The sequence below is a fragment of the Haloarcula laminariae genome, from assembly GCF_025457605.1.
GTDB lineage: Archaea > Halobacteriota > Halobacteria > Halobacteriales > Haloarculaceae > Haloarcula > Haloarcula laminariae.
Window position 1 is genome coordinate 1 of the sequence record NZ_JAMZFY010000001.1, and the last position, 115343, is coordinate 115343.

Here is a 115343-nt window from a genome sequence, read left to right on the forward strand (position 1 = left end):
CTCACCAGCGTTCCGGCGAGTACTGGAGTGGGCGACCCTCTGGGAAATCCGGTTCGCCGCCACCATTCATACTCATTTCAGCCTACCGAGGAGAGTCATCTCTCTTCGGTGGGCTTTCCGTATTTATTGAGGCTGTAACTACGACAGTCCGGCGGAGAGGCATCACTATGTCCCGCGAGGTCAAACTGAACGAGCTCACAGAACTACTCGAATCCGCCACGTATCCGCTATCGGTAGCAGCGGCGGAACGGGAATTCGACGACGTGCGGCTCGTCTATGCCGACGGGTCCGAACCGCTCGATGAGGTGTTCGCTCGCCTCGAAGACGAGGAGTTCACCTCGGCTGAAGAGGCACAGTCCTCGATTTTCAACACCGTCCCCGTCGAGGGGGTGGGTGAACCGGGCCAGTCCGAGGGAGAGGGCTAGCGGAATTCGCTACCCTTAAGCGAGCCACTCATTTACTGTGAAACGCGCCAAGGTGGCAGAGTCCGGCCTAACGCAGCGGCCTGCAGAGCCGCCCATCGCCGGTTCAAATCCGGCCCTTGGCTCTCACACTATACCCTAAAGCCCAAGACGACTTTGTGTTGGGTTGTTCCCCTTCCCCATAGTCACGACTCCAGAATCTGATAGAAGCGCCTGGAGTGTGAAGTTCATCCCGAGAATGATGGACAGCAGATCACTGAATCGACTCCACCATCCTCGGGATGTATACTTACTCAATAAAGTCCTAATCCCTGATCGTCCAGACTGGTGGTCAGTCTCTTTGCCAAGTACCGAACTCACGTAAGCGAGACCGCGTCCCGGCGTGGATGCGTGTTCGCATTTACCTCCCGCTCCGGTCAAATGCGAGGACGTACATCACGCCAACTTCCTGAATCGCATCCGCATTCTTAACGTTTCTATTTCTCTAATACGGAATCTGACTTAGTGGTCGTGTAGCTGATCATTCGGCTTTCTACCACTCAGGAAAACCCGTCCGCTACCTGTCTGTTCTACAGTCTTCGTTCGCCCCTCCTTAGCGGTTCGAATAAATCCCTCTGACTCGAGACTATCAACATGGCGTGCAATGGTGCTTTTCGACTTCTCGAGCTCCGTAGCAATATTGCTGATAGACAACGGTGTGTCTAAGTCTGTTAGGTTCGCGAGCAACGTTGCTTCAGCGTCGGAGATATTACTTCGAAGATTCAAGAATGGAAGCCGACGTACGCTACTGTCAATATCACCAACTTGAAGAACTGTATTAATATGGTTCTCGTTTGAGAACGTAGCAACCGTTAGCGGAAGAAGAATCTCTCGCGCCCCGCCACCGAGGATGACTATCGTTTCACCTTCTGCTGCTTGCATGAGGTCTGCGCAGAGAAGCGTCGTTTCGACAAAATCGGTATATGGGAGTCGCTCTGACTCCAACTTGAGGTCCGGGACGACCTGCGTCAGAACGTCTTTCACCTCGTCAAAAGCTTCTTCACTCTGATCAGAACTATTCGCAGGTTGAAGGAGGATAACGCGATCCGATTCATCTAATCCTTCGCTCAAGACCGGTTTTACAACACGCCTGCTGTCGAACCCGAGCGGTGCGAGGTACGTTCTCATGTATACAATTCCAATCCAGACTCTCGTTATTGTTCCGGAATTGCACAACAGTCGTCGCAACAGTGGGATGGAATACGCGGTTCAGAAGGATCTAATCAAGCATTTCCATAGATGAACCATCTGAACTGTCCCAGATTAGTGCAAACGATGCGGAAATGTTTCACCGACGATAATTATTTGACTGCTGGCTAAAAATCGATGGGTGTTCGCCCATCTCGTACTAGTGGTGGCTACCACTAGTACGAAGAGACACGTCTCCATAATTATAATCTACCCGACAATTTTATGGTCTCGGGGATACGGATTCTTCATAGAAGCACCACTGTGAGCAGGCTAGAGATGGCCTGTATCCCGTAGCTACGGCTATGGGAAATTGATGCGAACGCAAGGCGTCACCCCATCCCACACAGACGCCGCAAACAACCCAAGCACCCCCCAGGTGAATATGGACCCACCCGACTCAGAAACGCCAGCACTTGCGGACTTCATCGGAACACGAGATTCATTTCTCGTCATCCGAGACCCGCAACTCGCAAAGACTGGTTCCCAGGCCCGCGCACAACTCAGGTCACTGCCATTCCTCGCGCAGTTCGGCCTCCGCCACGTCGCCCACCCCGGCATCTACGACAACGGGCTGCGACTGGTCGAATACGACCTCGTAGTAAACGAAACGCTACGAGAGAATGGAGTCGAGAATGTCGAATTCCCACTGGTTCACTACGTGAGCCAGGAAATGCTGACTGGTGAACTACAGGACGAAGACCGCAACTTCGATGAACAGGACGTCGTTCGGCGACTGCTCCGAGCGCGTCCAACTAACGCGACGTACGTACTCGTCACCGATACGAGTACTCCGAAGATGCCGCGGCTCACGAAGAAGCCCGGTAAGTCGTTCATCGACGAGTTTGAGTGCTCGGTCGCGGACTACAAGGGACTGCTGAAACGGTATCTCCAGTACAATCTCGACTCCGCGCTTCCACTGTCGACGACACAGAACCTGTACTTCCACCAGATCTCGGCGCACCACAACCGCGCTGGTGTAGAGGCTGGCTCCATCCCGGACCTGTTCGATTACACGCGTATTCCTGCGGACAGTCCTGCGTGGGACCCCCTCTACTACCTCATTCGCGAGGACGTCGACCAAGTGCTCGAGGATTACTCGGAACGCATCCGCGAAGCGCTTCGTTCGTGGACCGAACGCGGGCCGACCCAGAAAGTCGCCAACAGCATGCTGGACATGCTCGAGCGGGTGGACTTCGAGGAGGATCGACTCGACGACTATCGTTACCGTCACCAGAAGGACGCATGAGCACGACGTACACACCGGCGAGTCACAAGCCGGACAAACTACTCACCGGGTTCATCTCGGTGCGAGCACCGGAACTCAAACACATCTACGCTTCGCTTCAAGCGGCGACGAGCGCGTCAGAGGTTACGCGCAAGTTCGGTCGGCCATCCGGCGGCGGCCTCCAAACGAACCACGTTGAGGATTCACTGCGCTTCCTGAACGCCGTCGACCTTGTCGAGAGTCCGACGCGTGATGTCATCGACACAGTTGAGCGAATCAACGACCGTCACTTCGAAGGGCTGGCCTTCGAGGCGCGCTTGCTGTACCACTGCAACCAGCAAGACGGTCGTCAAAGGCACTTTGCAGACGTCCATCGCGCGCTCCTGAGCGAGGGCAGTCGGACGGTGGATGCCGGTCGTGACAACCTCCGAACGATCCTGAAACGAGAGACTGACTACGACTTCTCCTGGACCGACGAGAAAATCGATATGTGGGTCACGTTGGGCGAGCAGGTGGGGCTCATCACCGAGACTGAGGACGGACTCGTCTTGAGTCCCTGCCGTGCGTTGCTGTACGACGCGCTCGCGCTCGCTCCAACCGATTCGAGTGCTGATCCCGACTACGACGACCTCCCCGTGGATGACGGCGAGGTTCAGGAGATGTTCAACTGGATCAACGACAACCTGTTCACGGTCTACGAGGCCAGAACGGGCACCCCCAAGCTCCACCCCGCCATCACCGACGTACTTCGGAATATGGCAGAAGACGGCGTCGTCGACCTTTCAGCACCTGGAGATTCACAGAACGAAGTGAAGCTTCCTCCTGAAAACCTCAAGAAGGACAACCGCGGCAATCGGCAGGACGTGACGTACGTCTCGGTTCACTCCAAACCGAGCGAGACAGCTTACGAGTATCCCCTCGACCAGCTCCTTACCCAACAATGAGCCAACACACTCCGAAATCGACCGCAGGCAACGAGATGCCTACCTATTGGGATGACCAGCAAGTCGATCACTTCATCACGTCCGAAGCACACACAAAAAAGAAGACGCCAGAACAGTTCAAGGAGACCCACGTCGACATCGACCGGATTTACGCTGATAACCTGACTCCGCTCGGCGTATCTGGCAAGTTCGTTACCCAGGAAGACGTCCTTAATGCGATCACGGCATCGAGCCTCGACGACCCGAACCGCATCTTCATCCTGCGTGGCGAACCGGGATCTGGCAAGTCCCAACTCTGTGAGTGGACCAAGTATCAAATCAACGGCTACGGCGAGGACGACGAGGGGATTGAAGACCGGGTGGCGCTTCATGTGTCCCGCAGCCAGACCCGCATGGACCAGATTCTCGACATCCTGACCGAACCACTGGATGTCAACACTGATGTCCGCAACATTGACGACCTCGACCCCGACGACGCGGCCGCTGCAATCGTCGAGTACCTTCGCGGTATCTGGTCGACAGAACACCTTAGCGACGAAGAGATTCAAGAGCTTACGGAGGCTCGAGGAGATAAGAGCGACCTTCGCAAAATCTTCGGGAAAAACATTCAGGAGTATCAAGAGGCCATTGAATCCCGTGATGGAAACCCAGAATTTAACCTCCTGACTCGGGCTGACTACCGCGATCTTCGGTTACAGTTGACCTTCGGTAATAAGCTCACTGAGAATAAGGACGTGCTTTACTCGGTCCTCAAAAACGAAGCCCACGAGTACCTCTCTCGGAACCTCGTCGGCGATTTCAAAGAGTTACTCCAAGAATACTCGCAGCGGTATCAAGATCAGGGAATTCGACCAACTCTCATTTGCGAGGACCTCACAACCTTCAGCGTCCTGAAGGAGCAACTCCTGGACCACATCTTCGAGCTCAGCAGTAGCAGCTACGACATCATTCTCGGGTGGACGATTGGCTGGGAGCAGGATAATATTAATGACGCACTCACCCGGCAAAACGCTGCAGAGTACATGGAGGGGCGCTCACAGGGGAAGCTTACGATGAGCGATGAAGATACACATGAAGCGTACTTCCTCGATGACGACGCATCTGTTGCGCTCGCCCGATCGTACCTTGATGCAATCAAGCAAAATTCTGGTGCTGAGAGCGCTCCCGGAGATGTTGAGGAAGCGTTCGACGAACTCTACCCATTCAATGAGCGCTTCATTCACGTCGCATACAGGCAGCTGAATGATGGGGGAAGCAATCGGAAGACGCCGAGGCTATTACTTCTGCGTGTAGTCAAACACTGTCTAAAATCAAGTTTACCGCCCTACGAGGCGATGAAGTCGAACTCGTTTGTCGATACCCCGACGTTCGAGATCGACATGAAGTACGACCAAATTTATCAGGACGTCAGCCGGTGGTACGGCGTCCCAGTTGATGATGGAATCGGAGTCCGGGTCCGTATCCTCGAAACCTTCGACATTGATCTTCCCGACAGTGACAAAGCACCGGTCAAGGGCGACTACGTGGTCTTCGAGCGCGGGAGGGGGAGCGCTGTCATCGAGAAGATCAAGAACCCGCCGACGCCGGAACATGACGTCGATGAAGACGAGGAAACCGAAGAAGACGAGACCGAGAACACAGAAGCGGACGAAACTGAGGAAGACGAGGACGACGAAGTCGAAATCGTTGACGAACCTGAACTCACGGACGAACAGCGTGAGAGCCAGCAGAAGTTCCAGGAGTTCCAGAACTGGGTGACGAACGGGGAAGAATACCCAAGTTCGGACACGCTTCACGACGGGGCTGTCGCCACTCTGGAACGCTGGCACGAGCCCACGCGTCTCAGCAATCCCCACGCATCGACGCGTTCTGCGGGAAGTATTTACTACGCTCGCGGTGACAGCATCCCCGTCTCGATTCAGGGCGACCAACAGCGCCAGGCCAGCATCGACATCGAACTCGAATGTGAGTCGGATTATGCTGACCTCTACACCAGTATGCTTGAGTACGGGCTCTTTGACGTGTTCGACCCCCAAACGACGGACTTCGACCAGCTTCGTGCGTGGGCGGATACGAACGTCGCTCAGTTCAAACGCGAGATGCGTGAGGAGGTTGAGGACTGTCTTCCGTCAGAGCTGAATATCGAGAAGACTCTGGTACTTGCTCAGTTCTTCCTGATCAACGCGGCTCGCGGTGCCGAAATCGATGACGACGGGATTCCTGCAGACCTCGTTCTTGAGGAGTACGACAGTAATCAACCGTACGGTAAGCCGGTTTCCGAGCACTTCGATAGAGGTAGTGCGTTTGGACAGGCGTTCAGCGACCTGACGATGTCGTCCAGCGACATCAGCGACCTGATTGAGGGATTCTTCCTCCTCAAGTCGAACGTCGTGGACTACGAGCGTCTCTCGGAAGCACGGCGCGAGGTCGCGGACGACCTGCAAGCACACGTCGACGCGGCACTGATGATTGACACTGCCGACCTCGCGGACGCATACAGAGTTGGCACAACACGCAACAACGCGAATACCAAGCTATCCAGCCTGCTCGACCGAATTTCCGACTACGCCGCTGAACTCGACCGCCTTACCGCCGAGGAGAACGCCGCCCACATTCAGGAAGCACTCGAGCCGGTAGAACGCTGGTACGACAGCAGCCATACCGTTAACGACCTCGCCGAGTGGTTCGAGACGCTTGAAAACTGTCGAGGAACCTTTGATGGGAAAGATAAGAAAATTTATGAGAAGGCTCGTAACCTCCTCCATATCGAATCTGACGAATCTCCGGAGAATATCAACCTTACCTCGTTTAGAGACGATGTTCAGAGGTTCCAGAACATGGAGGACACGACGGGAGTGACGCTCGTCGCCCGACTTCACGACTTCGCGCGAAGTCAGCACGAGCAGGACGCCTGGGAGATTTACGAGGCGTTTGACTCACTCATCGACAATCTCCAAGAGGAAGAGCACGCGACCGGTGCAAACCTCGAACACCGCGTCAAGCAACTCAGCGAGTACAGCGACTACGAACAGAAACGCCAGAAGATTCTCTCCGTGACGGAGGGCCTGTAAGATGTCTGGAACCCAATCTCTACCTGCGGCCGTTGACGCGCTCAAAGACAAGGCATTAGAACACAAACGAGGAGAGAACGCCAAATACACCATATCTGTCGCGCAGTACAATATCAACGAAATCAACAGCGAACTCGATGACCTTGAAGAAGCGCTTCGAGACCTGCGGTACTACAAGACGGTTCTCGAGGAGGCATTCGATGGGTCGGCACCGACGATGCTTGGCAGTGCCGTTCAAACGGCCGAGAACGCGGTTGACGTCACGCAGGACGAGTTGCTGGGGAACGTCCAGAGGAGTGAAATGGCGGACGAAGAGGTTTCTCTCGACCAGGATGACACTGAACCAGAAGTCGAGCTCACTCCCGAAGTCGAAACCCAGATCAGGCAGATTCGATCCGCAAAGCAGCAGGTTGAGAACGTCAGTGAGACTATTCAGGGGAAACTGGAGAGCAATAGAGACACCTGGAGTACGCGGGTCAGCGCCGCCGAGGAACTACAGAAAATTCTTGGCGGGCAGAACTCGGACTTCTCGCGCACGCTCAACCACATGCACCGACTTCTCACCCGGGACTTGATGGATTCCAGCGGGAGTGCCTCCAAGTTCGTGTCCGAGTGGGAGAACGCTACGGACAGTTGGGAGAAACACCAATCGCTCCAGAGCTTCGACGACTTCAAAGAGAAACACGATCTGTCGGATTCGACCATCGAGGACGTGAAGACGCTCAGCAAGTCCCAGCAGCTCACGCTAGCCGACGTTTCCACGGACACCCTTGAGGAGATGAAGCGCGTCGACGAACTAGAGTCGGCCGTAGAACTTAGCCTCTGACAATGAAGGACCCCGCCGCCCGCGCGGAACAGATGCAAGCGGCCTACCGCGACTATTTCATCGGTCGCGGGGGGCGCGCCGCTCGCAGCGTAGCGCACCGGTTAGCCGACGGTGAGAGCGATGTCACAGGAATGCGTGGGCCGTTCCTGCAAGCGCTTGATATCCCGAACTGGAGTGACCGTTCGTGGGATACCTTCGCCAGGTCGGCGCATCTGGAACCCCACATCCGACGAGCGTTCTCGGAGATCGGGTTCGAGAGGCTTTACGACTTCCAGGAGCGGAGTATCGAGTCGATACTCGACGGTGACGACACGGTAATCACTGCCGCGACGGGGCGGGGGAAGACTGAGGCGTGGCTCATTCCGATTCTCAACCGGATCCTCGAAGCGAAGCGTCAGGAAGAGGATGAGGGAGACGACACGAGCGTCAAGGCAACGCTCATCTACCCGACGAAGGCCCTGGCGCAAGACCAGTTGAAGCGCCTCCTTCAGTACCTCTACCTCATCAATAAGCAGCTGAAGTCGTCGCAACGCATCTCAGTTGGTATCTACGACGGGGACACGCCCCGCGACGTGAGCGAGTCCGGTGCGGAGGGCTACCTCAATTCCACGTTCAAGCACTTCGAATGTCCGGGGTACAATCCCGAACTCGACAAGTGCCAGGACTGCGGTGGTGGTGTTCGCGTCAGAAACACCGGCTCCCGATTCAAACTTATCCCGGAGAAAGCCCACTGTGAAGAAGACGAGCCGAACGATGTGCCGTTGGACTTCCTTCGGCTGACTAGGTACGACATCCTCGAAAACGGCGTTGACATCGTCCTCACGAACCCCGACACGATCAACTACCGACTCATCAACACCAACGCTGAGGACGAACACCAGCGGTTCATCTACGAACCCGAGTTCCTCGTGTTCGACGAGGTTCACACGTACGACGGCTTGTTCGGGAGTTACACATCGACGTTGATGAAGCGCGTACAGGCGCTGCGAGAGAACCGGGGCGTCGACGACCTGCAACTCATCGCGAGCAGCGCAACCGTCGAGAACGACGTCGAGCTCTTCCAGAAAGTCAGCGGCGCCGTTGACGTCACACAAGTAAGCGAGTCGCCTCGCGAACTCGACGCCACGGTGCCATTATCTGTCCCAGAAGAGTTTACGTCACACCGTCTGTCCGTCGACCGCATTCTGCGTGCGACGGGAACGCCCGACGACACTGTTCCGGGGTTAGACGCATTCGATTACACGCTTGAGGAGGCATCGAGTTACGACCGCGATCGCCGGGAGACACTGGTCGCCGATGCCCTCTTCGACCATCTGACTGGAACTCACGACGACCCCGGCGTGCAGGTGGTACAGTACGTCCACCAATTGCTCTACGACGACCCGCTGACCCGCTCGGAACTGCACGAGCAGTTGGCCGAGACCTTCGCCCTCGATGAGTCCGGTGTCGAGACGCTGGTGGAGAACGTCCGCACGCTCGGTGAGTTCTCTGGAATTCTGGAGAACCGCAGTCACATGTTCTCCTGGCCGATCGACGGGTTCTACGCGTGTGCAGCGTGCGAAACCGTCTATCGCTCACCGCAGGATTCCTGCCGGGAGTGCGGATTCGAGTTCGTCACTCGCTCCACGTACTGTCGCTATTGCAGCGACGAACACCTCGTCACCTGGTACTGCCCCGAGTGCGACCAACTGGAGTCGTACACGCCCACCGAACACGGATCGGTCGGACAAGACGAGGACCACGTTTGTACTCGGTGTGAGAGGGTTCGCGACGATGCGGTACAGATGGTTCGTGTCACGTTCCAGCCTTTCCTGGAGTGCCAGGAATGCAACCATCGGGTGGAACGGACCACCATCGCTGAGTGTTCCGACTGCGGGTCCCGTACTGTCAGGACCGATTCCGAGACGACCACCTGTATCAATCCACAGTGTGGGAGTACCCAAACAGTCGAACAGGCCTGTGATCGGTGTGAGGGCTCTGTGTTCGAGGTTTCCAGCGTCGAAGGACGATTCGATTGCCCCGAATGTGGCACTACGTACGACCGGCCCGAAGATGCTCCCGAGCGTTGTCGCGAGTGTGACTCACCACTCGAGTCGACACGATACCTACCGTGGGTGTGTGCGAGCGACAACTGCGACCGAATCCACTTCCAAGACGCTCCCGACCAGTGTCAGTGTGGATCGTCGTCGTTCGTGAAACGGGGGCTGTTCGAGATCCAGCACGACCAGCACTGCCGGTCGTGTGACACCGCATTCGTTGAGGAAGACGGATGCGGCTGCGACAACCCGGACGTCCACCAGAGAACGGGGTCTCATCGAGCGTACAAAACGCTCGACACACACGGGAGAATCCATTCGATGAGCTCTCAAGGATCGGCAGTTCCGTGCCCACACCCGTACGCTCGCTACGAAATTGGAAGTCGGTTCGACGAGATGATGCGCAGCCCGAACAACCTGGCGGCGACGACATCACAGTACCTGATGCGTGCGGTCGCTGACGACGAGGGACAACAAGCTGCTAAACTCCTCTCGTTCGCGGACTCCCACCGCGACATGAAGGAACTCAGTAGGGACTTCTCCGAGCCCGAGACCGAGACGCTACTGGACCAACTGCTCGTCCGTGGTGCAGCGAACGACGGTTCGTCCTCGTGGGTATCATTCGACGATGTCCTCGAGTACGCCGACGAATCCATTGATAGCCTCAACGAGTCGCTTGAACCGCCACGAGTGGCTAGGAACGTCGAATTCGATCTGAAATCGCGTCTCAAGGACCAACCTCGTAAGCGGTGGGACGACGATGATGCGCTGCACGGCCGGCTCACACGGCGTGCACTATCGCACACTTACAGTCAGCGTCTCGGGGAACGTGACGACCCCCTCTCGGAAGTCGGTCTACTCGACGTACGGTTCGCTCCCGGGCTGGATGCCCTTTCTGGTGACGAACGGGCAATTGTCCGCGAACTCGTCGACGAGGGGAACGATTACCGTGTGGCGAACTTCGAAAGTCCCAGCCCGAGTAGAGAGGTCACTGAGGTGGTTGCCGATCTCGTCGAACGGGGTATTCTCACGTACGGCCACTCCGACAAGTACGTCTCGTTCGACCCGTCTGCGATCGAAGTCACCGTTGCTGGTGAGGGGGACAGCATCGCTTTCGATCCCGAAACAGAGCGGTACTACACGACACTCGAGCACCAATTCGGCCTCGATAGTCAATCGGCAGTTCCGTCGAACGCGACCCTGGCGGAGCTCGCTTCCGTGTCGCATCCGCGCTTCACACAGCGTGCCCACCGGGTAGAATACTCACAGACCCGCATCTTGGTTTCCGAGGAGTATCTCGGGACGACAGAGAAGCGAAAGCGCCGCGAACTCGAGTTCCTCTTCCGCGAAGAGAACTATCCACACCACCTCTCGTCCGGGCCGACGATGGAACTCGGCGTCGACATCGGCTCGCTCGACGCGCTGTTGCTGTACGGGACGCCACCCAACATGAACGCGTACCTCCAGCGTGTCGGGCGTGCTGGGCGTAGCTCTCACTCGTCGCTGGTTCATTCTGTGAGCCAGCGCAATCCGATTGACTACTACTACTACGACCATCCAGAGGATCTCATCTCGGCCGAACCGACGCCGGTGCCACTCAACGAGCACAACGAAGAGGTCCTACGCGTCTCGCTTTCGTGGGCCGTCTTCGACTTTGTGGCAGCCAACTTCTCGATCCCGTGGGACGTCAGCCGCCACGGTCGTTCCCGCTCGATCGACGGTGGCGACACCTACCACCAGCGAAGCACACTCGAGGAGAGTGAACGAGAGGACGCGAGCAAGCTGACTCACGTTATGTCACTCGCCGCTGACACGCTATCACTCGGGAGCGATGATTCACAACTCGCGGTACTGAGCGAAGTGGTGTCCGACCACGAGCCAGAGATCAGGGACTACCTCGAGTCGCTGCTAGAGTACCAGTATTGCGAGGACTGTGAGCGCCGGTACGCGGCCGACGACGAACGAACCACCTGCGAGCGAGCGGACTGCGACGGCCACATCCGACACGCGAGAGCGCAGTTCGGGCACCTCGTCGAGGACGCAATCTCGAACTTCGACGACCGATACATCACGCACTATCAGGAGTATCAGGAGTCGCTGGAGACTGAGCGCGTATCGCTCTCCGAACGAGACCGCGACCTACGGCGCGACCAGCAGCGTGCGAGTGCGGACGAGCGCGGTCGCATTATGCGTGAGCGCCGCGGGCTCCAGGAACGCATGGAAGTCCTCAAAGAGCACCTCTCCGACTTGGGCGAAGAGAGTTACTTCGATTTCCTCCGGGAGTCCCGCGAGAGCAAGTACGATTTCTCGATGCGAAGTGTCGCCACCACTGCTGGTCTAACGCTGGTCGATGAGGGGTACGACCGACGCAACATCGGAGACCAATCGAGCGGTAGGGCGATGCGGATGGCGCTATCTGAGCTTCACCCAGGTGCGGCGTACCTCGACAACGGTGAGACCTACACTGTCGCCCGGGTTCGTTTCGACGAAAAGGCGGGTTCTGACTTACGAGAATCCGTCACCGATGCGAACATCGACGACCACCTCGCGGATGAACTTGTCTGCCCGGCGTGCCATTCAACTCACGATCTTGATGCGACCGACTGTGACTGTGAGAACGATGTACCGTTGAAACGACGCCAACTCGCCGTTCTCGATTCTGCCGACGCGTATCACGACAATCTCCAACTGACTTCTGAGGGCGATGAGGCGCGTTACCTGCACAACGAACCCAATCAGGCAGTGCAGAACACCTACGCCGAACGCGAGACCTCGATCCTCTCGTTCGATACCAGACAGACGTACGAGCTACGAACAGACAAAGGAGACGTACTTGGAACGCTCGAATACGGTGATTACTCAGTCCTCTTGTACACAGATGGATATCGTACGAAGTACAAATCGGGCGAGGTCGACGCACAAGAGTCACATTTCGAAGTCTGCGGCGAGGAGAACTGTCACGGCGTAATCTACGAGGACGACGATGAGACACGTCGGTGTAGTGCAGACCCCGATCATTTCCCCGAAGGGAGAGGAGCAGACTCGCAATTCGTCAGACTTGGCTACCAATACGAGACGCAGGGTGTACGCGTCGAACTGGAGGACCGCGAACTATCCCACACACTGGCGCACGGCCTCCGGGTCGCTCTCCAGTACCTCGGCGGCGTCAACATCCGTGAGCTCTCCGAGTACGTCGGAGAAGATCACGTCGATGTCTTCGAGTCGCAAGAGGGTGGATCGGACGTCGCACGACTGCTCTTCGAGCAGTCCGACGGCGACTTCCGCGCCTTCGCCCGAGCAGTCGGTCTTATGGATGACCAGTTCGACTGCGACTGTGACAATGGCTGTCCGTCCTGTCTGTACCAGTACGGGTGCGATGTCCGGAACGACCAGCGGTCCTTCGACCGCGACCGCCTCCAGGCCAAGTTGGACGGACAGGAGTTGTCGATTCATCCAGTCGACAACCGAGGCGTGAACGAACAGTTGACTGACTAACTACATCCCACAGGAAACCCACCGATGGAATTCGACCCCATAGAACTCGCCGACACGATGCGTGAATCGTACGCCGAACACTACGCCGGTTCGCAACCCTCGCCGGCGGTCAAGAGCCTCGTCTCCCGCTACCACGGTGGGGCCGGAGAGTCTCTGGAGAATGACCTTCCCGAGTTCATCCGAACGAAGGGACCCTACCTTCAGGTGCTCGACCTCCCCCGAATGAGTGACACGTCGTGGGAGACCTTCGCTGACAACCATGACCTGCATTCGGACGTCACGGAAACGTTTAGTGAGGCAGGATTCCGAAACCTCTTCGAATTTCAGGAGGACTCCATCGAGGCGGTTCGCGAAGACCATCATACGCTGTTAACCGCAGCGACCGGGAGGGGGAAGACAGAGGGTTGGCTAATTCCGATTCTCCAGTTCATCTGTGAGGCGAAAGCAGGCCAGCACGACGCGCATCCGCCGGATAGCGTCAAATGCGTTCTCACGTACCCAACGAAAGCTCTGGCACAAGACCAGCTGAAGCGCCTCATCGACTACCTGTTCACGCTCAATCGAGACCGATCAGCGGACGACCAGATTACGGTGGGGATCTACGACGGGGACACGAAACGCCGCGATCCCGACGAACTAGCGTACCTCCAGACGACGTTCCAGTATTTCGACTGTCCGTGTGGAGAGTGTGACTCTTCGTTGACTGTTCGGCGTCGCTCGGACGACTCGTTCGTCGTCGAACCGATGGCAGAACACGATGAGGATCTCACGTTCGACTTTATCAAAGTCACTAGGGATGCCATCGTCGAGAGTCCAGCTGACATCCTGCTGACGAACCCGGATACGATCAACTACCGGCTGTTCAACGTTAATGCGGACGAAGCGCAGCAACGGTTCGTCGCCGAGCCGAAATACTTCGTCTTCGACGAGATTCACGAGTATTCCGAGCTTTTCGGTTCGTTCACTTCGGCGTTGATGCGGCGGTACATCCGGGAACGACAGGAACTCAACGACTACGACAGCGAGGGTGACGACGATCTCACCATCGTTGGTGCGAGTGCCACCGTCGAGAACAAGCTCTCCGTCTTCCAGCGCATTAACCCGTTCGTCGACCCCGACATCGAGGTGGTTGAGGAAGAAGGACGCACAATCGACGCTCCCTTCCCCAGCTACGTCCCTGACGAATTCACTACCACTGAACTGGCAAGCGACGAGTTGCGTGCCGGAGAGACTGAGACTGCGAAACTCGTTCTAAAAGCAGCGGGTATCCACGACTCCAGCGGAGGGGTGGACGTAGAGAGCGACCTCTACGAACACCTCGTAGAAGGCGACAGCGAAGTGCTGGAGTTCGTTCGCGGCATCTACTCAGCTCTTCGAGAGAAACCGCTTCGGCCTGACGGCCTACGCGATCAACTCGTCGAATCAGCCAATCTAACCGAGGAACAGGCGGACACGGTGGTGTCGAATTTCATGACGATTGGTGACGTGTCCGGAATTCTGGAGCGCCGTGCCCATCTGTTCAGTTGGCCCCTCGACGGCTACTACTCCTGTATCAACTGTGGGACGGTCTACGATACCCCGCAGTCGGCTTGTGCCGAATGCGGACACCACTACGTGACGAAACTCTCACTGTGTAACCAGTGCGGTGAGGAGTCACTCGAGTCGTGGTTCTGTCCGAACTGCGAACGGCTCGAGCCACATACTGTGACCTCAGAAGAGGGACGGTTCGATTACTTCTCGCGACGCGAGTGCCAGTGCGAAACGCCCGACGGCGAAACGCCCGAGATGATCCGCGTCTACTGGCGGCCGTTCTACGAATGTTCCGAATGTGGTGAGCGCCAGAAGATCGACCACCAGCAGGACTGTTCGACGTGTGGTTCCTCGATGGTACTCGACGACTCGATGGAAACTCACATCTGCTCGAACCCAGACTGTGGCGAGGAAGTCACAGTTGAGGAGGCACGGGAGCCGACCTGCCATTCTTGTGACACTGAGGCGTTGGAACCCCTGACAGACGACAGCGTCCAGTACTGTACTGAGTGTGGGGAGATATACGAAGACCCCGACGTACAGGAGTGTACGGCCGAAGACTGTGATGGCAATCTCACACCGAAGCGTTTGCTTGGATGGACTTGCGGCGACCCGGATTGTGACGAAGTGTACTTTGGCCGATCCCCGAACACCTGCACCTGCGGAAATCGACGGTTCGTCCGGACCGCGTTGTTCGACATCCAGATGGTCGACGAGTGCACGTCCTGCGAGCACGAGTTCCTCCCTGGTGGTCGACAGGACTGCAGTTGTGACGATCCAGAAATCGTGACACGGGCAAAAGGATACAGCAACTTCCGGATGGTCGATGACGACGGTCGGATTCGGGAGTCGAGCCAGTTCCCCGGTGGTCTCCCCTGTTACCATCAGGACCAACGGGAAACCTACTCTAAGAACGGCAGATACGACGCGATGTTGCGGGGCCCGGCTAACGCAGCGGTGACGACAGGACGGTACCTGCTGCGGTCGCTCGCTGACCGAGACAACCCGGAGTCCTTCACCGAATCCAAGATGCTCTCGTTCGCGGATAGCCAGTCCGACATGAAAGAACTGGAGCGCAACTTTCGTGAACCCGAAGAGGCGTTCTTCTTTGACCAGTTATTCGTCAGCAGCGTCAGGAATGAGGCCGACGCTTCAGGATGGGGGACTCTCGCGGACATCGTCGACTGTGGCGTAGCTGAGGCAAAGCAGTACGAGGAGGACCTCGAAGGGGAAACCAATAACCCACCGAATGCGTTCGAATTCCTCACTAACTACGACCAGTCAGTCGACGAGTATCTGACGGAAGAACTGTTGTCCAGAATCTTCGCTGGACAGTACAGCGAACGCTACCGGAGTAAGCAACTCACTGACGAGGGGATCGTCGACGTCCGTCTAAATGCCGACACCGACGATCTCGAACCGGGAGAACTGGAGCTTCTCGCTGAGTGTATTGCACAGAACCATCGGTACGAACCTCACCTCATCGACGATGTTGAGGACGGTCATAGCCACCTCGATTTACTGATCAACCGGGGCCTGGTACGTCGGGTCGAAGAAGACGGTAGCCGGTACGTGATGGTCGAGGAGGACACAATTGAATGTGCAGTCGTCGATGAAGCGACGCCAACGTACTATAGTCCAAGTCAAGAGGACTTCGTCACGAGCCTCGAGTCAACGCTGGCCGACGTTCCTGACGACATCGTCGAATTCGACTCGAAGCCAGAGGACCGTTCGACGTTCTCGCATCCTCACTTCTCTCTGACGGCACAGCAGATAACTACGTCCGATCCTATGATGCTCCTCGCGAGGGCGTACTATGGTGAGACGGACCGAGACGAACGGCGAGAGTTGGAATACCAGTTCAGGCAGGGGCGGTTCCCTCACTTCCTGTCCTCGGGACCGGCGATGGAACTCGGCGTCGACATCGGCGACCTCAACACGTTGCTCCTCTACGGTACGCCCCCGAATGCGAACTCCTACCTCCAGCGCATCGGACGTGCCGGGCGGGAGTCTGGGAGTTCACTCGTGCACTCCGTCAGTCAGCGAAACCCGATCGATTACTACTATCACGAGCATCCCGAGGAACTCATCGCGTCCGACCCACAGCAAGTCCCACTCAACGAAGTGAACCGTGAGGTCCTCCACCAGTCCCTCACATGGGGGATTCTCGACTGGGTAGCGACGACACAGTGGGTTCCCTGGCGACGAGACCAGAGTGGGCTCGACGAATTTGTTGTCTGTAAAGACGCTCCGTCTCCACGGTCCGAATCCAAGCCCAACGATCTACTGCGATTTACTAGCGTTCTGTCGTCGTCGAACTTCCAAGTACAGAATCAGAGCGACGACGCCCCACTGGAAGTGCTGCGTTCGGTCATCAACGAGAATCAAGACGAGATTGAACAGTGGCTGCAGAATCTGGTTTCTTTCGGTGTTTGCTCAAGCTGTGGCCGTAAACACGAAGACGGATACAAAGGTGAATGTCAGAGGGACAGCTGTAGCGGTTCAGTTGAATCGGTCTTAGACGAGTACGACGCCGTCGAAGGAGCACTACGGGGAACTGACGATCATCGTGGCATCGAAGCGTCGATTATCGACCTCTACAACGCTCAACGAGACGCGATTGACGCTGATCTGGAGGAACTTGACGAAGAGATCGCTGATGTCCGGAGCAAAGAACGACGCACTCGAGACCGCGAAGAAAAACGCACACTCCGCGAACAGAAGCAGCAACTTCGTCGGCGCGCTGATCAGTTAGACGACTATCTGCGAAGACTTGAGGACATGGACTTCGGCCAGTACCTCAACCGCGAGAGTCCGACGGCGTTCGGTTTGCGGTCTGTGGGTGATTCGGTCGATTATCAACTTGTCGGCGAGGAGTTCGAAAACGTCAGTGACGGTTCTCGGGACCGTCGTATCGCACTCTCCGAGCTTCACCCAGGGGCAGCGTACCTCCACAGCGGTGAGACGTACGTCGTGACGCGCACGGAGTGGGAGCCACTAGAAACCGCTCGTATCAGCGAACAATTCCAGGACGCGGCTATCTGCCCGACATGTGCTGCGGAGTACGACACTGATACGTCTCACTGCGAGTCGTGCGGTTCACGGCTAAAGCGACTAGTGACGAAAGTGCCTGAACGCGTGACTGCGTTCCAGCACGATTTGCCGTTGGGAATAACGCCCAACGCTCGTGAGCTTGAGCCGTCGAGTGTGTATCAAGCTGACGAGGAAGTGCAGAGCACGTATGCGCCGGTCGAAACCGATGCAGGTGACTCGTTCGAACCTACGATATCATACGACATCGTCGACGAAAGCGGGAACGTACACGGTCAGTTCGAGTACGGTAACGTGACGATCGCCGCCTCGACGAGCAAATACTGGGCGACGTACAAGAACGGTGGTTCAGACCCTTTACCGAACGTATTCGAGGTCTGTGGTATTGAAGGATGCAACGGCATGATTGCCAACGTGGGGGAGTCCGCAGTCTGTACGAACAACGTGGAACATCCCGTGGACGAAAGTATCGCAGTGCGTCCCGCCACCAAGTTCGACACCAAGGCCGCTCGTGTTCGGTTCGACAGCGAGGAACTTGAGCACGGGTTCGCTCACGGACTGCGAGTGGCACTCCAATACATCGGCGGGGTAAGCGTTCGCCAAGTTCCTGAATCGATCGAAGAGGAAGGCACCTTAGTGTACGACTCGGACGAGGGGGGAAGTGGAATCACCGTACTCCTCACACAGGATGACGGTCAGAAGTTCGAGAGAGCGGTCGAGATAATGCACGATGCGTTCTCTCCCGAGGAGTCGGAGTGTAACTGTGAGGACGGGTGCCCGTTCTGTCTCTATCAGTACGGCTGTTCCGAGCAGAATGACCCTGACTCGTTCGACAAGGACGAGCTACTCGAACTGCTTTCGCACGATCTCCATCTGGAAGCGAGGAACGATGACTGAAAATAACATAATCGATACGGCACGAGCTCTTCGAACTCGCTCCCCGGAACGACTCTGGGGTGTCTCACCGGAGAGTATCTACGCGGCACTATCGGCGAGTGTAACCAAGGACGGTCTCGAGGAACGTCTGTCGCCACATATTCGCGCGGAAACGCTGCGGACGAATGATGAACGAGAACCGAAGCAGGTTACAGAGATACACAACTGGATACTCGACGAACTGGACCTTATTGAGGGAGGCCGTCCGACTCTGGCTGGTGCCTTAGTCCTTTCAGTAGACGAACCACGCCCGCTCATTCAGGCAATTATCGTCGCAAGCTCTCGAACAGCCGAGAGAGTCCTACGATCGAGTCTCGGAATTGAAGATGAAGTTCTACCTCGCCGAGAGTTCGACAGTCTGCTAGCGGGTGATTGGGAGGAAACAATCCTCGGGCCGCTTCTCGGGTCTGCCGGCTTCGTGACGATCTACCCAGATAGTGTAGAACCGAACTTCGAGCGCATCGAACCAGTGCTTGAAGCACAGAGAGAAGTACCGACCGAAGCTGCCATCGCTGAGAGCTATTTACACGTTCTCCCACAGCTTTCAGGTATCGAAGATGGTGACTGTCTTAAGGCCATCACGGAGCGATTGGTTGGAGAACTATCGAACGATTCATTCTCATTGGAATCAGTCGCTGCCTCGCTCGCAGATAACGCTGTACTCCTTCACGACACCAGTGAGGTTGAAGACGCAATCGAGGAGCAACACGACGAGTACGAACGTCAATTTGAGACAGTGCATTCCCTACTGGCCGCACCCGTAGAAACCGAACTGTCACAGGTCGACGTTGGAAGGCGGGTCAGCGTTTCTGATGTTCGTGGTGACACTGAGATCAGCGAAGCTGGTCGAGACGTTCTCACCAACATCATCGCCACTATCTCTGCCCACTTGAGGTTCTCGACCTTCGATTTGGGCTTCGTGACCGATCGGCTTGATGCGACACCTTATGAACTCTATCAGGTCTTGTCCGAAGTTCCCGGCGTCGATTGCGAAATCAGTGGCAACGAGGTCATCGAATTTGCTACTGTTCCTGCCCAGGTTGACGGCAGCAGTCTCCAAGAGGAGTACACCACACATCTCATCGATCGGTGCGCAGCAGTCAAGCGGCGAATCAAGGTTCTGTCCCGAGCGTCAGTGACGACATTGTCACCAATTGCTACTGACGCCATTATTGCTCAAGATTACGACTCTCTTTCCGACGGTGACGTTGCGCCAGCGTACTTCACATTTACCCTCGTTGATCCCGACGCTCTCGGCGAGAAGAAGATGGATGACTACGTGGAGGATTCTCGTGGTCTTGGACGGGAACGAGCGAGGTTACGGCGCTGGCACGAAAATCGGCCTGCTGGGATGCGGTCGTACACGGCGATGACCGACCGCCTGTTCAGTCTCGGGCTCGAACGCGATCTCGACGACAAGGTCCTCCGGATTATGACTCCGTTTGACGACGACACGTTCAACGAATACGTCTCCCAGATACGGCGCCTCCTGCAACAGGGATTCGAATTACGATTGCTGACCCGCCACACGAAAGAACCCTGGGAGTGGCGGCGTCTACAGCAGAACCTGCTCAGCGAAATTAAGCAACATCGCGAGCAGGTCACGATACGTAGCTATTCGCGCTTCAAACAGCACCAGAGGGTAACTCCAGACATGGATTTCCGTGACCTCGGTGAATTCGGCATCCACGGAAAGGTTCAGACCATCGGGAGACCAGAAGAAGGCGCAGCATTACTCGGTTCGGCGAACTTCATGGAGAACAGCTACGATTGGAATCCTGAGTGCGGAGTTTATACAGAGCGAATACAGTTCGTTGATGCTGCCGTCGAGTTCTTCGACATTGTGTGGGATCTCGCTGAATCCGACGAACTATCCACTGAACGCTTACAAGAGGTACCGAATCATCAACTTGTACCAACCTACTACAGTTGAGGATTCACCGTCTACTCACACCAACAGTGAATTGGCCCGGTGTTCTTCTCTTCGCCCTGTGATTCGATTTCGCAAACGAAGAATTCCCCTTCTGGATACATAATGTACCGATCTTCGTCGATATTCTGAACGGAAGCCACATCCTCAACCTCCCAATCAGCGTCTTCATTGCCGTCCCATGTGTAGTAGTCGTCCTCCCCATCTACTGCGAAGTCGAGCAACCCCGTCCCGCTACCGATGATGTGCTGAACCCGACTTAGTCGAGTCGATTGTGTGATTCTGGTCATGAGTCAACCTCATTCGGCTACGATAATCAATGTCCGCCACTTCAGTGAAGGGAGTAGTGCCACCGATGGAACTGGCAACTCCCAAGCTTCCCAGGTGGGACGACGGGCATTTTTCACCGCCACGCATCCCACTACGCGGCGCTTCGTCGTCCGATTCGATGAATGGGTGAAACCACCATAGATATTCACTAACTAGAACAGTTGTATAATTGCCAAATCTCTTTCTGCATCAGGCATCTTGGGCTCGGTGTCTCCAGCACCGGTCCTACTCTTCGTGAGCCACCCTCTGTCGAGAAGAATAAGAGCCAGATCCGTCTTAATCGTCGGTAAATCGGTTCAGCGGCGACTATGATTCGGTATAATCGGGGCGCTCGGCGTATTCAATTGGATCGCGCTCGCCGAGATTTTGGAACGCCTGGAGACGGAACGCACACGCGTCACACGTGCCACACGCTGGTACTTCTTCCCGGTAGCAGCTCCAGGTGTGTTCATAGGGGACGTCGAGTTCGAGACCCCGTTCGGCGATGTCTGTCTTCGACAACTCGACAAACGGCGCTTCGACGCTGATCTCCGTCTCCGGTTTCGTGCCGACGTCGACGACCTGCTGGAACGCCTCGAAGAACTCCGGTCGGCAGTCCGGATACCCCGAGAAGTCCTCGCTGTGCGCACCGATAAACACGGCCTCACAATCGTTGGCTTCTGCATACGACGTCGCCATCGACAGCAGGTTCGCGTTCCGGAACGGTACGTAGGAGCTCGGAATCTCGTCACTCTCCAAGTTTGCCTCCTCGACGTCCATCTCGTCGTCAGTGAGACTCGACGCACCGATCTTCGAGAGGTGGTCCGTCGTCAGGTGGAGGAAGTCTGCGGCGTCGAAGGCCTCGGCTTGGGCCTGCGCACATTCGTACTCCTTACTCTCGGTCTGCTGGCCGTAGGACGTGTGCAGCATGTACAACTCGTAGCCAGCATCCTGCGCGACAGCCGCGGCGGTCGCACTATCCATTCCCCCAGACGCCAGGATTACCGCTCGTTGCTCGCTCATCCCTGACCCTCCGTACGGTTGACCGCTGCTTGGAACCGCTCACGTTCTGCCTCAGTCGGTTCTCCGGCAGTTGCCCTGGTGGTGGTCGTGCTTCTCGTCTCGACGCCGCGCATCGCCTCACAGAGGTGCGTTGCGTTCATTTCGACAAAGACGGTAGCTGCGTCTAGTTCCTCTTTGAGTCCGGACGCGATGTCGTTCGTCAGCTGTTCCTGCATCGTGAGTTTTCGTGACTGCCAGCGGACGTACCGAGTCAGCTTCGAGAGCCCTACCACCTCGTCTGTCGGCCGATACGCCAAATGAACTGTTCCAAAGAACGGCAACAAGTGGTGCTCACACAGCGAATACACGGGAATTGCGGTTTTGACAACGAGACCGGTCGTCTCGGCGTCGAAGGTCCGCATCGTCGGCTTCGCGGCCTCCCGTTGGCCTTCGGTGAGTGTCGCGAAGGCATCCGGGACGCGGCGCTGCCAGGTCTCAGTCAGCGCGTTACTGTCCGGGTCCTCGCTGACGGCCTCTAACAGGAGGCGAACGCCCCGCTGTGCCTTCTCGTAGTCGATGTCTGATTCTACCTCGCCAGTCGCGAATTGAGAGTGCGTACTCGTCATGTTACGTTTCGGGGGCGTCGTTCCAGAGGTCTACGTGCAAGCGGGGCGTGTACCGGTAGCCGTACTCCATCGCGAGTTCAGCGACCTCATTCCGGCGGGCATCGAGTTCGTCTCGAGTCGTCCCCTCGGGCATCAGCAGCACGTCCGAATCCGGGATGCGACTCGCTGCCGTCGATCGGACGTCAGCGAGGAGGGATTCGATCTCGGGCAGGTCATCGGGGCCAGTGACGACAAACTTGAGTTGTGCGTTGTAGTCGTCGACGAGTGCGCCGAGTGCATCGAGGTCGATGCGCCGTTCTTCATGACGGTCTGCCCACTCGCCATCGCCCTTGGGGTCTTTCTCAGGGGTGGGTGTGCTGGAGGCGAGTTTCGGGCTGATGCTTGCCAGATCGATGGGGGCGTCACGGTGGATGGTACCGTTGGTTTCAACGGTAGTGTGGTAGCCGAGATCGTCGAGCTGCTCGAGGAGCGTGACCGCGTCATCGTGGATAAGCGGTTCACCACCAGTTAGGACGACGTGGTCGGCATCGTCGTGTGACTGGACTTCCTCGACGATGTCGTCGACGCTCATTGTGGCGTGGGTGGGCTCCCAGGAGGTGTGGTAGGAGTCACAGAACCAACACCGGAGATTACATCCGCTGGTGCGGACGAACACCGATGGCGTCCCGGTGAGCTTCCCTTCGCCCTGAAGCGAGTAGAAGAGCTCGTTGACCGGCAGTGCTGCGCCATCGACATCGTCTGCTGGCTGCTCATCAGCTGTTGAACTGACTGGCATCAGTGTGTCGCCCCCGCACAGAGCTCCGATGTCTCCCGCACCGCCACTGAGATGTCTGAGACTGACTCTGGAAGTGTCTCGAGGAGTTTTCGTTCCAAGACGAGTCCCATCACTTCCGCGGTCGGTGGGTGTTCGAGAACGACAAGTGAATCACCGTCGCCGCTCTGCTCGAAGGCGTCGATGAGCGGGTCGTCCTTCTCAAGGAGGAAACGGTGGTCCCAGTCATCTATTACTGAGGTAATATCTCCTTTGTCTACGACCCAGCCATCCTGAGTGAGAGAACCAGTGACCTCCACCGAGATTTCGTAGTTGTGTCCATGTGGACGACTACATTTCCCATCGTGGTGGAGGAGGCGGTGCCCGGTGCTGATTCGGATCGGGTTGTCCTTTCCTACGAATAGTGTCCTCTCACCAGACTCAGTAAGATCGGAGACCGGTTCTTGTTCAAGATGCACATCAAGAGGCTCTCCCAGTATTCACTAAGTATTATCGGTAGCATGCTCACTATGTCCCTAATCACGTGAGGAAATTATATTGCGGTTGGCAAATTAGAGCCAATAGTCGTGGAAACGTCGTCAGTCAGGCACCTAGAGACGGTTCAGCCGGATTGGGACGACCTTCCGCTAGCTTGCGAGTTGCTTGAGTTACGACGGCGTGAGCCGAATGCCGATCTGCGGACATTAGCTTTCAACAGAGGTGTCGTGGGGTCAAGAAAAGTTCAGCACGTGACTCGACTCTTGGAACTGCTTGACCTTCTGGATGAGGGCGAACTAACTGAAAGAGGGCAGTGGCTGACCGAAGCGTATGAACCTGCACTGCAACAGAGTCATTCAGGAGCAAAGTTAGGCATCGGAGTGAAAGATTCGCTATCGTGTACCGAACAGGCCTTCTCTGGATGATTATTTTTCGCTCTTGGGTAGAGGATTGTTGGTCAGTTCGCAGCAGTAGCTGGAAGTCACAGCGGGCAAGGGTGGCGCGAACGCGCCACCCGACGAAGCATGATTCCACTCAAGACGTTCGTCTCGGAGCGTCGTGCCGCGAATCTGCTGGCACAGATTCGCTGGCGTGACGGCGTCTATTGCCCGCGCTGCCGTGCCGAATCTGTGATTCGGTACGGCAGCTATCGGGTGTTTCAACGGTATCGCTGTAAGAATTGCGACCGCACGTTCAACGATAAGACAGGTACGGTCTTCGAGCATTCTTCGATCGCGCTCAGGAAGTGGTTTCTCGCTGTCTACGCCTACATCCGGTTCAACACCAGTCTTCGGCAACTGGACGTGGAGATCGATGTCTCCTACAAAACAGTGTACCGGCGCGTCCAGCGCTTCCTGCGAGCGCTGGACGCGCCTCGGCCACAGTTAGAAGGGCCGGTCGAACTCGACGAACTGTACGTCAAAGCCGGACTCAAGGGCCGCGAGCGCGACCAGGAGTCGCGCTCGCGTGGCCTGTCCACGCGCGGACGTGGAAAATATAGCGAGGACAAACCGCCTGTGTTCGTGCTGGTTGATCGGGGAACGAACGACTGCTACGTGCTGCCAGCGAAATCCGCCGAGGAATCGACCGTTCGACTCCTCCTTGCCGACCACGATGAGGAGTCGCTGACCGTCTATACGGATGGATTTCGGGCCTACGACCCGCTAGAGGACGACGAAGAGTTCGACCGCGAATACGTCGTGCACGGCGATGGTGAATACGTTGATGGAGATGTTCACGTGAATACCTGCGAGAGCCACGCGTCGCTGGCGCGACGGTGGCTCTCGCCGCATCGAGGCGTCTCCAAAGACAGGCTCACGCCCTACTTCAGAGCGTTTCAACTTCGCCAACGCGTCCGCCGGAAACCCGGCGAAGAAGCACTCAAAACTATCCTCAAAACTGCGCTATGATGCCACCAACAATCGCTTACCCATGAGCGTTATTTTTTATGAGCACCGTTTGCCAATGCTGGCAGTTCTCCATCAACTCACAGTTGAAACCGTTCCGACAACTCAAGACACACCAGCGGCACAGAGGTTCGGTGAGCGAATCAACCATCTCTACCCCGATGTCGATAGTGACAGCTCGTGGGTGCCACGCGCTAAAGTACACTACAAGTGGTTAGTCCTCCTGGAACTCGCGAAGATTCGGTCGAACAGTTACGTTTTGACCGAAATCGGCGACGGTGTTTTTGAGCAAGTTGAGGGAGAGTGTCCTGACCAGTGGGATTCGATACAGATCCATACTGGCCCTACACTATCTGACTTCGATTAGTTAGTGCCAGTTACAGAGTGAGGTGCTTCGAACGGATTTATAGGATGCCCTCCCATCGCTACTACTGGTGACTATCTAACGTGCGGTTCTACGTACCTGAGTGGGACGACGCAGTCGACTCCCACTACGATTTCAAACACGACGAACTCTCTACCTTGAACCGTCAAGAGCGCGATCTGGACTATATCTGGGACATTTTCGAGCCCGAAACAACACCAGTAGACGGGGTTCTCATATCTCGCGAACAGGTCGAAGAGACAAACCGCAAAGCCGAGCGACTAGCCCAGTACGGTGTCTACGATGACCCCGTACTTTCTATCCCGAATTGGTTACCGACGATTAGTGACTGCGGGGCTTGGGGGTACAAGTCGCTCCCTTTCCCACCGTACGGGAACGAGGATATGCTCGACTTCTACGAGACGCTGGACGTTACTGTCGGCGTCACTATCGACCACCTCGTTCTAGGGTCGGGAAAGGACAAGGGACGGCTCTATCTTGACGAACGCGCGTTCGACGGAGAACTCAACAAAGGCGACATCCCCGACCCCATCACCGACGTCGTTGACGTCATGATTGAGGAATGGCCAGAGGAATGGCCCTCATATGTCGACGAGTACGAGCCGACGATTCGTACTGATCATACAGAAGTTGAACCGTTCATCGCTGAGGACTTTCGGGGAGACATTGATACCATTCTGTCCCGTCTCGAACAAGATTCACGTGCGGTCTATCGCGAACACGACGCCGAGTTCCGCTACGACTTGACGCTGCGGAACGCCCGAGAGATGTATGACCTCTACCAGCGTGGTGATTACCCGTTCCGACTGATGGTCGCCATCCAAGGATGGAACCCTGAAACATACAGCAAGGCCGCTGAGGAAGTGCTTGGTATGGGTTACGACTACCTCGGCATCGGAGGAGTTGCAGGTAGCCCAGTTCACGACGTTCGTGGAATCGTCAAGAGCGTCGGGAAGACTATCAAACAGTTCGAACGAGAGCACGACAGCCGTATCGACTCCCACGTCTTCGGCTTCGCGAAGACTGAAGCATTCGAGACGATCGGCCGTTCAGGGATGACCAGCTTCGACAGCGCAAGTATGCTTCGCTCGGCGTGGACAGGTGGTCAGAATTATCGTCTTGACAACGGCGAGCGCTATGATGCAATACGGATTCGCTACCCGTCGAGCCGAGACAACCTCAGCGAAGCTGTGGAGCAGTCCTTACGCGGTCGTGAAACACTGGTGGTGCTCCGAGCATACGATGCAGATGGTTCAATTTGTGATGCTCTTGAGAGCTGGTACGAGAGGGCTGAGAAGGTGCTGCCAGCGGCGAGAGAATACCTGCTGGTACACCGCCACGATGATCAGTATGACGAGTCACTCTTACAGGACATAGAAAGGGCGTTTCGAGAGGATTTCCAGTATGGACGCGAGCTTCAAGCGAGTTTCAGCGACAACCTCCGTAGTAAGTTGGTCAAACTTCTACGGAAAGACACCCCGGATGACCCAGTACCGTTCACGGAGTATGATGAACTGCTGACCAAGGCGATGAACGTGTTCGAGGCGTTCCCACACGCGAAGACCGTCTTGGACGAGTCCAATGTTGTCAGTGACTACGATCGTGTCTGGGAGGTTGTCAGAGATTACGCTACTTGGATTGGTGATGACAATCTCCTCCAAGAGTACCAAGAGACCCTTCGAAACCGCCCTTGGGAGAAATGTGACTGTCCAATCTGTAGTGAGCACGGTGTCGAGGTTTGTATCTTCCGCGGAAACGACCGGAATCGTCGGCGTGGTTTCCACAACACACGACGCTTCTACGACGAATTCAAGCGAGACCTTCCGAAAATTCTCGTCGCGACCCAGGGTGATGCTAGTTTCGGTGGCTACGAAACCGTAGAAGACTACCTGCGTGACAAACACTCCTCGTTCTGGACTCAGACACATGACCTTCCGGTCGCAGAGATTGGTGTATTAGATGCGAACGGCGTGAGTGAGTGGTGGGAAGAAACCCCGTCGCTCGTCTCGTTCGCCCCAGATCGTATGGCAGCAAACATCGGCGAACAAGCAGCGAGGTACCAGCACCTCTTCGTACACACATTGGGTGGTGAACTTGACGAAGAAACCGTAGCGGCTGCTCGGGAAAACGGTTGCGAGGTACACACCAATAGCAACCCTCGAGACTTGCGAGATGAAATACTCGAGGTCTGCGGGCAGAACTATGCAGCCAGTGACGACTTCGTGCCTCATCCACCTGAGATTGATACCGAGAACGGATTGGACATCCTTGTCATCGATCAGTGTTCAGGATCGAAGGAGATACCAGATGACGCGCCCATTTTCGGTGAAGAGGAAACTCTCCAGTTCTCTCGTGAAGACCTCCTCGCTCGTGATAATGTGCCAGGTATTGCGGCACGCGACCTGTACACGGGACGTCAGCAAAGCCACGTCAAGAGTGCAGTTAGATGGCTTCTGCGGCAAGGTCACGACGTCGACCGTTACTTCGTGAGTGCAGGATTTGGCCTTGTCGCAGAAGACGAGTATCTTCCACCCTACGAGGTAACGTTCAGCTCAATGAACGTTAGCGACATAAGAGAGCGGTCTGCGAAACTCGACATCCAAAAAGACCTACGACACCTCCTTCAAGAGGCCGATTACGATGTCGTCTTCTTTACCCTTGGAAAGGACTATTACACCAGTATCGACATCGACGAGATGGTTCAGGAGGTACGTACCGACCGAATTGGTGTGGTCTTCAACCGCGAACTTGTCGAAGATCAATTTGACAATATCGAATCTATCCCCGCGCGGACAGAGGACGCAAAAGAACATGGCACGATCGTTGTTGGACTCAAGGGACACTATATGAAGAACTTCGCTCGATACATCGATACTGTCGATATTCTTCGCCCGGAAACTATCGAAGAACTATGTCGGCGAGTAGAGGAAGTACCACCACAAACGGAATTCGAGTCTGAGTGATCCTCCACTACTAGATGGCATCGTACGTGTTCTTTCGCCCCTAACGATTGTGATCCTATCCTATAATAAATTACATATATGTGGATTGTTCATATCGCCCCATTCACTAAATAAGAGGACAGCCTATCCGAGCGGGAGGCATGTTGTATCGACGCAGGAAACTCGACCTCCCCCGAGGGGAATTAGACACCCCTGTTCTTTTCCCCGTTAGAAACATCGGGAAGCGGTCGAGTGACAATACACCGACGTACGTCGGCACGATCCCAGAGTTCTCGGCAGCGATGATCAACGCGAGATCAATTCGTAACCGAGACCCAATGTGGCAGAGAATATCGAATGGTGTAACATTACGAGAGGAAATGGACGTCCCGGAGGACACCATCGTTTTCGCGGACAGTGGTGGGTTCGATTTCGCCAACGAAGAAGTGGACACTACCCCAGCAAAAACGCTTGATACCCAGAGACAATTGGACGCGGACATCCTCGGCACAGTCGACATTCCTCTCTCAAGGGAGAATCGGGCAGCAGAAAATCAACGGCGAATCGACCAAAGCATCGAGTACGCACTCAAAGCGAGCGACCATCACGATGGGAAGGGCCTTCTCTTCGCGAGTGTCCATGGTTACGATCCAGAGACGATCCGGAATAACATACAATACCTGGAGAAGAACGGTGAATTCGATGGGTTTGCTCTCGGAAGTATGGTTCCAATACGAACCGATTATAAAAAAGTAACAAAACTGATACTATCTGCACGAAACGCGACAGACAAGCACCTGCACGTGTATGGTCTCGGAGGTCTCGTCTATCAACCACTGCTGCTCTACTTGGGGGTCGACAGTTTCGACTCTTCGGCCTTCATTCGTAGTGCAGGCAACCGGAACTACTTGATTCCGGGATTCGGAGGGGAAGAACTACGGAATATCGAGGAATTAGACAGGCTCCCCTGTCCCTGCCCGGTGTGTGGACAAAAAGAGCTCGACGAGATTCGCGAAGATCGAACTGCCCTGACCCAGCATAATCTCTGGGCACTTGCGACCGAGCTGCGACGCTTCCGTTATGTCGCCGAATCTGATCGAGATGTTGAGGAGTACCTCGACTTGCGCTTCAGCGGGAACAAGGTCACTAAGCGGGCATACGAAACCGCGAAGCAACAGATGAGGAGGCTCACATGAGTAATGAGAGACCAACTGTAAGGCCAATCACTCTCAGCCGGATGGCTGAACTGACTCATGCCTGTGAAGCAGTTAGCAAGTCAACTGAAGATCTTGAGGATGAATTGGAGGTAAGTCACCGCCGTGCGCGTGAAACAATTCTCGAAGCAAAGCGCATCTCCTTGCTCGAAGAAGATGACTCTGACGAGGCACCAGTCTACACGACGACTGATGTCGGTTTGTCGTTCCTTAATGCAATTCGCGACGAGGACTGGAGTCAAGTGAGCACAATCCTAGAGACACGTAGTCCCCACTACGGGACCTTCATTGAGGTTCTTGGAGAGGTCGAAAACGCTGGTTTAGACACACTTCTGGCCCAATTGGAAGAGGCACAGGAATTCAGCCCCTATTCGTATAACCAAACGAGTGTGGAGGTGCTGGGTGACTGGGCTGAGCGGCTGGGTCGGGTTCAACGAAACGCGTTCACGGGAGACTACTACTTGACAGATCAGGCGGCAATACCCGCTAACTTCCACTACCTGCTTTTGGACGTGTACGACGACCTCGAAGATAGAGCGGGTATCGATCTGCGCCAGCGCTACTTGTCGATTCCACGTCTTCGTGAGGAGACCTGTGAACGACTCGGCTGCACTCGTGATGATTTCAACGATGCGCTGCTCGGGCTTTGCCAGCAGAACGTCGGTAAACTTGAGCTGTCGGGCGCACCGATGGATACGGCTGCAAAGGATGCTGCACTCGGCATCAAGCGCATTGTGCTTTCCGAAGAGGGTGGTTTAGTTAGCACGTCTCAGTCCACTCAACAGGTCATGGCGGGTGTCGAACAGTTTGGTAAGAAATACTACTACCTCGCGGTACACGACCGCGATATCGAATACACACAGGAGGCTACATAATGTCCGACGCATTCACGATCACCGACGAGCAGCAAGACTACTCACAGTACGACTTGGACGCGAATCCCTTCCCGTACAGTCCGGTACCCACTGAAGATCCCGGGATATACTGTGGCCAGCAGCACGTCTCGGACAAGATCAGCTCGACGGTTTCGTCGATGTTGTCTACTGGGAAGTCGAAGCATCTGGTGGTCACCGGAAAGTATGGGAATGGGAAGTCTCACACGCTCAAATACACGCGCTCGCTCCTCCGCGACCGCGATGATGTCATCGTAGGATACGTTGCCCAGCCTGGTGACGGATTCCTCGACATCTACCACGAGTTCGTCTACGATCTGGGCTTCAACCGACTCCAAGAGTTCGCGTACGAGTTCCTTGCATCTGTGGCGAGAGATGTCACCGACACAAACCCGATCGGTGCCAGTGGGATGGAATCACTGATTGACGAAGGCGATGTGCTGCTCTCGGAAATTGTCCCCGAGGCGATTCGCCGCCTCAGCGATGTGACGAAGTTCGCCGACTTTGCACGTGCCATTATCCACATGGTGTACGAGGACACGAATCTCTATGCGTGGCAGTGGCTCACCGCAGAGGGAATTCGATACGAGCAGCGCAAGGAGATGGAAATTCACAGCGCACTCGACGATGATACGATGGGTGTTCGGGCCTTCACCGCACTCAAAAATATGCTCCTCGAACTCGGCTATACCGGTATTTTCGTCTTCGTCGACGAGTTCGAGAGCATCGCACGCCTCTCACCCAAGGACGAACAGGCAACACTCAACAGCATTCGGCACCTGATGGATCAGAACAGTTCGGGACTATGCATGCTGTTTGGTTGCGCTCCCGAGGTCTGGCAAGACGTGATGAGTGAATACCATGCGTTTAGCGAGCGGATCGGGGAAGAAGTTGCTCTGAAACCGCTCACTAGTGAGAACCTCTATGAGTTGGTGCGTGATTATTTAGATCAAGAGAGGCTGTCTTCTGCTGAAAATGAGGGGATAGATCCCTTTTCTGAGGAGGCGTTGGATTTGATTCTCCAAACATCACAGGGCAATATCCGGCAGGTCCTATCTATGTGTAGCCGCATCCTCGATGATGCTGCAGAATCCCAGGAAAATAAAATTACAGCTGCTTGGGTCGAGGACAATATCTGATAATAAACGACTCAGACGTTATCATTTCGAGGATCATCAACGAATTCATACAGCCCCTCCGTAACCTTGGTTACCCATCCAGCAGCGATGAGTTGCCTTAGTGCATAATTGACCTGCTGTTTGTTTAGTCCCGTTTGTTCCCGCAGGAATAATGGGTTCGCTCGCCCCCAGGGTTGCGATGAGTTTCGCCCTTCTTTCAAGACATCCAGAATTTCCTCCTCGTTTTCAGCGGGAGTATATTCCTCATTAGTCATGTGTGACGAATACGCACCAGTTCGTATAGTCGTATCCTTCCGCATCTGTATAACAGAGTAAAATACTACGTTAGAATTAAGGGTTTGTATGAGAATGGATGGTATGAAGCGCGGTCCCTCAGAAACGAGGGCGGTGCTGGAGACACCGCACCCGCGCTGCCTGAGACAGACAGCATGTACGTTCAAACCGACAAAGAGCAAAAACCCGACGGTCAGAACCGAGAAAACCCGCCAACCGGGATTCGAGGAGATGTTGAATGACGTCCACTATCCATAACCCGGGTAGCGTGTCGAATGTTCTTGGAATCCTTGGAAATGAACGGCGAGTTCTTCTATTAAATTACTTATTCCTGTTTGGTTACGAACAGGATATCGAAGCCCGACACTTAGCGACGGTAATTGGAAGCGTCGAGAATGGAATCCCGCCGCGAGAAGTCACAACTGAAGACTATGAATCAGTATATAATGGACTAATTCAGAACCACCTGCCAAAGCTGGCCAAATACGATATTATTGATTATGATGACCGCGCGAAAGTCGTAACAGTCACTCCTCGTATTGAGGAGTATGCAATCTTGATTGCGGTTGCTCAAAGCATCTTCTCAAATAATTAAATGAGTGTGAATGCACGTCTCACCCGCTGTACCAGTATTCTTCGGTCAGTGGACTGTGTTGCGTCTGCAGTTGTTCAGTCGAACCGCCGGGATATTGAGGGTCAGTACGCTGAAATACGGATCGAGCCGGCGTCCAATCGTACAACCGTACCGCCGGAGATTACCTCCATCATCGCCCGTCTTGGGTTGGCAGTGAGAGAGGTCGCTCCCCGACCGCAGAATTACCTCCGGTGTACAGTTGTCCCCTGTGATGCTCCTCGAAAGCCAACGCCGATGCCAGAGGAAGCAGCGAGTAACCACCCAGATGGTACGCCAGAACACATTACGCATCCAGAGCTCTTGTGTACGCCGGCGACGACCGTTACCCCGACATCCGGTGAAACAACTGGATCACTCGAGGTAGCCCGTGATTCAACGGGCCGACCGACGATCAACTGTCACATCAAAACGAGCGAAGTTACTGCAACCGCAGACTTGCGACCCGCAGAATCGTGGAAGGTAGCTAACGCTCTCACAACGGCAGCACTCCGCGTCACGACATCCAACACTCGCCCTATCGGCAATTCTACAGACACCAACGCAGAACCGTCAGAGACCCCGAACTCCAACCAGAGCCCTACGAACCGGGATTCTACTGGAGATGATCACAATGCGTGACGACGAACTAGACCCTGACCGAGACACAACCCCTGGGCGTGGTCAAGGCCACGGTGAATGGCTCGAAATACGTCTCCAGCAAGCACTTGAAGAATGGGGGTACGGCACCGCCCGTCGAAAATCAATCATCGTGATGACGGCCGATGTCATCGCCCGCCGTAAGGGATCCAACGATGATCCGGCCGATTTCATCATCGCTGAGTGTAAAGACTGGCAGGACCGGCCAATTGACGACTCAGTCATCATTCGACTGTGCCTACTCGCGTTCATGGGTCGTGCGATGCCCGTGCTTTGTCACACGTCACGGTTGACTGATCGTGCATGGGAACTCGCACAGGCCTACGATGTCCGCCTGCTCACACTCGAAGACCTTGAGAAGGATCAGCTCCCCGCCTTGACCAAGCAACGCCCGCCACGCAATGCGGACGTCCACCGGTCGTCGACTAGCCCGAGAGCGCTTCGGACGACCCCGCCAACGATCCTTCAGCGACTCCAAGATGACCCTCCGGACGTCGACGTTGAAGCCCCGGTTTACGACGGGACTGTAACTGCACCATGTTATGTGCCTGATCGAACAGGCCATGGCCGATACGAAGACACAAACCTCGACCGGTACCTTCGAAGAGAGCACTTGAAACGGGATACCCAGCCTGACGACGAGTAGGTCCATCCCCCAATACAGGTTCTCGACAGAGCACGCGTTCGATTTACTTTCACTCTGGTTTACCGAGGTATATGGGGATTCGTGCATTTAGTAAACTCAAAGGGTATCGTACCCTCCGTCACACAGTCATCCCAGTCTCCGTTCCCCATCAAAATGAGTTCGCAGAATCCCTGTCTTGGTAACTGCCCGTATTGTGGGTTTGAGCTTCGGTCCCAGCATACGCTCATCGAGTATGAAAACGGTATCTGGGCTGAATGCCCGGAGTGCCGAGATGTCGTCGATCCCCAGTGATTCCCTATGTTGAAGGCACTAACTCGTCTCTCTCCATTTTCAGCGAATTCCGAGGAGTTGCTTGAGTGTCGGCACTGCGGAGCCAGTTTAGATGAAAATTATGCCTCATGCCCTGACTGCGGCTGTCGTGATATTGCCCGGTACGAGCTATAGGGACATCTCCTGCTAACGTCAGAAGGCGGATTCTCGACTGAGTCTATTGAGCCAACCAGCTTTGTTAAAACCCTATTAGTTCGGTACTCCAGAAGCGGGAACAGCCGCTAAGTAGGTTTGTGAATTGACCGCCGAAGTTATGTCAGCCTGAAGAGAAGTTCCGATAGCCGTGCGAGATATCCCGCACGTATCGGGTACACGTATTCGGATAGCTGAAGGGCACAAATTGTGCTGAGGCCGCTAATTCTTCTCGGATATCTCTTCGAACCAATCGATCAATCGTAACTCACGGTTTCGGTCTTCACGTAGATTCTCAATCTGTGCTTCATCTATCGTGAACTGTTCCAGAGCGAATTTCATCTCTTCATAGCCCCAATCTCCTCGTTTGTCTATGTAGAGGTCTATGAGGGACTCATGGAGACTCTTGACGAGATTCCGATCAGCGGTAGTTAACCGCAAGCCTGCACCTTCATGGACGTACGAATTCCGCTTGTTCTGTGCCCGGTTTCGTCTAATCCGGCCGATTTCCGAGTCTTCCCACCCTAACATTACCGCTGCTCTATCAACTACCTCAGACATCCTTTCACCTTCCTCTACGAGTGTGAGGATTTCGATTCCTCGCCAGAACTCAAAGAAAGACTCACGTTCTGAGGGCTCAGTTATTGCTGCTTGAAACGCCCTAATGGAGTTCAATAGTCGACCATCCAGCGGATGCTCCTCCTCAAATGTAGGCATCCACTCAAGTAGTGTCTCGAACAGTTCTTCCTGTAGACTATGTGGGCTATCTACCTCTCGCAGAGTCGGGTCTTCACTATAATAATGCCCCACGAACTCGTCCTCTTCGTGCAACAGATAGATGAATGGTTCTCGGAGTTCCCCCCATCGGTCGGGCCACGGCCCCGAATTGTGTGAGAGCATCTGTATCCGATTAAACGTTGCAGAGTAGTTCATCATTCCCAGAAGAATCTCCAACTGCTCGACCACATGGTTAACAGCGTACTTCTCATCTCTTGCCCTGTACGAGGTAAACCAGTAGGTGAACCACGGATTATCTAGCTCATTCGGGCTCTTATCCACGAAGTCCATCAACTTCCGCTGTCGTCGATATTTATCGTGGTCTTCATCATAGTCGGGAATAAACTGTTCTTCCCAGTCGCTACGCGAGAGGCGTTCGAAAACGACATCGCCGACCTGTGGTGACTCGGGTAACAGTTCAGACGATCGGCGGTCGAAATTGAGCGGGAATGCTACCACGTATTCGTTTAATTCCCGTTCATACAGTCGTTCCTTGAACTCTGGTAGCTTTTCTTCTATTTGCTGTGCAGGGTCGCCCGCTCCCTTTACTTCCAACAAGAGATTATTCAGTTCACTTTCAAGCACTTCATACGAAATCCGTAGCGAGTCAGGGTCAAGATTGAGGTTCTCAACGACAATCGGTGGGAGCCGGTCGTGCTTTCTCGCGGCCTCTGATCCAGAGTAACTCCATCCACCGTCATCATTTCCCTCTACTGTGTCCACAAGTACCTCGATACAATATGCAGTATCGTCATCCATAGTGACTTCTTGCAATCCAGATAGATAGACCTAATTGCAAAATTTACACTTTGTACTTAGCGGCCTATACTCGAATCGATTAGCTGTTGAGGGCCTCACCAGCGCCACACATTTCCACCCGCTATTTAAGTGATTTGTCCGACGAATATCCCGTATGAGCACTCTGGCGGACACGATTCATATCGAGAACGTCGTTGCATCCAGCGATATCGGCCAAGAACTCGCCCTCGACCAGCTCGCAACGGATCTCGATGGCGCGGAGTACAATCCAGAGGACTTTCCTGGGATTGTCTACCGCCTTCAGGAGCCGAAGTCAGCCACACTGATTTTCCGATCGGGGAAAGTCGTCTGCACCGGCGCGAAAAGCGTCGACGATGTTCACGAAGCTCTCAGCATCGTCTTCGATGACCTCCGTGAGTTAGGGATCGACGTTGCGAGTAACCCGCCGATCGAGGTGCAGAATATCGTCTCCAGTGCCAACCTCAAGCAGTCCTTGAATTTGAACGCAATCGCAATCGGGCTGGGCTTAGAGCAAATCGAGTACGAACCCGAACAGTTCCCCGGCCTCGTCTATCGTCTCGACGATCCCGACGTCGTCGTTCTCCTCTTCGGCAGTGGGAAACTCGTGATTACCGGCGCAAATGAACCCGAGGACGCCCAGCACGCGCTGGGACACGTCGAAGACCGCCTCACTGAACTCGGCCTGCTTGAGTGAGTCCACGGAGCCATCGAGCGACTACTACGCGAAGGGGGCAGTGTTGCTGGAGTGAGTGACACCCATCCCCGAACGCTGGAAACGGGATGTTACTCGCTGAAGTCGACGTACTGGGTTTCCCAGTCGCGACGAGCAGTAATCTCGCGGCGGCCACGCCCGGTGAGCGTATAGGAGTTTGTGCGCTTGTCGAGCTGTCCTTTCTCTACGAGGCCTTTGTCGACGAGGTCGTCGAGATTCGGATAGAGTCGGCCGTGATTGATTTCTTGTTCGTAGTAGTCCTCGAGTTCGTCCTTGACTGCGAGCCCATGCGGTTGCTCAAGCCCAGCAATTACATACAAGATGTCCCGCTGGAATCCAGTTAAATCGTGCATCCGTCTATATCCCCTTCAACTGGGTTGAATAAGTCCCCTCTGATATCCTAGTAGGTGTTGCAGTCCCAGGGTCGAAATCCCAGAGCGACTCCAAGATGGGAACGATGAGGTCATCGGAATCAAGTGATCGGCGCGGCAGTCAGAAAATCGCCCGAAGTTAACCAACATTCCACTGGAAGGCCTATTCTGTTGGTTAACAGTCGTCGTCAATACGGTTTCTTTATTTAGAATGAGAGCTGAAACAGCCGCTCAGTAGGTGTGTGAACGTACCACCAAATCTTCTGCTAAGTTTCGTTGATTCTCTGCATCCTGATGAATACAGGGCGCATATCAGTCACGGCCTCAATAGTCGGGTTCCGCGAAAACTACTTTGTAACACGAAAGAACAGTCGAATATGGTTCATGCGAAGACGGCGGTGAGTCTCTGATAAGTTTGCTAATCGCGTACATCGGGCTACTCATACGTGTCGCGCTCTACCTGCTCATCTTCTGGCCCACCATTGGTACTACGTCTACTCAGACGCAGAGAAACGAGGACTCAGGAATCTGCGACTACGCGGTATTGTGCCTGGGGGTTCTTAGGCATATTGGGACTGCTCATCCACTTGGGAATGGTTCAGCACAGGACTGACCAGTAAGTCGCCCGCTGAACTCAGCCTCTATCTCTCTCAAGCCGATCTCAGCAAGCCAGAATTCGGTTACGTTGGAAAGTATGAGGGTTCTGCTAATCCCTATCAGTTTCCCCATCCGTAGCTAAAATCGCCACACGCTCAATATCTTCTTCCATCAAAACGACTGAGTCAGTAACTCCGTCAGAAAACACTTCGTCAGAATCCTCATCGACCCAGTAGACATCATCCAACCATAGCTCATGCGGCTTCTCAGCCCGGCTGTACTCTTTGACACCGCCAATAACCCGTGCATCACTCGACGTCTTCACACGTACAACCGCAGCGTTGTCCATCGCTCCCTCCCAGGGCTGACGTCGATGCCTACGGTACTCCCGACCACTCCACAGCCTGTGCTGAATCTTGCTACGCATGTCAAAAATCAATTCTAATGAATAGAGACCTCCCAACGCAACAGCGATGGACAAGTAGATCGCAACTAGGTCAAGCCTGAACCATGGAGTGAAGAACATCGTCTCAACTTCGGAGAGACTGTTCACCGGTTCGTAGAGGATCTGGTATACTCCTAAAAAGGCTGCGTCAATAAGTAAGCTGGAGATCAGGCTTGCAACGAGAAGTTTGAATCGAGAAGGCTCCCGCTCAATAACACCGATATTCGATGCAATTAGAACAGCAATGAACCCCGGAGCGACGAGTATCGCTAATCCGATGATGGTTATCGTCGATATCGAAGGCATTCGTTACCAGCTAATTATCTGAAGACTCTTGACTCGAAGATCCACCGCTTGAAGACTCCGAAGTGTCTGAAGACGTGTCTCGTCCAGAACCTCCTTCTTCAGTGGGGATATATCCGGCACCATCGCTCGGGGACCAGCCATCCGTATCTGCTGTCTTCCCCTTTGAGTTTGTCCGTGGCTGTTTCGAACCGGATAATGCTTCCGTGCCGCTGTCTTTGTTTTTGCTCTTCGAAAGGTCCGCCTTCTCACTCGAAGAACTGTTGTTAGAAGAAGCACTGCTTGAGTCTTCAGCTGTGTCTTCGCCCATAGAACGAGTACAGTTTGCTTTGTCAAAAGGATTCCCTCGCTAATAGAGAGATTGAATTCATTCAAGATAGGACCGGTTGCATGGTCGCTGAAGCCATCCATTTCAGCACTTCTCTGCTCTGGGACACTCTTGGATGCGGCAGAACAATCATCAACCCGGGAACATACCTCGTGAGCATCATGGACTCTGATGCCGATATCTACGAGGTGTTCCGAAGCGACGAAAGCTGCAAAGAGAAGCTACAGCAACTGAGGAATATTGTCGACAAGGGGACGATCGATCGCCACTTCTACACCAAGATTATCGAGGGGTGCGGAGAAGAGGAACCTCGGCTGGCATTCGAACGATTGGATGACTTGATCCGGAACCGGGAAATTCTGGTGAGTGATCTAGACTCTGCTCTACGAGCTGCCGGAAAACCAGACCGTGACCTTGCACAACGGTATATGAACAAGTGGCTTGACGAGGAGGAATACTCGACTGGCTACGTTTCTAGCTACATTCCTCACGTCTACTGGAATCACACAGATCTGCTTCAACAAGAACTGCAGAAGTGGTACAGTAATTCGCCGCTGGTCTTTGAGAAAGCTGTAGAACGAACTCTTGAAGCATACTACCAGTCAAGGAAAGCAGGTGAAGACCTGGACGGCCGGGGCAGCGAACTTCTATCAGCCCTGAAGGATATCGCAGCGAGCGAAGACATTAACCCAGATCAGGCACTGAAATCCGTTTCTAAGGACAACGACTTACTGCGAGCTGATAACATTCTCAAGGATCTTCAGAACCTGCCCTCCAACCTCGATTCATACGGTCTTGGAATTGATTACGACCAAGTTCGGAGTAACGCCGATGATTATCCCTTCCTGATCGATATCTTGGGCGAGGACTGGATTGATGATCTTCAGTCACAGGGAACTCACAGTCTTGCCCGCTTCCTCTCACACGATATCCCCCGGGAAGATGTGTACTGGTTTTCGAGAGCGGGCCACGATATCGATATTAAGACACGGAACGATCTGGAATCGATCCACTTCTTATCGTACCTGGATCACTGCTGTGAGTCACTCTACGACAACCACGACCCGACAGAATCTCTTGGAGACGATCTTATCAATCGGCAGCAGTACGAGGATACGGTCACTGAGATACAGACGACAAACGCACTTCGACGAGAGTTCGTCGACGGTGACGTGGTTATTGAGGAATCAGTTGCTGGAAGAAAGCCGGATCTGAAAGTCGATCTCGACGATGACACTATTTGGGTGGAGGTCACTCATACCCGGCGAACCACAGAAGCACGGCTTAACAGCGTCTTCTCAGCCACCGGCGGAATAGCAAGCGATGTCCGAACGAAGGTAACTGAGAAAACCAGAGGCCAGATAACAGATATCAAAGACGAAGAACCGGACGACTTGACGATGCTCGTGTTGAAGAACGAGTTTTCAGCTATCGACAATCGCCATGTCCGGGAGTATGCTGAAGGCGGTCATATCATGGTTCTCGAGGAAGGAGAGAACAATCCGGCTTTGGTGCGTGGTAAACCGGTCGCTGTCCAGGATACGGAACCGTTTAGCGGCAACAACATCGAGAATCTCGATCTCTTGATCAATTTCGAGCTTTCAGGAGGTCTGAACTCTCCGTATATTGAGGGACAGGTGTTCTGCTTCAACCCTGATATAGACGAGAGCCTGTTGAAACGTCTTGGTGAGGCATTCAATGCTGGAGACAGGGTATTTACTTCCGAGCTTACTACCGGCAACGAAGAATTAGACGACGGAGAGTAACTGGGACGCCGCTCAACTACATCTTCTGCAACCATTACGACGTTGCTTTCCTGTTGAGTGTACTCGCTTGCTTCGGCGAAATCCGCATCTATGGGCAGGGATTTGGTGATGTTTGACCGTATACTCTCTTGATTTCCGTATCGGTGGTTATCGGAACCGTTGGGTTCTATCTATCCCTCAAAGAGACTTTGACTGGTGAACCGTCTACACATCGACTGTACGTACTTCGACTGGCTGGAATAGCTTGTCCCACTTGCTGACTACATCCTCTGCATTTAGCAAGATATCGAGAACATCAACGGAATCTGGGAGACAATTCGGCGGTACGTTCTAACACCTACTTACCGGCTGTTTCACCGTAGGTAGTATCTGACCGATGGGATTTCAACAGGGCCGAATATGTGGATAGAGTAGTCCGTTATCGTATCGATCGTTAGACTATGACGGTCATCGGATAGTAGAACACCATAATATAAAAAATATGATAGCATTTCTTCTTGTAGCTGTTGTCGGTTATAATTGGACACTGATCGATAACTCAGTATACCACCGCTACGTATTGCGGTTTTCAGAAATTTGTTGTAACTGAATGGAACGTGATTGTTACAAGATTGCTTCAACAAACAGAGGAATCCCGGAAAAAGGAGCTCTCTGTCGGGTTATCTTCGTCGACAAAGACCGTAAATAGCCACAAGTTGCAATAGTTGTTAGCCGATGAGCTCCCGCAAATCTCAAAAATTCGGGAATTATTCGCCGCCCAAAGAAGATAGCCGTCGTCCACTAACCCGACAAGACACAATTAAGCTCTATCAGACCGCCCGTGAGTGGCCGGACATCGAAACTGAGCTTGCTATACGAGTACTCTTAGACTACGGTCTCCGAATTGGTGAACTTGTTCACCTCCGAAGCGACTGGGTACGAAAAGAGTATCATAATGGGAAGGATGAGGAGTTTTGGTTGATTCAGATTCCGAAGTTCGAGCGTTGCTATGGTGGAAAAGGAGAGAAGGCTACTCAACAAGGTAATCAAGACGGTCTGGATCTTCATCGCACCTCAAGACCGTGTACAAGGTGCAAGGATCGGAGTTATAAACGGAAAGTAGCGCCAAAAATCAACGGTGAGCGACGGCCAGACCATGGATGGTTAACCGAGGAACAAGCAAAAGAGTATGATTTTCACCCAAAGTCCGCTCGTAGCGCGGATAAAGTCTGGCAATTGGGTGAGCTACCGGAAACAGCGGAAACAGCCCGTAAACTCAAAAAATTCGTCTCGGGACAGAAATATGAGCAATGGCCTCATCAGTCTAATTCTGCTCGGACTCGTCTCAATAAAGTCGTTGAGGAAGCAGATTTAACTCTTCCCGAGCGTCCGTCAGATACCGGAGTTGTCCCACATGCATTACGGCATACCTATGGGTGCCGCCTTGTCGAGGCACGCGTCGGGGAAGGCATAGGGATGAAGCAAATGCGTCATCAGAACGCGGATGTTTTCGAGTGGTACGCACAGGTCAGAGGCGTACGGACATTTAATGCACTGAGTAACGCTGTTGATAGTTCTGCTAGTCTTCTACATGAATAACCGTCGAAGCCGACCGCTAACGATTCCGCAATGGAAGTCGCTTAGAGAAACAGCACAGGAATCTGGCGGATTTGTGCAACGACTCGTTGCAGATGTTGTTCCATTTACAGCACTAAAACGAAATCAGCTTGCACATCTCAGAGATAATTGGATACAGTGGCAGGCAGATGGTTTGAAGATAACTATCCCAGGCACTGCAGACTGTAACACCTGGAGATCAGAAGGGGGAGATGGATTGGGACCGCTTACTCGTAGAGAACGCCCTTGCCAATCCTGCCGCATTTATGGACGAACCAATAGGTTCGAATCAACCTTCCCGGGCAAGGATCACCAAGGTCCATTCCCACGAAGTATTATTCTGCAAAATGAGTTAGCAGAGCCTGCTATAGAACAATTACGGCAGATATTCAGAGTCCGTGATCGACCGGAGGTTGCAATCTCTCCTGGAACAGTTTCTATGGCGATCCACCGATTGAATGAGTCGGCCCCCTTCGAGAGACGATTTACAAATCGGTCACTGATGCAGACACAGGTAGTTATCCATGCAGAGTATGATCTTGATTTTGACGCGCTCTGTGATCTTTCGCCGTATACCGAGATCGGAATTAGAAAAATCCTCAGTAAGGCCCCGGGTGTCACTCATGACATTATGCGTTTTGATGTATCATCACTAGACTTTCTCGAGATTGTAGATAACCAAGCTCCAGTTTCGGCTGCTGAGCTTAGTTCTATACTTGACGCGGACCAAGAGAATACCAAGGGACGACTACAGAATATGGCAGAAAGGGATCGCGTTGAGGTTGTTGGAAGAGAAGGACCCCATCTATCAGACCAACTTTGGGATGTTACTTCTCCACCTCGAGAGAACTTCTATTGCCGGCAAGAGGATTGCGAATACCAGACACACTCACTAAATGGTATTCGACAGCATGAAAGTATGACACATAATATTTGAATTTTCGCCGGCGGGTTTTTCGATCGGACTTCGTTACGCTCGCGATCTAAGACTCGGATTCTCGTGACTCACGATTACTCTCCGTCTGGCTCTGTTGAAATCCTATCGTTCCAACATTTGTCTCGCTGGAATATCCGTTAGGTAGGTGTGCGAATTAGTTAGTTGTCGGGTCAGCAGTAGCGTCCTCGTGGAAGACGCGTGCAAGTCCTTTTGAGAACCCTGAGAACGCAATAATGGTGCCGAGAAGGAAGATGATTGCATTCACCAGCATAAATCCGGGCGACGTGGAGATTGCCCCGACGTCCGGATTTGCCTGCATGTATCCGTACCAAAAGTAGGTCTGGGTCGCGTACCCCATCATGAGGAGTCCGAGACCACCACCGAGGGCGTACGTAGTGACCGAGAAATCGGAATCCATCGTGTTACCGGAATTTCTAATCTTGCAGACAAATACCTTGTGCCGTCGTTCTCCCCTGTAACCGGTACGAGGGTCTTCTGTACTTAGCGATTTGACTCCGATTCATTGATCGACAGACGCTCCGTATTTAGTCGGCTCTTGAAAAACTATCAGCGGATTAGGATTTCAACAGAGCCATCCGTCTTATTGGCTCTATTGAACTAATTCTATTAGAGGTCTAAGATATCTTTGAGGTCTTTATCAGTTAAGCCAGCTTCAACAACAGCTGGATAGTAATCTCGGTTCTTCTCTAAACCCTCCCCATACTGTCGTTTGTGCTGTGCATTGAGCTCGTCAAAACGGATATCGAGTTCTTGTCGTATCTCTTCAGGAAGATACATCAGAACACTGGGTCGGTCTTTGACCGCCCCCTCTGAACGTCCCGACATGGGATCACCGGAATCCTCAGTCACATCTGTCTTAGATGGAGTAGACCGGCTCTTGTCTGGCGTCTCGTCCTCTGCTGGGCCGTCCTCAAACCGTTCTCTGAGACGATCGGCTCGTTCCTCTCGTTCGTCTTGGTTTGTCATGCTATCTCCTCCAGATGCGTAGCAATCTCAGCGAATTCTGCTTCCATGTCGGAGTCCTCTTCGTGTGCAAAGATGGAGACACCGTTGTTCCATGCTCGTTTGAGAGCAACACGCTTTCGAACCTCCCAAACGGGGAGTTGGCCACCAAATGTGTCGTCGAACCAGTCCATCATCTCCGTGGCTTCTCCATCGTGTTCTACGCGATTTGCGACAATCCCCAGTTCGTTGATCTGGGTATCGTATCCTTGCTCGATCGATTCGATTTGGTCATACAGAATCTCCAAAGCACGAATGGAAGTTCCTTCTGCGAGAGCAGGAATCAGCACATTTTGGCAGGCTAAGAGAGCGTTATCAGTAAGATGGCCCAGCGATGGTGGACAGTCCACGATAATGAAGTCATAGCCGTAATCGAGATTATCAAAGAGTAGTTGAAGCCGTTCCCGAGACCGCATGGCTCCGGTTAGATCTGTTTCGAGAGTAAACATATCCACATTTGCTGGGACAACATCGAATTCATCTTGAGAGTACACGATGTCGGATATGGCTGGAACTTCATCTATTGTTGCGAGAGCACTACCGAGGTGTGGTTCTGAGGACTCGTATACGTCTGCTAGTCCGAGTCCTTCTGTTGCATGTCCCTGCGGATCTAAATCGACAAGCAGGACATCTTGACCTCGATTTGCAAGGGCACCAGCGACGTTTATCGCAGTCGTTGTTTTTCCTACACCGCCCTTTTGATTGCTCACTGCTATCTTAGACGACATTATTGTCTTAGATAGATATTCTGTCTTAGACAACTTAATTCTTTAGCTGGTACCCCCCTTCGTTTCATCTGGTTCAAGTGGAGTCAGAGCTACACCTGTCTTCGAATCCGGTCCCGCCTTGGCACACGTCCTATGGTGATTTTCCCAGTTGCTGCAAAATGTTCTCCTCAGAAGCAAAGATTAGTCGCACAGATTATCGACTAGAGGTCCCGCGGAGCCATGGCTGTGATAACTGAAGGGAATTATACTGCTAAAATAGCCGGGAGAGAAGGTCGCTGGATAGTGTTGCCACTCAGCCGTCGTTAGCCAAGTGTTAGCGTAGTGTCACCAAGGACGGAGATTGAAGTCCCCTGTGGGATGAAACATCGCCGCTGGAGTTTATTGCCATCCTGATCTCGATACCGGATAGTCGCTCTCATCAACTTGTGAGCTGTCCGCGAACCCATTCGACGTGCGGCTTTGTATCCACTCCGGAGAATTTTCTGCAGCTCATATTTTGAGTATTTCCCCGCTTGGAATTCAATCTCAATCGAGTCCTCCTTCTCGAGAACTGAGACACCATACCGACGCGCCCAACTAGCAAACGCAGTGTTTTCACCGATGAGCCTTTCTGAGTCCTGGATATGATTGATGCCTTGTTCGACCCACTCTAATGCGTCTTCGAGGTGCTCGAATAGCTCTTGAAACTTGTCTCTGAGTACGTCATCAGCGAACTCAAAAACCCCGTTGGTCTTTTTGATAATATTAGAGAACGTGTCGACTGCCCGGTAGACTGTTGAGGTTGACGTCTCACTTTCAGCAGCTAGGTTTTGATAATGACTTTTGCCTGTTTCAGCGAGGGCACGAAGAACAGCACGCTCGCCACGACTCATATCCTTATCAAGCAAGTGATGAACTGCTAATCCTTCCTCCACTTCCTTGACCTCCTCCAGCGGATCTGGATACACCGTGATGTTTCGATCCGTATCTTCTGGCTCCCAATAGGCATCTGGAACAACCCAATCGGCCTCAGCAGTTGTTGCTAGTCCTGCCCAATCCAACTGACAGAGGAGGTATTCATCGAGTTCTTCCTTGAGATCTGCTATATCGTAATCAGAGCCCTGCCACGGAATAGCCGCGCCATCGCTATACTCGGTCGAGAATTGAACTTCGAGCTTTGGATGAGATGTCGGATCTGTTGTCGCGTTCGCTGAGGGTTGTTTTAGATGATAGAGTTTTAGCACTTTCCCGACGTGCTGGTCGGGAAGAAGATTCTGAAGTGCAGTCTGGTTTAGTCCGACTGTATTGTAGTGGGCCGTTATCTCTTCGTTGTCCCATTCGTAGTGTCCTTCTCCCCGTCGACGGCTGGAGAAGACGGCGAGTCGCTCTAGTAGTCCACCCGATCCGGCAAGGCGCTGTTCTGATACCGACCGGCGAACACGTACATAGAGGGCATAATTGTAGACGCGGCTCCATTCGTGAAGACGCTCCCGTCCAAAGTACTCGGGTCGAACGTCGAGGACAGCCGCTACGGACTGAAGTATCTCGAGGATTTCATCCTGGTTGACGTTCACAGAGTCCACCTGAATGCGGACACCTTCGGGTAGAGTTGATGGTACATCCGTCTTTAGCTAAGCCAGAAACCGCGTGACAGCAGCGGCTTATCGAGGCTACTTTTTGAGAGGAATGAGGAGGCGACGAGTGTGCACAACGAAGCCTCCTCATCGAGAATTATGCGTCGGCTCACTACTCTCTTTCCCTCTGAGTTCCTCGAAGAGCACGCCGAGGAACTCGGCGTGGTCGAGCGAGACGGCAAACTTCAGATTCCAGTCCTCGTGTGGGCGCTCGTGTTCGGCTTCGCCGCAGGCGAAAGCCGAACACTCGCCGGGTTCAGACGCAGCTACAACTCCACAGCCGATGAGACGATCTCTCCCGGTGGCTTCTATCAGCGGTTGACGCCGACGCTGGCGGAGTATCTCCGCGACCTCGTCGAGCGCGGCCTCGACGAGGTCGCTGTTCCCGACGCTGTTGACGCTGATATCGACCGATTCAGGGACGTGATGATCGCTGATGGAACGGTGTTGCGGTTGCACGAGTTCCTCTCTGATGAGTTCCAAGCCCGTCACGAGGAGCAGGCTGGAGCGAAGCTCCACCTGCTCCACAACGCCACCGAGCAGACGATCGAACGACTCGACGTGACCGACGAGAAAACACACGACAGCACGCTGTTCAACACGGGGTCGTGGCTGCACGGCCGACTGGTTTTGTTCGATCTGGCGTACTTCAAGTACCGCCGGTTCGCGTTGATCGACGAGAACGACGGCTACTTTGTGAGCCGGCTGAAGGACAACGCGAATCCGGTGATAACAGAGGAGTTACGGGAATGGCGCGGGCGCGCCATTCCCTTGGAAGGCGAGCAGATCCAGGATGTCGTCGATGACCTCTCACGACAGTACATTGACGTGGAGGTCGAAGCCCAGTTCAAGCGAGGCCAGTACGAGGGAACGCGTTCGTTGGATACGAAGCGGTTCCGCGTCGTCGGCGTCCGCGATTCGGACGCCGACGACTACCATCTGTACATCACGAATTTGCCGAGAGAAGAGTTTCTCCCGGCGGATCTAGGGACGCTGTATCGGTGTCGCTGGGAAGTAGAGACGTTGTTCCGTGAGCTAAAAACACAGTACGAACTGGACGAGTTCGACACAAGCAACCGTGATGTCGTGGAGATTTTGCTGTACGCGGCGTTGTTGTCACTGCTGGTGAGTCGTGAGTTGTTGGATCTGGTGACCGAGCAGACTGACGATGAGATCGTGTTTCCGCCGGAGCGCTGGGCGGCGACCTTCCGGTCGCACGCCCAGCTCATCCTCCACAAACTCGGTGAGTATCTCGGTTACTCGCCACCGCCGTTGCTGGAGCGGCTGATCGAAGATGCGCAGAAGATTCACCAGCAACGACCAGTCTTACAGGAGACGCTCGCTACCGCTACGCAACCGAGGTGTGAGTCTTAGCTAAAGACGAATGGTACAGACTCAAAGACGAGATTGATGCCCTACTCCAGTACCTCGAGACACACGGCGAGACTGAGGACAGCCGTCTCCCCGCGTGGTCCGAGTTCCAGAAGCTGGCAGCTGATTACGAGGTGGACCTTCCCCAATGAGGCCAACATTTGGACGCGAGTACATCGAGGACGAGTTCCAGCGAATCGCAGAGGGACTGATCGATCCGTTCACGTCTTGAACGTGGGGCGCTCCGCCAGTCGCTCGCAGTTCCTCAAAGTCAGAATATCAGTTGTAAATCAGTGGGTTCATAGATTCTATCGGTATCGTATTTCAACGTCTGGACGCCCTTGCTCGCGACAGCTTCTTGATTATGCGAGAGGGTACAAACATATTTGAGGGCACAGCGTCAACACTGTTGCAAGAGGTGTCAAGCATGTCCGAATCCTCGCGAGATGGGGTCCAGTCGTGGACCGAGTCGATGAGCGCCCGCGACCGTATTCGAGCGGTCGCCGAGACGCTCCGCGAACCGCGATCGGTCAACTGGATCAGCGAACAGGCCGACGCTGCTTGGAGCACGACCAACGAGGAACTCCAGGCGCTCGTCGAGCAAGGTCAGCTGCGCCGCGTTGAGGCCGGCGAGACCACACGCTATCAGCCGGACTACACGCGACTGCTCTTCGAAGAAATTCGGACGCTCATTGCGGAGAACGCGCGCGAGGAGCTTCGCAACGAATTGGCTGCGATCACCGAGGAGATTGAGGAGTGGCAGGCGACCTACGATGTCGAGACGTGGGAGGAGCTTGAACAGTCGCTTGCCGACGGCGACCTCGCAAGTGATGAACTCCGGGAACGCCGCGACGTTATCGCGTTCTGGCGCGAGAACGAGGAGGATCGTGGCCTCATCAAGCACGCACTGGAACTCTACTCCGACGTCGAAGCCGCTCGCGAACAGATGACCGACGTGGCCGACCACGCCACGAGCTAATCCTTCCCTCTCACAGCATGATCTTTCTCGCTGGTCGAGACCGCTATACGCAGCGGACCCTTCTCCGTGACGTTCATGACCGATTGACGAACCAAGCGGGTTGTGAAGATGTACGCTATCGCCCGTCTCGACGCCGACCCCGGTACGTCATCGCGGATGTCGATCCGACAACGTTCCTGGATAACTCCTACGACGCGGAGATTGCACGACTGGAGATTCGCTTCTGGTACCCCGCCGGCGTCGATCACGAATACTACCGCATCAACTGGATCGAACCGACTAGGAACTTGATGCTCGGCTTCCACCAGGACGCTGACCATCCGGATCTTGGGCCCTGCCATATCCAGCTCAATTACGAAGATACGCAGGTCGACCGGCATAGAGCGACGTTTCTTGATGCCCATCCACTCGCCGTCCTCGATGACCGACTACAGGAGTTCACAGCTGCGGTAGAGGCAATTCGTTGGGAGAATGAGACACCCTCGCTTCCTACTTGGTCGATGTAAACTACCTTACTCACTCGCCGCCTTCGGCGGCTCCTCGAGGTCGCGCGTCCCGTACGTCGCGAGCCCGCCCGGGCTTCATCGCTCGCACGGTTACAACGGCCCTTCAGATGGCTGAGTTCGATGCGGAAGGACGTGAGCGCTGTGAGCCCATCTAGAACGAGGCCGTAGCCGTCGCAGGCAGCGAACTGATCCGATAAAATATACAGCCTCGAGACACAAAGCCTGCGTCACTGATGGGATTAGATTCTACGCAGTTGGATCTTGAGCTCATTGCCAAGCACGTACGAACAAATCTTGAGATAACTGATTGGAGTGGAGTCGATAGTGTGTGGCTCACAGGTAGTTTTGCTAATCCGGACAAGCCGATAGACAGGCCAGAGAGTCAGAGTGACATCGATATCATCCTGGTGCAAGAGGACTACGATTCACTCGAAAATCAGGAACCAATCTATGATGGTGCAAATCCCGAAACAGTGCCTGTTCGCACGATTGATGGAACTGATTACGGCGACCGGACAATGGATCTGATGTCCGGATATATCGACGCTCCGGACCCATCTGACGGATCATACATTCGTCTCCCTGTGTTCGAGTAACACGATAACAGGTGTTCCCGGACAAGGCTTACACTATCAGGGGACACAATATCACATGGACAGACCATGTCACACGCTCCGTCCATTCCCTTTGCATGACACCTGACGACGCGCTCGGTCAGTGTCCGGACTGTGGAACCACGATTACGGAGGCTGGGGTGCTCATCGAGTACGAGGATACTGAGGGCCAAATGGGGATGTGGGCCGAGTGTCCCGACTGTAACGATGTTGTCGAACCGGAGTGAACTGGTTTAGTACGCCCGCGATATTTACCCTGATTTCGGATACTCGCGCTCGCCGCCTTGAATTTCTTCGAGCACCTCGGTTCGACTGGCCTCGCTCATCGATTGCCACGAGGTAATCTCGTTCAGCGTCCGCCCACAACCGACACACATGCCGTCGGCGACCGCACACGCGTTCACACAGGGACTGTCGACCATCACCGGAGTGTTCGGTGCGAGCCTACTGAACCCTTTGCTACACATCTTAACTGCCTTGAGTCCGCTACGCGGTGGCAGAAACAGACATGTAAGTGTGAATTACTGGTCAATATGCGGAACCTATCCCACTTGTAGAATATATAATAAAATAGAGCGAGCACCCTAGATTACCCCATGCTGTTTTCATCCGTCTATCGAACAAGATATCGCGTAGACTGGTGGGGTCACAAATGACCGACGAATGGGATGAGGTGAGTTACGTCATTAGCTCTCGGTATCGAGTCGCCACACTCGGGCGGTTGCAGACCGGCCCGGCGACACCATCGCTCATCGCAACTGACACTGACCTGAGTATCGCACACGTCTCACGAGCACTTCAAGAACTTCAGGAAGAGGGGCTCGTCACGCTGTTGGTTTCGGAGGACCGTCGCAAAGGTCGTGTCTACGGTATCACCGATCAAGGCCAGACCGTCATTGGGACGATCGAAGCCGAAGGCATGGTGTAGCCGAAGCAATCTTGACATCCTCATGATGAACTCCGGACCGGTGGACAGCTAACCAGTACCAATCGTCGCCCAACTCGCGTTCCACGGTGATTTTCTGCACCCCGTGCGGGTGCGAACTCTTATTTTATGTCTTCCAATCCACAAGCAACTGCCGAGCAGTACGGCTCTGTATTGCTCGCTGACCAGTCCGATATCGAGGCCGAATACCGGCGAATGCAGGAAATCGGCGAGAACTTGGAGTACCGTTGAGATGGCGCGACCCCGAAGTAGAAGCTTCCAGAACGCTCTTATGCAGAATTGTGGAAAGGCCTGATATCGAGATAATCAATGAGTGAATCGGTGTATTCACCAGCTAGATTGGGTGAAGTTCACTGTTCCTCACTCGCTTCCCACTCCGGACGTGGTGTCGGCGACGGGAGTTCGTCAACCGTAGTTCGAAGTTCTTCCTCTGTCGTCCACGGGAAGCACTGATCGTGGAGTTCGAATTTGCGGAACTTGTTGAGATGGACCCAACTGTACGCTGCTGGGCTCTCTCCTTCATCCACCCGGTCATCGATAACTTCCACAATCTCCTGTTTGTTGATGTCGAGGTCGCTATCTTGTGCGTTAGCAACGAGCGATTCGATCTTCGATTGGGCTGCTTCCTCTGACAGATCGTCTGCGAACGCAATTTCGAGGGCGGCCTGAATGACGTGCTGTTTCGATTCAAGATTGGCGTCAGTCACCCATGTGTAATCACGTGGGAATACGTACGACTTGCCGAAATACGGTGGGTCATCGATCTCGCCTAATTCTGGTGCTTCACCACCGCTTTCCTTTTCGAAGACACCGATGATGTAGTCGCTGTATGTCGCGAGCAACGAAAACATGATGTCGAAGGTATTGAGTCGGTCAGTCGGGAGTTCGAGGAGATCACCCATGATGAACGGATAGGCACCGAGCTGCTTCGTGAGTTCGTTCTGGACGGCGCGAAGCCGACGGATATAGGGGTCGCGATAGCTCCCGAGGATGAAATATGATGTCCGCTGACTCCAGAGATATGGTAATTCACGCTGGGTGAACCGCCAGATTTCTCGTTTCTCCGCTGGCTCAAGTTCAATTCCCCCGATAGCCTTGTGGACCACCGTCATAATGTCCGTAGCGTCAGGTGGGGGGCTCGGATCAGTCATTAGCTGCTGGTTCAAACCACTCCACCTTATCTCTTCTGAACCACTGTGGTATTTTCTTGAATAACCAACTTGGACAGACCTAACTGTTATAGTATCGCTTCACGTAACCCCAGGTATGAGTGAAACCAACACTGGTGCGGCCAATGCGGGGCCGTTCGCGGAGCAACAGCGGCTGTTCAAGCTGCTATCCCAGGATACGCGCCATCTCATCATCCAAGAGCTTCTGGGTCACCCAGCTCATCTTATGTCGCTTGCCGAACTCGAGTACATGACCGGGAAGAGTCAGGCGGCAATCAAAGACCAGCTGGAGACGCTGATTGACGCCGGGCTCCTCGCACGCTACACGCACGAACCGAGCGAAGAGAAACGAGATCTCCCCTCTCAGTTCTACGGGTTCACTGAGCGGGGCGTTGAGGTTCTTCACGACTACAAGTATCTCCGTGGCCTCCCAGTCGCTCGTGCTCTCTATGAAAACACGCGCAAGACCGAAAAAATCGAGCGCCACGAATCGGCCCCGCGACCGGAGCTTCCCGAAGCTGTTGGGGCGGCACTTGAGTTCGACGAGCCCGATCTCGACGCCGTCGATGTCGGCACAAACTGATAGTTTTGGTCAAATAGTACAGCTTTCACCGTCGAAAACTGCAGGTAGCCGACTTCGTACCTTGTCAGGACTCTATTGGTCTAGCGTGGTTGGCTTGAGTCCCAATTAGCCTATGCGCCACACAAGAGAACGTCCAACATCTTTGCTCGTTACTTTCCCTCTTTCCTCAAGTTCATTAAGCCGATTGAGCGCCTGCCGATGACTACACCCTACCGCCGTTGCAATTTCACCAGTGCCGGCAAGTCCCCCTTCGTCTTTTATTGCTTCAACAAATTCTTTGTCAGTATACGCGTCTGTATATTTCCCACTCTCTTCATCTCGCTCTCGGCCCATTAATAGATAAATCCATCTCGCATCCTAAGTAGATAGTGCAACCTATACCATTTCGTATTACCGAAATGGGAAACGCTTATACCATTTCGTGATTAAGAAATGGATAGCTCAGTCCAATTGGGCGTATTTCAGTGAGAAGTGCCCAGGTGGTGTGACACCTGGACTGGGCTCTGCGGATACAGAAACCCATGCAGGTAAAACCACTCACCGGTATTGAATACACCGGACCGAGCAACGCAGAGGATTATAACCATACTCGAGAGGAGGCAGCCGAACGATGAGTGAGAGTAGCTCCGAGACTAGCGGCGAGATCCATCGGATTGCCCAGATTCCCTCACTACTGACGAGTTCGCTCCGCGAGCTCTTAGAGACGTTCGGTGAGGATATCATCCGCCTCCAAGCGCACGGCAGCGTCGAGACGACGAACCGCACCGCGGTTGATGACCTCCGGCAGTACGGTGTCACCCGCGAGCAACAGACCAACCAGCGACTCGCCATCGAGTACGAGCAACTCCACGGTGAGAGTGGGCCGGTCAATCCACTCACGAGTGAGGCCTGCGAACGTATCCTCTCGGAACTGGATGCAGTGCTGGATACAGACCGCAGCAGTGTCGATCCGGATCTCACGGTCACCTCGATGTTGATCCGCATTACCGACGAGCGCTTACAGGAGGTTACGCCGGCCCAGTCGGCCGAGTTTGACCTGCTGTTCGTCGCGGACCCTGCTGAGCCACCGTTGCGGGAACCGACCAAGCGACTCAACGCTCGGCGGGGACTCTACAGTGAGCTCGGGTTCAATATCACGAACCTCAACCTACGGTCGGTAATCGAGACTGAAGCAAAGTACCACCAGCAGTCCGACGGCCAGTATCTGTCGTGGGGCGGCCCGGACGATATTCGGCCCCGGACGCCGGACCGACTGTCAATCCGGATCAACGACCACGTGCTTCCGGATACCTACGGGATGCTCAAACCGTACCGGGTCACTGACGACAGCGTCCTCGAAGTCGCTGAGAGCAATCTCGACGACCTTGCCGACCGCACAGTCGCGACCGGCGATATCGCCTCGCGGGGTGAGGAGTAATGCCGGGCACGCAGTTTACCGTCGACGCCACTGGTGGCGACGGGTTCTATGTCACCGTTGCAGAGGAGGTGACGGTCTACGAGTCATATAGCGACGCTGTCGCAGAGATTCAAAAGAAGGTCTCGGGCGAGACTGAGAGTTTCCTCGCCGAAGTTGCCATCGAGGCCAACGGCGGCGACGATGTCGCACTGACGCTGGAGCAGGTCGGCTGGCAGCAAGTCATCCAAGACATGGCCGACACCACTGGAGGCGAGGACGCATGATCGAGCGACGGGACCTACCTGTCGACTCGCTGGTCCTCGATGCGGTCCAGTCTCGCGACGAAGCGTGGACCGGCGACGAGGACGACCGCAAGCTCGCTGATTCCATCGCCGCAGATGGTGTCCTGCAGGATATCATCGTTCGGCCGTTGGAGGCAGTTGAGCTTGCTGACGAGCAGGGTAGTGATACTGACGAGGCGACGTATGCGATCGTTGCCGGGTCGCGACGGTATCACGCAGCGATGGAAGCCGGCTACGAGACGGTGCCGTGCAAAGTCGTCAATGCCGACGATCTGGATGCAGCGTGGACGTCGCTTGTCGAAAACACCGACCGGAAAGAGCTGTCCGAACAGGAAATCGCCAATCAGCTCAAACTGATCTACGAGTTGGTCCGGCCCCGAGAGGAACCCGAGTCGTGTCCGGCCTGTGGCGTCGACATGGCTGGGGAGTCGGAGCTGTTGGCCCACTGTGCGGCGACCGCATGTACGCTCCCCGGGAGTCCAAGTGATGGGCCGCCTGTGCGGAGCTCATCGGATGGAACACAGGTGCGGCGGTTCTGCACCGACCAGCAAGCCCTGAAGTACGTTTCTCAACGGTTCCTCGGCCGGGACGATGATAGTGCCGTGTCGATCGTTGAAGGCCACCTCCGGACCGCAGAGCTACCGCCAGTTTTGCAGTCGCTGTTCAAAGTGCCTGAGGACCGCACGGAACAAGAGCGGATGGCGCTGGAGAACTACGGTGTCGATGTCCAGACGACTCTCGGCAGTGGGGAAGGCAAGTCAGGCACCTCCAGAGAAATCGTCGCCCTGTACGAGGCCGTCGACGAAGAAGCCGAGACGGCAGCTATTGACCCGACCGACGCAGTCCTCGAGACCGTCGGCTCACTCCGGTTCGATGAGATGTCCGAGCAAGAGCTGCGGCGGACGCTTCGTGATTTCCGGCACAGCGTTACCGCTCAGTTAGAGGACGATGTGTCGCCGGACGATCAGCGCGAAGCGTTCAGGGAGACACTGCAGAACTGTGCTGCGGCGCTCAGAGAGACGTACGAGGAAGTCGAACCGACGCGGCCGTTCAAAAAAGTCGATGTGCTGGGGCCGGATACCCAGCAACACAGTCGATGGCACGCTCGCGTGATGCAACAACGAGACGTGAACGGACATGGGGAATTAGTCCGGGAGCTATATCAAGAGCGGCTGGAAACACTGGCGGAGACTGAGGGGTGGGAGTAGCGATGGCGTCGGACGCTGACCGTGAGTCGATTCCCGAAGCGAAGCTCCCGTCGGAGTACGACGCCCTCGTGGGTGTTGATTCGCTGGTTCATGGAACACACAACCCTCGGCGGGTGACGCCTTCTGAGGAGCTTCGAGAGTCGATAGCTGAGGTGGGGATGAGTAAACCCCTGATTGTGCGGCCAGATGGGACAGAGGACGTCTATCACATCACGGATGGCTGGCAGCGATACCAGGCCGCCACGGAGTGCGGCTGGGAACAGCTGCCGGTCCGGATCTATAAGACCGCATTAGATGCGTTGGCGGCGACGGAGACGGCAAGTATCGTCCGGGAGTGGTCGACCTATGAGTGGGCCCAGTACTGCCAATCCGTTGCGGCTGAACTAGAGGCAGCATCAACCCAGGAACTGGCCGAGATGGTGGCTGATCGGACGGTGAAGTCACCGCGAACGGTGCGGCGGTATTTCGACGTGTTATCGCTGCCAGAGGACATTCACCCGCTGCTGGTTGATGGGCCGGCCGGCACGAGTCAACAGTGGACGGCACTCAAGCACCACAATAGCGAGGTCCGGCGCTACGATGGGTTGAGCTGGACCGTGGCTGGGTATCTGGCACGGCGACAGGCCTCACTCAGTCAGGACCGAGTGACCGGGATTGCTGCGATGGCGGTGGAGTTCGACCACAGTGACGATGCTATGGAGTTTGTCGACCGGGCTGTCGAAGCAGTGGAGACACCGTTAGAGACGGTGCGAAAGGAAATCCTGTTTGGCCAGCAGCATCCGCGCTATTTGGAAATCCCACGGGTTGCTGTAGCACTTGATCGGGACGAGAAGCAGGCTGTGATGGAGTACTGCTATCAGCACCGACGCTCATTGACTGATGTCGTGACCGAGACAATACGGTCGTTAGCGACGGACGTGTCTGAGGAGTCATAGTGTCTCTGGGTATTTTGACGATGTGGAAATCAAGCAGCTTCGTCACGATTCAAGCTGTCTTCGATTCACACCGCCGACTGGACCGTACATCTGTGCTTGTGTGGCCTCTCCTCCCCGCCTCGCGACTGGTCTACCTCTCCACCCCGTTTCGGTGCCGGCCTCCTCCTCGCCCCGTCAGTGCGTAGTCGTCCGTCCCCGTTCGTAGGTGGTCCCCTCACTTGCCCGGCCGTCGACCCATCCACCTGCCGTCGCCGCCGCGCGCGACCGCCGCTGCCCCGCTGCCCTGACTGCGTTCGTGTCCCCCACTGCCGTGTCGCTCGCTAAAGTTGTCTGGCCTGTTGGGTGTCGGTCGTCGTCGACGCTGTCGTTGGTACCGGTCGTCGCCGTCCCTGCAGTGTCCGGCCTGTTCCTACTGGCGCTGTTCTCACCCGTCGCCGTCGCTGCCCTCTCGGGTGTCCGGTGGTGTCGTCGCCGTCGCGGTGCTGGTCGCTTGCTTAGGTGCCTGGTTCCCGAACGGTAACTGTCTCGAGTTCCTTGGGGTCCCGGAGCTGTTCGATTTCTACCTCGCCGTTTGCTGGGGCGATGTGTTGGTACGCATCCGGGATGTGTCGCGTGCCGGTGTATCCGACGGACCGAATCAGCAGTACTTCGCCGTCGGCCAGATACGCCGCCAGCGTCTCGAGGAACTGTTCGGTGACTTGTTCATCATTCGGGGTCCAGGCGTCGAACGTCGTTGCGGTACTGAACAGCGCTAGTTCTGTGCCATCCAGTTCGTACTGGCCGTCGAATCGGTAGCCAGTCTCTGGTGGGTCGCCGCCGAGTAACTCCTCGACCTCGTCGACGTGTTCGTCAGCGATCGCTACGATGTTCGAGCGGTACATAGCAGTGTAGTTCATCTGTCGCTCACTCCTCCGGCGCCATAGAAACCAGTCTCCCCTGCCCCCACCCTCGTTGCTGTGCGAACCGTCCGGTTGGTGCGTCGTCTTTGCGTCAGTGTCAGCTGCGTTGTTTTCTCGGTCGGTCGGTTGTGTTGTCCGCTCGTCAGTGTTGGGTGTCTCCTCCGGAGTTGTCCGTCCTGCGAGTCCACCTGTATTCTCACTCGTGTTTCTCCTCTCTAGGGTCCCCTTCTGTTGTATCAAGTTTCTGGTAGTCCCCTGTTTCCTGCCCCTGCCCTCTTCTCTTCGTTTCCCCCAGTTCTCTTTGGCTCCGCCTGTTCTGTTCGCTACGCGACTACCCCCGTGTGTAGGCTCCCCCCTTGGACCCTATTTATGTGAATTCGCGAGCCTACACACGACGGGATGAGTGTATAATTAGCGGCCCGCTAAAGACTTCTAAGGCCGTGAGAGCCTACACACGAGAATTATCGGGGAGGGGTATTTCATGAAGAACCCAGCAAATTCGACTGCAGTCTTGTCATTAATAGAAATGACTGGTAGACAATATTATTCATGAAAGAGATACCGTATTCCGCTGCCGTCTTGTCATTATCACTGTCGAATCGGGCAAAATGGTGTTCATGAACCACCCCCCGAATCCGCTTGCCGTCTTGTCATTACGAATTTCATGAAAACTAGCCGCAAATGCGCCCCCGTGTTGTCATTACGGGTTGAATCACACTGCCGATTAGTGCTCGTTTCCGAGTTCCAGCTGTCATGAAGACTCCCGACAAATCGGACGCCATCTTGTCATTACGAGTTTCATGAAAACTCTGGCCTAATCGACTGCATTACTGTCATTACGGAATATGAGGTTTCCTCACCTGCTGTCTGTTTTGGGCTCAATACTGTCATGAAGAGACCCCGAAAATCCGCTGTTGTAGTGTCATTACAGGTTTCATGAAACAGGGTCTGGATTCGGCTGCCGTCTTGTGATGAACGTATTCGGGGCAACGAATCACTGTTTCATGAACTACACCGGCTATTTGACTGCCGTCGTGTCATTACAGATTTCACGAAAGATACCGACCATTGCTCTGCAGTCCTGTCATTAATCGGCCCGAAAACCAGTTTTGTATCGAGATTCTGAGACAAACGCTGGGAGTAGACTGAGATACGATTGAGAGTGGCCTTTGGTCACGCAAGGAGGCGAGGGGGTGAGACGCTAGTCTTCGGGGACCTAACGACTGGTATGGGAGCCACTGGCCAGTGCTGGTGTGACGCCAATGAGCCGAGTGCGTAGAAAATGGAGCCTCGCCGTCTGACTGCTTAGACGTCGTCCCGGAGGTTGTTGATGCTCAGGAGTTCGCTGGCTCCTGGCTCATCCAGTGCCTCACTCATGGTTTCGAAGTTTCCAGACCGCCTTGACATATCTACTGACGTGTATCCACTGAGTGAGTTGAGGAGTTTTTCGGCGCCGTCGAGGTTTTCAACGACCCATACAGCGTCCCCTGTCGCGGTTGCGAGCGTTTCGTAGTCGTCTTCGACGTGGCTGCGTTTCTCGGGTGAGGTCTCGACTTCGACGAATTTGTCTATGTTATCGGGTGAATCAGGAGTTGCCTTGGCATAGACGTCGTGAAGCGCATTCCAGTTCTCAGGGTTGTAGTACATCTCGACATCGTAGCCCTGTTGTTCATAGTAGGTAGCCACCAGTCGCACGCCGATCCGATGGGTCAGGCTCTCGCCACCTTTCTCGCCGCCGCCAGCTGGTGAGAGGTCTCGGTCGACGAGTGTTTCTGCTTTTGTCGTGGGCTTGTAGTAGAGTTCGTTGTTCCCGAGTTTTGTCTTCTCGAGGAACCCTTCGTCCACGAGGAACGCGGCGGTGTCGCTGAAGGGAAGATCAGACATCGGACTGCCGAGCGTGTACCCATCGACCCCGTCAGTGAGTGCGTCGAAGACCAGATCCAGGAACGCTTTGTGTTCGTGCGTGATGCCGTCTGGACTGTTATCGTCGTCGAGGTCGTGGTCGGATGCAGAGTCGGACTCGTCGGTGTTGGATTGCCGTTCGTGGCTGGTCATCGTATCGACGGCGTCACTGTCACGGCCGACACACATCCGTGCGCGACTGCGGTCACGTACACTGTCGGCTCGGGCCGTAACGTTGAATGGGCCTTCGGAGTGGCCGGGTGGGATTGGGAGTGGCTTGAGAGTGAGGATTTCTGGCTTCTGTTTGTCGAACTCATAGGATGGGAGTTGCACCACCCATTCACCACGTTTGAGCCCTGCGATGCGGTCTTTGATTTCGTCACCGTCTAGGTCTTCGTGGAAGAGTGACTCTGCGAGGAGGTCGTCTGTTGCCACGTTCCCGATGATTTTCGTGTTGACGTTGTTCAGGATCTCTTTGTAGGCGCGGCGGTTCTGTCGTGGGTTCTCGCCCAGCACCTGCTCGGGATACTGCATGATGAGCCCCAGCGAGAGGTTGAACTCACGTCCTTTGGGGAGTAGTTCTTGATAGACGATTTCGTTGCGAGCGATGTTGGCTGACTCCTCGATGATCACGTTCGCGATGTAGTCGTCCCTGTCTGGCGTCCAGATGGACTGCACTGAGGTCCACAGATGAGACAGGAACAGGACGGTGAATATCTCGCTGCTTTCGCCCCGGAGATTGCCCGTGTCGATCAGCAGGACCTTGTTGGAGTTCAGGATACTCTTGAGGTCCAGCATGGGGATGTCTGCTTTGTCGTACCAGCCCGTGGAGTCGTCCCAGTGTTCCTCACCGACCTCGTAGGAGAGCATGTCCCAGATGAAGTCCCGCTCTTTCAGCTTTCGGATTCGGTTGAGGACGGCGTCGGTGGTGTTGGTGAACTGCCGTTCGTCTTTTTGCAGGTGGGAGATGAGGATGTCTCGGACCTGCGGGTCACTGGTTTTCGGGACAGCGTTGTCGATGATGTGGGACTGGTCGACGTCTGGGTCTTCTTCCTTGTTGGGGTCGTACTTCTTGCCCCACTTCTGGTACTCCTGAGCGGTCTGCATCAGTTTCCCGATCGAGAAGTAGTCCGAGCCGTACTCCTCGTCGAAGTTGGCTTTGATGAGATTCGTCAGCACTTCGTTGGCGACGAAGGCCTGATCGACTGTTTCTCGCCCGAGGACAAACCTGAGGAGCTGGAAGTAGTGGTCGATGAGATCCTGTTTGGCGGTGGCACGTTCACGCCCGGCGCCCCTAACGAGTGGCCGGAGATCGAAGAAGGGGATACCTGGGACTTGCCCATCTTCTTCGGGGATTTTGATGTACTCGACGTCGTCGAGGTCACCGAAGAGTGTGCGGTGACAGCGCAGATAGTTCTTGCACATTTCACCACCTTTGGGGTCGACGAGAACGGTGGGCCCATCGAGGAAGTGGTGGGTGGTGAGCATGTCGTTGATGGTGGCGACGGTCTTGCCGCTCCCGGTAGTCGCCCCTCTGATGTAGTGGTGAGTGAGGTCGTTGGCTGCCAGAGAGATAGCATCGCGCTGGTCGAGTTGTTGCCACCAGTCGTTTTTGCTTTCGATAGCGCTGATGTTGTTTTGCCCCTGTCCTTGGTCACGGAGAGCGGTGACCGCTCGCCCGATGGTCATCCCCTTTGAGAATTCGCGGAAGACCTGTTCGTTCGGGGAAGTCAGGGGTGATTGGGCAGCTGGTCGACCGCCAGACCCACCACGGCTGGCCTTGGGTAGTGAGTCGATCGAGGGGACAGTGATGAAGTTAGCGAGCTCTTTGGCGTTGGTGACGAGTATGGGCTTGCGCCGAGTGACAGATTCCCAGCCGTTGGGATAGGTCAGCCCGTGGTTGAGCATCCGCTTGAATTCGTACTCGTTTTGGCCGAGGTGTTTGCCCTCGATGGAGTAGAATTGGCCACTGAGGTGATTGAGTGCATCTTGGAGATTTGTCGCGGTTGCTTCGTCACTAGCGGCAACTCTGATACTTGTATTGTACGTGTGAGAGGGGTTTTTCAGGTCGATCTGGCCCATGCGTCCGGTGCCCGAACGCTGGCCGCCGACCTGTGAGTCATGAATCGTGCCACCGATTTCGTGTGGGGTATCGCCCCGGTGACGCTGTTGTCGTTCTTCATCAGATGCCCCACCGAGTAAAGCGTCGATGATGGTCCGAATGAAGAGCCCGCCTTGTGAGTGGACGCCCTGTTTGAGGAGTCCTTTCTGGCGTTGGGCTTTTGCAGACCAATCCGATCGTGGTTCGAAGATGACCTGGAAGAGGACGGCACCATCGGACTGGATTGCGGTCTCGAGGAGGTTCGAGAGCGGTGAGCGTTCGATGTGTTCGGTGTCGAAGCGCGTCAGTGTCGTCATCCAGTCTTTCCGGCGTTCTTCACGCCCTTCGTACCGGACCATGTGGGGGACATCGTCGAACACTGAGGTGATATCGAACTCGGTCCGCTCGAAGTCGTAGTCTTCTGGATACTGTGAGCGCGTGGCACTTTCGAGTCGGTCACAGGTGATATCGCCCCGTTCACCGGGCCCGAAGAAGAACTTGAATTGTGCCCCACCTTCGGGTTTGTAGATGATGAATTCGAAGTTGGAGACTTCCTCTATCGCGTCGATATGGAGTTCAATATCGAGAGGGAGTTTGCGACCTGAGCCGTATTGATGGAGTCCGTAGAGTTCGCGGGTGATGGTTTTGGAGTTGACTCCCCCTCGGACGGGCTTGACTCGGATGTACTCCTGTGAAGCATCGATTTCCTTGCCGTATTCTTCACCGGTTTGGTCGTCAGTGCCGGTTTCCCAATTTGATGATTCGTCACTTGCCATATGTATCGAATACCATATGCTATCGTTGTACAATAGCAGGGGTGTTGAGGAAACGATCGTATTGTGCATTTCGAGTTAGGCATACGGGTGTATTGATTACTAGAAGTTATAATCAGTGAGGTATTGCAAAATTTAATAAATTACTACCACCCATATAGTTTCACTATGGTAGATCCCGATTCGACTATCCCTGAAGAAATTCGCGAGATTCTTGAGGAAGAGGGGTTTGATAAAAAACGCAAACACTCTCGGTGGAACTATACTCATGCGTTCGCCCACAAGAACGCTGATACCCCCCGTAACTCACTCACCCGTAATGATGTTGAGCAGGTACTCGAGCGACATTTTGACGACCTGAAATTTGAAAACACAAGATCGACGAGTAACAATGCACTAGATGATCTCGTCGAAGCTGACATCTTAGAGGTCGAAAAAATGAATTCAGGACACCTCTATTGGTTAGCGCACTCGTTGAACACCGCAGATAGCCAGACATCTGAACCGACAAATGATCTCTCTGCTGGTGCGGTACAACCAACTGAACATGATTCATCAGCTCCATCTACAACATCTACTAGTTCAGCGGAACCGACTGCAGCACACTCGGGCGACAACGTCGCTCGGAGTTCTTCTTTACAACTCCGTGGAATGGTATCGTTACTTACGCTGACAGCCGGCATGTCCCTGACGATTGTGACCCTTGTGTTACTTCGTCTTCCAGTTGTAACAGCTCCATGGCTCGAGAGTGCTGTCCTAGCGTGGATACTCATTTCGCTCGGTGTCGCTGCTGGTACCGTTACTGTCGCTCAGTGGGTCCGTAGGGATCTCGGAGCCTCCTTTGATATTAGTAGTTGGTAGCGCGGTTTCTTGATTCAGTTTTGGGAGTGGGAGAAATAGAACCGCTGAGCGGCATTTGAAAAGAGTATTACAAAGATTGATGTATTACTAATATCTACCCATTACGTATGAGCGATGCAGAAGACGGAACCACCGTCACCGTTACGAGTAAGGGGCAGGCAACGATTCCCAAAGAATTTCGGGACAAGCTCCACATCGACACGCCGGGGAGAGTGCGATTCGTTGAGAACGAAGAAGGAGAAATCGTGATACGGCCAGTAAAACGTCCGTCTGAGATTCGAGGGGCCCTCGGCACGCCCGAGGCCGAGGGAGGTGACCAGACGGCTACTGAGATGCTCAGAGAGGAGCGGGAGCGGGATAAGAAGACACTGGACCAAAAGCACGAGCAGTCAGAAACTGACGAATGAAGGTCGTATTCGATGCCGAGCCGCTCATCGCTTTTGCGTTCGATGAGCCCGGAGCAGGATATGTTGAGGAATTCCTTGACGATGTGTACGACGGTGACATTGACGGGTACGTCACGACGATCAATCTCGCAGAATTTCGGTACATAGCGGCCCGTTTGAGTTCGCCAGAGCGGGCAGATGCCCATATCGAAGACCTCAAGCAGATGGGTGTAACCGAATACAAGATTGACAACTTGTGGGAACTCGCCTCAGACTTGAAAGCAACGTACAGTCTGTCACTCGGAGATGCGTACGCTGTCGCCGCCACCAAGGGGGAAGACAATAACGGGAACAACGTGACACTCCTTGTCGGCGCTGACGATGATTATGATGACTTCGAAGAGGAGGAGGGGTTCAAGCACTTGATTGAACGGTTTCGAGACGAACCCGCCTAACACAAGCGTGAGTGAGACGATTTCCTTTGATACTAAACTAACTCTGAATAAAGAAACTGTATTACCTGCTCTGTTGAATAGCGGTGGTTGTGTAGTCCGGCTAACTCTGAGCCACCTTGTGAGCGGTTGAGGAAGTCGGTCTCAAATCGGGTGTCGTCTCATCATGGCTTAGAGGGCGCTATTCAACAGAGCAGTATTACCAACTACTGATATAGATGAATTTCGACACCTCTGGCCGGTCGTAATCCATCTGGTCGAGTGTCTCCGTGAAGTTCCGACCGACACAGTAGAGGGCTGATGGAGAGCAAGGGTAGGTTAGCGAACCGTCGCGTCCCTGGACGTATTCACCGTCATCTGTGGTCAGGATTCCATCTTCGTACTGCCCACTGACAACACCATCAGATGTCTGCATCCTAGCGAGTTTATCCATCCGTATTCAGTGCAACGGGCAAAAATCCGAGGAAGTTTCGATGGATACCGGTTGAGAAAATCGTAATCTGAACGCCTGAAAACCGGAGCGGTCGACACGTGACCGATGAGCCGAGTCAGGGCTTCTGTTCTTGCGCGCTCGCTCGTTCATCTGAATGTCGAGCGACTTGGCCACCGCTGTCGCCGCTTGACGTATCCCGTCTTCTATGAGGACCTCGCCGTCGACCATCGTGAACTGGACGTCCTCGCCACGGGCAGCGAACACAAGATACGATAGCATCTCGTAGAGTGGCGTGCCACGAGCCGAATCAGTGGACAGTCCGATGATGTCGGCCCGCCACCCCGGAGACAGTTTCCCGAGTCGGTCGAAGCCGGCGGCTTTCGCGCCGTTTATGATCGCCATCTCGAAGATATCCGACATCGGCGTCACCGTCGGATCTAACTGGTCGACTTTCTGCAACACACTCGCCTGTTTCATCTCCGTGAACGGGCCGAGCGTATTGTTACATGGCGACCTCGTTCCCTAAAGCGACGTTGATACCACGGTCGAGATAATCGACGATAGGCGCAATCCCCCTGGCGAGTTTCATGTTTGAGGACGGACAGTGGGTCACATGCTTGCTCGTTTCGGCCAGTAACTCTCGCTCGTTCTCATCGGTCCAGACGCAGTGTGCGAGGACGACATCCTCACTGGTCAGGCCCACCTCGGGAAGCTACTCGATGTTTCGTTTCCCAGTATCTGCTTCGACGGTCACGGTGAAACAGCTCTGTGCCGACTCGTCGATATCGGCGGTATCGTTCACCCTGACCGTCCCGGTGGCGCTGTCGATGGCGAACGCGCCGCCGTCGTTACCTGCGGTGATGTCGTAGCTAACGCCCTGGTCGTCGCTGCCATCGACGTTTGCGTTCACGTCTGTGACTGTCGCGCCGGCGGAGTCACTTTCGCTGACGCTCGCCGACGTGTCCGATGTGAACTCGGGGGTCTCATTGATATCCGAGACAGACACCGAGACGCTCTGGGCGTTCGTTGCGCCCCCTCGCTGGCTTCGACGGTCAGCGAGAAACTGCTGGTTTGTGAGTTGTCAAGAGAACGATATCGTCTGCTTGTCCGGTGTCGAGCAGCTGAGCAGCAAGCCCAACGAGAGCCGTGTCCGCTTTCTCGATGCTGTCCTCATCGCGGTTGGTTTCGTTGGCGATGAACCGGCGGGCTTCGTCCATCACCGTCGACACGAGCGGATTGGTGTAATCGAGTTCGTCGGCGACGACGATCTAGCCCTCTTCGAATCCATCCGGATCGGGTATATTTCTTGAAGGATACGCGTCTGCCGCCGGATCTCCGCCAAGTTCTTCGTAGACACGTCGTGGGACACGTAGTGAGATTTCTGCCTGCCGCACAGCCCGACGAAGACGTTGAAATTTGCCTTTGTTCGGTCCGCCACACCGGACGAAGACGCCCGTGTCGGCGATATATGCCGTTGTCACGCAGCTGTGTCAGCGTACTCGGTCGCAACAGGTTCCAACGCCTGGAGTATGATTTCGGCCTCGAGCGTCGATAGGTCGAGTTCCCGAGCCGCAATCCGATGGTTGACTGTCCCGTCGACGTACTCATAGGCGTACTCAAGGGCAATAGCAAGGCCGTCGAGACCATGGCGCTCGATGTAGACGTCGATGTCCTCATCCTCGTCGCGACGAGCCACAGCTGCGATGAGTGCTGGCGTGATTGTCTGGGTTTCGCCGTCAGTAGACAGCGTGAGTGCAATGGACTCAGCATCGTATTCGTAGGGGCGCTGGTCACGCGTTTTCTCCACTAAGCCAGCGGATTCGAGGTTCTGTACGTAGTCGTAGGCAGTCCCCTGCGGGATATCGAGCTCGTCGAGGACCTTGGATACGGTGACCGGGCCGTGTTGCAAGATGTGAGCGTATAACCGAGCAAGCGCTGGTGTTTCTAGGAGGTCGGCGACCGTCTGTAGCTGCTGAATAGGGGGTCGCCCTGAGCGGGGCGGTGATTGCGCCATCTTAGTTACGAATCATTCATAATTCGTGATAAGGATTCCGACGATCGCGTAGAATCCATGCCCACTCCAACAGTCGCACAGAGGCGGCCGGCTTCAATGGCTCCACCCCGTGGAAGCGGTACCTGAGTTGCTTGTAGCATTTGTGGTGACTAACGGTGGCGGCAGGATATCTGAAACTGATTGCAATTATTGTTGGAAGCACTTCGAGATCTGCGACCACGCGGGGGCTGTCCAATCAGGAGCAGTTTGGTCAGTAACGGTGCTCAACCGAGCGGCACACGAAACGATCTCCCCGTTCCGAATAGTGCCGGTCAACGTTCAACTGCTAGATACGACTGATAGACGCCCTGTAGAGTGAATCTAGCAGATCACAACTGAAGTCCCACTAGTACCGTCCCAAGTGTCGAGTGACTAGTTCTCGGTCTCCTCAGTAGTCGGATAGAGCCGGTGAAGTCTCGTTCGAGCGTCTTCGTTCGTGAACTGCCAATTAACCGTAGCATCCATCTGATTGCGCTCAGTTTCCCACGCAGCGACCTCCGACTGGAGGGTCGCTGCGTCGGGAATCCGTCGGTTGAGACACTGTGTCTGAAGCGAACTCCAGACGAGTTCGGCCATGTTCAGCCAACTCCCGTGCGTGGGCGTATAGTAGAACTCGAAGCGATCGAGATACTCGCGTGCTTGTTCGGGTGGGAAGAATCGATAGAATGCAGCTGGATTGTGCGTGCTGAGGTTGTCCAAGACGACCCGGATGCAGTCAGCATCCGGGTAGTCGTCTGCAATCGCTACCATACCGTCGATCCACTCGGTTGTTCGCCGGCGATCGGTTACGTGGAGGCGACACCAGCCGGTCAACGGTTCAGTCGCCACGTGCAGCATGCACGTGCCGTTGCGTTCGTAGTGGTGATCTGTGCGAGCGACCGCTCCCGGACGGGCCGGGAGCGGGTCGCGGACGTGCTTTCGGAGTTCCTTGCTTGACTCGTCAAAGCAGATGACTGGACGGCTCTCGTCGTACGGTTCTTGATAGAGTGAGAGCAGCGTTTCCATCCGGTAGACGAACTCCGCGTTTTCTTTCGGTGGAATGAGCCAGTATTCAGAGCGGTGTGGCTTCAGGTCGTTTTTTTAGCCGCTGTCTGACGGTTTCTTCGGAGATCGAGTCGAACTCGATCTCCTCAAGGGTGACAAGACGGTCGGCAAGAAGCGCATACGTCCAGCGCGTGCGTCCTTCTGGTGGCTCAGAGCAGGCGAGAGCGACGAGGTGTGCTTCGCCACGTCCGTCGAGTTTCGGTGTGTAGTCGCGGTCGGGTTTGCGGCGATGAATCGCCGCAATCCCTCGTTTTGTGTACGCTTTACGAGCGCGGTGTGGTGTTCCAACTCCACACCCGACGTGCTCACAGATTTCCGCATCTGTGAGCCCGTCATCAGCCTTGAGGAGAATCCTCGCGCGGGTGATGTCTTCTGCTCGGTGTTCACCTTTCGAGACAAACTCTTCGAGTTCACTGCGCTCCTCGCTCGAGAGATCGACGACGTACTTCTTTCGGCTCATTCCTGTAGATACGTGCCCAAAGTAGATAACCTAGCCGTCCACGCTTGGGACGGTACTAGTTAGGCATCACTGTGAATATATAATCCCCTTAACATTCAGGTGTTATGTACGATATCTCGGCAGATCGGAGCGCCAACCGGCTATACATCGACCTCAACGGACGGATGGATACCGAGGAGATCGACGAGGCAGTGGAGGTCTCGGTCGAAAAAGCCCGAAAGCTCCAGGAGGGATTCGATATCGTTAACGACCTCTCGGGATTCAAGCTGCCTTCCCCCGAAGCGGCGGAGCCGATCAAGCGCGCTCAGAAGCAACTCAAGGAGATGGGCGTTGATCGGGTTGTGCGCGTAACGGACGAGAAGACGAATCAAGTCGTCATCAACGCCTTCGAGCGACGGTCCCGAGATGTCGGCTACAGTGGCGAGACGGCTGACTCCGTCGCGGAGGCAGAATAGATGCTCGACGAGACGGAAATCGAAGGGTACGCGGATTGAATTGATCACATCGAATCGACTAGTGCCGCTCCAACGCTCAACTGCTAGATACGAGCGATAGACGCCCTATAGAGAGAATCTAGCAGATCACAACTGAAGCCCCCAATAGTACTCAACGAACTATTCGTCGGAGGATGTAAACGCAGTAGCGAGTTTCTCTCGCATGAACTCCCGCCGTAGTTCCCGTTTGCGCTCGTCGGTGAGATAATCTTCAAAGACGACTTTAGCACTTGCAGAGCCTTGTTCGGAGGCAATATCCTGCACGTGAGTGAGAAGTTCCTGCGTGGTCCGCGAGTAAGCATCATACCAGAAGCGTCGGCCCATGTGGGGCTTGCGTTCGACGCCGTCGATCTCCTTGGGCACACTCGCTTTGTCGGCGAGGTCGTGGAACCATGACGCGATAGTGCTGGGGTAGACATGACCAGTTTGGGACCGCTTCGACGGGAACAGGTAGCCCTCAACACGATCACAGTGTCGCTGAGCCACGTCGGCGCCGTACACAATACTGACCGTCCCCGGGCCGTTCTTTCGCTCCTCGAACTCCACTGATGGACTCTCTCCATCGAGTACCAGCTGATCCTCGTGGAGTGCAGCGACCTCGCCAGCTCGGAGGCCCCAGCCAGCGAGAGCAACCACGAGCATTTTGTCCCGGCTGCGAACTGCCGTGTCGAACATCGCCCGGACGTGCTCTGGAGCGAGTGCGACTGGGTCAGTGTCAGACGACCGTTGCCAGCCGAACCAGTCCTCCGCACCGTTTGTCGGGTTGACGGTGGCGACACGGCGCTCGACGAGCCAGTTGTACCAGTTGCGGATCGCATCGTGAACCCTGGCAATTGTTGAGTCAGCAAACTGCTCACCCATGTAGGCGAACGTCTCGCGACACCGGTCGACGGCCTCGGTCTCTGTGATGTCGGTGTCAGCATTGACCGGGGCGAGCAGGTCATCGGTTCCGTGGCGCTCGCGGTACGAGCGGGCGTAGCGGGCGAGTCGGTAGCGGATTGTCTCGCGAGTACTGTCGGTCCAGTCGTTCGCGGCTTCGTGCTTGGCGTTGAGATACGTTGTGAGGGATTCGCGGGTCCCTTGGTGTTCGATATCCCAATCGTACGAGTCCTGTTGCTCGCCATAGTCGAGCGTCTCCTGCCAGAAGTCGCTGAAGGTCGTATCGTGGTAGGTCGAGAGGGTGTAGGTTAGTCCGCGGAACCCGTTGGCCGAGAGCCATTCGTAGCTTGGGCGATCTGTCGCTGGATCTCGGTCCTCGCGTCGGAGCGCCGGCGCGACCACGACGTCGTAGGCGTCGGCCAGCTGGGCCTCGTTGAGCAGACTCCAGGGGACGTCGTCGGCCGTTCGCCATGGTTTCGTCCGTTCCAGACCCGGGGAAGACTTGCTCGTACCCGTTTCTGAATCTGAGTCGGCCGATTTGGGCATGTAGCGTGTTTTAGTCTGAACTATGATAGTTTTGTCGGGACAGCAGACGTGTGCTGGACTCACAGCTCTACGGCCCAACAGCAAAATTTGCTATAAACTTCATATCGCTACATACAATGCGACAAACTTTCTGACCTTTTAGACTCAATAGAATACAAGAAGATGATTTGCCTTCCATGAGTGTGTCGGGTATAGGTGTACGAGCGTCCCGCTCACAGCAATCTTTTCGCCGACTAGACAGCCGGCATCTCCCGAGACCAGTGACCGAAGCGCCTGTCGGTCAGAGAGTGGAATTATTTTACTCCGGCGAGAGATTATCTATGTTAATCTCGAAGTTGAGCGTCCCGTTGATCACCTCGCGGTTGACCGGGACCTGTTTACCGACCAATCGCTCAATTTCGTCCGGACCAGCCCGTAGACGTCCAGAACCCGTTTCAGATCGCAATTGGCTCCCCAGACTGGCGGGCGGTTGAGCCACTGTTCGAAGTCGGGGCTGCCCGGCAACTGGAGGTGGAGACACACTTCGTGGCTCTCCTCGGTGACCTCAACGATTTCAACAGTGTCGAGGTCACCATTCGATCGCACGCTGTCCAAAGCGTCGGTGGTGTTGTCGATATCTCCGTCCATGTACGGCCGTGGCGTCGCCCACGTCTAATCTCTTACTGACGACACGCTCGAAGAACCCGACAATCCAATTCGGGTCGCGAACGCATTGACACAGCCATCCAGTATTGCTTGACCAGTACGAACTGAAACAGTCTGACGGGGGGAGAGGTAAGTATTTTGCCCGTAGCAGTCCCAACGCTTATTGTTTCTAGTTTCGTAACTCTATACAGGATGAGCTACGATACGGAACACGTACGAAACGCTGGGGACAGCCCAGGTATGATTACTGGCGTCCCAACGTTCACCGAATTACTCGATAATTCGGAGCTTGCTGCCCTCTATACAGCGGTTCGCCACGAAAAGACAACGACAGGACCAGAACTCATCGACACGACATCCGTCTCGAAAAAGACGGTCTATGATTATCTTCACAAGTTAGAGCAAGCTGGGCTTATTACCACGGTCGGTGAGGATGCAGGAACTACCGTGTATGCTGCTGAAGAGTTCGAACTCACGCTGACAATCCGTGAGACGCAGGTCTCGATCACACCCGAGCTTATCGAAGTCATTGCACACCAAAATGAGCATCCTGCTATTGACCGGGTTCTCAAAGACTACGGTATCATCACGTTTGCACTGGCATACGACCTCGTGAAAGCACACAGCGACGGTGATGTCACGATTCGGCAGATTGCGGAGCTCACGGATCTCTCTCCCGGTACTACATACGACCTCGTCGAGGCTCTCTATTCGATTTTGGATCTCGGTGACGATACGAGCCCAACGACGTACACGCCTACGGATTTTGATGAGGAGGATGACCTTCTCGAGGAATTTGGTGGCGAATAGAGCTATCTTAGCGAGAGATGTACACTGCCAATATTGCAGACACGGTGATGTTTCGTAATCTGGGGAAGGAACCCAGTACACGCTTACAGGTGCTCAAGGAAGCGGTAGAGGACGCTAATACAGAAATTTGGGTGCCAGCAGCGGTCTATCACGAGCTGTCGGACACGCGTGAAACAAACTCACCGGCAAATCCATATCTTGATACAGCGATCGAAGAAGGCTGGCTTCGGGTAGCGACACCTCTGCCAGGAGATAGAGGTGAGGAGTTCAATCAGAATGCTAGTGCAGTCGAAAAAGCACGGATTGTCGCAGATGACTTTCTCAACCAGCAAAGCAAGTACCCAGTGACAAACAACTGGCGAGATGCTGCTCTAGTCGCATTAGCAGTTCGATTGTTCGATGAGAACACCCGTATTCGTGTGATTACCCATACCGCAGACCAAAATCTAGCGAAGGCGTGTGCTCGTATTCCGCCTGAATTTGGATACTACGAGATCAAATCCCGATACTACAATCCTCCCCAGACAGCAAAAGCTGAATTTCCAACCGTCAACAACCTCACATGGGACGGCATTTGAGAATCGCTTCAGACGATTATCGGTCGATATCTAAACCTCTGTGTCAGTAGGACAACGAAAGTTGTGGCTTGTCGAATTGAAAGTGGACGTGGAATATCTCCCCCGGCAGTCCTTCGTGAGCGGCTTGTGAACCAAATCAGAACCCGATCTGTATTTGAAACGAAGACCCCTTGACTCCTGAAAAAGAGTCCCAAACTTCCACTTAGGTAACCCGGTTTCAACAACAAGCTGCGACAGAATATCCAACGCTATCTTCGGTTCTCGATAACTAGTTCGGCAAGCCGCTCTGGCTGCTCAATAGCCAGCTGTAGGAGAGCTTCATGATATTCTCGCTTGGGTACGTCTCGAAGCCCCTCATCTCGGAGGCGGCGTTTAACCTCGAAATCTAGTGTGTCATCAAACTCAGTTAAAGTCTCTACAGTTGGATAGATAGCCTCCTGCTTGCTGTCCTCAAACGGAAATGCTGGGTGATCTAACGAACTGGATGATGAGTCAGATGTAGTAGTGCCCTTGGTCGGGCTATGTGATCGTTCCGAGTCACCAGCGAGATTTGTTGATCCCTGTTGACTGGCAGCTTCTGGAGCCCCCGCACTTTTTGATTCCTTGCCGTCCTGCTCACTCATTGCCTCATCCAAATCATCAAACCCCATCAGCGAGCCACCTCCCCGGTTTCAACGATTTGGGCGAGCTCATCATAGCATGACAATTGATCGCACTCCGGGTCATAGTCTCTGAGCGGCACTCCTTCGTCATTCGCGTTGTCTATAGCTGCTCGATGTCGAATACCTGGTAATGGGCCGTCATATCCGCCATTATCAACCCGCTCCCAGTCAGATTCGGAGAGGTACGCGAAGTTGGGGACGTGCTTAGCCACAGCTTCCCGGGTGGTCATTTCCCGCAGAAGGGCCCGATCTCGTGTATCTTGATCGATGCGAGTAGAGAGGTCGGTCGGGACAACACTGAGGATGTTCAGGTCAAAGTACTCACGCGCGTCCATAACCAACCGCTGGACGGTATTGGTCAGTCCAGTCTCGTAGCCATTCTCAGGTCGCAGTGGGATAATGATATTCCCGGTCGCGTACATCGCATTGTCATTGAGTTTCCCCCGATTCGCCGGGCAGTCGATGATGATATAATCATATACCTCACCGAGAAGTTCATCAACTAACTCTTGTTTCAGGCGCGTCGTCCCCATTGTCGCTTCTTTTAATCCAGATTGGACATCTTCGAGTTCGACATGTGAGGGGAAGAGGTCGAGACCTTCAGCGACGCTTGTAATGTACTGCTGGGGATCGTCGCCATCAAGAAGAACGTCAGCAACGTGGTTTGTACCCCATCGATCTCCACTGTAAGCATCATCGTGGCCAAGAATTAGCGTCATGTGACCATTGTCGTCAAGATCAACCAGGAGTGCCCGTTCGTTTCGATGGCCGAGTTCCCGTGCGAGATTAATCGCAGTGGTGGTTTTTCCAAACCCGCCTTTTAAAACGCCGACCGAAACTGCACGAGGTTCAATACCTTGCGTACCACTCATATCTTGCTTACCTACCTGAGGTGGCTTAGCTATTTTGGTCAAGGTACCTAAGGTAACTAAGGTAACTAAGGTGGCTTAGCTACACCACCTGAGCCACCTTAGGTAAATTAGTACCTATTGTGGAAAATGAATGAATAGTCGACCACTAGACAATTCGTGATTGTCTGGATAGCGAGGTCAACGAAGAATGGCCACTGGCCGAGTGGTTTTGTTTATTGGACTAAACGTAAGCACTTGGATCTGAGAAGAATTTCCCTGTATTTGATGATCTGAAGCCCCCTGATGGCCTTTTGAAGCCACTACTGTTTTAGGTAAACTGTATTTCGCTATACTAATTTTGGTCGCTGGAGTTGCGAATCCCCCGCTGAGCGTTCACGGATTCACCCAGTTTCGACCGGCTACCTCCGGATTCCTACCCCGATCTCCCCACCGAAACCTATCAGAAAAAGCGACTACTAACGAGAACCCGGGGAATCAACCGAAAAATAGCGGCGCTGCCTACTGATAGCTCTGCCGACGGGGCGAACCCGGAATGAGCATTAAATGAGTGTGACCAGCTCCCGATCGAGCCAGTCAAGGAACCGCGACAGGGTGATTCGCGGTTTCGTCCGTGTCTCGATCACCCCGATTCGGTCCTGCGTCAGGAAGTCAACCAAGAGCCACATGTTGTAGATGACACACCCGAACGCGAAATGGAACCATCTCACTCCGAATTCTTTCGACGTCGTCCAAGCAGCTGCCTCCTTCACTGAAGAGTATGAATTCTCAATCGCACCACGGTCCTGGTATTGCTCCACTTGATTTCTCGCCACCCGCCGATCTAACGAGAGCTCATCACTCACATCCAAACTCGTCAAGAACGGTTGCGGGGAGTCTCGCCCATGCACGTCATCGTCATCGTCCGGAGGGAGAACAACGACGGTCGTCGTCACCTCCGTGTTTGAAACCTCGTGTTTAACCGAACCGTACATCGATAGGTCCGGTTCCACGTACAGCGGGGTATCGTCTTCAGTGTCGTACCCACTTTTCTTCCGGTCGAACCGATCACACATTCGCGCGATTCGGTCGTTTTTCGCAGCCGGAATCACGTAGTCTAACTCCTTCTGCTCGAGCGTGTGGATCACGTCCGCAGCGTGGAACTCACGGTCTGCATACACCATCCGGATATTCACGTACTCGTCGGCAATCGAGAGAAGTCGGCGTGCAACATCACCAACGTAATAGGATTGATCCTTACCCGCGTACGCGCCAGTGTCTGCCCACTCAGTACTTCCAAGCGGGCATACCCCAACAACATAGTGCGTGTTCTCTCCGACAATCACGACGGTGGCGAATTTGTGACACCAATCGTAGCCTTTGTCCTCTGGTGTGCCTTGCACCCACTGCATCTCGTCACGATCGCCATAATACGCGACGTACGTGATGTCCAGCGCGATTTTTGACCGCACCCCGAACCGTGACCCATCATTATTTTCGAGTTGCTGAAGACGCGGTTTCGCGCGAGTGTACGTCTTCCGCAGCGCGAAATTCATGACCCGGCCGATTTGTTCGACGGACATTTGCTTCATCGACTCCAGAAGAGTCTCACCAGACGGCCCAGCCTCGTAGAACGGGTCATCGAGGTCAGGATTCGGATTCTTCTTGTCACCGAGAGTATCCCCAGCCCCGTTCGCCGCCGAGTGCTTGATGGCAGCTATCGATTCTAATTCGAGCAATTCGTCGTCATCGTAGATTGCGTCATCTGAGCGCGGTAACGATATCGATGGGATAATCGCGTCATTCAGCTCATCCAGTACGTCACGACCTTTCTTCCGAAGGAGCCGCTGAACCGTTCGGTTCGACGGCTCTGAGTCATCCTCATCAGCACGGTCTGCACCACACTGAGTGAGTTGACACCCAATGGTGAGCCGCGCTCAATAGCCACGTCTCGAATCGCTTCAGCCCCGCGCGTGACGGTGTGCTCTAAGGTTTCAAATCGGTCTTCGACCCGACACGGGCGAAACGTTGCCGGAGACGGAAGGTCAGCCGGGTCAAATCCGAATGCTGCTGCGAGCTCGGGATCATCGCTCAATCGTGTCCGTAATCCACCGAGTGGTTCATCCTCGACCTCTGTCCACAGGTGCGACAGGAACATCGGCCGGAACGGTGTCCCAGTGGTCCACTCGGGGTGGGAGTCACCGTACTGATAGCGACTCACATCAAGCTCCTGTGCAAGCTCGACCCAGTCCGTCTCTTCATCGATGATGTCAGCCGCATTCTCAGCTAACGAATTGTGGTACTGGTTGGTGTCGTCGGTCACCAGTACCCCCTCCAAGTGTAGGTGTTACTACGCGCTCTGCGGGTGGCGATCGTTTGGCGCGTAGCGGCGAGAGGCATTGCTTTCTCGCCGTGTACCACTCCAGACTGGAGTGTATGCATCTGGGTGTGATTACCGAAAGAGTCGGGATAAATGGCTGAAAGCAGCAGCTGATGTGCTATTCTCGGTCACCGTCAAAATCCGAACTAGAGCGAATCTGGAGTTAGGTCGGGTTCCTATGTCGTTCCAAATTAGAGCGGTACGCAACGGATGAGTACGACGGTTGAGGAGTTCCTACAGCGAAAAGGCGGCGTCGGGCTGCTATCGGTGTTGAACGAAGCCGGAAAGACATATTCGGAAGTTGAATCGGAAGTGGCGATTACTTCTGACACGATTAGCAAACGGAAAGATGAGGCGCTGGACATCGGACCGATCGAAATCCAGCCTGCACGTCGGCATGGTCGTACCCTGAACGAATACCATTTGACTGACTTCGGTGAAGCAGTCGCAGAACGATTGGCGGTCGAGGGTGTGGTGAGTAACTATCATTCTATGCGGATGCATCAACGGAAAGTCGAAGAAGGAACAGAGGAGGTAGCGGAGTGGTTAACCGAGAATCCGAATCACTTCCAGCATTTCCCAGAAGTCACCGAAGAAACTCTCATTAATCGCACTGAGGAGAATGAATCAGTATCGGCGTCCGGCGGTCGGGACGATGTTGACCTCCCGGAGGAGGTTCCAGAATCGACTGATGGTGAGGATGCTGAAGATGAAAATGGGGATGGTCGGGTTCAGCACGAAATTTCTGATGTGGCGGAGTACGCGAAGGCCGATGAAGCCAGCAAATCTGACAAGGAATAAATCCCGTAAATTACCAGGAACAGGTATGCTGAGGAGAAATCCTGTATACCGTTATTCTGGCTCTATTGAAACCCTATTCTTCAGATATATTTCTGCCTGAAGCAACCGTTCGATGAGAGCTGCGTATTGATCACCTGGATTCCTACCAATTCCAGATGATGTTCAGAACGCCTTGCAAGATCCAGGGCGCGAATACGACACTCCAAATAACCGAACCAGTCAGAATTAGTGTTGGCGCCCTACAGACGAGGTATTTGATTTCATTACGTCACAGACAGGAAATGTTCAGTCCTCAAGGTAGGCATAGAGTTCTTCTTGGCCTTGTCCACAGTTCGGACATTGGTTCGGGATCTCGTCGATGTCGCCTACCTCTCCACAATTTGAACACCGCCAAATAAGATAGCCTTCACCGTAGTTCTCGTTCGGAGCGTGTTCTAGGGAGAGTTTCGAGAAGTCGTCGTGTACATTTACCTCAACTCCGATGTCAGTAATTCCCTGAATTACACCAATTTCCACACCGTCACTGGTGTACAGCTTTTGTCCGGGTTTGAGCCTGACGTCGCTAGGTTGACTCTGTTCGTCGTGAGGCATAGGTTAGCTTGCACTCGATTTTACATAACTTCTGGGTGCGTACTGGCTTCCTTACTAAACAAACGCTGGGGTATCTCAAGATCCAATTCCACTGAGGCCATCACGCCAATTCGGACGTCTCCTGTAGCTCATCCCGCAGCCTACACAAGTTCATTTTGGGAGTATAATAGAGCCATTTAGAACAAACTAGTCTGCTGGTCGTGTTTCCACCGGAGCGGAGCCTCCCGGTAGGCTTGGCAGGCTGAGGTCACTCCGACGGAGGAACTGTGCGTTGATAGCTACGATAATCGTCGATAGTGACATCAGAACTGCGCCAATCGCTGGCGAGAGGAGAATCCCAATCGGTGCGAGTACCCCCGCTGCTAACGGGATAGCGAAAATATTGTACCCCGCAGCCCATACGAGGTTTTCTTGCATCTTCCTGTAGCTTTTCCGGGAAAGAGAAATGAGACGCACCACGTCAACCGGATTGTTCTGGACCAGTACAATATCAGCGGCTTCCACCGCAACATCTGTCCCGCTTCCGATTGCGATGCCGATATCTGCCCGAGTCAGAGCAGGTGCATCATTCACACCGTCGCCAACCATTGCCACCTTTTTCCCTTGCTCCTGAAGCTCGATGATTTTCTTGTCTTTGTCCTCCGGTAAGACCTCAGCAAAATAGGTATCGATTCCCAAGTCGTCGGCGACGGCCTTGGCAACATCCTCGGAGTCACCCGTTAGCATCGCTACTTCGACACCCATGTCGTGAAGCGCTTCCACGGCCTGCCGGCTTTCCTCACGGATGACGTCCGCGAGAGCTATTGCTGCGACAGCTTGGCCGACACGAACCAGATAGACAACCGTCTGGGCGTTCGAACCTGCCTCTTCGGCAAACTCCTTGAGTTCGGTAGATGGTTCAATTGAAAGGTGGGTTAAAAGATTCGGCCCGCCGACGTGGACAGTGTCGCCGTTGGAAGTAGCACGAACCCCGCGTCCTTTGATGGCCTCGAAATCCCGTATTTCGGGAAGGGAAAGGTCTCGCTCTGTTGCCGCCTCACGGATCGCTTGAGCGATGATATGCTCAGAATCCCCTTCGATTGCAGCCGTTAACGCGAGTGCCTCATCTTCGTCTACTCCTGAGAGGGTTTCTACCTCAACAACACCTTGCTCTCCCTTCGTGAGCGTCCCGGTTTTGTCAAAGACGACCATGTCCACGTTCCTGGCTTCCTCCATCGCAATACGATCGCGGATGAGCATTCCATTACGGGCCGCCAGCGACGTATTGATCGCAACGACGAGTGGAATTGCGAGTCCGAGTGCGTGCGGGCAGGCAATGACGAGGACGGTCACTACCCGGGCGATGACCTCAACATCGAATCCGACAGCGATGATCCAACCGACGGCAGTGATAGCAGCAGCAGCGACGGCAACGTAGAACAACCAGCCCGCAGCTTTGTCCGCGAGCATCTGGGTTCGAGACTTACTCGTCTGTGCTTCTTCCACTAACCGCATAATCCCGGACAAGGTAGATTCGTCGCCCGTTGCCGTGACGCGCACCCGAAGGCTGCCCTCTCCATTGATCGTCCCACCGATGACTTCGTCACCCGGTTCTTTCGAAACGGGACGGGATTCCCCCGTAATCATCGCCTCGCTTACGTCCGAATCCCCCTCCTCAACGACACCGTCTGCGGGAATATTGGCTCCGGGGCGAACGAGAACCAGGTCGCCCTCTTTGAGGTTTCCGACAGGCACTTCCTCGGTCTTTCCGCTTTCGGTGATTCGTTCGGCAGTATCCGGCAGGAGTTTCGCAAGTTCATTGAGTGCCCCCGAAGCCTGGCGCACTGAACGCATTTCGATCCAGTGGCCCAGTAGCATGATGTCGATGAGGGTCACTAGCTCCCAGAAGAAATCCATCCCAATCGGGGCAACCACGGTTGCGAGACTGTAGACGAATGCGACAGAGATCGCCATCGAGATCAGCGTCATCATGCCGGGCACCCGGTCACGGAGTTCCGGGAGAGCCATCTGAATGAAGGGAACACCCCCGTAGGCGAAGACAACGACCGACAGCACGGGGCTGACCCAGACACTTCCCGGGAAGGCTGGCACAGAGAAGCTCAGTAGTTCTTGTAGCCCTTCGCTGTAGAGAAGGACAGGTATAGAGATAATGAGACTGACGAAGAATCGCTTCTTGAACATCTGCTCATGGCCGACGTGACTCCCGCCATGGCCACCATGTCCTCTGTGTTCAGTATCTCGGTCACCACCGTGTCTTTGACCCATTCCGTGTCCCTCATGCGTTGATGCAGTAGCGTGGTCTTCTAGCAACGATTGCTCGACAGGCGCCTCTGGATGAGATGAACCGTTCTGGATGTGATGTGCTTCATCTGAATTTTCTTCTGACGGGCGAGCAGTCTCACTACTTTTATCATGAGTTTGGTGGTCGTTGTGATTTGGCATAGATGGAGTTCCCTGTAGCGGATTGCTGATGCGCTATCACCGTTAGCATAAGTATATTGTTTTGTCCCACAACTTAGTATTCGTGGGTGGTGATACTATGGGTTGCGCTGAATTCCCATCGTTTAGAGCCCAAATCCCGTCAAATATGTATTTATCTTCTCACACCGCACCCAGAAGAGTCCCCTAGTTTGTAGAGCTTCGGTGTACATGTATGCGTATGGAAGGGAACTCTGGTCACGGCAACCACGGCACCTCTCACGAAGCGCCCCAGGGACATTCGCCGGGAGAACACACGATACCCGGCGGGTTAGCTCTCGACGCAAACGGGCTCCGATTCGACCCATCGGAGACGCGCTTTGAAGCGGGAACTGCTATAGAGTGGACGTTCAGCATCGTGAACAACGATGGCGAGCCAGTGACAGACTTCGACTACGCACACGGCCAGCGTAGTCATCTCATAATTGTGCGCCGTGATTTAACCCGGTTCCAGCACCTTCATCCGAAGCTTGACTCGGATGGAACCTGGCATGTCGAAAACTTCCCACTTCCAGATCCCGGAGTATATCGAGCGTTCGTTGATATCGTCGTCGACGGCCAACCGGCAACTCTGGGCTTCGATCTGTTCGCGTCAGGTTCGGGAACAATCGATGCACGACCGAGCTCGTCCCTTCAGGCGACAGCAGATGGATACGAGGTGGAGCTGATTACAGACGGAACCACTCCCGGCGAAGCAAGTCAACTGCAGTTCGAGGTTTGTCAGGATGAAGCACCGGTGGCAAACCTCGATGAATATCTCGGAGCTCGTGGACACCTCGTAGCAATCCGCGAAGGCGATTTAGCATACCTCCATGTCCATCCTAAGGAAACCGATCCTGACAGCGGAGTCATCCAGTTCATAGCTCGGTTTCCAACGGTAGGCCGGTATCGGCTCTTTTTGCAGGCAAAGCCCAATGGAACCCTGATTACAACATCTTTTGACATTCATCTTGAGAATAAGACAACGCCATAACAGAGATGCGGGGTTTATTGAAACTCAAACATGGGGCAATTTCAGTCCCGTGTTGACTACACTCTCTATATCTTGTACGGTGTTCCTGCCAAGAATGAGATCGATTTCGATCTTTCGTGTTACATCGCTCACCTCGGCCGAGCGATGGCCGACGGGTCGGATATGGTCGGGGATTCGGGGAAGGTCGTCAAATCCATCCACCACGTCGGCGGCGACCTGTTCGAGTTTTCGGTGTAGGGCTGCCGAACACCGAATTGCTGTAGCAAAGATTTGAGTTATAGCGGCATTCACAGCCGATTTGCCGCGATACAACCCGGATATGAATTGTTGGTGTATGTGAAATTACAAAAGTCGGTGTATAATATAGAGACTGAGTTCGGCACGAGAGTACTTTTTGCAGGCTGGATTCAGCGAACCAGCTGTTCAGTAGGCCTGCGAACTAATCGCTAGTCTCCCTCCAAACAGCAATGATGTTCTGACCAGCGTGCAAGATACAGAGTTCTATCTTGTATCAGGGAAGTCAGCCGACCGATTGCAACCGTTGTGTCTGTGCTATCTTGTCTTGTTCCCAACACTATCTCTTTCTGACTCGAAGCAGAACAAGCAGCTATGTCAAGCAATTCTGACCTGAACGATGTCCGCGTCTGGCTTGTAGAGCGAACGTACTCCGACGACGAGCAGAACCTTATCATCCTCACCTACGCAACACCCGACGGTGAGCAGTACTACCGGAAGGAACGGGCACTCACCTCCTTCACCGACATCAGAGATACCACCGCCGCCGTCGACGCTGATCCAAATAACCTCGGCGCAGTCGACGACGCTGACCTCCAAGAACAGTACGCCGCCGAGGCACAGCGAATGCGGGACGTGCACGACCCCGACGACGTGATCTGACCACTCGCAGCATCGGGCAGACGTGTTATGTCCACGCGACGCCTACAGGCAGCTATGCGCGAACTTGTCTTCGCCCTCAAATACGAGCCGGGGTGTAACAGGGTTGCCGACGCCCTCGCCGACCACCCCGACGCTCGGATCCGTTCGCTCTCGCTGCACGCCACCGCCGAGCAGCTCTGGCGGGTCGACCACGCCATCGGTACCCCGGAGGCGCTCGACGCAATCGAGGACGCGTTCCTCACCAGCGACTACTATGCCGACTGCCTCGCGACCGAGGACTGCAGCGCTACCCAAACCACGCGCGTCCTCGACCGCGCAGACGACACGCTCGTTCTCTATTCCGATTGGCAGCGCACCCCGACGTGCGCGTCCGTCCCCCACATCGCCCGTGACCACCTCGGCGACAGCGTGCTGTTCGAGACCCGCCACAAGGGTCGCCACTACACGTGGCGGCTCATCCACTCCGGTGAGGGCGACGTGAGCGCGTTCTTCGACGACCTCGCGGCAGCCGTCGGGGACTGTGCCCAGACGGAAATGCTCCGAACCGCAGATACCGCGACACCGGCCAGTGGTGGCGACGAGAATCGGGACGGACTGTCACCCGAGCAGGAGGCCGCGCTCCAAGCGGCCGTCGAACACGGCTACTACGAGTCGCCACGCGAGGTCGATGTCGGTGAACTGGCCGATCATCTCGATGTCCCGCGTTCCACGCTCACGTACCGACTCAGGCGGGCCGAGGAGGTGCTGGCGAAGCAGTACATCGGGAATAGACCAGTGGCCGAGAAGCCACGCTCGCTCTGACCACCGCTTCTAGTTTGGAATATTCCAATCAAGCCTTATCGAGCTGACGCCCCTACCAGCAGGTAATGACAAGCGAACCGAGCGGGGCAGAGCGGGCGAGCGATGACGGACAGCAACGGGAGTTGACTGTCCGACTCACCGTTCCCGAGATGGACTGCCCGTCCTGCGCCCAGAAGGTCGACAAGAGCCTCCAGCGCGTCGACGGCGTCGTCGATACGATGCTCCAACCGACGACCGGCACGGCGACGGTTACGTACGACTCCGGCCGCATCGACGAAAGCGATGTGGTGCAGGCCATCGAGAATGCGGGGTACGAGGTCGTCGGTGGTGGTGACGATGGTGAGGACGGAGCGGACAGTGGCATGGACATCGCGCCGCCGTCGGAGGTGTGGACGAGTCCCCGCGCCATCAAGACGTGGATTGGGGCAGTGCTCCTCGTTGGCGGGCTTCTCTTCGAGTTCCTCCTTACTGGCCAAAACGCAACCATCGCGAGCGTCCTCGACTACCCGCTCCACGTCGCGGACGTGCTGTTCCTCGGCGCGGTCGTCGCCAGCGGGATTCCGGTCATCCGCGGTGGCTACTACTCGGCAAAGAATCTGAGTCTCGACATCGACCTGCTGATGGGGACGGCGATCATCGCCGCGACCGGTATCGGCTACTTCGTCGAGGCCGCCACGTTGGCCGTCCTGTTCAGCGTCGCTGAGATGCTGGAGGACTACGCGATGGACAGAGCCCGCGACTCCCTGCGCGAGCTGATGGAACTCTCTCCCGACGAGGCGACTGTCCGGCGCGACGGCGAGGAAGTGACGGTGCCCGCCGACCAGGTGGAGGTGGGCGAGACCGTGATCGTCCGACCCGGCGACAAGATCCCCCTCGACGGGACGGTCATCGAGGGCGAGAGCGCCGTCGACCAGTCGCCGATCACCGGCGAAAGCGTCCCCGTCGACAAGACCGCCGGCGACGAGGTGTACGCCGGCGCGATCAACGAGGAGGGCTACCTTGAAGTCGAGGTCACGTCGACGGCGGGTGACTCCACGCTCTCACGCATCATCGAGATGGTACAGGGCGCACAGGCGAAGAAGACCGAGAGGGAGCAGTTTGTCGACCGGTTCTCAGGCTACTACACGCCGATCGTGGTCGTGCTGGCGATCCTGACCGCCGTCATCCCACCGCTGCTCATCGCCGATCCCGTATCGGTGAACGTGGCCGGGTATGGGGTCAGCTTCGCCGGCGACTGGCAGACGTGGTTCATCCGTGGACTCACTCTGCTGGTGATCGCCTGCCCGTGCGCGTTCGTCATCTCGACGCCTGTCTCCGTGGTGTCGGGCATCACCAGCGCCGCGAAGAACGGTGTCCTGATCAAGGGTGGCAACTACCTCGAGGCGATGGGCGAGGTAGACGCCGTCGCCATCGACAAGACGGGCACGCTCACGAAGGGCGAACTTGCCGTCACCAACGTCGTTCCGGTCGGCGACGCCGACGAGGCAACGCTGCTCCGGTACGCCGCCGGACTGGAGCGACGTAGCGAGCATCCTATCGCCGAGGCGATTCTCGCCCGCGCCGACGAAGCAGGCGTCGGCGACCTCCCCGAACCCGAGGGCTTCGAGAGCCTGACGGGAAAGGGTATCCGCGGGAAGATCGACGGCGAGACGTACTACGCGGGCAAGCCCGCGCTCTTCGAGGAGATGGGCTTCGACCTCTTTCGGGCTCGCCGCGAGACGGACGGGGGTGTCGTGGCAGGGGAGACGGACGAGTCCGACGATGGGGCGTTCGCCGAGGATGTGCTTGCCGCGCTGGAGCAGGAGGGCAAGACGGTCGTGATTGTCGGCACGGAGTCGGAGCTTCTGGGTGCCATCGCCATCGCCGATGAGGTGCGCCCCGCCTCGAAGCGGGCCGTCGAGCGCCTGCACGAGTTGGGCGTCGAACGCGTCGTGATGCTGACCGGCGACAACGAGGGCACCGCGCGGGCAATCGCCGAGGAGGTCGGCGTTGACGAGTACCGCGCCGAACTCCTGCCCGACGAGAAGGTCGAAGCGGTCGAGGAACTGCAGGTGGAGTACGGCGACGTGGCGATGGTCGGAGACGGTATCAACGACGCACCCGCGCTCGCCACCGCCGAGGTCGGCATCGCGATGGGCGCGGCCGGCACCGACACCGCGCTCGAAACTGCAGACATCGCACTGATGGGCGACGACATCGGGAAGCTGCCGTACCTCTACGAGCTGTCGCACACGGCTAACGGCGTGATCCAGCAGAACATCTGGGCGAGCCTCGGCGTGAAGTTCCTGCTCGCGCTGGGCGTGCCGCTGGGGCTGGTGAGCGTCGCGCTCGCAGTCGTCGTCGGCGATATGGGGATGAGCCTCGGCGTCACGGGCAACGCGATGCGACTGTCGCGGATCGAGCCCGACGACACCTAACGGGCCCGTTCACTCTCCAAGCGGGTGGATCAGTCATTCCGGCCAACATCGAGATCGAGCATCTGATCGGGGGCATCTGGGACCAACCATGCGGGCACGATCCTGGTGAGGACGACCATCCCCACCAGTTCGACGAGCGTTTGGGTGACAACGACCGCCGGCGCGAGCGCGTAGCCCGACGGGAGCGCGAGCGCCAGCGGGAGAATAACGAGCGAATTTCGCGTGACGGACGTGAACACGAGCGCTCGGCTCGCACCGGAATCCATGCCCAAGAGCCCAGCCACCAGCCGGCCGAGCAGTGGCATAATGATGAGGAACGCCACGTACACGGGGACAACCGACGCAATCTGGCCGATCGAATCCTGGACGCGCGGTAACTGGGAGGCGATGACGACGAACAGCGTCACCCCCATCATCGGCACCGGTAACCAACCCATCGTGTCCTGCCACTGTGCGGCCCGACTGGAACGCTCTGCCAAGTGTTGGGTCGCCCACGCGAACGTCAGCGGGAGTGCGATGATGACGACGAACGCCTCGATGAACGGCCAGGCCTCGATAAACTCGGCGACCTGCTGGCCGATAAACAGCCAGAGATACAGCGGGAGCAACAGCAGCTGGACGAGCATCAGCGCCGGCGTGGCAGCAGTGATCTGCTCTGCGTCACCGCCTGCGAGTTCAGTGAACGTGATGACGTAGTCGATACACGGTGTCAACAACACCATGAACGCCCCCACGAGGATGACTGGTTCCTGCGGGAGGAACCGCGTGAGGCCGAACACGACGACCGGGACGACCACAAAGTTCATTCCGAGCGCCGCGGCCATGAACCGACTGTTCCGGAACGCCCGCCGAATCCGGACGAACGGGATCTCGAGGAACGTCACGTACAACAACACCGCAAGGACGGGATTGATGAGCGGTTCCAGCACCGAACTGGCGCTCGGGAGGCCGAGACCGATACCAATCGCGAGGATGACTCCAATGGCGTATATGCCTACTTGATTGTGCTGAATCCACTGTTTCGAGAGGCGTGCCATGAATTGAATCGAACCGTTAGGGAATCGTAATTCCGAGCGCGATCAATACTACGAGGACAACTAACGTCGGTGCGGCGACGAATCGAACGAACCGCTCGGCGCTGGCTGAACCGTCGAGATATCGAGCAGCGGCACTCGGGCGACGGACAAAAAAGAGCCCGGCGCCGATGAAGACATACCCGATGCCATTCATATACGCATATATCAGGACGACGACCGTAAGTTTGCATCGATAGCTACCTCACGACCGCCAGTACGTGCGTGCTCGTCCCGAGAACGGTGCTACTCGCGAAGAGGATACCGAGATTCTGTCACGAGTGGCCCGCGGTAGCTATCGCGACTGCCATAATCGGGACCCCGACCACGAGTACCAACAGCTCAGGTGCCGGAAGTCCGAGCGTGGTGAAGAAGCTGACCGATTGGTCGTAGGAAGCAACTTGCTAGCGCCCGGCCCTAACAGGAGCGCAGCGGCGCCGGAATGAGGTTTAACGAGCGTAACTCGGCGTCATGTTTTGTACACCCCTAAGGAGCTCGGGGCGTCTCGACCTGATTTAGCTGACACAATTCAGATCCAATGAATCTATTACTCTACAACCGGCGAGATGCCAGTCTATTTGAACAAGATCAGCACGCGACTCGAGGAAGTGAACAGTACAGATGAAGCACATAGCGAGTGCACCTCTCAAAGGGTTCTGGTAGCTCGTCACTCTTTGCCGTCGCGGATGATCATCACCTTGACCCGGTTTACGCCGTCAAAATCGCGGAGTCGGTAGGTGAGAGTACGTACCTGCTCGGCTGGCCCCCGACAAAACAGCGATTCGAGGCACCACTCTCCTTGGTGGATATGACTCGTGTTGAGGATCGCGTCTTGATACTCGTGTTGGATTGCGTGGAGTTCCTGAATCACCTCGTGGTGGCGATAATCGAACGCGATGAGCGCGACGATTTCCCCACTTGTCGCTTCGAGGCGGGAGTGTGACTCGATGTACTCCAGCATCGCTTCTCGGACCGCCCGCGATCTGTTTTCGAGATCCTGCTCTTGCCAGACTCGGTCGAACTCTTCGACGACTTCGTCTGGAATATTGAAACTCGTTCGCATAGGTACTGGCTCGTCGGGGTTCTACAAGAGGGTCTCGTATGACAATCGGCCCATTTCGGTATTAACAACCGTTATTCACCTCGGTAGCAGAATCTCGCACAGGATGTTACACGGTGAAGCACTCGGCCTTTTGATCGGTGCAATCGCTCTCGGTGCCGTTCACGGCATCGAACCGGGTCATGGGTGGCCAATTGCTGCCTCATATGCGCTCGACCAGACAAACAAGTGGGTTTACGGGTTCGCGGCGAGTCTCATAATCGGCGTCGGTCACCTTATTAGCAGTATTGCGATGGTAGGGGTGTTCTTCTACGCGAAAGACTACTTCAATCTCACGCAGGTCAACGAGCCGATGACAATACTTGGTGGGATCCAAATCGGCGGGCCAGTCAGTCTTGTTGCCGGTGGCTTGCTCATCGCGCTTGGAATTCGTGAATACTTCCACGGGCACTCTCATGGCAGTCAGGGTGATGCCGGCCATTCCGCCCATCACAGCCAGGACCATCACCACGATATGGACGAGCATTCAAGCCATTCGCCCGATCCTGATCGTGGCCATTTACACGACCACAACGCTGGACTGATCACCCGTATGAAAGGCTTCCTTCCCTTCGTCGGTGGGCACTCTCACTCACACGATGCTTCCGAAGAAGCTGCTGATCGTGGACTCCTCGGGATCGCGTGGTTCGCGTTTGTTCTCGGATTCGCCCACGAAGAAGAGTTCGAGATTATTGCGCTCTGCGCCGGGTCAAATCACTGCCTCGAACTGATGAGTGCGTACGCACTCACCGTCATCGTGGGTATTGTCGGACTGACAATGTTGTTGATTGCAGGCTACCAGCATTCTAAGGAGAAAGTTGAGCAGTACACGCCGTACCTGCCAGTGTTTTCCGCAGCCGTCCTCATTATCATGGGATTTGGTTTCATCACCGGAGTCTTCTGACTTGTCTCTTCAATTCGCAGCTCTCATCGAACGGCTGCTTCAGGCAAAAATATGTCTGAAGAATAGTGTTTCAACAGAGCCACGCTGTTCAAACAATCAGATATGCAACAGTGTACCCAAGTACGGCCAATGTTACCGCCGAAAGGCCAGTCAGTAGTGCTGTCGGTACCTCAGCGATCGTGACAGGCCGAGAGCGAGGCAAGTCTGTGGACTTAGAGAGTGATATCCAGCCAGCGGTACGGAGCGACATCTTAAGTCGGTAAATTAGGTCCCGTTCGATATTACTCACACCGATGAATCCAACCGCCAATACAGAGAACACGAACGGAGCGGACGTAGCTAAGGTCGGTACTGGCAACACAAATACGGCTCCAGCGTAACTCAGACCGATTACCGCACGTGGACTGACGTAGTCGCGTAGGGGCATACCACGAAATTGTGCGTACACTAATACAGCAAGCCAGATTATTCCGAGTTCAAACAGGAAGGCGCCAATGAGGTGTAGGGTCGGATCTGAATGAAGTACCACCCGCTCGGAAACAACGACTACATCGAACGGATACAACAGATCGGGTGGCGAACCAGTGAACATATCGCCGAACGGATGACTCATCAGACCCACGAGCGCAACTCCAAGCATCTCCCGGGCTCCAATACCATGACGAGCGGCGACTGTCGCAAGGAGTATACCCCCAGCGATGAATACCGCCATGATGAATCCGGCGAGAGCGCCTGTTACCAGCGTAGTAATGCCGACGAGACCGCCGCTGAGTAGGAGTGCAGCGACGCAAGCCAGAATAGGTCCACGGGTCGGCCAATCTTTGTGGGTGAACGATTCCCGATTAAGCGCGGCTGTCCAGCAACCAAAGGCTAACGCAGCAAAGCCACTGATAACTACCGAATGTGTCATCGCACGGTGAACAATATTCCCTGTCTCCCAAAACGACTCAGCGGCAGCCGACATCCCGCTGACACCGCCTAACAGACCCACAGGCGCATAAATCATATCAATATCCGGAAGTGTGGCGAACACACCGGCGAGGACGCCGAGCCACAGCAGGCGCTTGCTGGGGAATCCGAAGTAACGCCCAACAAGAACTACCAGCGTGAACGCCAGCAGTCCGTGACCTATAAACATTGGTGCTGATACGATTTTCACGAATATAAGTTGTTCGTGGCAGCTGTTGCCGCGGTTCACGCGTCTCCATATGTTAACAGCCATCGAAGAGTAAATTTCCGTATCCGACCCCTCCGATGGAGCGTCGCTCTATTGAGGCCTCGAAAAGATTCGATGTGGGACTCGCCTTCAGTTGTCGCAGGAGAGGAAGGTCGTTCCTCGCCCATACCGAACGACCTTCGCAGTTGGCGTCCCACTAATCGGGGCCGGGTTACTGCAGACCGTGATACCGGCGATGTGTGCAATGGTATCACTACCTTGGAATACGACGGCCTTTTCAAGGCACAAGTAGCTTACAAGCCGCCTGTCGCGGTGATATAGGCTCCTGCAAATTGGACGGCGTTATACGCCCCGTGAACTACTGCGGGGACAGCAAGATTATCTGTGTACTCATAAATCACACCCAATACTAAGGCCAGTATAAATGCGATACCGATGTATACCATTTTTCCCTCCCCTGTCAGCGAAAAGAGATGAATTGATGCGAAGAGAGCGCTGGCAAGGACGATTGCACGGGCTGGATGGAGAGTTTCCCGTAGCGTTCCCTGAACAAGACCACGAAATAGCAACTCTTCGCCGGGGCCGACTAACAAAAATGATAGTGGAATGAGAATAAGGAAGACATTGGGGTTTTGCTGCCCGACTGTGACAATTTGATTCTGTGCCGATTGAATGCCGAGTGCAGAGATAATTTGTGATCCAACGAAGAGCAGAGACAAGAGAGCAAGGACTCCGCCGATTACGACAGCCACGTCAGTTCTATCCGGGACAGTGACGGGAACAAAGTCGAAGCTCCGGTCACGAACTTTGAGATAGAGTAGTGCGAGCCCACCGAACGTTACCCCTTGTAGCATAACTGTGCTCAGCAAGAGTCGCAACGATGGACTTGAATTAAGATTGATGCCAACAGATATGAGCATTGTTGACGCTAGCAAAACGGTGACGCTCCCAAGGATGGTGGAACCATAAGTTAGTCCCACTGCGATAGCGACGGACTGCAGTCGTGAGATTTGTTGAGTCATTGATTGACTATACCCCCTTTAGCCCAGTTAAGAGCAGCATCTTTCTCTTCCATCTCGAAATAGCGCATTGTATTCGGTGCAACCGGCCATATTGGTTGGATGGTATCCCACAAATCGAAGAGAAGCTCTGCCCATATTGAATCACCCACTGCCGCATACCGGTCAATATTGAAATTCGGCCCCCGCCGGAGATCGGGGAGGATTCCATTAAGGTGCGTAAGGAATGTCCAGAATGTCCAGTTTGGGACTTCTTCGTAGACATTGACCTGACCGTAAGCATCGGTCTTTTCTTCGAGAAGCGTATACAATTCTTGATACCCATCGGAGGTTCCTTTCCCAACCCGGATTGCGACAAAGTTCTTTTCGGTTGTATCTAGTACGTCGAACATTGGAGTCCTCATAGTGGATGACATTTGTCAGTGAGCGTGAGTGGTCGAACTAGTTGTGTTACTTCCGGAATCGATGGTCTCGACTAATTCGACAGTCGCATGGTCGATTCCGCTCTCGGAGAGCTGTTCGTGAACTCTGCGTTGAATTTCCTGCTGTGCTTCGAGTGATGTTGAACGGTCACTCGCGCGAACCGTAGCGACAGTCAATTGGCTGCAGACTTGCCATACGTGTAAATCATCGATACGTTCAATACCCTCGATAGTCGTGAGTTCCGCTTCGAGGTCGCTAGTCTGGATCGGGCTCCGCTGAAGGAGAATCGATGTGCTTTCTCTGAGTACCCGACCGGCAGACCACAGCACCAAGACAGCAATTAGGATTGCGGCAGCAGGGTCGGCGACGGGGAGATCGAAAACGGCGACGGCAACAGTCGAGACGATGACTGCGATGGACCCACCAGCATCACCGAGCAGGTGGTAGAACGCCCCTCGCTCGTTGAGGCTCATTTGGTCACCCTGGAGGATGTACACGGAGCCGAGGTTGACTAATAGACCACCAACAGCGATGAGGAGTGTCTGTCCAATGTCGATAGTGACGGAACTGAGAAATCGCTGATACGCCTCCCAAACGATATACGCGACCATTGGAACGAGAAGAACACCGTTGAGGAAGGCCGCAACTGGTTCGAGTCGATGCAGTCCATAAGACCATGACTCACCACCCTCAAACCGTTCGGCCGTGTAGCCGGCGCTGAACGCCATCACGTACGCTAACATATCGAACAACATATGCATGGCATCGCTGATAAGCGCCACAGACCCGAACAGAAGGCCGCCGGCCAGTTCGACGACGAAGCCGACAAAGTTGATGACCGCGACTAGCGCAAGTTTGCGCGTGCTCCGGCCCGTTTGTTCGGACATTCCTTCGGAATCATGGGTGTGTACCTCACTCGACATCAGTTAGGATTCCTCCGAAGAGTGGTCAGGAGCAGCACCGCTCGTATCAGCGGTCGAATCGTTTGTTGCCTGGTGTGAGTTACCCGACTTGGCTTGCTGATCATCATCCAGTGTATCATGATCGCTCTCTCCGCTTTCAGACTCGGAAGTCAGCGTCTGACCAGTCGGACCGACCAAGTCAACGGGCCGGAACCAGATGAACCAGACGAGAAAGATTCCAGTTCCATACCCGACAATCCAGACCAGGTCTGCAAGTATTGGTAGACTCGCCTGCTCCAGAGAGTATACCGCTAACCCTGGCCCAATAATCCCGACAAGGACCAAGAGTATCATTATCTGTGGGGCTGCAAGTCCCACTGGATAGCGACCACGATTTGTATCGTCATCTGATGTTCCACTCATGACTTGTAAACGATTTATTCAGCTGAAGGAGTGATGTTCTCAGGCCGAATCCGTGACAATCGCATCGCGTTTCCGGTCACAGCTGTTGTCATCCCGGCGTCTCCCGCGAGAACAGCGAGCCAGATTGGAACGTAACCGAAGGGGACGGCGATAGCGAGTGCCGCCTTGACGCCGAGGCTGGCCCAGATGTTCTGCCGGATAACACCGTTGGCGTCGTTGGCTAGCTCGTAGAGATACGGGAGCTTCGAGAGATCATCGCTCATCAACGCGATATCGGCTGTTTCGAGGGCGGTATCGGTCCCTGCGGCCCCCATCGCGACGCCGATTGTGGCGGTGGCGAGCGCGGGCGCGTCGTTGACCCCATCGCCAACCATCGCGACGCCGTCGTATTGTTCGTCGAGTTCCTCGATAGCAGCGACCTTCTCGTCTGGCAGGAGTTCAGCACGAAATTCGTCGACTCCGACCTCGTTGGCAATCGCTCGGGCAGTCCGCTCGTTGTCCCCGGTTAGCATGATGATGTGCTTGACGCCGAGGTCATGGAGGCGCTGGATCGTCTGTGCCGACTCTGGGCGGATTTCATCAGCCACAGCGATGACACCTTCGAGCTCGTCTTCGGTGCCGACAAGTACGACAGTCTTGCCCTGTGACTGTAACTCAGGCACTGTCTCTTCGAGCAGGTCGAGACAGTCGTTGCGCTCACACATCTGACGGCTCTTCGTCGTGACGACCCCGCCATCAGTTGTCGCGTGGACGTGTCCCAAGTCGAAACCGAGTTCCTCGAACAGTCCCGGCTTGCCGGCGTAGTGCGGTGTCTCATCGAGCGTCGCTCTGACGCCTTTCCCGGTGATGCTCTCGAACTCGTTGACCTCACGGTCCCCGACAGCGGCCTGCTCTGCGTGGTCGACGATGGCCTCGCCGATTGGATGTTCCGAGCGGGATTCGAGTCCACGCGCACAGCGGAGGACATCCGCCTCGGTATTGTCGTTCAGCGGGACGACGTCAGTAACGGTGAGTTCCCCTTTGGTGAGCGTCCCGGTCTTGTCCATTGCCACAGCTTCGACAGCGCCCATCGCTTCGAGGTGATTGCCCCCCTTGATGAGGACGCCGTTCTTCGCTGCACTCGTAATACCCGAGACGACTGACACCGGCGTTGAGATGACGAACGCGCACGGACACGCGAGCACGAGGAGCGTGAGCCCGTATACAATGTACGTTGGCCATGATGCTCCGAGCACGAGCGGTGGGACCAGCGCGATAATAACGGCAAAGCCGACAACTGCTGGCGTGTAGTAGCCCGCGAAGCTATCGACGAACTGCTCACGTTCGGTCTTGTTCGACTGTGCGTCCTCGACCATCTGGACGATGCGTGAGAGTGTGTTGTCGCCAGACTCAGATGTTACCCTGATTTCGAGATATCCCTCCTCGTTGATCGTCCCGGCATACACTTCCTCGCCTGGGGTCTTATCCACAGGGACCGATTCACCCGTGATGGGGGCTTGGTTGACGGCGCTCTCGCCATCGAGTACCTCTCCGTCCATCGGGATTTTCTCACCTGGACGCACAACGACTATATCGCCGACTTCGACATTGTCGACCGGAATCGTGACTTCCTCGCCGTCACGTTTGACCGTTGCTTCGTCCGGTGAGAGATCCATGAGTTCACGCAACGAGTTTCGAGCGCGGTCCATCGAATAGCGTTCGAGCAGCTCGGCGATGCTAAACAGAAACGCAAGCGTCGCGGCCTCGAAATAAAGCGACTCGCCGAAGACGAGGCCAGCGACGACCGCACCAGCGATTGCGATGCTCATCAACAAGTCGATATCGAGATTTAGATTTCGAGCCGAATAGTACCCGTTGCGAAAGATGACTTGGCCGGCGACCCCGATAGCGACCAGAAAGAGCACGTCAGCAAGAAGTATCTCGCGGCCGAGGATCGTAGCCACGAGACTGTTCTGGCTGGTGAGTAGAAACTCAAAGAGCAGTCCGAACGCGACGAAGCCTCCGCTGAGCCACGTTTTGAGCGCTCTTGTACTGGTCCAGACGTTCGTGCGGTCGTCGGCGATGCCGGCTTCATCATCGCCTTTTGCCGCCGTCGAATCCACCACCTCGTAGCCTGCACTCTCTATAGTCTCTTCTATCTGTGATGGTGAAAGGGACGACTGGTCGTAGGTAACGGTCACCGTGCCGGTAGTGGGCTGGGTTTCGTAGGTCTGGACTCCGGCGTGCCGTTCGAGGGCGTTCTCGATTTTCTCCGCGCAGGACGGACAATCCATCTCTGGGACGGTGAACGTCACCGTTGTTCCACTTTGCCCCTCAATCGTGTATCCAGCCTTTTCGATCCGGCTAGCTATCTCGTCCGATGTCGTTTGGTCGCGGTCGTAGGAAACAGTCAGCGTGCCGGTCGTGACCTGTGGGTCAATGGCGGTTATGCCATCGAGCTTTCGGACGCTGTTCTCGACTTTTCCCGCGCAGGACGGACAATCCATCTCGGGGATGGAGTACTCGACGGTGTCACTTTTCACGCCGGTTGGTTCAGATATCTCTTCGTGACCGTTGCCATCGGAATCGTGATTGTGAGTATGGTCGTGGCCATGCTCGTGATCGTGGGATTCTCCAGCGTCCGGTGAATCCCGGCCGGAGGAGGTCATATATCGATGTGTCCACTCCAATGTTAATAAATCAGCTGTTACAAAAGCGGCTTTTGCTGCTGTTTATTAATAAATATTGGGCCCTATGTTATTAAAAAGACGTATCACTTCTGTCTTCGCAAAACGTCCGTCAGTACATTCGACTGGTGAACCACAACGGTTTCAAATCCGAGTTCGCTAACTGTTCGTAACTACAGAAATCTGATGCCACAGATAGAAACCGCCATTCCAGAGAGTGAGAGCTCGGCCAGTGTCTGTGAGTATTGTGGGCATCCATTTCCAACACACGACCGACTGGTACTCCATAGGGGAGTCGAGCACCCAGGGCAACTGGACGCAGCAGAAGAAGAAGCGTTCACGGAAGCGTACGCTGTCGAAAACGATGAACTGGAAACATTCCGGTTGAAAGCGCTCGTGGTGTTGGTCCTGCTGTACTTCGCGTTCATTATGCTCTATGCCATCTTCGCCTGATTCAGACGGTGACCGGACAGCCTTCATGGATAGGGATGACTCTCGACAAAAAATACAAGCAGCAGTGAAACGCATACCCGCGACTCGCCCCCAACGAATCTGTATACAGTTTCTGGTATGGCTCGCACTGTTACTATTCTTCGTCGACACTGTGGCTGCTGCGAACGGATTGACGCTCGCAAAAGGATCCCGTGACACGCTTGCAGTCCCGCAGTGGCTGTATCTCACCACTGGCGGGGCCACTATCGGCGCATCCGCACTGCTCGCGAGTTTCGTTACTGACCGGGTATTTATTCGGTCAGTACATGAGTGGTCACAGACCGTCCCAGCAGTAGATAGCTGGTGGCAACCGCTCGTATGGGCCGGTCGCGCCGTCGGCGTCATCGGACTGGGACTCGCTGTGTACGTGGGACTTACCGGACCGCCGCTCCCAACGTCGAGTCTCACGATTCTGCTTGCTTTTGCTGGCATTCGAGCCGGGTTGCCCATAGTGACCTATCTCTTCGGAAATGTTTGGCCTGTGCTCAACCCGTGGCGAACGCTCGCGACTGTGTGTCCGTCCGGATTCCGTACGTACCCCGAGACGCTGCACCGCTGGCCAGCCGTGGTCGGTTGGCTGAGTCTCATCTGGGTCGAGATGGTCTTCCCAGTAAGTACTGTCCCGAGTGTCCTCACGAGGGTCCTACTGGTCTACTCGACAGTGACACTCGCTGGCGCCATACTATTTGGACCGGAGCCCTGGTTCGAAAACGCGGATCCACTCGCCGTTCTCTTCCGTTTCTACGGAGCGGTTGCAGCTGTCTCTCGTTCTCAGGGACACCTCAACGTGAAACTGCCTGGCAGCAGATTATCGGACTCCGACACCGTAACCCATGTTTCCGATATCGCGTTCATTATCGCACTTGTCTGGGAACTCACATACAGCGGTTTCATCACGACCAGTGCCGGCGCGGCGACCATTGAGGCACTTGTTGGCGCCCTGGCTGGCTTGGCTGGGCCAGAAACGCTCGCCGTCCCCATGTACACACTCTTGTTCCTTGTCGGATACGGTCTCTTTTTTGCTGCGTACTGGTACGCGAGCCATCTTTCACGACGCAGTACAAACACGTACATAACCGCACGAACGATAGCACTCCAGTTCGCTGCACCACTCCTTGCCATTGCAGCTGGATATCATCTAGCACATTACGCGGGGCTATTCGTGTCACTCAGTCCGGCCCTCGTGATGGCGCTCACCTCTCCCCTGTCACCCCCAGCAAATCCATTAGTTCTCTCTCCGCCACCGTGGTTCGAAGGCCTTGGTATTGCAGCTATCCTACTCGGCCATCTCCTCGCGATTTGGGCGGCGCATGCGGTTGCGTATGACCTCTTTTCCAGTCGACTCGTCGCGGTTCGGAGCCAGTATCCGTTTATCGCGGTGATGGTGGGGTACACAGTAATAAGCCTCTGGATTGTTTCTCTTCCCAGTGCGACGCCACCGTTTCTGGCTTAATCACCCTGAAAAACGGACAACAGGGCTCAGACGGTGAACTCGATTGGCGGCATATCGATGAATGCTGTCTCGTATCCGTCGTGTCGAGCGAGTTGTGGTGGGGCCTGGGGAGTTATTGAAATGATATCACCTGATTGGATATCGGGGATTTGTTCCCCGTAGAAACAGCTAATTTCGGGGTCAACTGTGGCCCGGAGCGATTCATCGAATATGGTCTCTTGTCCTCGATCTATGGTTGCAGAAAGCGACATTCGCGGGAGAATAACGCGATTGTACGGTGTTCGAGGTGAGACAATCAAATAGGAATTCGAGGCTTCACTGAAACGGGTGTTCCCCGCAACAACGGAAGCGATGAAAGTCGCATCGCCGGAGGAGCCGTCACCGACCACTCGGCCAGGAAGAGCGGATCGCACCGGCGCAGTCGGTTCCGGTAGCATGTCCATATCCAGCAGGTCGACAGTTCCGCTTGAACCTGCCTTGTCTCCCACACGCCGGTATTCGAGATTGTACGTCTCGTTCGTATCGAACGTAAAGCTCATTGAAGCGGACTGTGACTCCGTGAATCTGCCCTCGAATGGAGTGGTCCGGTCGGCGCTGAGTGGGCCGATGCTGAGAGTTACATCGTACTCTCCTTCACCGGAGAGAGCGACGTTATCTCCGTGATGGAAGCCCATGGTCGGTGAAATCATCGGCCAGAAATTCGTCGTAGTCACCCGGCCATCGGCGTTGCTAATCTCTGCAGAGACATCGAGTGGCAGGACAGTGTTCGTCTCTGTATCCCAGACGCTCGCCATCAAATGAAGTGAATCACTAGATTGAACGACGACCTTGTTCTTGTCCGACCCGGCGAGGTTCCAGAATCGGTGGGGGAACGAATGCATCAACGCAAATCTCACATCATTAGCCGTCGTCGTTCCGTACATTCCCATCCCTTCGATAACTGCAGGGTAATAGACGGTATCTGGTCGGTTCTCTACGAGTGGAGGGTCCCGCCAAGCGGATTGTGTTTCAAATCCAAGCCTGCTGAGACAGCCAGCCAGAGTCACAGATCCAACGAAGCTAGTACTCTGTGCGAGAAATCGGCGTCGCCTCATTGCCTATTGATACGGTCTCGTGCAGAATCATGCTTCTGGTTCAGTATTCAAACGGTCACGTCAGCGCCAACCAACCGGCATGTTTTGGAGCGGAAAGGTTCCTAGCTCGGAGTATATCGACAAACGGGCGACAATACTCAGTCAGATTGAAGGAACTCCTCCGCTCGGTCCGAACCCACTGCCGATTCGATAGAGTTGATGAGACTTCCGGTGAACAGCGCGATGGTCCCGACGATAAACAGTACGGTCAATGGTGAGGCCGGATCGACGAACACCCAGTACAGCGGCGCCGCCACCGAGGGACCAAGAGCCAAGAGACCGATTTTAGCGACGAGGGGTCCACAGCACCCACAGGTGCACGAACCGACAACAGTCGCAGTCCCTGTGGTTCCCTCAGTCAGTCCTGCATGTTCCTCTATGCGCCAATAGCGGGCAATAATCGCTGCGTTGAGGCCAATAAGCGAACTCAGAAGACCAACGATGATAACGAGTCCGGGTGAGAGCGCGAGGAAAAACGGAATGTGTGGACGAACGATTTCGAGCGTTGGCCACGAGACGAGTTGATATATTATAGGTAGCACGACTGTAGTGCTTTGATGTGGTAGCCCCTCTTCGGGAAACACCGACAGGTACCCCGTAATGAAGAGGAAGAAGAGGCCCGCAACGAGTCCAACCCCGAGACCGAACCGGCGGGCAACCGAATCGCGCAAAACATCTCGGATGACATGCGCCGCGTCTTTCTTCAGAATATAGCCGACAGCAATCGGCAGACTCAGGACGAGTACATAGCCGAGCGGGTGGGAATTGCTTGCAGGACCGGGAATGAGATACGGATAGATGACCCACAATCCCAACAGAAACCCGAGTCCTGTGTACCGAGGACGAGTGGGCCACCGAAACAATCCGGCCGCCAGACTCCCTATCATAATCGTAATCCCGGTAATGAACGCTATGAGAGGATACAGTGACCGTGAAAAGGGTATAGATGCGGCTACATACTGCGGGTCTGCCGACAGTCCATCAAATAGCACTGCTCCTGCTGTCGCCAAGACGAGACCGATGAAGACGGCAGCGAGGGCCACAGTGGGTCTCACCCGATTGCGCCGTTCAAACCCGACGGCACCACCGACAATAGCGACCCCTATGAGAGACAGCCCGATACCATGCATTTCTGTGAGACCGGCAGCTCCAGTCACACTGTGTGCTGATGCGGTCGGGACCTGTGACAGTGACACCAGCACTGAAAGAAGCACCGTCACACCCCGAATGCTATGAACCGTGGAACACGTGCGCTCCGGCGTCGAAGGTTTCGCCCGAGAGGACTGTATTCCTGCGTCCATTATACCCAAAACGAGGTCCGTGATTGATTTGTCACTACCGGTGCAGTGTTCCCGTGCTCTGTTCGTCTGGAGCCGTACCAACTTTTGCCAATCAGATATTTTGTCGGCTGAGTTGCTTCTGTTCTTCATTCTGAGTCGATGAACACGATGAATTGGATGTGTTTAAGAAACCAGGTCGGGAGCAGGGCTGCGCCCAACACAGAGAAGAGCGCACTTGCTGTGATACGCCAAACGACCTCTGCAACGATGGTTCCAAGCAGCAATACACCATTGAATCCGATGGCGTTGATTAGCAAATCGCCGCCGTGGTCGGGTCGAGGCCAATCTAGGACAGCGAATGGAACTCTGTTAGTCCGGCCGGATACGATAGCGAGCCCGAGACCTGCTATGCCGCACGAAAACCAGACGATAATCGATGGTGGGAACCCCAGTACTGCTGTTATGAAGAGGGACAAGAAGACTGAAGGACTGGCCGTAACAATGAGTTCAACGCCAGTGTAGGTTGCGCAATATGGCGCGTTAGTGTTGTTCAACCGAACCACGTTTATCTCAGATATCCTCCTAAATTTTTGACGCACACGGAGAAGCTTCCTGCGACAAGGTGAAACTTTGAGCTTTCATATTCTGATTGCGCTCCGGTAACGGCTAGATGAGTGGGGATAATCAATACACGGTGGTGTCCCACATTGTGGGACAGCGCATTTGATTTTTCCGATGATAATTCATAGGCACTGTATGAAACGTAGAGATATTCTCAAGACAGCAGGCGTACTCTCCACAGGCGGGGCAGTCGGTCTCGCTGGTTGTAGTAGTTCAGGAGATGGTGAGGGGAGCACTGATTCACCACCACCAAATACTGTTCTGATGATTACTGAGGGTGGAGATTATTATTTCGATCCGATAGGACAATTCGTCGAGACTGGCGAGACCATAACTTTTGAAATTCAAAGTGGCCGACACTCCGCGACTGCATACCATGAAGAAATTACTTCGGCATCAGTGACACGTATCCCAGAGGGCGCTAGTACGTTCAACAGCGGCACAATGAGCAATGCAGGTGCCACATACAAGCATACATTTGACACAGCTGGGACATATGATTACTTTTGTATACCCCATAAATCGGTTGGGATGGTCGGTCGGATCGTGGTTGGTGAGCCCGGCGGTCCGGCCGAAGGAAGTATGCCTCCCGATGGTTCTGTGCCAGAGGGGCAATCCATAGTCGACCAAGGCTCTATTTCGTATAACCAGTTTACCGAATGAAAACACCTCTACTTGCTCCTTCGTTTTTGAGCAAAATCGAGAAACAACTATACCTCGATATACATAAGCGAACGTCAGTATCCTATCAGGTGGGAAAGTACAATCAGGTCATTCCTATACGGTCGGTAAGAACAGTAGTGGCTCTCGGAGGTGACTCAAGTTGACGGATGATTTGCAAACACAAGACACAGACACTGCTGAGAGCAGTATCGAGGAATCTGACGATGTCAACACAACGCCCCCGTCCGACCTTTGTCCCGAGTGCAACGGTCAGATTGTACAAGATGAATCCCACGGTGAGAAAACATGCAATGCTTGTGGGTTAGTCTTGGACGACGAGATAGTTGACCGTGGACCAGAGTGGCGGACGTTCGAATCAGACGAACGGAATAAAAAGAGTCGAGTTGGTGCACCTACATCCGACTTAATGCACGACAAGGGCTTGAGCACGCTCATTGGGTGGCAAAATAAAGACGCCAACGGCGAAGTGATAGCGGCGAATAAACGTTCCCGGTTAAAACGACTGCGAACGTGGGACGAACGCTTTCGGACAAAAGACGCATCCGAACGAAACCTCAAGCAAGCCTTCGGTGAAATTAACAGAATGGCGTCGGCTTTAGGACTTACCGAGCCCGTGCGTGAGACTGGCGGTGTAATATATAAACGGGCAGTGGAAGAGGAGCTGCTACCAGGGCGGTCCATAGAGGGGATGACGACTGCATCGTTGTATGTCGCTGCCCGCCAGCATGGGGTACCGCGTCCGATGGGGGCGTTTGCAGACGTGAGCCGTGTCAAACAGATACGAATCGAACGAGCGTTTCGGTATCTATCACGGGAACTCAGTCTCCCAATTAAACCAGAGGAGCCAACAGAGTATATTCCGCAGTTTGCCTCCTCGCTCGAGGTGAGTGAAGAAGCAAAGCGAGTAGCCAATGAGATACTCGATGTCGCAGTTCAAAATGGCGTTCACAGCGGCAAGAGTCCAGACGGACTGGCCGCTGCATCACTCTATGCCGCGACGCATATCACGAACGAAAAGTTGACTCAGGAGGCGGTGAGTGAGGTTTCACACAAGTGTGTGACAACAATTCGCACTCGATACCAAGAGCTGCTTGAAGTTTATGCAGAGCATGAACACCTGTGACAGTCTATTTAGCACCTCGTCCAGCCGATGGGACACTGCTGAGATACTTCGAACAGAGACCTATCAATCATCACATTGGCAGGACAACTACCGACACCGGATACAAACAACTCATATGGCCCGATGCCACGATATACGACAGGACACTGATGGGAGATAATTCGGGGCCGTCAACAGACAAACCATCTTTTCAAGCGGTCTTTGAGGCGCTGGATGACCCCGACTGTCGTGCTATTCTCCGTGAAACCAGTAATACCATGACTGCAAACGAGCTCATCGACGCGTGTGATATTCCCAGATCGACCCTGTATCGGAAATTAGACCTTCTGAGTTCGGCATCGCTTATTTCTGAGCGGGACAAGATCAATCCGGGCGGTGGTCGTGTCACACTATACGAACGGGATTTCGATGACGTAACCATCTCAATGAGCGAGTCGGGAGAATTCTCGGTGACTGTCAAACGGAGTGAACAGACGACCGACGAACGGTTAGCTGACATTTGGTCGAAGATGGGAGACGAGATATGAATGGGGTACTGACTGCCATTGCGGTGGTGAAGTTGACTATTCTGCTCCTCGGGGGTGGAATTACATACATCGGGTTCAAGGCGTATCGACGAACAGGAGCACGTTCCCTCAGAGTGATGGGGGTCGGATTCGGTATTATTACACTTGGTGCACTGCTTTCTGGTATCGCTAATCAGATTTTCTCTGTCTCGCTCGAACTCGGTGTCTTGGCAAACAGTGTCTTCGTGGCGGTTGGACTAGCAGTTATTATGTATTCACTGTACATTCAAGAGTGACGGTTAAGCGAGCCACCCTTTGCCCTATGAACGGGACCTATTATCCAGTTCTACTGTCTTCCTGATCCGTTACACGTTCGGCTGTGGTTGCAGAACGCTGCAGTGTCACAGTGAATCGACGACTTGCGAGTGCAGCACTTCCAATGGCTTCGACAGAATCATCGTGCTTTGTGCCCGCTTCAAGATCCAGCATTTCACCGAGCGCATACACTTGAAAGCGATGTTCATAGGACTGTCCAGGCGGTGTACACGGTGGTTTATATCCAACTTCACCACCGCGCTGTCGACCCTGACGGGCGCCCCCAAGATTCGCCACAGTCGGAGTACGTGGGATACCGCTTGGAATATCAGTCGTTTCAGGTGGCACATTCCAGATGGACCAAAAAACCGGCTCATTGAGCGGTCCTCGGTCGTATTCACTGACGATAGCCAGTGACGCTGTTGGTCCTGGCGTTTGTTCGATACGGAAGGGAGGGGAGTCGCCCGCTCCATCACAGGTGAATCGAGTCGGAAGCGATCCACCTGATTGTAGAGCCGAGCTTGTGACAACTAAGGACGGCTTCCCTCCCTCGCTTCGACTCGTACACCCCGCAAAGAGTGTCGAGAGCGAGCCACCAGCCGCCTGTAGAACACGACGCCTGTTCATATTTTAATTGTTGTTAGTCCTAAGTGAGGAAGTGGTGTTTCAGGGACATCCAGAGGCTGGTCAGTGTATAAAATACCATATCGGTGTGGATGCACGACGACATATTCCTTCTGTGGTTTCATACACCGCATGCGGCTTCCCACCCAATGAGAGGCCGCGCTACATCTATATGTCTCCTGTAGAATACCGCAAATACAATGGCCAATGGGAGAGGACCCACAACTAAGTTATCCGGTGGTAACACCGCCAGATTCAGACTTATAAGTCAAGGAATTGATATTCGGCACAGAAGACTACATAATTCTGTCTTTGTGACCGCTAATTTGAATTGTCATCAGTGAGAGTATCTCGAAAAATGAACTCCCCACTTGCTTTATCGGCTTAATTTATGAAAAAAGGACAAGAGAACCCTCGTACGCAAGGACAAAACGACCGAAAATCAGGGATTACTTACACACCGTTAGCGATCTTCCTCGCAGCCAGCTTCATTGCTGGAACTGGTATATTAATATATATACTTGAACAAAATGGCCAGCCCATCGCTTCTGACCTCATCTGGGTTGTTGGCTATGGCACGACAGTTTGTATTCTCTGGTTCATATGGCTTCAACCACTTGAGTTCAGAGGGCCATCTGGCCAACAAGAGCGTGCTGACGATGTTCAGGGACAAAGTGGAGATGGGTTACAAAACCACAATCAAATTCAGTGGGAGATCTCCGGGTGGTCGGAGTCACCAATGACTCTTGACGATGATTCTGACGCACAAGAGAAAGATACACCCACTACTGATTCAGCTACTACTCAAGAAGAGAAAGAAGACTAGCTTTCCCCTGCGGTCAGTGATATGTATTGAGATTGGGTTTCAGGCCACCTACCCCCGGATACCACTATTCATTTTTTCCGCAGAACATATCGGACTTTCCCGACGAGTCTGAACTCTTGCCCCGTTCATTGGTAAAAGTGGTTCACAGGCTACTGACCGAAACCCATATACTAGTGCAGGCTTCCGCCGTGGACTGATAGATATGAACGATAGACCGTCTGGAGTGAGAATCTAGCAAACTTCGATTGAAGGCCCACTACGTACATGGGACGAACTGCAAATGGAAATCGTGGGTGTATCCCGGAAGCCGAATTGTCTGGTTCCTCTACGCAAGTGTCGCTCTCAACGAACTTCGACAAGACTTGTCGTCCAAGTGTACACGCTTCGTCACAAATTCGACTCACGGATGAAGAGTACGAACAGCGGAAGAATGCTCTCGAACGAGATATATAAGTGGATTGGACGTGACAAATTATAAATTTGCTCGTGTCTAATCCATTTCCAATGTTGAGCGCGATCATGGAAGATTATCTCAAAGCGATCTATTATCTGCAGAGCAAAACCGCTGAGCGGGTACGGACGTCGGATCTTGCGGAGTATATGGGCGTAGAACAATCGTCGGTTACCAGTATGATGAAAAAATTGGCGGAGCGTGATCTCGTGCAGTACGAACCCTATCAGGGAGTCAGAGTCACCGAAAATGGAGTTCCTATTGCTCTCGAAATCATTCGCCATCACCGGCTGTTGGAACGATATCTGACGGACCACCTCGAATATGATTGGACGGAGGTACACGACGAAGCAGATCGCCTCGAACACCATATCAGCAGTCAGTTCGCCGACCGGATTGCAGAGCAACTGGGGGATCCCACAGTTGACCCACACGGCGACCCGATTCCCACCGCGGATCTGGATGTTTCGGGAGAGAAAAATGGTGACACGCTTGCTGATCATCAGGTAGGTGACCGCGTTCAAATCGAACGGGTCCCGGACAGAGATCCGGATTTACTACGATACTTGTCTGAACACGGGATTCAACCAGGAACGGTAGTGGAAGTTGTCGAAACTACATCATTTGGAATGGTCACGGTTGATCCAGAGAGTAGGGACGAACCTGTTTCACTACCCGAAGAAGTGGTACGTTCTGTATCGACCCGGTCCCTCACGTAGAGTGCGAATCAATCGCCCACTATTGGCTTTTTAGTTTAGACTCACTCAAAGTTTAGATGGGTCTAATTTATATGTTGGGTAGGTCAACTACCGCATATGAGTATCCGAAGGCTCACGCAGCGGAGGAGATCATGCCATCGATAGATTACGACAGTGCAGCGGACGTCACAGAACGGCTCGAACAGCGACTGGTGGACTCACTCACCGGTGGAGCGAGCGTCAGTCGTCGTACAGTACTTGGCAGTCTCGGTGTTGCCGGGAGTGCTGCAATCGGACTCGGCAGTACGCGAGCAGGTGCTTCGACCGACCACGAGGACGAAGACGCACACGGTAACTTCGGTGCGGTGGGCGAATACCAAGATCTGGATTTCGATCCACACGAGTTCCTCACCGCATTCAACACCGGAGACAGCGGGCAGGACAACGTTCCCCAGCAGGTCTACGAGGAGGGTGGCCGAACCGTTCGGGAGTTCGAATTCACTGCCGTCGATACAACGATTACCATCGCCCCTAGTGTTGAGTTCCAAGCGTGGGCATACAATGGCCAAGTGCCGGGCCCGACGATCCGCGCCGTCGAGGGCGACTTGATTCGCGTCAGATTCACGAACTTGGGGCGGCACGCGCACACGATTCATCCGCACCTGAAGAATCTCAACCCGCGAATGGATGGAATCCCCCAGAACGGACCGGGCGTCCTCGATACGGGAGAGTCCTTCACCTACGAGTGGATCGCCCAGCCCGCCGGCACGCACTTCTATCACTGCCATTCGCTCCCGCTGAAAGAACACATCCACCGGGGACTCTACGGGACGATCATCGTCGATCCGGACCCCGAACGGGTCAGGGAGAACCCACGCGACTACGTCAACTACCCCGGCCCGATCACCGACGACCTCCGGACGCAGCTCGTCGAAGAGGCGAAGAGTCGGAACCACGAGTACGCCGAAAACGACGCCGTCAACGAGATGGTGATGGTGATGAACTCGTTCGACACCAACTTCGACGGCGGCAACGAGGTCTACGCGGTGAACACGCGGGCATTCGCGTACGGGGTCGGTAGCACCGACGGCAACGGCAACTGGACGGCGGGCGAGACGAAACGTCCCATCCAGATTGACAAGAACGAACGCCAGCGCGTGTATCTCGCCAACGCCACGGAGTTCGACCTCATCAATTCGTTCCACACGCACTCGCAGTTCTTCGACTACTACGACCATGGGACCATGCTGACGCCGACGCGCAAGACCGTGGACACGATCATGCAGACACAGGCCCAGCGTGGGATCATCGAGATCGACTACTCGGACCACGACCCCGGTCTGTACATGTTCCACGCCCACCAGTCGGAATTCGCGGAACTCGGCTGGATGAGTTTCTTCGAGGCGGTTTAAATGACGGATACCCCACATGATACGACGACGGACGGCGGTGTAACGACTGACGAAGAGATCGCACAGCCCCTCGGCCTCCCGCGATGGGTTTTCGCGTTGCTCCCGATCGTGTTGCTCGTGTTAGTCTTGGGGGTGTACGCGTTCACGTCACCGCTTGCCGGTGTTCAAAGCGGTGAACCCCTCCCCGACGTGACGGTCACGCACACGACGCTGCCAAGCGACGAAACGGTCGTCCTGCACGTGACGAATAACGGGCCCGAATCCGTGACGATATCACAGGTCCTCGTCGATGAGGCTTACTGGAATTTCCGGGTCGAAGGAGCTGGTGGCGACCAGACGCTCGCCCCAATGGAAAGCGCACAGATCGTGGTCCCGTATCACTGGAATCCGGGGTGGGATCTCGAGGTCGCTCTCGTACTCTCTGACGGATCGACGTTCCATAACACGATCGTCGCACCGAGTCAGTCACCCGGATTTAGCCTCAGTCTGCTCGGGACGCTTGCAGTTATCGGGCTGTTCGTTGGGGTGATTCCGGTTGCACTCGGGATGCTGTGGTTCCCCTACATCAAGACGATGAGCGACCGATGGCTGCACGCCGTGCTCGTGTTCGCGGCCGGTGTCCTGGGATTCCTCGCGTTCGATGCCGGGTTCGAGGCGTTCGAACTCGCCGAGCGAATTCCCGGCGCCTACGAGGGCAACCTCTTGGTCGTCTTCGGAATCTTTGGCGCCCTCCTCCTGGTCCAAGCGATCAGTGCGTGGCGTGAGGGCCGTGTCGCCGCCGGTAATAGTCGGGCGAGCAGCGGTCTCTGGATCGCCTATCTGGTAGCGGTGGGGATCGGCCTGCACAACCTCGCGGAGGGACTTGCTATCGGGAGCTCATTTGCACTCGGACATGTGTCGCTCGGCGCGTTCCTCGTGATCGGGTTCATGCTCCATAACGTGACGGAAGGCCCGGCAGTCGTCGCGCCGGTCGCCCGCGGAGAACGCCCATCGCTCAAACACTTCGCCGCGCTCGGCGTCATCGCCGGCGCACCCGTCATCTTCGGTGGCTGGATCGGGAGTCTGGCGTACTCACCGACGATCGGTGCCTTCTTCCTCGCGATCGGCGTTGGTGCAATCCTCCAGGTCAACTGGGAGATCGCGCGAATGGTTCGGGACGCAGGCGGTCGCGTGGCCAGCGCCACGAATCTGCTCGCGTTCCTGCTCGGTCTCGGTGTCATGTATGTGACCGACCTCTTCGTGGTGCTCTAATAGGCACCGCCCGATCCTGGTACAATGTCACGTAAGCTCTACAATCGGCGAATAGTATTGCGACTCGGCGCTGCGACTCTGGCGACGCTCAGCACCGCTGGCTGTTTGAGCGGGGAGACATCGTCGACCCAGACCGTCACGATGCCCGACAACCACATCTTCGAGCCGAAGACCGCAACGGTCGAGTCTGGGGAGACGGTAATGTGGACGAACGAGAGCAACATTCAGCACACGGTCACAGCGTATGAAGACGAGGTTCCAAACGAGGCCACGTACTTCGCCAGTGGCGGCTTCGGGTCAGAGCGTGCTGCGAGAAACCGGATCAGCGAGGGACTCATCGCTCCCGGCAAGTACTACGAGCACACGTTCAATCAACCTGGAACGTACAGATACTACTGTATCCCACATGAGAGCTCTGGGATGGTCGGGACAATTCAAGTGGGTTAATATTGCGACTGCAGGTTCAGAACCGAAGCATTACTCCGATGGATGAGCAATCCCACTCACGTCGGCGAGCGCTTCAGTCGCAACGTCTCCGAGTTCACCGGCCTCGATATGCGAGTAGTGGGCCTACAATCGAAAGTTGCTAGATATGAACGACAGATGGTCTGGAGTGAGAATCTAGCAGTTCACGGCTGGAGCTGCACTAGTGACACTCGTAGCTATCGCGGCGTAGTCGGTCACTCTTTGCCTATTTCTTGACGCATCTCACGTACCACCGCTGCGGTCCGGTTGTACTCGTAGACACCGACGCCCTCATTTCGGTACACCTGGGTGAACTGCTCGCTGGCCAGCAATGATTCGTGAAGCGCAGGTGAGATAGTCGCGCTGCTTCGGCCGGACATGAAGGCTCCGTACGGAACATAGAGATAATCCACTTCCGAAGCAAAGTCGTGCCTGACAAGTGTCGCGTTCATACAGGTAGCGTTCCAGCACTCCCTGAGTTGCTCTTGGGCCAACTCATGTCTCCGGAATGTCTCTTGGCCCAGCCACTCGGTGCCGTACTTTACAATTACCGGCGTGCGGTTCGTCAGATACGGAAACCACTCACCAGCCCCACCGACAACAGCGAACTGCGCGTCGGCAGCAGTCTCGCTCTTGGTCCACTCCATCGCCGACCGATCCTCGGCGTCAACGTATACCGGCAACGGGCTGTACGTGTTCGTCCCCGACGCAGCGACCGCATTCTGTCCAATAAATTCCAGTTCTGGTTCCGACACTCTGGAGGGATATAACACAATTACAGCGGTGGTTGACGCCACTGATACCGGGAATCTAACGAAGTAGGCCATCATCAGAGAATCCTGCTACAGTGCACAGAGAGATTTGCTGGCGGGCTAGTTCGACCCCTGGCGACTGAGTTTCGAACGACGCTCTTCGAATTCCTCTTCGGTGAGGTCGCCACGAGCGTAGGCTATCCGGAGTTCCCGGAGGGCAGGGTCAGTGGTGGTCAACGATTCAGTCCGACCGGCAAAGGCGCGATATAGGAGGTACCCAATCCCACCGAGAACGAGCACCCAGACGAGCATCATCCCGATGCCCCATAGTGGTGAGAAACCGCCGGCCATCCCGCCGTTCCACCACCAGCCCATCATCCCCATCATCGGCATCGCGAACACCATCATCAATACCGGCAACAGGACGATAACTGCAAGGACCAGCAAGACGGCGCGGAGCAGGCCATCAGAGGTGGGGTCGGCGGACATGCGACTATCGAGTCCCGTTGCCGACTGTCGATAACACCCGTTCAAATCGGTTGCGGACATCTGTGGCAATCGAGTCGAGTGCGTCGTTGTCCGCGATGCCGACAAGCTGTTGTGGGTCGACAGCGCTCACGGTAACATCGCCATCATCGGTTTCGTAGACGATGACGTTACATGGGAGGAGAGCCCCGAGTTCCCGCTCAGCGGTCAGCCCCTCGTGTGCGAGCGCTGGAGTACAGGCGCCGAGGATGCGGTACTGTTGAAAATCCTCACCGAGTTTCTCCTCAAACGTACTCCGGATGTCGATATCACAGAGGACACCAAATCCCTCGTCTTCGAGCGCATCAACGGCCAGCTCAACCACCTGGTCGAAGTCACCAGCCACTGACGTTTCCATCGTGTAGCTCATACGCCATGGTACAATTATTGGATATTTAATAGTAGTGTCCAGATGAAGCACGCGCGGGTACTGTGTCTGCGTTATCAGTAGGAAGCCCGTTTCACGCGGACCGTTCTAACTTTTCTCGCCGTCGTTCGAACTCCTCGTCCGAGAGCTCACCACGGGCGTAGCGTTCGCGTAGGACCTCCATCGAGTGCTCGCCACGCTCATCGTCTCGACGTGCCCAGAGCTTCCAGACGATATACAATGGGAGAGCGACCAGCATCGCCATCCAGAGGAGTCCCCAAAGCCCCATTGCGCCGCCAAAGAGGCCCCAGCCGCCCCCACCCATCATGCCGCCGCCATAGCTCCCGCCACCGTGGCCAGCCGCCGTTCCAGTCGTCGCGACCAGCAGCGGGATGGCGAGTATCGCGAGTCGACGAGCAGTTCGTCCGATGTAAGTGTTGAGTTGCGTCATTGTCTTGCATTGGTCGGTGTGGTGTTCGGTAGGAACGCTCGAAGCGGAGAACCCCTTAGCAGTGGCCTTGTCTGTACGTCCTGCTATCGTGGCGGTCGTCGTCAGCGTGGTCCTGGGTCATCTCGTCGACAGTCACACCCATGTTGGCCTCCATCCACTCGACGGTACCGGAACCCATGTGGCCAGTCATTTGGCCGTCCATCCAGGTCGCCCAGTCGTCGGTGGTCTCGTCGTACGGGGGCGCGTCATCTGCCGTCGTGTCGTTGCCGTGTGCGCTCCCCAGTCCCGGGGCCAGCGCGAGCCCGACGATTACTAGCGCCACGAGTAGCCAGCGGCCGATGGTGAAGTTGGTCATTGTCTTTCGCCTCAGGTAGTCGTAGGACCCTTCAGGGGTTATCACGATGGGTGTGAACCGGCACAGGAGACCGTTCGAGAAGGTATATAGAGTGTTCTAATCGTTTCTCAGAGATAGGACCGTTCATACGCACCGAATTCGGCTGTGTAGTGAATCCTGTTACGCTAGACGTGTCCGGAAGCATGCACCTGTATGCGATCACATCCGCAAGCTGGTGGTTCAATGACCAAGAAATCCGGTTAGCTATGTACTGAAGGGTGTCCCTCTCTCAGACGAACCGTTTTCAGTAGAAAGCCACTTCGCAAATGTATGTCAACGACCATCGAGACACCCGACGTGGACGAAGCATGTACGTACTGCGGATCACATATTTTCGACCATGAGCCCATCTGTGTCCGAGACTGCACCGATGACTGTGGGTCACCCGAGTACTTTTGTAATCACGCCTGTCTCTCCGCCTATATCGGCGATAACAAACTTGTGACGGGCGATGCATGTGAGTGGAACCCCGACGAAAGCAGCCGCAGCTAACCTCAGCGGTCAGGGGAAGGAGGTATTACCCGAGACGTTTCAGTTCAAGAGACTATCGTTATGATCACGGTCACGGAGGCCATACCAGACGGCTGGCACGCCTAGTGGCAGCGAAAGAACGCCGAACGGTATCGCGAGCAGCCAGTTCAACTGCCATTCTCGGCTGGCCGCGACCCACGTAATCAATCCCAGGCCAGCCGTGCCGAGGGCGAGGTTACTCCAGATACTTATCCCGGTCGCACAGTATGCCCAACACAGAGCAGTTGCGGCTGGTCCCAGCGGCGTCGGGGTGACGTTCGGGACATAGACAACTCGGCAGTACAACGACAGCACGAGCATGTACACGGCCGGAATAGCTAGAAGCCACCGCCGGCTCGCTGTCTTCGAGTCAGCCCACCGGTTGTAGCCTGCCAGCAGTGCTAGTGGAAAGGTAAACTCCAGCATCCACATCCCGATCATGTAGCTCGCGACAGAGTGGCCCCATCGTGGCTGGGACACAGGCAACGTTACCGGAAGGCCCCACCCTAGCAGGTCTTGCGTCGGCGATGGGTTCGTCAGAAAGGCCAATACCACCAGTCCAACGGCGACAATCGTCAGTTTTTCGCCGACAGTGGCAATTCGATTCAGCGGTTCCGGGAGTCGATGCGCATCAAGCGAACGGCTGCCAACGTGCATGTATGAGTCTATACGTTACCATATTTTTCCTCGATTTCGATTATTGTATATTTGAGCGGTATAGCGGTCCCTACGGCCGATTTCGTTCAATTCAGAGAGTGATCAGTTCGGAGGGTTTGGAATCACAACGGAGCCTTCTCCGAGAATTCGTTACCGAAACTAATTGAACTTAAAGACCCGACAACAGGTCGACGGGAATGGGCGGGCACATTTAGAGAAACGCGACATCGGAGGACGACGAGCGACAGCGCTGTAACGGTGGCCACCGACCGTTCGTATCCGTCGTTAGCCCGCTTGACTCTCCGCTAGCTCGTCACTCGGATAGACACGATACGTTCGCCCCTGCCGCTCGCGGTACAACAGACCACGCTTTTCCAGGGCACTGACCGTCTGGCTCACCTTGCTCTTCGAAAAGTCCGAACGGTCTCGCAAGTCAATTTGCGTAAGGCCGGGTGAGGACAGTACCGGTTCGAGAATTCGGCGCTCGTCTTCCGGCAGGAGATCTAACACACGAGCTTCTGATTGGGTATCTTGAGGTGTCTCGCTATCCGGTTGTTCCTCCGATGACGCAGCGCTCTCAGAGCTATCCGCACTCGCTGCTGTGGCCTGCGAACGGGTGCCTGCATCTGGGTTGGTAAACTCATCTCGAACTAAGAGATACCCGCCACCAACGACAGCGGAGAGAAAAAGCGTCCCGAAGACGTACCAGAGTGGGCTTGTTCCGTGAGTAGCACCCATCGACGACCCCATCTCCATCATCGAGCCCATCTGTTCGAAAGCCCGCTGTCGCTGGTATGCCTGCCAGCTGAGCGCTCCGCCAAAGAGAAAAATAGCCGCGATGAGGAGGCTGGCAGCCGTATCTGCACGCTGGCGATTCATCTCTCACACCTCCCTCTGGTGTGTCCCATGGTCATGTGTAAACGTCTGTGAGACGGCGGTGTACCAGTTTTGATTACCATTTGAACGTTTCCCGAACTGACTGAAACGCAAGCCGCGACAACAGCCTTGTCGGCCCCCGCTTCGGAACCTCCCGAAGGGTATCAATCGTCCCTGGCGGTTCAGCCCCACCAATGTCCAGCTCCCAGCCCGTCTCGTTTGCAAAGCGGTCGACAGCTTCCTCCGCCTGCCGTCGCACCTTGTCTACGTTCATCGTTACCGGGTTCCCGTCTCTTAGGACTACATCTCCGTCGACGATGACCGTCTCTACGTCGGCCGGGGCAGCGTTGTTCACAATGTGGGCGGGGATGTTGGTCAGGGGCGTGAATTTCGGTTTCTCCATATCCAAGAGAATCAGGTCAGCTCGTTTGCCGGATTCGACACTCCCGATTTCGTCACCAACACCGAGAGCCCGTGCTCCATCGACAGTGAGCATTCGGACGAGTTCCATCGAACTATACTGTCCCGCGGTCCGCTTGAGGTTGGCTGCGAGGCGAGCCTGTCGAGCTTCGCCGAACAGACTGTACGAATCGTGCCAGTAGTGGTCGTCAATTCCCAACCCGACATCGACGCCCGCCGCTCGCAACTCGGGGACTGGTGTCCACTGCATCTCCGCGTCGGGATTCCAGTACGAGAAGACAGAGGGACAGTGTGCGACAGACGCGCCCGTCGCGGCCGTTCGCTCGATATCAACCTCGTCAGCGACACGGAAATGTGCAGCCACGAGACGGTCGTTGAGGAGCCCAACATCGTCGAGCAACGCAAGAGAGTCTGTGGCGCCGTTAGCTCGTGCCATCGTGTTGCCCTCCTCAAGTTCAAGCAAATGTGTATGCACGAGTAGGTCGGGATACTTCGCAGTGAGGTCTGCTGTACGCTCCCAGAGCTCCCGTGTGCAGGACCAGTCGTCGTGCGGGCAGATAGTCGCTCGAATGCGACCGCCGTAGGTATCATGGTACTCCTCGATGAAACGGCGAGCGCGGTCGAACTGTTCGTCAACAGGCTCGTCCCAGAAGAGGTCCGTAATTACCGGGCCGAAGAACCCACGAAGCCCAGCCTCGCCAAACGCCTCTGCACCGGTATCGGGCTGAACGTCCATCGAGTTACTCGTCGTAACACCGGCAAGCGCGAAGTTCAGCGCAGCTAATTCGTATCCCGCATCGACGAGATAGTCGAACTCGTCGTCGGCTAGGCGACCAAAGATAGCGGTCATGCTTCCCATCATCTCCTGCAGGCTGAGGTCGCTGAACGCCCCGATCAGTGGCGTAAGTTCGAGATGGGTGTGGGCGTTGACGAGTCCCGGCATCACGAGCTTCCCATCGCCGTCGATGACTTCCGTGGCTGCCATGGCCGCATCGTTGTTTTTGGACTCATGGACGTCCACGATATGTCCGTCGTCGACAACGACCGTCCCACGCTCGTAGAGCCGGTTGCGATCGTCGACAGTCAAGACGAGTGCATCGTGGACGACCAAGTCAGCGGACACGCTCAGTCACCCCCGAAGTGAATTCGCTAGGGCATCGTGTCCCTGATAAGAGGGGGTGAACGCAGAACTCTAACAGGTGTGCCGATACGGAGTGCTGCCTCTCGTTGACCCGGTGTGACGAGATTCTGTTAGTGGTCATGGCTGCCGGCCCCACCTCCTTCAGAAACGTGTGGGTGTTTGTCTGAGAAATCAGTCGGATGTTCCTCGAAGGACTGCTTGCAGCGTTCCGAACAGAAGTAGTACGTCTCACCGTCGTGGGAGAGACTCGGCCCGCTGTCGTCAGTCCGCATCCCACAGACGGGGTCGCGGTACTGACCGGGCGCCCCAAGCCCTCGACGGTAGACGTAGAGTAGGAATCCTGAGAGGGCAAACGCGATGACGTTGAGGTAGAACGTGTAGTTAAGTTCGAAATACGTCTGCTCGGTCGCGGTCTCTCCGCCCGCGAGGTCTGGGACGATACCGAGCGCGTTGAACAGTTCCTCCATGAGAAAGCCCGTGAACGCCATCGTCACGAAGAACACGCCGAGGATGTACAGCATCACCTTCCAGCCGTAGTACTTCCGGTAGACGTTCAGTACAGGAATCGTGATGAGGTCGGCGTAGACGAAAGCGATGACGCCGGCGAAGCTGATACCCCCGCCCCAGAGGGCAACGGCAAATGGCACGTTGCCCATGCTCCCGACGAAGCTGATGACGGCGATAGCGACGCCCATAATAGCGTTCTCGGCGCTTACGAGGACACCCTCGCCCTGGAGGAACAGCTTGTTCCACACTGATTGTGGGACGAATACGATGACGAATCCCGAGATTAGGAAGCCTGCGACGACATCTTTCCATATCATCGACCACTCCTTGCGGTACTGATTGCCGACCTTGTACCAACCGCCCCACGACAGGAGTTCTTCGCGCCAGCCCCCGCTGCTGGCGGCTTCCTGCTCGTAGGTCTCCATACAACCTTCCGAGCAGAACTTCAACGTCTCGCCGCCATCGGTCACCAGTGAGAACTCGTCTTTACCCTCCATCCCACAGGTTGGGTCCTCGGTAATCCCGTGGTCGTGGTCACGGTCGTTGAGCTCCTGTCTGACTTCGTCGAAGAGATTCTCCGGTAGCGTTAGATGGACAAGGACTGCCATCACCCCGATGAGGATGACGCCACCCAGCAGCTCTGCAACCAGGAACTCCCACCCAAGCAGGATGAGAATCATCAACCCCAGTTCGACGATAAGGTTCGTTGAGGCGAACATGAAGGCGAGAACGTTCACCACGTGTGCCCCCTTCTTGAACAGTCCCTTCCCAATAGCAATCGCACCGAAGCTACACCCGCTACTTGCAGCGCCAAACAACGTCGCTTTCGTGACACCAACTATAGTTTCCTCGCCCAGTACTCTTGCCATACGTTCTTTCGAGACGTAGACCTGTACGAGACTCGTGATAATGAGCCCCATGATAATGGCCCAGGCCGCTGTCCAAAGGAAGCCGAACCCGATCCGTAAGGATTCGAAGGTTCCATCGACGATGGCACCTTGCATATCTAATACATCGGGGGTATGATTTTTTGCTGTTGTTCTTAACAAACCAAGATCGAAG

Annotated in this window: 104 protein-coding genes, 1 tRNA gene and 7 pseudogenes; 58 read left to right on the forward strand and 54 right to left on the reverse strand. The window is 55.0% G+C overall.

Going from position 1 to position 115343, the window contains the following annotated elements; all coding sequences use genetic code 11:
* The first annotated feature begins 167 nt into the window (after positions 1 to 167).
* Complete coding sequence (locus tag NJQ98_RS00005) at positions 168 to 425, forward strand: DUF5789 family protein (protein ID WP_262174353.1); 258 nt, start codon at positions 168 to 170, stop codon at positions 423 to 425.
* 46 nt (positions 426 to 471) lie between these two features.
* Positions 472 to 547, forward strand: a tRNA-Cys gene (locus NJQ98_RS00010).
* 376 nt (positions 548 to 923) lie between these two features.
* On the opposite strand, the gene csa3 is transcribed toward NJQ98_RS00010, so the two are convergent.
* Positions 924 to 1589 carry a CRISPR-associated CARF protein Csa3 gene (csa3, locus tag NJQ98_RS00015; protein ID WP_262174355.1) on the reverse strand — a complete coding sequence of 222 codons (666 nt, stop codon included), beginning with the start codon at positions 1587 to 1589 and terminating at the stop codon, positions 924 to 926.
* 445 nt (positions 1590 to 2034) lie between these two features.
* On the opposite strand from csa3, the gene NJQ98_RS00020 reads away from it, so the two are divergent.
* Genes NJQ98_RS00020 through NJQ98_RS00050 form a run of 7 tightly spaced genes read left to right on the forward strand, consistent with a single transcriptional unit; the run spans position 2035 to position 20699 of the window.
* Positions 2035 to 2898: a hypothetical protein gene (locus tag NJQ98_RS00020; RefSeq protein WP_262174357.1), complete on the forward strand. Its 864-nt coding sequence runs from the start codon at positions 2035 to 2037 to the stop codon at positions 2896 to 2898.
* A complete protein-coding gene (locus NJQ98_RS00025; protein ID WP_262174360.1) occupies positions 2895 to 3821 on the forward strand; it encodes a hypothetical protein in 927 nt (308 codons plus the stop codon). The genes NJQ98_RS00020 and NJQ98_RS00025 overlap by 4 nt, the downstream gene beginning before the upstream one ends.
* Positions 3818 to 6892: a hypothetical protein gene (locus NJQ98_RS00030; RefSeq protein WP_262174363.1), complete on the forward strand. Its 3075-nt coding sequence runs from the start codon at positions 3818 to 3820 to the stop codon at positions 6890 to 6892. The genes NJQ98_RS00025 and NJQ98_RS00030 overlap by 4 nt, the downstream gene beginning before the upstream one ends.
* A gap of 1 nt (position 6893) precedes the next feature.
* Positions 6894 to 7718 (forward strand): hypothetical protein, encoded by an 825-nt coding sequence (locus NJQ98_RS00035; protein WP_262174366.1) that lies wholly within the window; start codon positions 6894 to 6896, stop codon positions 7716 to 7718.
* A 2-nt stretch (positions 7719 to 7720) separates the two neighbouring features.
* Entirely contained in the window at positions 7721 to 13249 is a 5529-nt protein-coding gene (locus NJQ98_RS00040; RefSeq protein ID WP_262174369.1) for a DEAD/DEAH box helicase, read from the forward strand.
* 24 nt (positions 13250 to 13273) lie between these two features.
* Entirely contained in the window at positions 13274 to 18727 is a 5454-nt protein-coding gene (locus NJQ98_RS00045; protein WP_262174373.1) for a DEAD/DEAH box helicase, read from the forward strand.
* Entirely contained in the window at positions 18720 to 20699 is a 1980-nt protein-coding gene (locus NJQ98_RS00050; RefSeq protein WP_262174405.1) for a phospholipase D-like domain-containing protein, read from the forward strand. Before NJQ98_RS00045 ends, NJQ98_RS00050 begins: the two co-directional genes overlap by 8 nt.
* A gap of 11 nt (positions 20700 to 20710) precedes the next feature.
* On the opposite strand, the gene NJQ98_RS00055 is transcribed toward NJQ98_RS00050, so the two are convergent.
* From NJQ98_RS00055 to NJQ98_RS00075, 5 genes are all read right to left on the reverse strand, one after another.
* Positions 20711 to 20986: a hypothetical protein gene (locus NJQ98_RS00055; RefSeq protein WP_262174407.1), complete on the reverse strand. Its 276-nt coding sequence runs from the start codon at positions 20984 to 20986 to the stop codon at positions 20711 to 20713.
* A 346-nt stretch (positions 20987 to 21332) separates the two neighbouring features.
* Entirely contained in the window at positions 21333 to 22028 is a 696-nt protein-coding gene (queC, locus tag NJQ98_RS00060; protein WP_262174410.1) for a 7-cyano-7-deazaguanine synthase QueC, read from the reverse strand.
* Positions 22025 to 22633: a GTP cyclohydrolase I gene (gene folE, locus NJQ98_RS00065; protein ID WP_262174413.1), complete on the reverse strand. Its 609-nt coding sequence runs from the start codon at positions 22631 to 22633 to the stop codon at positions 22025 to 22027. The genes queC and folE overlap by 4 nt, the downstream gene beginning before the upstream one ends.
* 1 nt (position 22634) lies before the next feature.
* Complete coding sequence (locus NJQ98_RS00070; protein WP_058365348.1) at positions 22635 to 23408, reverse strand: 7-carboxy-7-deazaguanine synthase QueE; 774 nt, start codon at positions 23406 to 23408, stop codon at positions 22635 to 22637.
* The gene (locus NJQ98_RS00075; RefSeq protein ID WP_262174418.1) at positions 23408 to 23863 is read right to left on the reverse strand and encodes a 6-pyruvoyl trahydropterin synthase family protein; all 456 of its coding nucleotides are present in this window, start codon (positions 23861 to 23863) and stop codon (positions 23408 to 23410) included. The genes NJQ98_RS00070 and NJQ98_RS00075 overlap by 1 nt, the downstream gene beginning before the upstream one ends.
* Before the next feature lie 543 nt (positions 23864 to 24406).
* Between NJQ98_RS00075 and NJQ98_RS00080 the strand changes: the two genes are divergently transcribed.
* From NJQ98_RS00080 to NJQ98_RS00100, 5 genes are all read left to right on the forward strand, one after another.
* Positions 24407 to 25291: an IS1595 family transposase gene (locus NJQ98_RS00080; protein WP_262174419.1), complete on the forward strand. Its 885-nt coding sequence runs from the start codon at positions 24407 to 24409 to the stop codon at positions 25289 to 25291.
* A gap of 444 nt (positions 25292 to 25735) precedes the next feature.
* The gene (locus NJQ98_RS00085; RefSeq protein ID WP_262174423.1) at positions 25736 to 28636 is read left to right on the forward strand and encodes a DUF6884 domain-containing protein; all 2901 of its coding nucleotides are present in this window, start codon (positions 25736 to 25738) and stop codon (positions 28634 to 28636) included.
* Positions 28637 to 28776: 140 nt separating this feature from the next.
* Positions 28777 to 29811, forward strand: coding sequence for a tRNA-guanine transglycosylase (locus NJQ98_RS00090; RefSeq protein WP_262174427.1), 1035 nt, complete (start codon positions 28777 to 28779; stop codon positions 29809 to 29811).
* A complete protein-coding gene (locus NJQ98_RS00095; protein ID WP_262174429.1) occupies positions 29808 to 30704 on the forward strand; it encodes a hypothetical protein in 897 nt (298 codons plus the stop codon). The genes NJQ98_RS00090 and NJQ98_RS00095 overlap by 4 nt, the downstream gene beginning before the upstream one ends.
* Positions 30704 to 31861 carry a BREX system ATP-binding domain-containing protein gene (locus tag NJQ98_RS00100; RefSeq protein WP_262174430.1) on the forward strand — a complete coding sequence of 386 codons (1158 nt, stop codon included), beginning with the start codon at positions 30704 to 30706 and terminating at the stop codon, positions 31859 to 31861. Before NJQ98_RS00095 ends, NJQ98_RS00100 begins: the two co-directional genes overlap by 1 nt.
* A gap of 11 nt (positions 31862 to 31872) precedes the next feature.
* Here NJQ98_RS00100 and NJQ98_RS00105 read toward each other — a convergent pair whose 3' ends face one another.
* Positions 31873 to 32115: a helix-turn-helix domain-containing protein gene (locus NJQ98_RS00105; RefSeq protein WP_262174432.1), complete on the reverse strand. Its 243-nt coding sequence runs from the start codon at positions 32113 to 32115 to the stop codon at positions 31873 to 31875.
* Positions 32116 to 32372: 257 nt separating this feature from the next.
* Between NJQ98_RS00105 and NJQ98_RS00110 the strand changes: the two genes are divergently transcribed.
* The 3 genes from NJQ98_RS00110 to NJQ98_RS19190 all read left to right on the forward strand — a co-directional run bounded on the left by NJQ98_RS00110 (position 32373) and on the right by NJQ98_RS19190 (position 34341).
* Complete coding sequence (locus NJQ98_RS00110) at positions 32373 to 32729, forward strand: DUF7344 domain-containing protein (protein ID WP_262174433.1); 357 nt, start codon at positions 32373 to 32375, stop codon at positions 32727 to 32729.
* Between the two features lie 649 nt (positions 32730 to 33378).
* Positions 33379 to 34050, forward strand: a complete 672-nt coding sequence (locus NJQ98_RS00115; protein ID WP_262174435.1) for a hypothetical protein — start codon at positions 33379 to 33381, stop codon at positions 34048 to 34050.
* 153 nt (positions 34051 to 34203) lie between these two features.
* The gene (locus NJQ98_RS19190; protein ID WP_489146067.1) at positions 34204 to 34341 is read left to right on the forward strand and encodes a DUF7837 family putative zinc-binding protein; all 138 of its coding nucleotides are present in this window, start codon (positions 34204 to 34206) and stop codon (positions 34339 to 34341) included.
* Positions 34342 to 34734: 393 nt separating this feature from the next.
* Here NJQ98_RS19190 and NJQ98_RS00120 read toward each other — a convergent pair whose 3' ends face one another.
* Positions 34735 to 36048 (reverse strand): hypothetical protein, encoded by a 1314-nt coding sequence (locus NJQ98_RS00120; RefSeq protein WP_262174438.1) that lies wholly within the window; start codon positions 36046 to 36048, stop codon positions 34735 to 34737.
* A 154-nt stretch (positions 36049 to 36202) separates the two neighbouring features.
* On the opposite strand from NJQ98_RS00120, the gene NJQ98_RS00125 reads away from it, so the two are divergent.
* Positions 36203 to 36763 carry a TATA-box-binding protein gene (locus tag NJQ98_RS00125; RefSeq protein ID WP_262174441.1) on the forward strand — a complete coding sequence of 187 codons (561 nt, stop codon included), beginning with the start codon at positions 36203 to 36205 and terminating at the stop codon, positions 36761 to 36763.
* 89 nt (positions 36764 to 36852) lie between these two features.
* Here the strand turns inward: NJQ98_RS00125 and NJQ98_RS00130 are convergent, their stop codons facing one another.
* The 3 genes from NJQ98_RS00130 to NJQ98_RS00140 all read right to left on the reverse strand — a co-directional run bounded on the left by NJQ98_RS00130 (position 36853) and on the right by NJQ98_RS00140 (position 38807).
* A complete protein-coding gene (locus NJQ98_RS00130) occupies positions 36853 to 37134 on the reverse strand; it encodes a PadR family transcriptional regulator (protein ID WP_262174444.1) in 282 nt (93 codons plus the stop codon).
* A gap of 724 nt (positions 37135 to 37858) precedes the next feature.
* A complete protein-coding gene (locus NJQ98_RS00135; RefSeq protein ID WP_262174446.1) occupies positions 37859 to 38500 on the reverse strand; it encodes a DUF6338 family protein in 642 nt (213 codons plus the stop codon).
* Positions 38501 to 38510: 10 nt separating this feature from the next.
* Entirely contained in the window at positions 38511 to 38807 is a 297-nt protein-coding gene (locus NJQ98_RS00140; protein WP_262174451.1) for a hypothetical protein, read from the reverse strand.
* Between the two features lie 80 nt (positions 38808 to 38887).
* On the opposite strand from NJQ98_RS00140, the gene NJQ98_RS00145 reads away from it, so the two are divergent.
* Together NJQ98_RS00145 and NJQ98_RS00150 are read left to right on the forward strand one after the other, a co-directional pair.
* Entirely contained in the window at positions 38888 to 40591 is a 1704-nt protein-coding gene (locus NJQ98_RS00145) for a hypothetical protein (RefSeq protein WP_262174453.1), read from the forward strand.
* A gap of 714 nt (positions 40592 to 41305) precedes the next feature.
* On the forward strand, positions 41306 to 42169 hold the full coding sequence (locus NJQ98_RS00150; RefSeq protein WP_262174456.1) for a site-specific integrase: 864 nt from the start codon (positions 41306 to 41308) through the stop codon (positions 42167 to 42169).
* Between the two features lie 1109 nt (positions 42170 to 43278).
* Here NJQ98_RS00150 and NJQ98_RS00155 read toward each other — a convergent pair.
* The 4 genes and pseudogenes from NJQ98_RS00155 to NJQ98_RS00170 all read right to left on the reverse strand — a co-directional run.
* Positions 43279 to 43542, reverse strand: a complete 264-nt coding sequence (locus tag NJQ98_RS00155) for a hypothetical protein (RefSeq protein ID WP_262174457.1) — start codon at positions 43540 to 43542, stop codon at positions 43279 to 43281.
* 209 nt (positions 43543 to 43751) lie between these two features.
* Entirely contained in the window at positions 43752 to 44111 is a 360-nt protein-coding gene (locus NJQ98_RS00160) for a DUF8160 family protein (RefSeq protein WP_262174458.1), read from the reverse strand.
* Positions 44108 to 44875 (reverse strand): ParA family protein, encoded by a 768-nt coding sequence (locus NJQ98_RS00165; RefSeq protein ID WP_262174461.1) that lies wholly within the window; start codon positions 44873 to 44875, stop codon positions 44108 to 44110. Before NJQ98_RS00165 ends, NJQ98_RS00160 begins: the two co-directional genes overlap by 4 nt.
* A gap of 302 nt (positions 44876 to 45177) precedes the next feature.
* A pseudogene (locus NJQ98_RS00170) lies at positions 45178 to 46464 on the reverse strand (DUF7845 domain-containing protein); the annotation flags it as partial.
* A gap of 123 nt (positions 46465 to 46587) precedes the next feature.
* Between NJQ98_RS00170 and NJQ98_RS00175 the strand changes: the two are divergent.
* The 4 genes and pseudogenes from NJQ98_RS00175 (at position 46588) to NJQ98_RS19045 (ending at position 49344) form a co-directional block, all read left to right on the forward strand.
* Positions 46588 to 47862 (forward strand): IS4 family transposase, encoded by a 1275-nt coding sequence (locus tag NJQ98_RS00175; protein WP_262178698.1) that lies wholly within the window; start codon positions 46588 to 46590, stop codon positions 47860 to 47862.
* Between the two features lie 14 nt (positions 47863 to 47876).
* Positions 47877 to 48011 (forward strand): annotated as a pseudogene (locus tag NJQ98_RS19040) (transcriptional regulator TrmB); the annotation flags it as partial.
* A 275-nt stretch (positions 48012 to 48286) separates the two neighbouring features.
* On the forward strand, positions 48287 to 48838 hold the full coding sequence (locus tag NJQ98_RS00180) for a DUF7342 family protein (protein WP_262174466.1): 552 nt from the start codon (positions 48287 to 48289) through the stop codon (positions 48836 to 48838).
* 17 nt (positions 48839 to 48855) lie between these two features.
* Positions 48856 to 49344 carry a hypothetical protein gene (locus tag NJQ98_RS19045; protein ID WP_348533549.1) on the forward strand — a complete coding sequence of 163 codons (489 nt, stop codon included), beginning with the start codon at positions 48856 to 48858 and terminating at the stop codon, positions 49342 to 49344.
* A gap of 6 nt (positions 49345 to 49350) precedes the next feature.
* Here the strand turns inward: NJQ98_RS19045 and NJQ98_RS19135 are convergent.
* Positions 49351 to 49523: pseudogene (locus NJQ98_RS19135) on the reverse strand (DUF7558 family protein); the annotation flags it as partial.
* Between the two features lie 54 nt (positions 49524 to 49577).
* Here NJQ98_RS19135 and NJQ98_RS00190 point away from each other — a divergent pair.
* Together NJQ98_RS00190 and NJQ98_RS00195 are read left to right on the forward strand one after the other, a co-directional pair.
* Positions 49578 to 49940, forward strand: coding sequence for a hypothetical protein (locus tag NJQ98_RS00190; RefSeq protein WP_262174471.1), 363 nt, complete (start codon positions 49578 to 49580; stop codon positions 49938 to 49940).
* A 95-nt stretch (positions 49941 to 50035) separates the two neighbouring features.
* Positions 50036 to 50185, forward strand: coding sequence for a DUF7837 family putative zinc-binding protein (locus NJQ98_RS00195; RefSeq protein ID WP_262174474.1), 150 nt, complete (start codon positions 50036 to 50038; stop codon positions 50183 to 50185).
* Positions 50186 to 50209: 24 nt separating this feature from the next.
* Here NJQ98_RS00195 and NJQ98_RS00200 read toward each other — a convergent pair whose 3' ends face one another.
* Positions 50210 to 50380, reverse strand: coding sequence for a DUF1289 domain-containing protein (locus NJQ98_RS00200; RefSeq protein ID WP_262174475.1), 171 nt, complete (start codon positions 50378 to 50380; stop codon positions 50210 to 50212).
* Between the two features lie 230 nt (positions 50381 to 50610).
* Between NJQ98_RS00200 and NJQ98_RS00205 the strand changes: the two genes are divergently transcribed.
* Complete coding sequence (locus NJQ98_RS00205; RefSeq protein WP_262174477.1) at positions 50611 to 50886, forward strand: winged helix-turn-helix domain-containing protein; 276 nt, start codon at positions 50611 to 50613, stop codon at positions 50884 to 50886.
* A 126-nt stretch (positions 50887 to 51012) separates the two neighbouring features.
* Positions 51013 to 51135 (forward strand): hypothetical protein, encoded by a 123-nt coding sequence (locus tag NJQ98_RS00210; RefSeq protein WP_262174480.1) that lies wholly within the window; start codon positions 51013 to 51015, stop codon positions 51133 to 51135.
* A 119-nt stretch (positions 51136 to 51254) separates the two neighbouring features.
* Here NJQ98_RS00210 and NJQ98_RS00215 read toward each other — a convergent pair whose 3' ends face one another.
* Positions 51255 to 52055: a DUF8170 family protein gene (locus tag NJQ98_RS00215; protein ID WP_262174482.1), complete on the reverse strand. Its 801-nt coding sequence runs from the start codon at positions 52053 to 52055 to the stop codon at positions 51255 to 51257.
* A 115-nt stretch (positions 52056 to 52170) separates the two neighbouring features.
* Here NJQ98_RS00215 and NJQ98_RS00220 point away from each other — a divergent pair, with 115 nt between their 5' ends.
* The 5 genes from NJQ98_RS00220 to NJQ98_RS00240 all read left to right on the forward strand — a co-directional run bounded on the left by NJQ98_RS00220 (position 52171) and on the right by NJQ98_RS00240 (position 56497).
* On the forward strand, positions 52171 to 52656 hold the full coding sequence (locus NJQ98_RS00220) for a helix-turn-helix domain-containing protein (RefSeq protein ID WP_262174483.1): 486 nt from the start codon (positions 52171 to 52173) through the stop codon (positions 52654 to 52656).
* A 610-nt stretch (positions 52657 to 53266) separates the two neighbouring features.
* Positions 53267 to 54073, forward strand: coding sequence for a hypothetical protein (locus NJQ98_RS00225; RefSeq protein ID WP_262174484.1), 807 nt, complete (start codon positions 53267 to 53269; stop codon positions 54071 to 54073).
* On the forward strand, positions 54073 to 54336 hold the full coding sequence (locus NJQ98_RS00230) for a hypothetical protein (protein ID WP_262174486.1): 264 nt from the start codon (positions 54073 to 54075) through the stop codon (positions 54334 to 54336). The genes NJQ98_RS00225 and NJQ98_RS00230 overlap by 1 nt, the downstream gene beginning before the upstream one ends.
* Entirely contained in the window at positions 54333 to 55562 is a 1230-nt protein-coding gene (locus NJQ98_RS00235) for a ParB/RepB/Spo0J family partition protein (RefSeq protein ID WP_262174487.1), read from the forward strand. Before NJQ98_RS00230 ends, NJQ98_RS00235 begins: the two co-directional genes overlap by 4 nt.
* Positions 55563 to 55564: 2 nt before the next feature.
* Positions 55565 to 56497, forward strand: a complete 933-nt coding sequence (locus NJQ98_RS00240; protein ID WP_262174490.1) for a ParB/RepB/Spo0J family partition protein — start codon at positions 55565 to 55567, stop codon at positions 56495 to 56497.
* Between the two features lie 494 nt (positions 56498 to 56991).
* Here the strand turns inward: NJQ98_RS00240 and NJQ98_RS00245 are convergent, their stop codons facing one another.
* Both NJQ98_RS00245 and NJQ98_RS00250 read right to left on the reverse strand, forming a co-directional pair.
* Complete coding sequence (locus tag NJQ98_RS00245; protein WP_262174492.1) at positions 56992 to 57393, reverse strand: hypothetical protein; 402 nt, start codon at positions 57391 to 57393, stop codon at positions 56992 to 56994.
* 1308 nt (positions 57394 to 58701) lie between these two features.
* Entirely contained in the window at positions 58702 to 62175 is a 3474-nt protein-coding gene (locus NJQ98_RS00250; protein WP_262174494.1) for an ATP-binding protein, read from the reverse strand.
* A 165-nt stretch (positions 62176 to 62340) separates the two neighbouring features.
* Between NJQ98_RS00250 and NJQ98_RS00255 the strand changes: the two genes are divergently transcribed.
* From NJQ98_RS00255 to NJQ98_RS00265, 3 genes are all read left to right on the forward strand, one after another.
* Positions 62341 to 63033, forward strand: coding sequence for a hypothetical protein (locus NJQ98_RS00255; protein WP_262174497.1), 693 nt, complete (start codon positions 62341 to 62343; stop codon positions 63031 to 63033).
* 107 nt (positions 63034 to 63140) lie between these two features.
* Positions 63141 to 63440: an AbrB/MazE/SpoVT family DNA-binding domain-containing protein gene (locus NJQ98_RS00260; RefSeq protein ID WP_262174500.1), complete on the forward strand. Its 300-nt coding sequence runs from the start codon at positions 63141 to 63143 to the stop codon at positions 63438 to 63440.
* Positions 63437 to 63874 carry a PIN domain-containing protein gene (locus NJQ98_RS00265; protein WP_262174502.1) on the forward strand — a complete coding sequence of 146 codons (438 nt, stop codon included), beginning with the start codon at positions 63437 to 63439 and terminating at the stop codon, positions 63872 to 63874. Before NJQ98_RS00260 ends, NJQ98_RS00265 begins: the two co-directional genes overlap by 4 nt.
* A gap of 217 nt (positions 63875 to 64091) precedes the next feature.
* Here the strand turns inward: NJQ98_RS00265 and NJQ98_RS00270 are convergent.
* The 6 genes and pseudogenes from NJQ98_RS00270 to NJQ98_RS00300 all read right to left on the reverse strand — a co-directional run.
* Positions 64092 to 64304: pseudogene (locus NJQ98_RS00270) on the reverse strand (fumarylacetoacetate hydrolase family protein); the annotation flags it as partial.
* 156 nt (positions 64305 to 64460) lie between these two features.
* A pseudogene (locus NJQ98_RS19050) lies at positions 64461 to 65253 on the reverse strand (amidohydrolase family protein); the annotation flags it as partial.
* Between the two features lie 115 nt (positions 65254 to 65368).
* A pseudogene (locus NJQ98_RS19055) lies at positions 65369 to 65785 on the reverse strand (PIN domain-containing protein); the annotation flags it as partial.
* On the reverse strand, positions 65782 to 66318 hold the full coding sequence (locus NJQ98_RS00290; RefSeq protein ID WP_262174505.1) for a helix-turn-helix domain-containing protein: 537 nt from the start codon (positions 66316 to 66318) through the stop codon (positions 65782 to 65784). The pseudogene NJQ98_RS19055 and the gene NJQ98_RS00290, both read right to left, overlap by 4 nt.
* Positions 66319 to 66729: 411 nt before the next feature.
* Positions 66730 to 67428, reverse strand: coding sequence for an IS630 family transposase (locus NJQ98_RS00295; RefSeq protein WP_284438486.1), 699 nt, complete (start codon positions 67426 to 67428; stop codon positions 66730 to 66732).
* Entirely contained in the window at positions 67409 to 67861 is a 453-nt protein-coding gene (locus NJQ98_RS00300; protein ID WP_262174508.1) for a helix-turn-helix domain-containing protein, read from the reverse strand. Before NJQ98_RS00300 ends, NJQ98_RS00295 begins: the two co-directional genes overlap by 20 nt.
* Before the next feature lie 104 nt (positions 67862 to 67965).
* On the opposite strand from NJQ98_RS00300, the gene NJQ98_RS00305 reads away from it, so the two are divergent.
* On the forward strand, positions 67966 to 68316 hold the full coding sequence (locus tag NJQ98_RS00305) for a hypothetical protein (protein WP_262174510.1): 351 nt from the start codon (positions 67966 to 67968) through the stop codon (positions 68314 to 68316).
* Between the two features lie 159 nt (positions 68317 to 68475).
* Here NJQ98_RS00305 and NJQ98_RS00310 read toward each other — a convergent pair whose 3' ends face one another.
* Both NJQ98_RS00310 and NJQ98_RS00315 read right to left on the reverse strand, forming a co-directional pair.
* Positions 68476 to 69780: a tyrosine-type recombinase/integrase gene (locus NJQ98_RS00310; protein WP_262174513.1), complete on the reverse strand. Its 1305-nt coding sequence runs from the start codon at positions 69778 to 69780 to the stop codon at positions 68476 to 68478.
* A gap of 351 nt (positions 69781 to 70131) precedes the next feature.
* A complete protein-coding gene (locus NJQ98_RS00315; protein WP_262174514.1) occupies positions 70132 to 70407 on the reverse strand; it encodes a hypothetical protein in 276 nt (91 codons plus the stop codon).
* Positions 70408 to 70617: 210 nt separating this feature from the next.
* Between NJQ98_RS00315 and NJQ98_RS00320 the strand changes: the two genes are divergently transcribed.
* Positions 70618 to 71235 carry a winged helix-turn-helix domain-containing protein gene (locus tag NJQ98_RS00320; RefSeq protein WP_262174515.1) on the forward strand — a complete coding sequence of 206 codons (618 nt, stop codon included), beginning with the start codon at positions 70618 to 70620 and terminating at the stop codon, positions 71233 to 71235.
* 17 nt (positions 71236 to 71252) lie between these two features.
* The gene (locus NJQ98_RS00325) at positions 71253 to 71813 is read left to right on the forward strand and encodes a PIN domain-containing protein (protein WP_262174518.1); all 561 of its coding nucleotides are present in this window, start codon (positions 71253 to 71255) and stop codon (positions 71811 to 71813) included.
* Positions 71814 to 72061: 248 nt separating this feature from the next.
* Here the strand turns inward: NJQ98_RS00325 and NJQ98_RS00330 are convergent, their stop codons facing one another.
* The 4 genes from NJQ98_RS00330 to NJQ98_RS00345 form a co-directional block, all read right to left on the reverse strand.
* Entirely contained in the window at positions 72062 to 72463 is a 402-nt protein-coding gene (locus NJQ98_RS00330; RefSeq protein ID WP_262174520.1) for a DUF7970 domain-containing protein, read from the reverse strand.
* Positions 72463 to 73347, reverse strand: a complete 885-nt coding sequence (locus NJQ98_RS00335) for a ParA family protein (protein ID WP_262174521.1) — start codon at positions 73345 to 73347, stop codon at positions 72463 to 72465. The genes NJQ98_RS00330 and NJQ98_RS00335 overlap by 1 nt, the downstream gene beginning before the upstream one ends.
* A gap of 539 nt (positions 73348 to 73886) precedes the next feature.
* Positions 73887 to 75062: a transposase gene (locus NJQ98_RS00340; protein WP_262174523.1), complete on the reverse strand. Its 1176-nt coding sequence runs from the start codon at positions 75060 to 75062 to the stop codon at positions 73887 to 73889.
* Positions 75063 to 75127: 65 nt separating this feature from the next.
* Complete coding sequence (locus NJQ98_RS00345; protein WP_262174524.1) at positions 75128 to 75646, reverse strand: hypothetical protein; 519 nt, start codon at positions 75644 to 75646, stop codon at positions 75128 to 75130.
* A gap of 267 nt (positions 75647 to 75913) precedes the next feature.
* On the opposite strand from NJQ98_RS00345, the gene NJQ98_RS00350 reads away from it, so the two are divergent.
* The gene (locus tag NJQ98_RS00350) at positions 75914 to 76504 is read left to right on the forward strand and encodes a hypothetical protein (RefSeq protein WP_262174527.1); all 591 of its coding nucleotides are present in this window, start codon (positions 75914 to 75916) and stop codon (positions 76502 to 76504) included.
* 285 nt (positions 76505 to 76789) lie between these two features.
* On the opposite strand, the gene NJQ98_RS00355 is transcribed toward NJQ98_RS00350, so the two are convergent.
* Together NJQ98_RS00355 and NJQ98_RS00360 are read right to left on the reverse strand one after the other, a co-directional pair.
* Entirely contained in the window at positions 76790 to 77095 is a 306-nt protein-coding gene (locus NJQ98_RS00355; RefSeq protein ID WP_262174529.1) for a DUF7130 family rubredoxin-like protein, read from the reverse strand.
* Positions 77096 to 77281: 186 nt separating this feature from the next.
* Complete coding sequence (locus tag NJQ98_RS00360; protein WP_431357491.1) at positions 77282 to 79537, reverse strand: heavy metal translocating P-type ATPase; 2256 nt, start codon at positions 79535 to 79537, stop codon at positions 77282 to 77284.
* A 217-nt stretch (positions 79538 to 79754) separates the two neighbouring features.
* Here NJQ98_RS00360 and NJQ98_RS00365 point away from each other — a divergent pair, with 217 nt between their 5' ends.
* From NJQ98_RS00365 to NJQ98_RS00385, 5 genes and pseudogenes are all read left to right on the forward strand, one after another.
* Positions 79755 to 80546 carry a DUF8832 domain-containing protein gene (locus tag NJQ98_RS00365; protein ID WP_262174534.1) on the forward strand — a complete coding sequence of 264 codons (792 nt, stop codon included), beginning with the start codon at positions 79755 to 79757 and terminating at the stop codon, positions 80544 to 80546.
* A 132-nt stretch (positions 80547 to 80678) separates the two neighbouring features.
* A pseudogene (locus tag NJQ98_RS00370) lies at positions 80679 to 80783 on the forward strand (RNA-binding protein); the annotation flags it as partial.
* A 372-nt stretch (positions 80784 to 81155) separates the two neighbouring features.
* Positions 81156 to 81443, forward strand: a complete 288-nt coding sequence (locus NJQ98_RS00375; protein ID WP_262174537.1) for a DUF7967 family protein — start codon at positions 81156 to 81158, stop codon at positions 81441 to 81443.
* A 54-nt stretch (positions 81444 to 81497) separates the two neighbouring features.
* The gene (locus NJQ98_RS00380) at positions 81498 to 82244 is read left to right on the forward strand and encodes a helix-turn-helix domain-containing protein (protein WP_262174539.1); all 747 of its coding nucleotides are present in this window, start codon (positions 81498 to 81500) and stop codon (positions 82242 to 82244) included.
* Between the two features lie 65 nt (positions 82245 to 82309).
* Positions 82310 to 84661, forward strand: a complete 2352-nt coding sequence (locus NJQ98_RS00385) for a heavy metal translocating P-type ATPase (protein ID WP_262174541.1) — start codon at positions 82310 to 82312, stop codon at positions 84659 to 84661.
* Between the two features lie 29 nt (positions 84662 to 84690).
* Here NJQ98_RS00385 and NJQ98_RS00390 read toward each other — a convergent pair whose 3' ends face one another.
* Entirely contained in the window at positions 84691 to 85698 is a 1008-nt protein-coding gene (locus NJQ98_RS00390; RefSeq protein ID WP_262174544.1) for an arsenic resistance protein, read from the reverse strand.
* A 703-nt stretch (positions 85699 to 86401) separates the two neighbouring features.
* On the reverse strand, positions 86402 to 86797 hold the full coding sequence (locus NJQ98_RS00395; RefSeq protein ID WP_262174546.1) for a CopG family ribbon-helix-helix protein: 396 nt from the start codon (positions 86795 to 86797) through the stop codon (positions 86402 to 86404).
* A gap of 103 nt (positions 86798 to 86900) precedes the next feature.
* On the opposite strand from NJQ98_RS00395, the gene NJQ98_RS00400 reads away from it, so the two are divergent.
* Positions 86901 to 87737: a sulfite exporter TauE/SafE family protein gene (locus NJQ98_RS00400; protein ID WP_262174549.1), complete on the forward strand. Its 837-nt coding sequence runs from the start codon at positions 86901 to 86903 to the stop codon at positions 87735 to 87737.
* Positions 87738 to 87825: 88 nt separating this feature from the next.
* Here NJQ98_RS00400 and NJQ98_RS00405 read toward each other — a convergent pair whose 3' ends face one another.
* The 6 genes from NJQ98_RS00405 to NJQ98_RS00430 form a co-directional block, all read right to left on the reverse strand.
* Positions 87826 to 88935, reverse strand: coding sequence for a metal-dependent hydrolase (locus NJQ98_RS00405; protein ID WP_262174552.1), 1110 nt, complete (start codon positions 88933 to 88935; stop codon positions 87826 to 87828).
* A gap of 272 nt (positions 88936 to 89207) precedes the next feature.
* Positions 89208 to 89936, reverse strand: coding sequence for a CPBP family intramembrane glutamic endopeptidase (locus NJQ98_RS00410; RefSeq protein ID WP_262174554.1), 729 nt, complete (start codon positions 89934 to 89936; stop codon positions 89208 to 89210).
* Entirely contained in the window at positions 89933 to 90325 is a 393-nt protein-coding gene (locus NJQ98_RS00415; RefSeq protein WP_262174555.1) for a SpoIIAA family protein, read from the reverse strand. Before NJQ98_RS00415 ends, NJQ98_RS00410 begins: the two co-directional genes overlap by 4 nt.
* A 27-nt stretch (positions 90326 to 90352) precedes the next feature.
* Complete coding sequence (locus tag NJQ98_RS00420; RefSeq protein WP_262174557.1) at positions 90353 to 91279, reverse strand: cation diffusion facilitator family transporter; 927 nt, start codon at positions 91277 to 91279, stop codon at positions 90353 to 90355.
* 3 nt (positions 91280 to 91282) lie between these two features.
* Entirely contained in the window at positions 91283 to 91681 is a 399-nt protein-coding gene (locus NJQ98_RS00425; RefSeq protein ID WP_262174559.1) for a DUF7996 family protein, read from the reverse strand.
* Between the two features lie 14 nt (positions 91682 to 91695).
* On the reverse strand, positions 91696 to 94329 hold the full coding sequence (locus NJQ98_RS00430) for a heavy metal translocating P-type ATPase (protein WP_262174561.1): 2634 nt from the start codon (positions 94327 to 94329) through the stop codon (positions 91696 to 91698).
* 204 nt (positions 94330 to 94533) lie between these two features.
* Between NJQ98_RS00430 and NJQ98_RS00435 the strand changes: the two genes are divergently transcribed.
* Together NJQ98_RS00435 and NJQ98_RS00440 are read left to right on the forward strand one after the other, a co-directional pair.
* Entirely contained in the window at positions 94534 to 94800 is a 267-nt protein-coding gene (locus tag NJQ98_RS00435) for a DUF7410 domain-containing protein (RefSeq protein ID WP_262174564.1), read from the forward strand.
* 25 nt (positions 94801 to 94825) lie between these two features.
* A complete protein-coding gene (locus NJQ98_RS00440; RefSeq protein WP_262174565.1) occupies positions 94826 to 96292 on the forward strand; it encodes a hypothetical protein in 1467 nt (488 codons plus the stop codon).
* Positions 96293 to 96318: 26 nt separating this feature from the next.
* On the opposite strand, the gene NJQ98_RS00445 is transcribed toward NJQ98_RS00440, so the two are convergent.
* The 3 genes from NJQ98_RS00445 to NJQ98_RS00455 all read right to left on the reverse strand — a co-directional run bounded on the left by NJQ98_RS00445 (position 96319) and on the right by NJQ98_RS00455 (position 99304).
* On the reverse strand, positions 96319 to 97215 hold the full coding sequence (locus NJQ98_RS00445) for an iron transporter (protein ID WP_262174567.1): 897 nt from the start codon (positions 97213 to 97215) through the stop codon (positions 96319 to 96321).
* Positions 97216 to 97523: 308 nt separating this feature from the next.
* Positions 97524 to 98582: a hypothetical protein gene (locus tag NJQ98_RS00450; RefSeq protein WP_262174570.1), complete on the reverse strand. Its 1059-nt coding sequence runs from the start codon at positions 98580 to 98582 to the stop codon at positions 97524 to 97526.
* Between the two features lie 269 nt (positions 98583 to 98851).
* The gene (locus NJQ98_RS00455) at positions 98852 to 99304 is read right to left on the reverse strand and encodes a hypothetical protein (protein ID WP_262174571.1); all 453 of its coding nucleotides are present in this window, start codon (positions 99302 to 99304) and stop codon (positions 98852 to 98854) included.
* 157 nt (positions 99305 to 99461) lie between these two features.
* Between NJQ98_RS00455 and NJQ98_RS00460 the strand changes: the two genes are divergently transcribed.
* From NJQ98_RS00460 to NJQ98_RS00475, 4 genes are all read left to right on the forward strand, one after another.
* Positions 99462 to 99989, forward strand: coding sequence for a plastocyanin/azurin family copper-binding protein (locus NJQ98_RS00460; protein WP_262174573.1), 528 nt, complete (start codon positions 99462 to 99464; stop codon positions 99987 to 99989).
* Positions 99990 to 100149: 160 nt separating this feature from the next.
* Positions 100150 to 101133: a transcription initiation factor IIB gene (locus tag NJQ98_RS00465; RefSeq protein WP_431357492.1), complete on the forward strand. Its 984-nt coding sequence runs from the start codon at positions 100150 to 100152 to the stop codon at positions 101131 to 101133.
* A gap of 149 nt (positions 101134 to 101282) precedes the next feature.
* Entirely contained in the window at positions 101283 to 101660 is a 378-nt protein-coding gene (locus NJQ98_RS00470) for a winged helix-turn-helix domain-containing protein (protein WP_262174574.1), read from the forward strand.
* Positions 101657 to 101935: a DUF7521 family protein gene (locus NJQ98_RS00475; RefSeq protein ID WP_262174575.1), complete on the forward strand. Its 279-nt coding sequence runs from the start codon at positions 101657 to 101659 to the stop codon at positions 101933 to 101935. The genes NJQ98_RS00470 and NJQ98_RS00475 overlap by 4 nt, the downstream gene beginning before the upstream one ends.
* A gap of 40 nt (positions 101936 to 101975) precedes the next feature.
* Here the strand turns inward: NJQ98_RS00475 and NJQ98_RS00480 are convergent, their stop codons facing one another.
* A complete protein-coding gene (locus NJQ98_RS00480) occupies positions 101976 to 102581 on the reverse strand; it encodes a YbhB/YbcL family Raf kinase inhibitor-like protein (RefSeq protein ID WP_262174576.1) in 606 nt (201 codons plus the stop codon).
* 388 nt (positions 102582 to 102969) lie between these two features.
* Between NJQ98_RS00480 and NJQ98_RS00485 the strand changes: the two genes are divergently transcribed.
* The 5 genes from NJQ98_RS00485 (at position 102970) to NJQ98_RS00505 (ending at position 107663) form a co-directional block, all read left to right on the forward strand.
* Positions 102970 to 103404, forward strand: coding sequence for a DUF7996 family protein (locus tag NJQ98_RS00485; protein WP_262174578.1), 435 nt, complete (start codon positions 102970 to 102972; stop codon positions 103402 to 103404).
* Positions 103405 to 103908: 504 nt separating this feature from the next.
* Positions 103909 to 104574 (forward strand): metal-dependent transcriptional regulator, encoded by a 666-nt coding sequence (locus NJQ98_RS00490; protein ID WP_262174579.1) that lies wholly within the window; start codon positions 103909 to 103911, stop codon positions 104572 to 104574.
* 131 nt (positions 104575 to 104705) lie between these two features.
* Positions 104706 to 105965: a multicopper oxidase domain-containing protein gene (locus NJQ98_RS00495; RefSeq protein WP_262174580.1), complete on the forward strand. Its 1260-nt coding sequence runs from the start codon at positions 104706 to 104708 to the stop codon at positions 105963 to 105965.
* Positions 105966 to 107216 carry a ZIP family metal transporter gene (locus tag NJQ98_RS00500; RefSeq protein ID WP_262174581.1) on the forward strand — a complete coding sequence of 417 codons (1251 nt, stop codon included), beginning with the start codon at positions 105966 to 105968 and terminating at the stop codon, positions 107214 to 107216.
* A gap of 24 nt (positions 107217 to 107240) precedes the next feature.
* Positions 107241 to 107663 carry a cupredoxin domain-containing protein gene (locus NJQ98_RS00505; RefSeq protein ID WP_262174582.1) on the forward strand — a complete coding sequence of 141 codons (423 nt, stop codon included), beginning with the start codon at positions 107241 to 107243 and terminating at the stop codon, positions 107661 to 107663.
* Positions 107664 to 107896: 233 nt separating this feature from the next.
* Here the strand turns inward: NJQ98_RS00505 and NJQ98_RS00510 are convergent, their stop codons facing one another.
* From NJQ98_RS00510 to NJQ98_RS00530, 5 genes are all read right to left on the reverse strand, one after another.
* A complete protein-coding gene (locus NJQ98_RS00510) occupies positions 107897 to 108511 on the reverse strand; it encodes a hypothetical protein (RefSeq protein ID WP_262174583.1) in 615 nt (204 codons plus the stop codon).
* Positions 108512 to 108553: 42 nt separating this feature from the next.
* Positions 108554 to 108922, reverse strand: a complete 369-nt coding sequence (locus NJQ98_RS00515; protein ID WP_262174584.1) for an SHOCT domain-containing protein — start codon at positions 108920 to 108922, stop codon at positions 108554 to 108556.
* Positions 108923 to 108926: 4 nt separating this feature from the next.
* On the reverse strand, positions 108927 to 109328 hold the full coding sequence (locus NJQ98_RS00520) for a DUF302 domain-containing protein (RefSeq protein ID WP_262174585.1): 402 nt from the start codon (positions 109326 to 109328) through the stop codon (positions 108927 to 108929).
* Between the two features lie 91 nt (positions 109329 to 109419).
* Positions 109420 to 109776 (reverse strand): SHOCT domain-containing protein, encoded by a 357-nt coding sequence (locus NJQ98_RS00525; RefSeq protein ID WP_262174586.1) that lies wholly within the window; start codon positions 109774 to 109776, stop codon positions 109420 to 109422.
* A gap of 55 nt (positions 109777 to 109831) precedes the next feature.
* Positions 109832 to 110131, reverse strand: coding sequence for a hypothetical protein (locus tag NJQ98_RS00530; RefSeq protein ID WP_262174587.1), 300 nt, complete (start codon positions 110129 to 110131; stop codon positions 109832 to 109834).
* A gap of 309 nt (positions 110132 to 110440) precedes the next feature.
* Here NJQ98_RS00530 and NJQ98_RS00535 point away from each other — a divergent pair, with 309 nt between their 5' ends.
* On the forward strand, positions 110441 to 110662 hold the full coding sequence (locus NJQ98_RS00535; RefSeq protein ID WP_262174588.1) for a hypothetical protein: 222 nt from the start codon (positions 110441 to 110443) through the stop codon (positions 110660 to 110662).
* 960 nt (positions 110663 to 111622) lie between these two features.
* On the opposite strand, the gene NJQ98_RS00540 is transcribed toward NJQ98_RS00535, so the two are convergent.
* The 3 genes from NJQ98_RS00540 to NJQ98_RS00550 all read right to left on the reverse strand — a co-directional run bounded on the left by NJQ98_RS00540 (position 111623) and on the right by NJQ98_RS00550 (position 115285).
* Positions 111623 to 112216, reverse strand: a complete 594-nt coding sequence (locus NJQ98_RS00540; RefSeq protein WP_262174589.1) for a helix-turn-helix transcriptional regulator — start codon at positions 112214 to 112216, stop codon at positions 111623 to 111625.
* A 73-nt stretch (positions 112217 to 112289) separates the two neighbouring features.
* Positions 112290 to 113756 carry an amidohydrolase family protein gene (locus NJQ98_RS00545; protein WP_262174590.1) on the reverse strand — a complete coding sequence of 489 codons (1467 nt, stop codon included), beginning with the start codon at positions 113754 to 113756 and terminating at the stop codon, positions 112290 to 112292.
* A gap of 128 nt (positions 113757 to 113884) precedes the next feature.
* Positions 113885 to 115285, reverse strand: coding sequence for a permease (locus NJQ98_RS00550; protein WP_262174591.1), 1401 nt, complete (start codon positions 115283 to 115285; stop codon positions 113885 to 113887).
* Positions 115286 to 115343: the final 58 nt, after the last annotated feature.

Coding starts and splice junctions, on each gene's coding strand:
- NJQ98_RS00435 (WP_262174564.1), top strand. CDS start 94,534: ATGCCACAGATAGAAACCGCCATTCCAGAGAGTGAGAGCTCGGCCAGT.
- NJQ98_RS00230 (WP_262174486.1), top strand. CDS start 54,073: ATGCCGGGCACGCAGTTTACCGTCGACGCCACTGGTGGCGACGGGTTC.
- NJQ98_RS00330 (WP_262174520.1), bottom strand. CDS start 72,463: ATGGGGTTTGATGATTTGGATGAGGCAATGAGTGAGCAGGACGGCAAG.
- NJQ98_RS00445 (WP_262174567.1), bottom strand. CDS start 97,215: ATGTACGGAACGACGACGGCTAATGATGTGAGATTTGCGTTGATGCAT.
- NJQ98_RS00425 (WP_262174559.1), bottom strand. CDS start 91,681: ATGAGTGGAACATCAGATGACGATACAAATCGTGGTCGCTATCCAGTG.
- NJQ98_RS00470 (WP_262174574.1), top strand. CDS start 101,283: ATGGGAGATAATTCGGGGCCGTCAACAGACAAACCATCTTTTCAAGCG.
- NJQ98_RS00020 (WP_262174357.1), top strand. CDS start 2,035: ATGGACCCACCCGACTCAGAAACGCCAGCACTTGCGGACTTCATCGGA.
- NJQ98_RS00510 (WP_262174583.1), bottom strand. CDS start 108,511: ATGATGGCCTACTTCGTTAGATTCCCGGTATCAGTGGCGTCAACCACC.
- NJQ98_RS00415 (WP_262174555.1), bottom strand. CDS start 90,325: ATGTTCGACGTACTAGATACAACCGAAAAGAACTTTGTCGCAATCCGG.
- NJQ98_RS00310 (WP_262174513.1), bottom strand. CDS start 69,780: ATGCCCAAATCGGCCGACTCAGATTCAGAAACGGGTACGAGCAAGTCT.
- NJQ98_RS00540 (WP_262174589.1), bottom strand. CDS start 112,216: ATGAATCGCCAGCGTGCAGATACGGCTGCCAGCCTCCTCATCGCGGCT.
- NJQ98_RS00100 (WP_262174430.1), top strand. CDS start 30,704: ATGTCCGACGCATTCACGATCACCGACGAGCAGCAAGACTACTCACAG.
- NJQ98_RS00055 (WP_262174407.1), bottom strand. CDS start 20,986: ATGACCAGAATCACACAATCGACTCGACTAAGTCGGGTTCAGCACATC.
- NJQ98_RS00260 (WP_262174500.1), top strand. CDS start 63,141: ATGAGCGATGCAGAAGACGGAACCACCGTCACCGTTACGAGTAAGGGG.
- NJQ98_RS00525 (WP_262174586.1), bottom strand. CDS start 109,776: ATGACGCAACTCAACACTTACATCGGACGAACTGCTCGTCGACTCGCG.
- NJQ98_RS00160 (WP_262174458.1), bottom strand. CDS start 44,111: ATGACAAACCAAGACGAACGAGAGGAACGAGCCGATCGTCTCAGAGAA.
- NJQ98_RS00520 (WP_262174585.1), bottom strand. CDS start 109,328: ATGAGCTACACGATGGAAACGTCAGTGGCTGGTGACTTCGACCAGGTG.
- NJQ98_RS00165 (WP_262174461.1), bottom strand. CDS start 44,875: ATGTCGTCTAAGATAGCAGTGAGCAATCAAAAGGGCGGTGTAGGAAAA.
- queC (WP_262174410.1), bottom strand. CDS start 22,028: ATGAGCGAGCAACGAGCGGTAATCCTGGCGTCTGGGGGAATGGATAGT.
- NJQ98_RS00025 (WP_262174360.1), top strand. CDS start 2,895: ATGAGCACGACGTACACACCGGCGAGTCACAAGCCGGACAAACTACTC.
- NJQ98_RS00440 (WP_262174565.1), top strand. CDS start 94,826: ATGGATAGGGATGACTCTCGACAAAAAATACAAGCAGCAGTGAAACGC.
- NJQ98_RS00235 (WP_262174487.1), top strand. CDS start 54,333: ATGATCGAGCGACGGGACCTACCTGTCGACTCGCTGGTCCTCGATGCG.
- NJQ98_RS00200 (WP_262174475.1), bottom strand. CDS start 50,380: ATGGTCGACAGTCCCTGTGTGAACGCGTGTGCGGTCGCCGACGGCATG.
- NJQ98_RS00320 (WP_262174515.1), top strand. CDS start 70,618: ATGAGCTACGATACGGAACACGTACGAAACGCTGGGGACAGCCCAGGT.
- NJQ98_RS00145 (WP_262174453.1), top strand. CDS start 38,888: ATGGTCGCTGAAGCCATCCATTTCAGCACTTCTCTGCTCTGGGACACT.
- NJQ98_RS00505 (WP_262174582.1), top strand. CDS start 107,241: ATGTCACGTAAGCTCTACAATCGGCGAATAGTATTGCGACTCGGCGCT.
- NJQ98_RS00375 (WP_262174537.1), top strand. CDS start 81,156: ATGTCAAGCAATTCTGACCTGAACGATGTCCGCGTCTGGCTTGTAGAG.
- NJQ98_RS00355 (WP_262174529.1), bottom strand. CDS start 77,095: ATGCCTCACGACGAACAGAGTCAACCTAGCGACGTCAGGCTCAAACCC.
- NJQ98_RS00385 (WP_262174541.1), top strand. CDS start 82,310: ATGACAAGCGAACCGAGCGGGGCAGAGCGGGCGAGCGATGACGGACAG.
- NJQ98_RS00290 (WP_262174505.1), bottom strand. CDS start 66,318: ATGGCGCAATCACCGCCCCGCTCAGGGCGACCCCCTATTCAGCAGCTA.
- NJQ98_RS00150 (WP_262174456.1), top strand. CDS start 41,306: ATGAGCTCCCGCAAATCTCAAAAATTCGGGAATTATTCGCCGCCCAAA.
- NJQ98_RS00135 (WP_262174446.1), bottom strand. CDS start 38,500: ATGCCTTCGATATCGACGATAACCATCATCGGATTAGCGATACTCGTC.
- NJQ98_RS00180 (WP_262174466.1), top strand. CDS start 48,287: ATGTCCGAATCCTCGCGAGATGGGGTCCAGTCGTGGACCGAGTCGATG.
- NJQ98_RS00335 (WP_262174521.1), bottom strand. CDS start 73,347: ATGAGTGGTACGCAAGGTATTGAACCTCGTGCAGTTTCGGTCGGCGTT.
- NJQ98_RS00205 (WP_262174477.1), top strand. CDS start 50,611: ATGACCGACGAATGGGATGAGGTGAGTTACGTCATTAGCTCTCGGTAT.
- NJQ98_RS00365 (WP_262174534.1), top strand. CDS start 79,755: ATGGAAGGGAACTCTGGTCACGGCAACCACGGCACCTCTCACGAAGCG.
- NJQ98_RS00380 (WP_262174539.1), top strand. CDS start 81,498: ATGCGCGAACTTGTCTTCGCCCTCAAATACGAGCCGGGGTGTAACAGG.
- NJQ98_RS00090 (WP_262174427.1), top strand. CDS start 28,777: ATGTTGTATCGACGCAGGAAACTCGACCTCCCCCGAGGGGAATTAGAC.
- NJQ98_RS00430 (WP_262174561.1), bottom strand. CDS start 94,329: ATGACCTCCTCCGGCCGGGATTCACCGGACGCTGGAGAATCCCACGAT.
- NJQ98_RS00110 (WP_262174433.1), top strand. CDS start 32,373: ATGACGTCCACTATCCATAACCCGGGTAGCGTGTCGAATGTTCTTGGA.
- NJQ98_RS00045 (WP_262174373.1), top strand. CDS start 13,274: ATGGAATTCGACCCCATAGAACTCGCCGACACGATGCGTGAATCGTAC.
- NJQ98_RS19190 (WP_489146067.1), top strand. CDS start 34,204: ATGAGTTCGCAGAATCCCTGTCTTGGTAACTGCCCGTATTGTGGGTTT.
- NJQ98_RS00475 (WP_262174575.1), top strand. CDS start 101,657: ATGAATGGGGTACTGACTGCCATTGCGGTGGTGAAGTTGACTATTCTG.
- csa3 (WP_262174355.1), bottom strand. CDS start 1,589: ATGAGAACGTACCTCGCACCGCTCGGGTTCGACAGCAGGCGTGTTGTA.
- NJQ98_RS00080 (WP_262174419.1), top strand. CDS start 24,407: ATGATTCCACTCAAGACGTTCGTCTCGGAGCGTCGTGCCGCGAATCTG.
- NJQ98_RS00125 (WP_262174441.1), top strand. CDS start 36,203: ATGAGCACTCTGGCGGACACGATTCATATCGAGAACGTCGTTGCATCC.
- NJQ98_RS00070 (WP_058365348.1), bottom strand. CDS start 23,408: ATGCCAGTCAGTTCAACAGCTGATGAGCAGCCAGCAGACGATGTCGAT.
- NJQ98_RS00120 (WP_262174438.1), bottom strand. CDS start 36,048: ATGGATGACGATACTGCATATTGTATCGAGGTACTTGTGGACACAGTA.
- NJQ98_RS00325 (WP_262174518.1), top strand. CDS start 71,253: ATGTACACTGCCAATATTGCAGACACGGTGATGTTTCGTAATCTGGGG.
- NJQ98_RS00210 (WP_262174480.1), top strand. CDS start 51,013: ATGTCTTCCAATCCACAAGCAACTGCCGAGCAGTACGGCTCTGTATTG.
- folE (WP_262174413.1), bottom strand. CDS start 22,633: ATGACGAGTACGCACTCTCAATTCGCGACTGGCGAGGTAGAATCAGAC.
- NJQ98_RS00175 (WP_262178698.1), top strand. CDS start 46,588: ATGCGTCGGCTCACTACTCTCTTTCCCTCTGAGTTCCTCGAAGAGCAC.
- NJQ98_RS00190 (WP_262174471.1), top strand. CDS start 49,578: ATGGGATTAGATTCTACGCAGTTGGATCTTGAGCTCATTGCCAAGCAC.
- NJQ98_RS00095 (WP_262174429.1), top strand. CDS start 29,808: ATGAGTAATGAGAGACCAACTGTAAGGCCAATCACTCTCAGCCGGATG.
- NJQ98_RS00400 (WP_262174549.1), top strand. CDS start 86,901: ATGTTACACGGTGAAGCACTCGGCCTTTTGATCGGTGCAATCGCTCTC.
- NJQ98_RS00140 (WP_262174451.1), bottom strand. CDS start 38,807: ATGGGCGAAGACACAGCTGAAGACTCAAGCAGTGCTTCTTCTAACAAC.
- NJQ98_RS00395 (WP_262174546.1), bottom strand. CDS start 86,797: ATGCGAACGAGTTTCAATATTCCAGACGAAGTCGTCGAAGAGTTCGAC.
- NJQ98_RS00225 (WP_262174484.1), top strand. CDS start 53,267: ATGAGTGAGAGTAGCTCCGAGACTAGCGGCGAGATCCATCGGATTGCC.
- NJQ98_RS00500 (WP_262174581.1), top strand. CDS start 105,966: ATGACGGATACCCCACATGATACGACGACGGACGGCGGTGTAACGACT.
- NJQ98_RS00035 (WP_262174366.1), top strand. CDS start 6,894: ATGTCTGGAACCCAATCTCTACCTGCGGCCGTTGACGCGCTCAAAGAC.
- NJQ98_RS00215 (WP_262174482.1), bottom strand. CDS start 52,055: ATGACTGATCCGAGCCCCCCACCTGACGCTACGGACATTATGACGGTG.
- NJQ98_RS00490 (WP_262174579.1), top strand. CDS start 103,909: ATGTTGAGCGCGATCATGGAAGATTATCTCAAAGCGATCTATTATCTG.
- NJQ98_RS19045 (WP_348533549.1), top strand. CDS start 48,856: ATGATCTTTCTCGCTGGTCGAGACCGCTATACGCAGCGGACCCTTCTC.
- NJQ98_RS00030 (WP_262174363.1), top strand. CDS start 3,818: ATGAGCCAACACACTCCGAAATCGACCGCAGGCAACGAGATGCCTACC.
- NJQ98_RS00495 (WP_262174580.1), top strand. CDS start 104,706: ATGCCATCGATAGATTACGACAGTGCAGCGGACGTCACAGAACGGCTC.
- NJQ98_RS00050 (WP_262174405.1), top strand. CDS start 18,720: ATGACTGAAAATAACATAATCGATACGGCACGAGCTCTTCGAACTCGC.
- NJQ98_RS00480 (WP_262174576.1), bottom strand. CDS start 102,581: ATGAACAGGCGTCGTGTTCTACAGGCGGCTGGTGGCTCGCTCTCGACA.
- NJQ98_RS00105 (WP_262174432.1), bottom strand. CDS start 32,115: ATGACTAATGAGGAATATACTCCCGCTGAAAACGAGGAGGAAATTCTG.
- NJQ98_RS00350 (WP_262174527.1), top strand. CDS start 75,914: ATGAGTACGACGGTTGAGGAGTTCCTACAGCGAAAAGGCGGCGTCGGG.
- NJQ98_RS00410 (WP_262174554.1), bottom strand. CDS start 89,936: ATGACTCAACAAATCTCACGACTGCAGTCCGTCGCTATCGCAGTGGGA.
- NJQ98_RS00255 (WP_262174497.1), top strand. CDS start 62,341: ATGGTAGATCCCGATTCGACTATCCCTGAAGAAATTCGCGAGATTCTT.
- NJQ98_RS00535 (WP_262174588.1), top strand. CDS start 110,441: ATGTCAACGACCATCGAGACACCCGACGTGGACGAAGCATGTACGTAC.
- NJQ98_RS00005 (WP_262174353.1), top strand. CDS start 168: ATGTCCCGCGAGGTCAAACTGAACGAGCTCACAGAACTACTCGAATCC.
- NJQ98_RS00360 (WP_431357491.1), bottom strand. CDS start 79,537: ATGCCAAATCACAACGACCACCAAACTCATGATAAAAGTAGTGAGACT.
- NJQ98_RS00390 (WP_262174544.1), bottom strand. CDS start 85,698: ATGGCACGCCTCTCGAAACAGTGGATTCAGCACAATCAAGTAGGCATA.
- NJQ98_RS00530 (WP_262174587.1), bottom strand. CDS start 110,131: ATGACCAACTTCACCATCGGCCGCTGGCTACTCGTGGCGCTAGTAATC.
- NJQ98_RS00420 (WP_262174557.1), bottom strand. CDS start 91,279: ATGTCGAGTGAGGTACACACCCATGATTCCGAAGGAATGTCCGAACAA.
- NJQ98_RS00130 (WP_262174444.1), bottom strand. CDS start 37,134: ATGCACGATTTAACTGGATTCCAGCGGGACATCTTGTATGTAATTGCT.
- NJQ98_RS00250 (WP_262174494.1), bottom strand. CDS start 62,175: ATGGCAAGTGACGAATCATCAAATTGGGAAACCGGCACTGACGACCAA.
- NJQ98_RS00315 (WP_262174514.1), bottom strand. CDS start 70,407: ATGGACGGAGATATCGACAACACCACCGACGCTTTGGACAGCGTGCGA.
- NJQ98_RS00485 (WP_262174578.1), top strand. CDS start 102,970: ATGAAAAAAGGACAAGAGAACCCTCGTACGCAAGGACAAAACGACCGA.
- NJQ98_RS00195 (WP_262174474.1), top strand. CDS start 50,036: ATGACACCTGACGACGCGCTCGGTCAGTGTCCGGACTGTGGAACCACG.
- NJQ98_RS00245 (WP_262174492.1), bottom strand. CDS start 57,393: ATGAACTACACTGCTATGTACCGCTCGAACATCGTAGCGATCGCTGAC.
- NJQ98_RS00300 (WP_262174508.1), bottom strand. CDS start 67,861: ATGAGCCGAAAGAAGTACGTCGTCGATCTCTCGAGCGAGGAGCGCAGT.
- NJQ98_RS00155 (WP_262174457.1), bottom strand. CDS start 43,542: ATGGATTCCGATTTCTCGGTCACTACGTACGCCCTCGGTGGTGGTCTC.
- NJQ98_RS00550 (WP_262174591.1), bottom strand. CDS start 115,285: ATGCAAGGTGCCATCGTCGATGGAACCTTCGAATCCTTACGGATCGGG.
- NJQ98_RS00240 (WP_262174490.1), top strand. CDS start 55,565: ATGGCGTCGGACGCTGACCGTGAGTCGATTCCCGAAGCGAAGCTCCCG.
- NJQ98_RS00305 (WP_262174510.1), top strand. CDS start 67,966: ATGTACGATATCTCGGCAGATCGGAGCGCCAACCGGCTATACATCGAC.
- NJQ98_RS00220 (WP_262174483.1), top strand. CDS start 52,171: ATGAGTGAAACCAACACTGGTGCGGCCAATGCGGGGCCGTTCGCGGAG.
- NJQ98_RS00515 (WP_262174584.1), bottom strand. CDS start 108,922: ATGTCCGCCGACCCCACCTCTGATGGCCTGCTCCGCGCCGTCTTGCTG.
- NJQ98_RS00460 (WP_262174573.1), top strand. CDS start 99,462: ATGAAACGTAGAGATATTCTCAAGACAGCAGGCGTACTCTCCACAGGC.
- NJQ98_RS00115 (WP_262174435.1), top strand. CDS start 33,379: ATGCGTGACGACGAACTAGACCCTGACCGAGACACAACCCCTGGGCGT.
- NJQ98_RS00265 (WP_262174502.1), top strand. CDS start 63,437: ATGAAGGTCGTATTCGATGCCGAGCCGCTCATCGCTTTTGCGTTCGAT.
- NJQ98_RS00040 (WP_262174369.1), top strand. CDS start 7,721: ATGAAGGACCCCGCCGCCCGCGCGGAACAGATGCAAGCGGCCTACCGC.